The organism is Nocardia nepalensis (assembly GCF_048910785.1).
Classification (GTDB): Bacteria; Actinomycetota; Actinomycetes; order Mycobacteriales; family Mycobacteriaceae; genus Nocardia; species Nocardia nepalensis.
Genome location: NZ_JBKBET010000020.1, coordinates 461,374 through 561,372, shown reverse-complemented (window position 1 = coordinate 561,372; position 99,999 = coordinate 461,374). Strand labels below are relative to the sequence as shown.

General features: G+C 66.6%; 96 protein-coding genes (1 of these 96 only partly in view). 48 read left to right on the top strand and 48 right to left on the bottom strand.

Annotation, left to right across the window (positions count from 1 at the left end; translation table 11 throughout):
• Window positions 1-1,120 precede the first annotated feature (1,120 nt).
• Window positions 1,121-1,510 carry a YchJ family protein gene (locus tag ACHQ4I_RS13775; protein WP_420772093.1) on the top strand — a complete coding sequence of 130 codons (390 nt, stop codon included), beginning with the start codon at window positions 1,121-1,123 and terminating at the stop codon, window positions 1,508-1,510.
• A 17-nt stretch (window positions 1,511-1,527) separates the two neighbouring features.
• Window positions 1,528-1,803: an Rdx family protein gene (locus ACHQ4I_RS13770; RefSeq protein ID WP_420772092.1), complete on the top strand. Its 276-nt coding sequence runs from the start codon at window positions 1,528-1,530 to the stop codon at window positions 1,801-1,803.
• A gap of 247 nt (window positions 1,804-2,050) precedes the next feature.
• Here ACHQ4I_RS13770 and ACHQ4I_RS13765 read toward each other — a convergent pair whose 3' ends face one another.
• Window positions 2,051-2,278: an FmdB family zinc ribbon protein gene (locus ACHQ4I_RS13765; protein WP_420772091.1), complete on the bottom strand. Its 228-nt coding sequence runs from the start codon at window positions 2,276-2,278 to the stop codon at window positions 2,051-2,053.
• 235 nt (window positions 2,279-2,513) lie between these two features.
• Between ACHQ4I_RS13765 and ACHQ4I_RS13760 the strand changes: the two genes are divergently transcribed.
• Complete coding sequence (locus tag ACHQ4I_RS13760; protein ID WP_420772090.1) at window positions 2,514-4,091, top strand: carboxylesterase/lipase family protein; 1,578 nt, start codon at window positions 2,514-2,516, stop codon at window positions 4,089-4,091.
• A 370-nt stretch (window positions 4,092-4,461) separates the two neighbouring features.
• Here the strand turns inward: ACHQ4I_RS13760 and manB are convergent, their stop codons facing one another.
• The 3 genes from manB to rfbD all read right to left on the bottom strand — a co-directional run bounded on the left by manB (window position 4,462) and on the right by rfbD (window position 7,423).
• Window positions 4,462-5,541 carry a mannose-1-phosphate guanylyltransferase gene (gene manB, locus ACHQ4I_RS13755; RefSeq protein WP_420772089.1) on the bottom strand — a complete coding sequence of 360 codons (1,080 nt, stop codon included), beginning with the start codon at window positions 5,539-5,541 and terminating at the stop codon, window positions 4,462-4,464.
• A 116-nt stretch (window positions 5,542-5,657) separates the two neighbouring features.
• Window positions 5,658-6,551, bottom strand: a complete 894-nt coding sequence (locus ACHQ4I_RS13750) for a glycosyltransferase family 2 protein (protein WP_420772088.1) — start codon at window positions 6,549-6,551, stop codon at window positions 5,658-5,660.
• A gap of 5 nt (window positions 6,552-6,556) precedes the next feature.
• Window positions 6,557-7,423: a dTDP-4-dehydrorhamnose reductase gene (rfbD, locus tag ACHQ4I_RS13745; protein WP_420772087.1), complete on the bottom strand. Its 867-nt coding sequence runs from the start codon at window positions 7,421-7,423 to the stop codon at window positions 6,557-6,559.
• 295 nt (window positions 7,424-7,718) lie between these two features.
• Between rfbD and ACHQ4I_RS13740 the strand changes: the two genes are divergently transcribed.
• The 3 genes from ACHQ4I_RS13740 to ACHQ4I_RS13730 all read left to right on the top strand — a co-directional run bounded on the left by ACHQ4I_RS13740 (window position 7,719) and on the right by ACHQ4I_RS13730 (window position 11,274).
• Window positions 7,719-9,140, top strand: a complete 1,422-nt coding sequence (locus tag ACHQ4I_RS13740) for an LCP family glycopolymer transferase (protein ID WP_476445392.1) — start codon at window positions 7,719-7,721, stop codon at window positions 9,138-9,140.
• A gap of 3 nt (window positions 9,141-9,143) precedes the next feature.
• The gene (locus ACHQ4I_RS13735) at window positions 9,144-9,866 is read left to right on the top strand and encodes a TIGR03089 family protein (RefSeq protein ID WP_420772086.1); all 723 of its coding nucleotides are present in this window, start codon (window positions 9,144-9,146) and stop codon (window positions 9,864-9,866) included.
• A 100-nt stretch (window positions 9,867-9,966) separates the two neighbouring features.
• The gene (locus tag ACHQ4I_RS13730; RefSeq protein WP_420772085.1) at window positions 9,967-11,274 is read left to right on the top strand and encodes a cytochrome P450; all 1,308 of its coding nucleotides are present in this window, start codon (window positions 9,967-9,969) and stop codon (window positions 11,272-11,274) included.
• 147 nt (window positions 11,275-11,421) lie between these two features.
• On the opposite strand, the gene ACHQ4I_RS13725 is transcribed toward ACHQ4I_RS13730, so the two are convergent.
• A complete protein-coding gene (locus tag ACHQ4I_RS13725; RefSeq protein WP_420772084.1) occupies window positions 11,422-12,441 on the bottom strand; it encodes an NAD(P)/FAD-dependent oxidoreductase in 1,020 nt (339 codons plus the stop codon).
• 81 nt (window positions 12,442-12,522) lie between these two features.
• Here ACHQ4I_RS13725 and ACHQ4I_RS13720 point away from each other — a divergent pair, with 81 nt between their 5' ends.
• Complete coding sequence (locus tag ACHQ4I_RS13720; protein WP_420772083.1) at window positions 12,523-13,116, top strand: helix-turn-helix domain-containing protein; 594 nt, start codon at window positions 12,523-12,525, stop codon at window positions 13,114-13,116.
• 28 nt (window positions 13,117-13,144) lie between these two features.
• On the opposite strand, the gene ACHQ4I_RS13715 is transcribed toward ACHQ4I_RS13720, so the two are convergent.
• Together ACHQ4I_RS13715 and ACHQ4I_RS13710 are read right to left on the bottom strand one after the other, a co-directional pair.
• A complete protein-coding gene (locus ACHQ4I_RS13715) occupies window positions 13,145-13,846 on the bottom strand; it encodes a response regulator (protein ID WP_420772082.1) in 702 nt (233 codons plus the stop codon).
• Window positions 13,843-15,510: a sensor histidine kinase gene (locus ACHQ4I_RS13710; RefSeq protein ID WP_420772081.1), complete on the bottom strand. Its 1,668-nt coding sequence runs from the start codon at window positions 15,508-15,510 to the stop codon at window positions 13,843-13,845. The genes ACHQ4I_RS13715 and ACHQ4I_RS13710 overlap by 4 nt, the downstream gene beginning before the upstream one ends.
• A gap of 134 nt (window positions 15,511-15,644) precedes the next feature.
• Between ACHQ4I_RS13710 and ACHQ4I_RS13705 the strand changes: the two genes are divergently transcribed.
• Together ACHQ4I_RS13705 and ACHQ4I_RS13700 are read left to right on the top strand one after the other, a co-directional pair.
• Window positions 15,645-17,036, top strand: a complete 1,392-nt coding sequence (locus tag ACHQ4I_RS13705; protein WP_420772080.1) for a cation:dicarboxylate symporter family transporter — start codon at window positions 15,645-15,647, stop codon at window positions 17,034-17,036.
• A gap of 29 nt (window positions 17,037-17,065) precedes the next feature.
• Complete coding sequence (locus tag ACHQ4I_RS13700) at window positions 17,066-17,290, top strand: hypothetical protein (RefSeq protein WP_420772079.1); 225 nt, start codon at window positions 17,066-17,068, stop codon at window positions 17,288-17,290.
• A 254-nt stretch (window positions 17,291-17,544) separates the two neighbouring features.
• Here the strand turns inward: ACHQ4I_RS13700 and ACHQ4I_RS13695 are convergent, their stop codons facing one another.
• On the bottom strand, window positions 17,545-17,970 hold the full coding sequence (locus ACHQ4I_RS13695; RefSeq protein WP_420772078.1) for a DUF4267 domain-containing protein: 426 nt from the start codon (window positions 17,968-17,970) through the stop codon (window positions 17,545-17,547).
• 115 nt (window positions 17,971-18,085) lie between these two features.
• Between ACHQ4I_RS13695 and ACHQ4I_RS13690 the strand changes: the two genes are divergently transcribed.
• Together ACHQ4I_RS13690 and ACHQ4I_RS13685 are read left to right on the top strand one after the other, a co-directional pair.
• Complete coding sequence (locus tag ACHQ4I_RS13690) at window positions 18,086-18,670, top strand: TetR/AcrR family transcriptional regulator (protein WP_420772077.1); 585 nt, start codon at window positions 18,086-18,088, stop codon at window positions 18,668-18,670.
• Between the two features lie 55 nt (window positions 18,671-18,725).
• On the top strand, window positions 18,726-20,177 hold the full coding sequence (locus tag ACHQ4I_RS13685) for a phytoene desaturase family protein (RefSeq protein WP_420772076.1): 1,452 nt from the start codon (window positions 18,726-18,728) through the stop codon (window positions 20,175-20,177).
• Window positions 20,178-20,279: 102 nt separating this feature from the next.
• Here the strand turns inward: ACHQ4I_RS13685 and ACHQ4I_RS13680 are convergent, their stop codons facing one another.
• The 7 genes from ACHQ4I_RS13680 to ACHQ4I_RS13650 all read right to left on the bottom strand — a co-directional run bounded on the left by ACHQ4I_RS13680 (window position 20,280) and on the right by ACHQ4I_RS13650 (window position 26,695).
• Window positions 20,280-21,200, bottom strand: coding sequence for a cation diffusion facilitator family transporter (locus ACHQ4I_RS13680; protein WP_420772075.1), 921 nt, complete (start codon window positions 21,198-21,200; stop codon window positions 20,280-20,282).
• A 96-nt stretch (window positions 21,201-21,296) separates the two neighbouring features.
• On the bottom strand, window positions 21,297-22,517 hold the full coding sequence (manA, locus tag ACHQ4I_RS13675) for a mannose-6-phosphate isomerase, class I (RefSeq protein WP_420772074.1): 1,221 nt from the start codon (window positions 22,515-22,517) through the stop codon (window positions 21,297-21,299).
• Entirely contained in the window at window positions 22,517-23,740 is a 1,224-nt protein-coding gene (locus tag ACHQ4I_RS13670; protein ID WP_420772073.1) for a tobH protein, read from the bottom strand. Before ACHQ4I_RS13670 ends, manA begins: the two co-directional genes overlap by 1 nt.
• Window positions 23,741-23,870: 130 nt before the next feature.
• On the bottom strand, window positions 23,871-25,241 hold the full coding sequence (locus ACHQ4I_RS13665) for a phosphomannomutase/phosphoglucomutase (protein WP_420772685.1): 1,371 nt from the start codon (window positions 25,239-25,241) through the stop codon (window positions 23,871-23,873).
• Window positions 25,242-25,301: 60 nt separating this feature from the next.
• On the bottom strand, window positions 25,302-25,682 hold the full coding sequence (locus tag ACHQ4I_RS13660; RefSeq protein ID WP_420772684.1) for a DUF3499 domain-containing protein: 381 nt from the start codon (window positions 25,680-25,682) through the stop codon (window positions 25,302-25,304).
• A gap of 97 nt (window positions 25,683-25,779) precedes the next feature.
• Window positions 25,780-26,259: a metallopeptidase family protein gene (locus ACHQ4I_RS13655; RefSeq protein WP_420772072.1), complete on the bottom strand. Its 480-nt coding sequence runs from the start codon at window positions 26,257-26,259 to the stop codon at window positions 25,780-25,782.
• Window positions 26,260-26,461: 202 nt separating this feature from the next.
• Complete coding sequence (locus ACHQ4I_RS13650) at window positions 26,462-26,695, bottom strand: WhiB family transcriptional regulator (protein WP_029901515.1); 234 nt, start codon at window positions 26,693-26,695, stop codon at window positions 26,462-26,464.
• A gap of 528 nt (window positions 26,696-27,223) precedes the next feature.
• Here ACHQ4I_RS13650 and cofD point away from each other — a divergent pair.
• The 3 genes from cofD (at window position 27,224) to ACHQ4I_RS13635 (ending at window position 30,196) form a co-directional block, all read left to right on the top strand.
• Window positions 27,224-28,222, top strand: a complete 999-nt coding sequence (gene cofD / locus ACHQ4I_RS13645; RefSeq protein ID WP_420772071.1) for a 2-phospho-L-lactate transferase — start codon at window positions 27,224-27,226, stop codon at window positions 28,220-28,222.
• 38 nt (window positions 28,223-28,260) lie between these two features.
• The gene (locus ACHQ4I_RS13640; RefSeq protein ID WP_420772683.1) at window positions 28,261-29,607 is read left to right on the top strand and encodes a coenzyme F420-0:L-glutamate ligase; all 1,347 of its coding nucleotides are present in this window, start codon (window positions 28,261-28,263) and stop codon (window positions 29,605-29,607) included.
• A 73-nt stretch (window positions 29,608-29,680) separates the two neighbouring features.
• Window positions 29,681-30,196, top strand: a complete 516-nt coding sequence (locus tag ACHQ4I_RS13635; protein WP_420772070.1) for an NUDIX hydrolase — start codon at window positions 29,681-29,683, stop codon at window positions 30,194-30,196.
• Between the two features lie 85 nt (window positions 30,197-30,281).
• Here the strand turns inward: ACHQ4I_RS13635 and ACHQ4I_RS13630 are convergent, their stop codons facing one another.
• From ACHQ4I_RS13630 to ACHQ4I_RS13610, 5 genes are all read right to left on the bottom strand, one after another.
• Window positions 30,282-31,487, bottom strand: a complete 1,206-nt coding sequence (locus ACHQ4I_RS13630) for an alkane 1-monooxygenase (RefSeq protein ID WP_420772069.1) — start codon at window positions 31,485-31,487, stop codon at window positions 30,282-30,284.
• Window positions 31,488-31,651: 164 nt separating this feature from the next.
• A complete protein-coding gene (locus ACHQ4I_RS13625; protein ID WP_420772682.1) occupies window positions 31,652-32,272 on the bottom strand; it encodes a TetR/AcrR family transcriptional regulator in 621 nt (206 codons plus the stop codon).
• Window positions 32,273-32,311: 39 nt separating this feature from the next.
• Window positions 32,312-32,494, bottom strand: a complete 183-nt coding sequence (locus ACHQ4I_RS13620; RefSeq protein WP_063047281.1) for a rubredoxin — start codon at window positions 32,492-32,494, stop codon at window positions 32,312-32,314.
• A complete protein-coding gene (locus tag ACHQ4I_RS13615; RefSeq protein ID WP_420772068.1) occupies window positions 32,491-32,664 on the bottom strand; it encodes a rubredoxin in 174 nt (57 codons plus the stop codon). Before ACHQ4I_RS13615 ends, ACHQ4I_RS13620 begins: the two co-directional genes overlap by 4 nt.
• 2 nt (window positions 32,665-32,666) lie before the next feature.
• On the bottom strand, window positions 32,667-33,899 hold the full coding sequence (locus ACHQ4I_RS13610) for an alkane 1-monooxygenase (protein WP_420772067.1): 1,233 nt from the start codon (window positions 33,897-33,899) through the stop codon (window positions 32,667-32,669).
• Window positions 33,900-34,068: 169 nt separating this feature from the next.
• Here ACHQ4I_RS13610 and ACHQ4I_RS13605 point away from each other — a divergent pair, with 169 nt between their 5' ends.
• The 8 genes from ACHQ4I_RS13605 to hpf all read left to right on the top strand — a co-directional run bounded on the left by ACHQ4I_RS13605 (window position 34,069) and on the right by hpf (window position 43,999).
• The gene (locus tag ACHQ4I_RS13605) at window positions 34,069-35,559 is read left to right on the top strand and encodes an RNA-guided endonuclease InsQ/TnpB family protein (protein WP_420772066.1); all 1,491 of its coding nucleotides are present in this window, start codon (window positions 34,069-34,071) and stop codon (window positions 35,557-35,559) included.
• A gap of 39 nt (window positions 35,560-35,598) precedes the next feature.
• Window positions 35,599-37,083: an adenosylhomocysteinase gene (gene ahcY / locus ACHQ4I_RS13600; protein ID WP_420772065.1), complete on the top strand. Its 1,485-nt coding sequence runs from the start codon at window positions 35,599-35,601 to the stop codon at window positions 37,081-37,083.
• A gap of 101 nt (window positions 37,084-37,184) precedes the next feature.
• A complete protein-coding gene (locus ACHQ4I_RS13595; protein ID WP_420772064.1) occupies window positions 37,185-37,832 on the top strand; it encodes a dTMP kinase in 648 nt (215 codons plus the stop codon).
• A gap of 78 nt (window positions 37,833-37,910) precedes the next feature.
• Entirely contained in the window at window positions 37,911-38,588 is a 678-nt protein-coding gene (gene mtrA, locus ACHQ4I_RS13590) for an MtrAB system response regulator MtrA (protein WP_062984230.1), read from the top strand.
• A 38-nt stretch (window positions 38,589-38,626) separates the two neighbouring features.
• Window positions 38,627-40,513, top strand: coding sequence for an MtrAB system histidine kinase MtrB (gene mtrB / locus ACHQ4I_RS13585; RefSeq protein ID WP_420772681.1), 1,887 nt, complete (start codon window positions 38,627-38,629; stop codon window positions 40,511-40,513).
• Window positions 40,514-40,515: 2 nt separating this feature from the next.
• Entirely contained in the window at window positions 40,516-42,327 is a 1,812-nt protein-coding gene (lpqB, locus tag ACHQ4I_RS13580; RefSeq protein ID WP_420772063.1) for an MtrAB system accessory lipoprotein LpqB, read from the top strand.
• Window positions 42,328-42,401: 74 nt separating this feature from the next.
• Window positions 42,402-43,046 carry a ComF family protein gene (locus tag ACHQ4I_RS13575; RefSeq protein ID WP_420772062.1) on the top strand — a complete coding sequence of 215 codons (645 nt, stop codon included), beginning with the start codon at window positions 42,402-42,404 and terminating at the stop codon, window positions 43,044-43,046.
• Between the two features lie 245 nt (window positions 43,047-43,291).
• A complete protein-coding gene (hpf, locus tag ACHQ4I_RS13570; protein ID WP_420772061.1) occupies window positions 43,292-43,999 on the top strand; it encodes a ribosome hibernation-promoting factor, HPF/YfiA family in 708 nt (235 codons plus the stop codon).
• Window positions 44,000-44,182: 183 nt separating this feature from the next.
• On the opposite strand, the gene ACHQ4I_RS13565 is transcribed toward hpf, so the two are convergent.
• From ACHQ4I_RS13565 to ACHQ4I_RS13555, 3 genes are read right to left on the bottom strand one after another with little or no spacing between them, the layout of a single operon-like run.
• The gene (locus tag ACHQ4I_RS13565) at window positions 44,183-44,716 is read right to left on the bottom strand and encodes a hypothetical protein (protein WP_420772060.1); all 534 of its coding nucleotides are present in this window, start codon (window positions 44,714-44,716) and stop codon (window positions 44,183-44,185) included.
• A gap of 52 nt (window positions 44,717-44,768) precedes the next feature.
• Window positions 44,769-45,218, bottom strand: a complete 450-nt coding sequence (locus ACHQ4I_RS13560) for a hypothetical protein (protein ID WP_420772059.1) — start codon at window positions 45,216-45,218, stop codon at window positions 44,769-44,771.
• A 12-nt stretch (window positions 45,219-45,230) separates the two neighbouring features.
• The gene (locus ACHQ4I_RS13555) at window positions 45,231-45,935 is read right to left on the bottom strand and encodes a helix-turn-helix domain-containing protein (protein ID WP_420772058.1); all 705 of its coding nucleotides are present in this window, start codon (window positions 45,933-45,935) and stop codon (window positions 45,231-45,233) included.
• A 441-nt stretch (window positions 45,936-46,376) separates the two neighbouring features.
• Between ACHQ4I_RS13555 and ACHQ4I_RS13550 the strand changes: the two genes are divergently transcribed.
• Window positions 46,377-47,669, top strand: a complete 1,293-nt coding sequence (locus ACHQ4I_RS13550) for an acetyl-CoA C-acyltransferase (RefSeq protein WP_420772057.1) — start codon at window positions 46,377-46,379, stop codon at window positions 47,667-47,669.
• Here ACHQ4I_RS13550 and bluB read toward each other — a convergent pair.
• The 6 genes from bluB to ACHQ4I_RS13520 form a co-directional block, all read right to left on the bottom strand.
• Window positions 47,666-48,298 carry a 5,6-dimethylbenzimidazole synthase gene (gene bluB / locus ACHQ4I_RS13545; protein WP_420772680.1) on the bottom strand — a complete coding sequence of 211 codons (633 nt, stop codon included), beginning with the start codon at window positions 48,296-48,298 and terminating at the stop codon, window positions 47,666-47,668. The genes ACHQ4I_RS13550 and bluB overlap by 4 nt on opposite strands.
• Before the next feature lie 167 nt (window positions 48,299-48,465).
• Window positions 48,466-49,713, bottom strand: a complete 1,248-nt coding sequence (locus ACHQ4I_RS13540; protein ID WP_420772056.1) for a fatty acid desaturase family protein — start codon at window positions 49,711-49,713, stop codon at window positions 48,466-48,468.
• Between the two features lie 100 nt (window positions 49,714-49,813).
• Window positions 49,814-51,247 (bottom strand): fatty acid desaturase family protein, encoded by a 1,434-nt coding sequence (locus ACHQ4I_RS13535; protein WP_420772055.1) that lies wholly within the window; start codon window positions 51,245-51,247, stop codon window positions 49,814-49,816.
• 80 nt (window positions 51,248-51,327) lie between these two features.
• Window positions 51,328-52,485 (bottom strand): ferredoxin reductase, encoded by a 1,158-nt coding sequence (locus ACHQ4I_RS13530; RefSeq protein ID WP_420772054.1) that lies wholly within the window; start codon window positions 52,483-52,485, stop codon window positions 51,328-51,330.
• 199 nt (window positions 52,486-52,684) lie between these two features.
• Entirely contained in the window at window positions 52,685-53,248 is a 564-nt protein-coding gene (locus ACHQ4I_RS13525) for a DUF6912 family protein (protein ID WP_420772679.1), read from the bottom strand.
• A gap of 10 nt (window positions 53,249-53,258) precedes the next feature.
• The gene (locus ACHQ4I_RS13520; protein ID WP_420772053.1) at window positions 53,259-54,671 is read right to left on the bottom strand and encodes a WS/DGAT/MGAT family O-acyltransferase; all 1,413 of its coding nucleotides are present in this window, start codon (window positions 54,669-54,671) and stop codon (window positions 53,259-53,261) included.
• A 660-nt stretch (window positions 54,672-55,331) separates the two neighbouring features.
• Here ACHQ4I_RS13520 and secA point away from each other — a divergent pair.
• Together secA and ACHQ4I_RS13510 are read left to right on the top strand one after the other, a co-directional pair.
• Window positions 55,332-58,157, top strand: a complete 2,826-nt coding sequence (gene secA, locus ACHQ4I_RS13515; RefSeq protein WP_420772052.1) for a preprotein translocase subunit SecA — start codon at window positions 55,332-55,334, stop codon at window positions 58,155-58,157.
• Window positions 58,158-58,255: 98 nt separating this feature from the next.
• On the top strand, window positions 58,256-58,633 hold the full coding sequence (locus ACHQ4I_RS13510; protein WP_420772051.1) for a Cif family virulence factor: 378 nt from the start codon (window positions 58,256-58,258) through the stop codon (window positions 58,631-58,633).
• 7 nt (window positions 58,634-58,640) lie between these two features.
• Here ACHQ4I_RS13510 and rsgA read toward each other — a convergent pair whose 3' ends face one another.
• The 3 genes from rsgA to ACHQ4I_RS13495 all read right to left on the bottom strand — a co-directional run bounded on the left by rsgA (window position 58,641) and on the right by ACHQ4I_RS13495 (window position 62,590).
• Window positions 58,641-59,627 carry a ribosome small subunit-dependent GTPase A gene (rsgA, locus tag ACHQ4I_RS13505; RefSeq protein ID WP_420772678.1) on the bottom strand — a complete coding sequence of 329 codons (987 nt, stop codon included), beginning with the start codon at window positions 59,625-59,627 and terminating at the stop codon, window positions 58,641-58,643.
• On the bottom strand, window positions 59,624-60,934 hold the full coding sequence (aroA, locus tag ACHQ4I_RS13500; protein WP_420772677.1) for a 3-phosphoshikimate 1-carboxyvinyltransferase: 1,311 nt from the start codon (window positions 60,932-60,934) through the stop codon (window positions 59,624-59,626). Before aroA ends, rsgA begins: the two co-directional genes overlap by 4 nt.
• A gap of 108 nt (window positions 60,935-61,042) precedes the next feature.
• The gene (locus ACHQ4I_RS13495) at window positions 61,043-62,590 is read right to left on the bottom strand and encodes an aldehyde dehydrogenase family protein (protein WP_420772050.1); all 1,548 of its coding nucleotides are present in this window, start codon (window positions 62,588-62,590) and stop codon (window positions 61,043-61,045) included.
• Window positions 62,591-62,684: 94 nt separating this feature from the next.
• Between ACHQ4I_RS13495 and ACHQ4I_RS13490 the strand changes: the two genes are divergently transcribed.
• Window positions 62,685-63,476: an SOS response-associated peptidase gene (locus tag ACHQ4I_RS13490; RefSeq protein ID WP_420772049.1), complete on the top strand. Its 792-nt coding sequence runs from the start codon at window positions 62,685-62,687 to the stop codon at window positions 63,474-63,476.
• Window positions 63,477-63,508: 32 nt separating this feature from the next.
• On the opposite strand, the gene ACHQ4I_RS13485 is transcribed toward ACHQ4I_RS13490, so the two are convergent.
• Window positions 63,509-63,865 carry a hypothetical protein gene (locus ACHQ4I_RS13485; RefSeq protein ID WP_420772048.1) on the bottom strand — a complete coding sequence of 119 codons (357 nt, stop codon included), beginning with the start codon at window positions 63,863-63,865 and terminating at the stop codon, window positions 63,509-63,511.
• Between the two features lie 74 nt (window positions 63,866-63,939).
• Window positions 63,940-64,434: a Cys-tRNA(Pro) deacylase gene (gene ybaK / locus ACHQ4I_RS13480; protein WP_420772047.1), complete on the bottom strand. Its 495-nt coding sequence runs from the start codon at window positions 64,432-64,434 to the stop codon at window positions 63,940-63,942.
• 254 nt (window positions 64,435-64,688) lie between these two features.
• On the opposite strand from ybaK, the gene ACHQ4I_RS13475 reads away from it, so the two are divergent.
• Both ACHQ4I_RS13475 and rsrA read left to right on the top strand, forming a co-directional pair.
• Entirely contained in the window at window positions 64,689-65,330 is a 642-nt protein-coding gene (locus ACHQ4I_RS13475) for a sigma-70 family RNA polymerase sigma factor (protein ID WP_420772046.1), read from the top strand.
• Between the two features lie 20 nt (window positions 65,331-65,350).
• Window positions 65,351-65,611 carry a mycothiol system anti-sigma-R factor gene (gene rsrA, locus ACHQ4I_RS13470; protein WP_327101779.1) on the top strand — a complete coding sequence of 87 codons (261 nt, stop codon included), beginning with the start codon at window positions 65,351-65,353 and terminating at the stop codon, window positions 65,609-65,611.
• A gap of 119 nt (window positions 65,612-65,730) precedes the next feature.
• Here rsrA and ACHQ4I_RS13465 read toward each other — a convergent pair whose 3' ends face one another.
• The gene (locus ACHQ4I_RS13465; RefSeq protein ID WP_095887907.1) at window positions 65,731-65,805 is read right to left on the bottom strand and encodes a 50S ribosomal protein bL37; all 75 of its coding nucleotides are present in this window, start codon (window positions 65,803-65,805) and stop codon (window positions 65,731-65,733) included.
• 91 nt (window positions 65,806-65,896) lie between these two features.
• Between ACHQ4I_RS13465 and ACHQ4I_RS13460 the strand changes: the two genes are divergently transcribed.
• Together ACHQ4I_RS13460 and ACHQ4I_RS13455 are read left to right on the top strand one after the other, a co-directional pair.
• Window positions 65,897-66,112: a biotin/lipoyl-binding carrier protein gene (locus tag ACHQ4I_RS13460; RefSeq protein WP_420772045.1), complete on the top strand. Its 216-nt coding sequence runs from the start codon at window positions 65,897-65,899 to the stop codon at window positions 66,110-66,112.
• A gap of 23 nt (window positions 66,113-66,135) precedes the next feature.
• Entirely contained in the window at window positions 66,136-67,650 is a 1,515-nt protein-coding gene (locus ACHQ4I_RS13455) for a sensor histidine kinase (protein ID WP_420772044.1), read from the top strand.
• Window positions 67,651-67,761: 111 nt separating this feature from the next.
• Here the strand turns inward: ACHQ4I_RS13455 and ACHQ4I_RS13450 are convergent, their stop codons facing one another.
• Together ACHQ4I_RS13450 and ACHQ4I_RS13445 are read right to left on the bottom strand one after the other, a co-directional pair.
• Entirely contained in the window at window positions 67,762-68,016 is a 255-nt protein-coding gene (locus ACHQ4I_RS13450; RefSeq protein ID WP_011211115.1) for a WhiB family transcriptional regulator, read from the bottom strand.
• A 250-nt stretch (window positions 68,017-68,266) separates the two neighbouring features.
• The gene (locus tag ACHQ4I_RS13445; protein WP_420772043.1) at window positions 68,267-69,211 is read right to left on the bottom strand and encodes a diacylglycerol/lipid kinase family protein; all 945 of its coding nucleotides are present in this window, start codon (window positions 69,209-69,211) and stop codon (window positions 68,267-68,269) included.
• Window positions 69,212-69,278: 67 nt separating this feature from the next.
• On the opposite strand from ACHQ4I_RS13445, the gene ACHQ4I_RS13440 reads away from it, so the two are divergent.
• Window positions 69,279-69,698 carry a hypothetical protein gene (locus tag ACHQ4I_RS13440; RefSeq protein WP_420772042.1) on the top strand — a complete coding sequence of 140 codons (420 nt, stop codon included), beginning with the start codon at window positions 69,279-69,281 and terminating at the stop codon, window positions 69,696-69,698.
• A 4-nt stretch (window positions 69,699-69,702) separates the two neighbouring features.
• Here ACHQ4I_RS13440 and ACHQ4I_RS13435 read toward each other — a convergent pair whose 3' ends face one another.
• The 5 genes from ACHQ4I_RS13435 to ACHQ4I_RS13415 all read right to left on the bottom strand — a co-directional run bounded on the left by ACHQ4I_RS13435 (window position 69,703) and on the right by ACHQ4I_RS13415 (window position 74,792).
• Window positions 69,703-70,386 carry an endonuclease V gene (locus ACHQ4I_RS13435; RefSeq protein ID WP_420772041.1) on the bottom strand — a complete coding sequence of 228 codons (684 nt, stop codon included), beginning with the start codon at window positions 70,384-70,386 and terminating at the stop codon, window positions 69,703-69,705.
• A gap of 55 nt (window positions 70,387-70,441) precedes the next feature.
• Window positions 70,442-70,933, bottom strand: a complete 492-nt coding sequence (locus ACHQ4I_RS13430; RefSeq protein WP_420772040.1) for a GNAT family N-acetyltransferase — start codon at window positions 70,931-70,933, stop codon at window positions 70,442-70,444.
• Window positions 70,930-71,535 (bottom strand): acid phosphatase, encoded by a 606-nt coding sequence (locus ACHQ4I_RS13425; RefSeq protein WP_420772039.1) that lies wholly within the window; start codon window positions 71,533-71,535, stop codon window positions 70,930-70,932. Before ACHQ4I_RS13425 ends, ACHQ4I_RS13430 begins: the two co-directional genes overlap by 4 nt.
• Window positions 71,535-72,773, bottom strand: coding sequence for an Rv3212 family protein (locus ACHQ4I_RS13420; RefSeq protein ID WP_420772038.1), 1,239 nt, complete (start codon window positions 72,771-72,773; stop codon window positions 71,535-71,537). Before ACHQ4I_RS13420 ends, ACHQ4I_RS13425 begins: the two co-directional genes overlap by 1 nt.
• A gap of 228 nt (window positions 72,774-73,001) precedes the next feature.
• Window positions 73,002-74,792: a DEAD/DEAH box helicase gene (locus ACHQ4I_RS13415; protein ID WP_420772676.1), complete on the bottom strand. Its 1,791-nt coding sequence runs from the start codon at window positions 74,790-74,792 to the stop codon at window positions 73,002-73,004.
• Window positions 74,793-75,194: 402 nt separating this feature from the next.
• On the opposite strand from ACHQ4I_RS13415, the gene ACHQ4I_RS13410 reads away from it, so the two are divergent.
• From ACHQ4I_RS13410 to ACHQ4I_RS13400, 3 genes are all read left to right on the top strand, one after another.
• The gene (locus ACHQ4I_RS13410; protein ID WP_420772037.1) at window positions 75,195-76,052 is read left to right on the top strand and encodes an SCO6745 family protein; all 858 of its coding nucleotides are present in this window, start codon (window positions 75,195-75,197) and stop codon (window positions 76,050-76,052) included.
• A 70-nt stretch (window positions 76,053-76,122) separates the two neighbouring features.
• The gene (locus ACHQ4I_RS13405) at window positions 76,123-77,178 is read left to right on the top strand and encodes an alpha/beta fold hydrolase (RefSeq protein WP_420772036.1); all 1,056 of its coding nucleotides are present in this window, start codon (window positions 76,123-76,125) and stop codon (window positions 77,176-77,178) included.
• A 93-nt stretch (window positions 77,179-77,271) separates the two neighbouring features.
• Window positions 77,272-77,988, top strand: coding sequence for a ferritin-like fold-containing protein (locus ACHQ4I_RS13400; RefSeq protein WP_420772035.1), 717 nt, complete (start codon window positions 77,272-77,274; stop codon window positions 77,986-77,988).
• Here the strand turns inward: ACHQ4I_RS13400 and ACHQ4I_RS13395 are convergent, their stop codons facing one another.
• Complete coding sequence (locus ACHQ4I_RS13395) at window positions 77,989-78,819, bottom strand: helix-turn-helix domain-containing protein (protein WP_420772034.1); 831 nt, start codon at window positions 78,817-78,819, stop codon at window positions 77,989-77,991.
• A 102-nt stretch (window positions 78,820-78,921) separates the two neighbouring features.
• Here ACHQ4I_RS13395 and ACHQ4I_RS13390 point away from each other — a divergent pair, with 102 nt between their 5' ends.
• On the top strand, window positions 78,922-79,470 hold the full coding sequence (locus ACHQ4I_RS13390; RefSeq protein WP_420772033.1) for a YceI family protein: 549 nt from the start codon (window positions 78,922-78,924) through the stop codon (window positions 79,468-79,470).
• 268 nt (window positions 79,471-79,738) lie between these two features.
• Complete coding sequence (locus ACHQ4I_RS13385; protein WP_062984284.1) at window positions 79,739-79,966, top strand: DUF3107 domain-containing protein; 228 nt, start codon at window positions 79,739-79,741, stop codon at window positions 79,964-79,966.
• Between the two features lie 67 nt (window positions 79,967-80,033).
• Here ACHQ4I_RS13385 and ACHQ4I_RS13380 read toward each other — a convergent pair whose 3' ends face one another.
• Window positions 80,034-80,699 carry an HTH-type transcriptional activator FasR gene (locus ACHQ4I_RS13380; protein ID WP_420772032.1) on the bottom strand — a complete coding sequence of 222 codons (666 nt, stop codon included), beginning with the start codon at window positions 80,697-80,699 and terminating at the stop codon, window positions 80,034-80,036.
• 443 nt (window positions 80,700-81,142) lie between these two features.
• Between ACHQ4I_RS13380 and ACHQ4I_RS13375 the strand changes: the two genes are divergently transcribed.
• The 7 genes from ACHQ4I_RS13375 (at window position 81,143) to ACHQ4I_RS13345 (ending at window position 89,432) form a co-directional block, all read left to right on the top strand.
• Window positions 81,143-82,138 carry a DUF3152 domain-containing protein gene (locus tag ACHQ4I_RS13375; RefSeq protein WP_420772675.1) on the top strand — a complete coding sequence of 332 codons (996 nt, stop codon included), beginning with the start codon at window positions 81,143-81,145 and terminating at the stop codon, window positions 82,136-82,138.
• Between the two features lie 105 nt (window positions 82,139-82,243).
• Window positions 82,244-83,428 carry an adenylyltransferase/sulfurtransferase MoeZ gene (gene moeZ, locus ACHQ4I_RS13370; protein ID WP_420772031.1) on the top strand — a complete coding sequence of 395 codons (1,185 nt, stop codon included), beginning with the start codon at window positions 82,244-82,246 and terminating at the stop codon, window positions 83,426-83,428.
• Between the two features lie 69 nt (window positions 83,429-83,497).
• Window positions 83,498-84,349 (top strand): TIGR02569 family protein, encoded by an 852-nt coding sequence (locus ACHQ4I_RS13365; RefSeq protein WP_420772030.1) that lies wholly within the window; start codon window positions 83,498-83,500, stop codon window positions 84,347-84,349.
• Window positions 84,350-84,501: 152 nt separating this feature from the next.
• Window positions 84,502-86,346, top strand: coding sequence for an SCO2524 family protein (locus tag ACHQ4I_RS13360; protein ID WP_420772029.1), 1,845 nt, complete (start codon window positions 84,502-84,504; stop codon window positions 86,344-86,346).
• 4 nt (window positions 86,347-86,350) lie between these two features.
• Entirely contained in the window at window positions 86,351-87,265 is a 915-nt protein-coding gene (locus ACHQ4I_RS13355; RefSeq protein WP_420772028.1) for an SCO2523 family variant P-loop protein, read from the top strand.
• Window positions 87,266-87,310: 45 nt separating this feature from the next.
• Window positions 87,311-88,327 carry an SCO2522 family protein gene (locus tag ACHQ4I_RS13350; protein ID WP_420772027.1) on the top strand — a complete coding sequence of 339 codons (1,017 nt, stop codon included), beginning with the start codon at window positions 87,311-87,313 and terminating at the stop codon, window positions 88,325-88,327.
• A 1-nt stretch (window position 88,328) separates the two neighbouring features.
• Window positions 88,329-89,432, top strand: a complete 1,104-nt coding sequence (locus ACHQ4I_RS13345) for an SCO2521 family protein (RefSeq protein WP_420772026.1) — start codon at window positions 88,329-88,331, stop codon at window positions 89,430-89,432.
• Window positions 89,433-89,471: 39 nt separating this feature from the next.
• On the opposite strand, the gene ACHQ4I_RS13340 is transcribed toward ACHQ4I_RS13345, so the two are convergent.
• From ACHQ4I_RS13340 to ACHQ4I_RS13325, 4 genes are all read right to left on the bottom strand, one after another.
• Entirely contained in the window at window positions 89,472-89,987 is a 516-nt protein-coding gene (locus ACHQ4I_RS13340) for a GNAT family N-acetyltransferase (RefSeq protein WP_420772025.1), read from the bottom strand.
• A 94-nt stretch (window positions 89,988-90,081) separates the two neighbouring features.
• Window positions 90,082-91,311 (bottom strand): GNAT family N-acetyltransferase, encoded by a 1,230-nt coding sequence (locus ACHQ4I_RS13335; protein ID WP_420772024.1) that lies wholly within the window; start codon window positions 91,309-91,311, stop codon window positions 90,082-90,084.
• 203 nt (window positions 91,312-91,514) lie between these two features.
• Window positions 91,515-92,999, bottom strand: coding sequence for an MFS transporter (locus tag ACHQ4I_RS13330; RefSeq protein ID WP_420772023.1), 1,485 nt, complete (start codon window positions 92,997-92,999; stop codon window positions 91,515-91,517).
• 189 nt (window positions 93,000-93,188) lie between these two features.
• Entirely contained in the window at window positions 93,189-93,860 is a 672-nt protein-coding gene (locus tag ACHQ4I_RS13325) for a FadR/GntR family transcriptional regulator (RefSeq protein ID WP_420772022.1), read from the bottom strand.
• A gap of 65 nt (window positions 93,861-93,925) precedes the next feature.
• Here ACHQ4I_RS13325 and ACHQ4I_RS13320 point away from each other — a divergent pair, with 65 nt between their 5' ends.
• The 5 genes from ACHQ4I_RS13320 to ACHQ4I_RS13300 form a co-directional block, all read left to right on the top strand.
• Window positions 93,926-95,185, top strand: a complete 1,260-nt coding sequence (locus tag ACHQ4I_RS13320; protein WP_420772021.1) for an MFS transporter — start codon at window positions 93,926-93,928, stop codon at window positions 95,183-95,185.
• A 250-nt stretch (window positions 95,186-95,435) separates the two neighbouring features.
• On the top strand, window positions 95,436-96,893 hold the full coding sequence (locus tag ACHQ4I_RS13315) for a nitrate/nitrite transporter (protein ID WP_420772674.1): 1,458 nt from the start codon (window positions 95,436-95,438) through the stop codon (window positions 96,891-96,893).
• Between the two features lie 26 nt (window positions 96,894-96,919).
• Entirely contained in the window at window positions 96,920-99,469 is a 2,550-nt protein-coding gene (gene nirB, locus ACHQ4I_RS13310; RefSeq protein WP_420772020.1) for a nitrite reductase large subunit NirB, read from the top strand.
• A 64-nt stretch (window positions 99,470-99,533) separates the two neighbouring features.
• Window positions 99,534-99,935, top strand: coding sequence for a nitrite reductase small subunit NirD (nirD, locus tag ACHQ4I_RS13305; protein ID WP_420772019.1), 402 nt, complete (start codon window positions 99,534-99,536; stop codon window positions 99,933-99,935).
• Window positions 99,936-99,937: 2 nt separating this feature from the next.
• Window positions 99,938-99,999 carry the 5' portion of a uroporphyrinogen-III synthase gene (locus ACHQ4I_RS13300; RefSeq protein WP_420772018.1) on the top strand. The gene runs 1,177 nt beyond the window's last position, so the window shows 62 of its 1,239 coding nt (coding positions 1-62); the start codon lies at window positions 99,938-99,940; the stop codon falls past the right edge of the window.

Sequence of the window (99,999 nt, the reverse complement as noted above, 5' to 3'; positions counted from 1 at the left end):
CCTCGCATCGGTTGCGTGATCGCACCGATGCGCGGCTGCCGATCGGGTCATATCGTCGTGCGGGTGAGCGGCGCTTGGCGGAGCGGCCGCAAATGTGTGACGGTATGACCTTTTGATGGCAGACCGCGCATCGGTGCGATCACGCAACGCAAGTCGCGCAACGCAAGTCGCGCAACGCAAGTCGCGCAACGCAAGTCGCGCAACGCAAGTCGCGCAACGCAAGTCGCGCAACCCTGGGCCACGCATCAGTTGCGTGATCACACCGATGCGCGGCTGCCAATCGGGTCATATCGTCGTGCGGATGAGCGGTGCCTGGCGGAGCAGCCGCAACATGTGTGACGGTATGACCTTTCGATGGCAGACGCACATCGGTGCGACCACGCAACGGTGCGATCTCGCACCAGTTAGTCGCGCAACGCTGAGTGGCGCAACGGTAAGTGGTGCAATGCGGTGAGTCCCGCAACGGTAAGCAGCGGCTCGATGCCGGTGACCCGGCGAATCGCGAACCGGGTGCACTTGAACTTCGGCCGCACTTAGGTGTGGCGACCAGGCCGCACCAGTAAGCAGCGCACCAGTTGGGCACGCATCGCAGCCGGGCACCGAAAGGTTGTGCGACGGTGTGGCTTTCGACCGGCAGATCTATGTGCAGGTCCGATCCGTCGATGCTGTTGTGCCGCAGCACATTCGCATCGCAGGGTGCGGGTCGAGGATCAGAGCATGCCGAATAGGTCGATGATCGTGGCCAGCAGTGAAATACCGCTCGAGGCGATAGAAGAACCGGTACTCAAGACGTTCAATACATTCAGCAGTCCCATGGCGGGCTCCTTGATCGGTGCTAACACTTCCGCACGTTCACAGCGTGATTCGTCGCTCGGAAGTTGCCGGATCGCCGACCTCCCCCCACTATCACCCGACACTCCGAGCGACACGCCAAAGTTGTTTCCATCCCCCCAAGAACACCCAAGTCGCCAAACCATAGCCAAGCGCTCGCGCCCAAAACCCCTCCCGCCGAGCCCCCTCCCCCAAACCGCGAGTATCAAGATCAGGTGGAAGCTATGGCGGCATCGCCCGACAAGCCCCCGCCACCAGTTCCACCTCACCGGCATGGTGACATTTGGGTATGGACGAGTCGGGGCCTTGCCCGTGTAAGCGTGGGGAAGCGTTCGGTGTTTGCTGTGGACCGGTGCTGGCGGGGGAGCGGGCAGCGGCGACGGCCGAGGCGCTGATGCGTTCGCGCTACACCGCATTCGCGGTCGGCGATGTCGAGTACTTACTGCGGTCCTGGCATCCGCGCACCCGTCCGAAGACGCTCGAGCTGGATCCGGATCAGCGCTGGCTCTTCCTGGAGATCCTGCGTACCGAGCGCGGCGGGCCGTTCGACGAATCCGGCACCGTCGAGTTCATCGCCCACTACCGCGTCGACGGACGACGGGGATCCCTACACGAGGTCAGCAGATTCACCCGCGTGGACGGCGCCTGGGTCTACCTCGACGGCGTCATCGAACCGTGACAGGTAGCGTGCCACCCATGCCACGTGTCGCGATCGAGTACTGCACGCAATGTCGCTGGTTGCTGCGCGCGAGCTGGATGGCGCAAGAATTGCTCAGCACCTTCGCCACCGAACTCGGTGAGGTGGCCTTGATCCCGGGCACCGGCGGCGTCTTCCGCATCACCGTCGACGGCGACCAGGTCTGGGAACGCAAGGCAGACGGCGGCTTCCCCGATATCGCCGTACTGAAACAGCGCGTACGCGACCGAGTAGCCCCCGACCGCGACCTCGGCCACGCCGACAAGCGCGACTGACCACTGCGGCGCACCGGAATCCGAGACGGCGCGGCTGGCCGACGAACATGTGGCCAGCGCGAAGAACACGAACCTCGCCATGCCATTGGCGCAGTGCCGTGGCGCTCATGGACCGGCGCGACGATCGTCGAGGCTGGTCGTGAGGCTCCCGGAACTGGTCGCCACGATCGAACCGATCCCAGCCAGGACGGCCCGCGCGAGCGTGATATCGACCACCCCGATCACCCCGCCCCGACCAGCGGCGAAATCAGCAGCCGCAACCCCCGCCACAGCACCCGCCACCGGCGGGCCGCGGCGCGGGCGCGGATGACGGTGCACCACCGCCACCCCTGCTGACCGTGGCAAATGTGGTCAGTAGCTTGACCGTGTCGTCGTGGCCGTTGGGGCAGGCCGCCGGATTCGATGCCTCCGCCATCGGACGGTTGACATCGAAGGTGTCGCCACAGCTGCGGCAGCGGAAGCTATAACTCGGCATCGGCCCAGCGTAGCGCCCGGGTGCGGAGGTCCGTCTTACCCGTACCACCGTCCTGGTGGACGTACTCTCGAAGAAGAGATCGCTAGGTGCTGGACCCGGCCGGAGCAAACTCGCAGCGCACTGCCCGGGTCGTAGGCGGGAGGTGCGGAAAGACCATGAGCGAGCGCAGCGAGCGAATCAAAGGCGCAGCCACGCGAGTGGGCATGACGGAGCCGAGCGCCAGCGAGGTGCAGTCATGAGCACTCAGTTCGATACGGAACCGGACTCCGAGGTCGGTGACACCGAGCCGGTAGCGCGAACGACCTGGGGCCGGGTGAGTGGACGCTGGGACGGACCGGTCGCGGTGTGGCGCAGCATTCCGTACGCTTCCGCGCCCGCGGGCCCGAATCGCTTCCGGCCGCCGCTGCCGCCGCAGCCATGGGATGGGGTCCGCGAGTGCACGACCTTCGGCGAGATCGCTCCGCAGACCATGGGCAATATGGTTCCGGTCGACTCCGATCTGCGGATGGGGGAGGACTGCCTGTGGCTCAATGTCTGGTCCCCGCGCAGTTCCGCCGATACCGGTGCGCCGCGACCGGTGCTGGTGTGGCTGCACGGCGGCGCCTACTGCCTGGGCACCGCGGCCCAGGGCATCTACGACGGCCGCAAGCTGGCCGAAGCCGGTGATGTCGTGGTGGTGACGGTCAACTATCGGCTCGGCGCGCTCGGCTTCCTCGATTTGTCATCGCTGTCCAGTGAATTCACGCCCAATCTCGGTCTGCACGACCAGATCGCCGCACTGGAGTGGGTGCGCGACAATATCGCCGCATTCGGCGGCGATCCCGGCAATGTGACCCTGTTCGGCGAATCGTCCGGCGCCGGATGCGTTACCGCACTGTTGACTTCGCCGCCGGCGGCCGGGCTGTTCCACCGGGCCATCGCGCAAAGTCCGCCAGCGACAACGGTTTTCGGCCACGAGCGGGCAGCCGGCGTGGCGCGACGCTTTCTGGAACTGATGGAACTGCCCTTCGCCCGCGCGAGCGAATTGCTGGAGTGCCCGATCGAGCGGATCGTGACCGCGGCGGGCGTACTGCTGGACGAGATTCCGTTGCAGGAGCCGGGCAGGCTGGCCGCCGCGCCGGTCGTCGACGGCAATCTGGTCCCGACCTATCCGATCGATCGGTTCCAGCACGGCCGCTCGCATCGCGTGCCATTGATCATCGGCACCAACAAGGACGAGGCATCCCTGTTCCGCGTCCTGCGCTCGCCGATCATGCCGGTGACCCCCGATGCGGTGAACGCGATGCTGCGCGATGTGGCCGCCAGCCACCCCGATATGTCGCCCGAGCGCATCGCCGAAATCACCTCGGCCTACCCGGATCTCGCGAAGACCCGTGGCGCACTCGCCATGTCGACCGACGCCGCGTTCCGGATGCCTGCCCACTGGGTCGCCGACGGCCACGCCCAGCACTCACCGACCTGGATGTACCGCTTCGACCACGCCACCCCCATGCTGAAGGCGGCCCGCGTCGGCGCCGGTCACGCCACCGAATTACCTTATGTCTTCGGCAATTTCGGCACTCTGAACCACGACCCCACGTTCTGGCTCGGCGGCCGCAAGGTGGCCATGGAGGTCTCCGGCCGCATGCGGCGCCGCTGGCTCGCCTTCGCCACCCACGGCGTCCCCGCCGCCCTCGACGGCTCCAAACACTGGCCCCCCTACCGCCCCGACACCCGCACCACCCTGCTCATCGACAACATCGACCGCGTAGTCGACAACCCGGACCGCGACCTCCACACCGCCTGGGGCGAACAAGCCGTCGGCTTCAGCTGAGCAAGCCGCCCTCACCTCACTGAGGCCGCAGCAGCAACACCAGCCGGACGTTGGCGCAACGATTACGCCCCGCGTGCCAGCTTCGCGACTCGGGCTGAAAGTGCCGCGTGCCAACTTCGCGACCCGGGCCGAGAGTGGCGCGTGCCAACTTCGCGACGCGGGTTGAGAGTGCCGCGTGCCAACTTCGCGACTCGGGCTGAAAGTGCCGCGTGCCAACTTCGCGACCCGGGCCGAGAGTGGCGCGTGCCAACTTCGCGACCCGGGCCGAGAGGGCCGCGTGCCAGCTTCACGATCCGGGCTGAAAGCGCCGCGTGCCAACCCCGGTCCGCTTAAGTGACTCCACGCGCCAAATACCAACTGCGCCTTGGTATCAGACGTCCGTAGAGAAGCGAATACCGCCGTCGGGGATGTCGACGCCCGGCCATACGCGGGCGCCCCGTAGTAGTTCGCACCGCGCACCCACGTTGGCGCCATCGCCGATGACGGCGTCGCGGACGAGGGCGCGGGGGCCGATCCGGGCGCCGAAGCCGATGATCGAGCGCTCGACGGTGGCGCCGGCTTCGATGCGGGCGCCGTCGAACAACACCGCGCCGTCGAGGCGGGCGCCCGCGCCTACTTCGGCGCCGCGCCCGACGACCGTGCCGCCGATGAGCAGGGCGCCGGGTGCGACGCCAGCGCCCTCATGGACCAGGGATTCCCCGCGCTGGCCGGGCAGGGCCGGGGAGGGCGCGATGCCGCGGACCAGGTCGGCGGAGCCGCGAACGAAGTCCTCGGGGGTCCCCATATCGCGCCAGTAGGAGGAGTCGACGTGGCCCTGGACACGCGCGCCCTCGGCGAGCAGCGCCGGGAAGACCTCGCGCTCCACCGAGACCGGGCGGCCCGCCGGGATCTTCTCGATGTATTCGCGGCGGAAGACATAACAACCGGCATTGATCTGGTCGGTCGGCGGATCCTGGGTCTTCTCCAGGAAGGCGGTGACCCGGCCGTTCTCATCGGTCGGCACGCAGCCGAAGGCGCGCGGATCGCTCACCCGGACCAGGTGCAGGGTCACATCCGCGTTGGTGGACTCGTGGGTGTCGAGGATCGCGCCGAGGTCGGTGCCGCCGAGCACGTCGCCGTTGAACACCATGATGTTGTCCGCGCGCAGCCTGGGCAGCACATTGCGGATACCGCCGCCGGTGCCCAGCGGTTCGGTCTCGGTGACGTACTCGAGTTCCAGACCGAGCTCGGCGCCGTCGCCGAAATGCTCCTCGAAGACCTCCGCCTTGAACGAGGTGCCCAGCACAACGTGGCTGATCCCGGCGTCCGCGATGCGCGCGAGCAGGTGGGTCAGGAACGGCAGCCCGGCCGTGGGCAGCATCGGCTTGGGCGCCGACAGGGTCAGCGGACGTAACCGCGTGCCCTGGCCGCCGACCAGAATCACGGCGTCGGTGCCTGCATTTCCTGCCATCATGCTCCCCTGTTCACAGTGGATCGTCCTCGCTGGTGCACTCGGCACATCCTTCGACACCAGTTTCAGTACCCAGCGACACGCGCCGGGCACCATCGCATGCCGAAGTTGTGACGCTAGCCCTGAGCTTCCCGCGCCTGTTGGCGCAGCGCAGATCGAACCGCAATTCGGGAACGGATCGCAAGTCCAGCACGCAACGCGAGCCGCAACGGTGCCTGCCACCAGTGCGGATGCCGATCGGCCTGGAATCGGTACGCGCTCGCGTGGTGGGCGGGCAGCATGACCTCGGGGTGACGTCCGGCCGCGTGTCCCTTGGCGTGGGTGACCTCGGCGTCGGGCACGAAGACGTTATGCCAGCCCGCCTTGCCCATCCGGTCGCCGAAGTCCACGTCCTCCATGTACATGAAGTAGCGCGAGTCGAAGCCGTCGATCGAATCGAAGGCCGCGCGCCGCACCAGCAGGCACGAGCCGGACAGCCAGCCGACGGCCCGCTCGGAGATCTGCTCGTTGTCCTGGCGATAGCGCAGCGTCCAGGGGTTGGACGGCCATACCGTGCCGAGGATCGCGTGGCCCGCGCCGTCGAGCAGTCCGGGCACCGAGCGCGCGGAGGGGTAGACGCTGCCGTCGGGTTCGCGCACCATCGGCCCGAGCGCGCCCGCCCGCGGCCAGCGCTTCGCGGCGGCGAGCAGCTTGTCGATGGAACCGGCGCCCCAGCGGATATCCGGATTGGCGATGACGATGAATTCGACGCTCGGATCGATCTCGGCGACGGCCCTGTTGATCGCGCCGCCGTACCCGATATTGCCGCCGGTCCGTAGCAGTCGCACATGCGAGTTCGCCTCCGCCGCCAGCTCCGGCGACCCGTCGACCGATCCGTTATCGGCGAGGATCACCTGCGGTTTTTCGCCGGTGGCCGCGGCCAGGGTGGTGATGAAGTGCTCGAGGTGCTCGCCAGGTGAATAAGTCACCGTGACGACGACAAGGCCGGATTCGGAAGCGTCCACGGCCATGCAGCCTACTGTGACAACCCCGACAGCGCGCCCCCGAGTGCGGCCTGCCACGACCGCAGCGGAGTCAGCCCGGCATCGTCCCAGGAACGGTTGGACAACACCGAATATGCCGGGCGCCGTGCGGGTCTCGGAAATGCGGTCGAGTCACACGGGCGGACCCGCGCGGGATCCGCGCCGATTCCGGCGAATATCGCCCGCGCGAATTCGAACCAGCTGGCCTGGCCGGAGTTGGTCGCGTGCAGGACCCGCGGCGCGTCCGGTCGACCCGCCAACTCCAGTAGTCCCGCTGCCAGATCGGCGGCGTAGGTCGGGGAGCCGAGCTGGTCGCTGACCACGTCCACGGTGTCGCGTTCGCGTTCCAGCCGCAGCATCGTGGCGACGAAATCGCTTCCGCGCCCGGTGTATACCCACGCCGTGCGCACCACGTGAGCGCGCGGCGCGAATTCCAGCACGGCCTGTTCGCCCGCGAGTTTGGAGCGGCCGTAGACGGTCGCGGGTTCGGTCGGGTCGGCGGTGTCGTACGGCTTGTCGTGGGTACCCGCGAACACATAGTCGGTCGAAATGTGGATAAGTCGGGCGCCCACTCGTGCACAGGCCGCGGCGAGTACGGCCGGTCCGGTCGCATTACCCGCGAAAGCGGCGTCGGGATCGGATTCGGCCTGGTCGACGGCGGTGTAGGCGGCGCAATTCAGCACCACGTCACCGGGTTCGAGTGCGGCGCCCACCGCGGCCGCATCAGTGATATCCAACTCATCTCGACCGAAGGCGCGGGCGGCGGGTGCGCGACGCAAGAGTTCGCGCCCCAACTGTCCGCCCGCCCCGGTCACGACGAGGCGCGCGGCTACGGTCGAGGAGGGCGATATCGCGGTCACGGGCACGAGTCTGGCACGCCGTGACACCTGCGGTTGAGGTCCACCGGGGTAACCGTTGGTTAGCCTTGACGCAACGGATACGGGGGTGACCGGAGGCGGGGCGGTCGAGACAGCGACGCGTCGGCTTCGACGAAACCGGCGCTGCGCAGGCAGAACATCAGCTGGGAGCGCTCGGCGAGCACAGTGGTGCTCGGGGACGGATGCTCGGGTTCGGCGAGAGGATGCAGTGGTGTGGCAGAGGGAGAGGGCGACAGCGCCGTCGCGACTAGCCCGGGGCGAGGGCGGCCTCGGGCCGCTGCGCGCGTTCATCGCGGCGGGAGCGGTGCTGGTCCTGCTCATCACCGGATTCGCCTGGCACAGCGTCGACTCGCTGATCTCGAATATCGAACGCATCGGCGGCCTCGGGCTCGGCGGCGGCCGCGACGGCGCCGTCGACATCCTGATGGTCGGGGTGGACAGCCGCACCGACGCGCACGGCAATCCGCTCAGCAATAACGAGCGCGCCATGCTGCACGCGGGCGATGAGGTCGGCACCAATACCGACACCATCGTGCTGGTCCGCGTCCCGAACGACGGCCGCTCGGCCACCGCCATTTCCATTCCCCGCGACTCCTATGTCGACATCCCCGGCATCGGCATGGGCAAGATCAACTCGGCCTACGGCTCTACCAAGGAGACGACGCGGCTCGAGCTGATCAAGCAGGGCGCCTCGGAGGCCGAAGCGGATAAGCAGTCCACCCAGGCGGGCCGTCAGGCGCTGATCAAGACCGTCGCCAATCTCACCGGCATCACCGTCGACCACTACGCCGAGGTCAGTCTGCTCGGCTTCGTGCTGCTGACCGATGCGGTCGGCGGGGTCGACGTCTGCCTGAACAATCCCGTCGATGAATGGATGTCCGGCGCCGACTTCCCCGCCGGGCGCCAGAAGCTCAACGGCCCACAGGCTTTGAGCTTCGTGCGTCAGCGCCACGATCTGCCGCGCGGCGACCTGGACCGGATCGTGCGCCAGCAGGTCTTCATGGCGCGGTTGGTCGGTCAGGTGCTCAGCGCCAAGACGCTCAGCAATCCGGGCAAGTTGAAGGATCTCAGCGACGCGGTGGGGCGCACCGTTGTACTGGACGATGATTGGGATGTGCTGGCATTTCTGCAGCAACTGAAGGATATGACGGGCGGTCAGGTCAGTTTCGAGACGGTGCCGGTCGCCGATCTCAACGACACGACCAGTGACGGCGAATCGATCGTCCGGGTCGATCCGAAGGCGGTCAAGTCGTATGTGGCGGGGCTGGTCGACGGCAAGTCGGAGGATCATGCCGAGCCGACGATCGATCCGGCGTCGGTGAGCGTCAGCGTGTTCAACGCGAGTGGCATCGGCGGGCTGGCTGGTCAGGTGGCACAGGCCTTGACGGCCAAGGGATTTCAGGAGGGAATGGTCGGCAACTACACCGGGCCCGGCGTCACCAGCAGCCGAGTGCTCGCGGTGAATACCTCGAATCCGAAGGCCAAGGCGGTTGCGAAGGCACTCGGGGGGCTGTCGGTGATCGCGGACAGCACGTTGTCCCCCGATTCGGTCAGCGTCGTGCTGGCAAGCGACTATTCTGGTCCGGGCTCGGCCGCGGGCAGCATGTTCGACTTCTCCGGAACGTCGAGCATCGCAACGCCCGTCCCGCCCGCTCCACCGATCGACGCAGGCCAGAACGGACCGAAATGCGTGAATTGACCGATGCGTGACCAACACCACGCACTGACCCTCACCGAGGCGGTGCTGGATCCGATCCTCGAGCGCGATCCCGCGGGTCCGCGCGTCACTTACTACGACGACGCCACCGGCGCCCGGATCGAGCTGTCCGGGCTGACGCTGGCGAACTGGGCGGCCAAGACCGCCAACCTGATCCGCGACGAATTCGGGCTGAGCCCGGGGGCCAGGGTCGCGGTGCTGCTGCCCGCGCACTGGCAGACCGCCGCAGTGCTGCTCGGCTGCTGGTGGGCCGGGACCGAGGTCGTGCTCGGACCCGATCCGGACGCCGATCTGGCGCTGGCCACCGCCGAACGGCTGGCCGAGACCGACGGTATCGCCGAGGTCGCCGCGCTCTCGCTGGACGCCTTCGGGATGCCGGTGCGCGATCTGCCGATCGGCATCACCGATTTCGCCACGTCCGTGCGGGTGCACGGGGACCACTTCCTGCCGCGCGGCGCCGGAGTGGCGCTGGATGGCATGCCGGTCTCCGAGGTGCTGGCCGAGGCCAGGAGATCCGCGCTGCGGCAGGGGTTCGGCGAGGGCGACCGGGTGCTGTCGAGCACGTCCTGGGACACCGCCGCCGAGCTGATCGACGGGTTCGTCTCGGTGCTGGTCGCGGGGGCCGCGCTGGTGCAGGTGGTCAATCCGGATCCGGCGCTGCGCGAGCGGCGCATGGAGTCCGAGCGGGTCACCGCGCAGCGCGGCTGAACTCCTACCCGGGTATCGGTCGGCGTCCGACCATGGGACGTTCCACTATTGCCGGGCAGTCCGTACGGTGGAATTGTCGCGCAACGATGGGGTTGGTGAGATGAAGCCGCAATATTGGTTCCGCTGGTTGTCGGCGCAGGGTGCGCCGCGGTTGGCCCTGCGCACGGAGGCCCGGCGCGGGATTCCGTTCGCTCAACTGCTGGGCGGGCCGGACGGTCTGGCCGATCCCTACCCACTGATCGAACGGCTGCGCGGCCAGGGTCGGCTGCAGCGCACCTCGATCGCGTGGGCCACCTTCGATCACGATCTGTGTCGAGCTGTCCTGCGGGACAACCGATTCTTCGTGCGCACCAGCGATACCTTCAATATTCCGAAGCCGCTGCAGTTGCTCGCCAAACGACTTCCGTTGCCGCCCAACCCGGTCGAGCCGCCGTCGATGCTGGTCATCGACCCGCCGGAGCATACGCGGATGCGCAAGCCGGTCGCCTCGGCCTTCACCCCGCGCGCGATCGGCCGATTGCGCGATCGGGTCGAGACGGTCACCGAGGAGTTGCTCGGCGCGCTGCCGTCGGGTGGCTCGGCCGACCTCATCGAGTCCTACGCCGCGCAGGTGCCGATCGCCATCATCTCGGAAATGCTCGGATTCCCGGAAAAGGATCGAAAGGTATTCCTGGACTGGGGCGATCGGGCGACACCGCTGCTCGATGTGGGGATCTCCTGGCGGGCGTTCCGGCGGGCGCTCGCGGCGATGGAGGTGATGAACGACTACCTCGACGGGCATATCGCGCGACTGCGCCGCGAACCGGGCGAGGACATCCTCAGCAGCCTGGTCACCGCCGGTGATCTCGACGACATCGCATTGAAGGCGACCGCGAGCCTATTGATGGGCGCGGGATTCGAGACGACGGTCAACCTGATCGGCAACGCCGTCGCCCAATTGGTCACCCACCCCGAACAATTGGATCGGTTGCGCGCCGAACCGGACCTCTGGCCGAACGCGGTCGAAGAGGTGCTGCGGATCGATGCGCCGGTGCAGACCACGGCGCGAATCGCATCGACCGACTTGGAACTCGAGGGTGTGCAGTTGCGCAAGGGCAGCACGGTTGTGCTGTCGCTGGCAGGCGCGAACCGCGACCCCGCCGTGTTCGCCGATCCCGACGTCTTCGACGTAGGCCGCGCAAATGCCAAGGAGCACTTGACATTCAGCACCGGCGTACACGCCTGCCTCGGCGCCAGCCTGGCCCGCATGGAAGCCACCTACGCCCTGCGATCTCTGTTCGACCGCTTCCCCGACCTGCAACTCGACGGCTCGCCGCAACGCCGAAAGTTGTTCACACTGCACGGATATGAACGAATGCCGGTCCGCCTCGGCCGCCGGGCCCCCGCCCCCGAACCGACGGCCGTCTGAGCTCCAACGGTCGCGGAATCTCGAGCGACGCTGGTTCACGAGCGCAGTGGAAGCCCGAAGCTGTATCAGGCCCACCGAACGCAGTGAAATGGCGGCTCGACAGCCGACGAGTAGCACCATTTCACTCAACTCGATGGACTCATGGCCTCACATGCCGTGCCGGCGATCGCCCGTCGCCGCTTCGCACAGTTGCGCTTCGGTTTCCGCCGAGAACGGCTCCCGGTAGGCCGCGACCGCCTGGCGGGTCTCCTCGGCGACGAGGTCCGCGTTGATCTGGGCCGCCGCGGCCGCGCCCGCCGCTGCGGCGGCGCCGACCTGGGCCGTGAGATCGGTGACGTTGCCCGCGGCCCAGACGCCGGGGATGTCGGTTCGGCCGGTCGGGTCGGTGGGGACGTACTCGCCGACCCCGGCCGGGTGTTCGGTCGGGCGCAGTCCGAGGGTGGACAGGAAGTTCGCGCGGGCCACCATTCGCGACGCCACCGTCACCACGTCGCGGGCGACCACGGTGCCGTCGCTCAACCGCACTCCCGTGAGACGGTCGTCGACGATCTGCAGCGCGGTCACCGTACCGTCCACTACGCGAATACCGCGGGCGGCCAACTCCTCCGATTGCTCGGCGCTCAGCGGTGGCATGGTGTGCGAGAAGTAGGTGACATCGGCGCTCAGCTGACGAAACAGCAATGCCTGGTGCACCGCCATCGGCCCGGTTCCGAGGACGCCGATGGCTTGATCGCGGACCTCCCAGCCGTGGCAGTACGGGCAATGGATCACATCCCGGCCCCATCGTTCGCGCAACCCGGGCACCTCGGGCAGCTCATCGACCAGGCCGGTGGTGACCAACAATCGACGCGCCCGCACGGAGCTGCCGTCCACTGTCACCGTGAACCCCTCCGTGTCGCGCACCACGGCCTCGACCACCCCGTTCACCACCTGCCCGCCGTAGCCGCGGACCTCGGCGCGACCGGTCTCCAACAGCTCGCCGGGCGGTGTCCCGTCGCGGCCGAGCAGTGCGTGCACACCATCGGCCGGGGCGTTGCGCGGCTGGCCCGCATCGATCACCACCACCGATCGTCGCATCCGAGCCAGCATCAGCGCGCCGCTCAATCCCGCGGCGCCGCCGCCGATCACCACCACGTCATAGCCATCTTTCAGCTGATCGGTCACCATGACCACCACCTCCTCCCGACGACCATGCGGGAGCGACGGCGATTGTGGCAAAGATATTTGCCGAGATGGCAAGCTGGTGGCATGGACAACGACCTCGGCCATGCACTCGACGCGGTCGGACCTCGGTTGCGCGCGCTGCGTCGCCAGCGCGAAACCACATTGGCCGACCTGTCGGCGGCGACCGGCATCTCGGTGAGCACCCTGTCCCGGCTCGAGTCCGGCGTCCGCCGTCCCACCCTCGAACTACTGCTGCCGCTGGCCAGAGCGCACGGCGTCACCCTCGACGAACTCGTCGACGCCCCACCCACCGGCGACCCACGCATCCACCTGCGCCCGATCACCCGCCACGGCATGACCATGCTGCCCCTGACCCGCCGCCCGGGCGGCATCCAGGCATACAAACTCGTCATCCCCGCCAACACCCGCCAGGAACCCGACCCGAAAACCCACGAGGGCTACGAATGGCTCTACGTCCTCAACGGACGCCTGCGCCTGATCCTCGGCGAACACGACGTCGTCCTCACCCCCGGCGAAGCCGCCGAATTCGACACCCGCATCCCACACTGGTTCGGCACCGCCGACTCCGCCCCGGTCGAATTCCTCAGCCTCTTCGGCAAACAGGGCGAACGCGCCCACCTCCGCACCACCCCCAAACCGAAATCCCCTTCGCCATAACCCGCACCGTCACGGCTCAGCTGTCGCCTTACTCGGGACGGATCTTCCAGATGTAGCGGGTTTTGGGGCGACCGGCTCGGCCGTAGTCGGATTTGCGGTCGACCAGGCCGTCGTCGGCGAGTTTTTCGAGGTAGCGCCATGCGGTGATGCGGGAGACGCCGACGGTGGTGGCGGTGTCGGCGGCGGTGAGGCCGCCGGGGGCGTCGCGGACGGTGCGGGAGATTTCGTCGAGTGTTTGGGGGGCAACGCCTTTGGGGGCGGTGGCGCGCTGGTCGGAGGTGCGCAGGGCGCCGAGGGCGCGATCGATGTCCTGTTGGGAGATGGCGGTTTCGCCCGCGGGGAGGGCGGTGCGGAATTCGCGGTAGCGTTCGAGCTTGTCGCGGAAGGCGGCGAAGGTGAACGGTTTCAGCAGATAGAGGACGACGCCGTAGGAGACGGCGGTGCGCACCATGGCCAGGTCGCGGGCCGAGGTGATGGCGATGACGTCGGGCCGGGGTGCGAGGCCGGTCAGGGCGGCGGCCACGTCGAGGCCGCTGGCATCGGGCAGGCCGATATCCATGAGCACCAAGTCGATGGGTGCGTTCTCGGCGGCGGCATCGGCGGCCGCGCGCATGGCCTCGCGGCCGGTGTGCGCGACGGCGACGGGGGTGAAGCCGGGAATGCGTTCGACGTACGCGCGGTGCGCCTCGGCGATCAATGGCTCGTCCTCGACGATCAACACTCGGATCATCGCGCGTCCTTTCGCGGAATCGTCACGGTCACGGCGCTTTCCGGATCGCGTTCGGTGCCGATCACGCCGCCGTGGCGGTCGACCAGTCGGTGTACCAGCGCCAGGCCGAGGCCTTGGTGGTCGGCTTTGGTGGAGTAGCCGCGTTCGGCGGCACGGGCGAAGGTCTCGGCGGACATTCCGGGCCCACTGTCGGCGACCCGGACATACAGCGCCGAATCCCCGTTCCCCGATCGCGCCGAATCGAACGCCGCCGCCAACTCGATCGCCAGCGCCGGATCGGATGCCAGCGCCGGATCCCCGGGTTGTATCGAATTATGTTGGCGCACTGTCACTTCCACCCATCCAGTGGCATCCTCCGATGCGGCGTCGATGGCATTGTCGATCAGATTGCCCACCAGCGTCACCGTCTCCTGCGCCGACAGCGGTGCGGTCGAGTCGAGCGCCGTGTCCTCGGTGATCGTCAGCTCGATGCCGCGTTCGGCGGCCTGGTTCACCTTGCCGAGCAGCAGCGCCGCCAACGCCGGGTCGCCGACCGCGGTGAGCAGCCGATCGATAAGTGCTTGGGACAGTTGCAGTTCCGCGGTCGCGAATTCCACCGCCTCCCGATAGCGGCCCAACTCCACCATGGTGATCACGGTGTGCAGCCGGTTGGCCGATTCGTGCGCCTGCGCGCGCAGCGATTCCGCGAAACCGCGCACCGAGTCGAGTTCGCCCATTACCGTACGCAATTCGGTGTGATCGCGGATGGTCATCACGGTGCCGATCGGCCGCCGCTCCCAGGTGACGATGTCCTGGTTGACGAGCAGGATCCGATCCGTGGTCACATGCATTTCGTCGCGGACCACACCCCAGCTCATGCGCTGCATCGAAATCGGCAGATCGCGGCGCTCGACCGTCCCGTCGGGCAGATCGAGCAACCTGCGCGCCTCGTCGTTGACGACCTCGGCGCGCTCACCGGTCGGCCCGAATACCACCAGCCCCTCGTGGATCGAGTGCAGCACCGCATCGTGCTGTTCGTACAACGTGCGCAGCTCGGCCGGCGCGAGGCCGTGCGTCTGCCGGCGGATGCGCCGACTCAACAGGAAGGAACCGGCCGCCGCGACCGCCAGACCCGCCGCGGCGACACCGAGGATCAACGGGAGCTGCGTACCGACCTGGTCGCTGATCCGGGCCCGGGTGACACCCGCCGAGACCAATGCGACGATGCGCCCGCTGTCGTAGACCGGTGTGACCGCCCGGATGGAGGGGCCGAGCGTCCCGGAGTAGGTCTCGGTGAACGTCTCCCCGGCCAGTGCCCGATCGATATTGCCGCTGAACAGCTGTCCGATGCGCTCAGGGTTGGTGTGGGTGAACCGGGTCCGGTCCGGTGCCATCACCACGATGAAGTCCATCCCGGTCTGCTTGCGGGTCCGTTCGGTCACCGGTTGCAGCAGGGCGGTGGGATCGGGGGTGCGCAGCGCCTCGATGGTCGAGGGCGCCTGCGCGACGGTCACCGCGACATCGGTGACCTCCCGCGAGGTCGTCACATCGCTGTTGTGGCGGGCGTCGAGCACCGCGAGCACCGCCCCGATGCCGATGACCAGCCCGAGCACCACGAGCTGGAGCACGAAGGCCTGGCCGGCCAGCGATAGCCGACCGCGTCCCCCATGTCTGTCACCGCGCAACACTCTCTATCCCTCGTGCCCATTGAACGTAATGCACCAAAGCGTGACCGTCGTCACCCCTAGCAGCCAACATTGTGCACGTGAGGGCGTGAGCCACCTCACGCCGGTACCACTTGAAGGGGACTTCACCCGCCATGAGCGCTAGCAGCGACCGAACAACAGACACCGCCGAGACACCACAGCGGCCGGTGCCACGCGACCGCACCCACTGGCTGTATCTGGCCGTCATCGTCGCCGTCATCGCCGGAATTCTGGTCGGCTGGCTGGCGCCCGAATTCGGTCAGGACCTGGCTCCGCTGGGCACCATGTTCGTCAATCTGATCAAGATGATGATCGCGCCGGTCATCTTCTGCACGATCGTGCTCGGCATCGGATCGGTGCGCTCGGCCGCCAATGTCGGCAAGGTCGGCGGACTCGCGCTCGGGTACTTCCTGGTCATGTCGACGGTGGCGCTCACCATCGGATTGGCCGTCGGCAACCTGCTCGAGCCGGGCTCCGGCATGAATATCGCCAAGACGGCCAAACAAGGGGCGAAGCTGGCCGATCAGGCCCATGCCGCGGGTGGCACCTGGGACTTCATCCAGAGCATCATCCCGACCACGCTGGTCTCATCGCTGACCACGGGCAGCGTGCTGCAGGCGCTGTTCATCGCACTGCTGGTCGGATTCGCGCTGCAGGCCATGGGCACGACCGGTGAGCCGATCCTGCGCGGTGTCGCGTCGCTGCAGAAGTTGGTGTTCCGGATCCTGTCGATGATTCTGTGGCTGGCCCCGATCGGCGCGTTCGGCGCCATCGCGAATGTGGTCGGCAAAACCGGACTCGACGCGGTGAAGCAGTTGGCGCTGTTGATGATCGCGTTCTACCTGACCTGCCTGATATTCATCTTCGGCGTGCTCGGCGTGCTGCTCTGGGCGGTATCGCGGGTATCGATCTTCAAGCTGGTCCGGTACCTGGCCCGTGAGTATCTGCTGATCCTCGGCACCTCGTCCTCGGAGTCCGCGCTGCCGCGGCTGATCGCGAAGATGGAGCATCTCGGCGTCGAACGCACCACCGTGGGTGTCGTTGTGCCGACCGGATATTCGTTCAACCTGGACGGCACCGCCATCTATCTGACCATGGCGTCGCTGTTCATCGCCGACGCGATGGGCAAACCGCTCAATATCGGTGAGCAGATCGGCCTGCTGCTGTTCATGATCGTCGCGTCCAAGGGCGCGGCCGGGGTGACCGGCGCGGGTCTGGCCACGCTGGCGGGCGGACTGCAGAGCCATCGCCCCGAACTGCTCGACGGCGTCGGCCTGATCGTCGGCATCGACCGCTTCATGTCCGAAGCCCGTGCGCTGACCAACTTCTCGGGCAACGCCGTCGCCACCGTGCTGGTCGGCACCTGGACCAAGACCATCGACCTGGAGTGGGTCCAGTCGGTCCTCGACCGCAAACTGCCCTTCGACGAGCGGACCATGGTCGACGACGGCCACGGCCCGCGGACACAGCACGAGCCCGACGCCGTGGACATGGTGAAGGCGTAGCGCCTCGCCCGAAAAGGTCGAGATCGGCCATGACCGCCGCCGAAGGATGGTTCCCGCCCGAAGGTGATCTGCACCTGCGGATCTGGATGGCCGGTGTGGTCTTCGACTACACCGCCACCGCGGCGGCGGTACGCAATCTGATCGACGATTGGCGGCGGAAGCGCTGGTGCACAATCGAATTGATCCGAGAAACCGTCGAGGAACGTCGGCTACTACCGCGCCTACCGTGCGAACGCTTATTCCTCGGGCCGTGACCAGCAGCGCCACGATGCCGGTCGGCACCTGGACCCGGACCGTCGACGCGGACTGGGTCCGCACGGTCCCGCATCGCAAGCCGCCCTTCAACTAGCGGACCATGGTCGACGATGATCGAGGCCCGCGGCCGCAGCAGGACGGCGCCACGGATCTGGTTCCGGCCTAGCTGTACCCGAATAACGAAGGGGCCCGCAGGATCTGCGGGCCCCTTCGTGGTGCTGGTTGCTTCGGTCGGTGAGCCGAAGCCGGATGATCAGGCGTTGACGGCGGTGCGCTGGGAGTCCTGTCGGTTCGCGACGGTCCGCTCGCGGATCAGCAGCGCACCCGTGAGGGCGACCAGTGCGGCGGTCAGGCCGTGGATGCCGAACGCGGCCGCGGTGGAGCCGCCCCAGCTGAGCACGGTGAGCATGTCGCCGACCGGGACCAGCGCGATCACCAGGGTCACGATGCCGAGGGCGTAGCGCTGCTTGGTGGCGAGCAGCACCAGGATGATCAGTCCGAATACGGTGTCACGCACGCCCTTGAGATTCATGAACGCCACGGCGTCGCCGGAGGGCCAGGCGGGCAGTCCGAATCCGGTGGCGATCGTCTCGGGGGTGACCAGGTAGCTGATGCCGATGTAGAGGATGAAGGCCGCGCCGATGAGGGAAAGGGCGGTGGCGATGCGCGAGATGGTCATGGGGTGCTCCTCGGTGCGGTGCTCGTACTGCTGCTCTGAAATCTAGCGGCGCTAGATTTGAGAGCAAGATTAGCGGAGCTTCGTTAGCTTGTCTAGCGCTGCTAGAATTTTGGATGTGACCACGCAGAACCGCAAAGAACGCGAACGAGCCGAACGCCATCAGCGCATCATCGACACCGCGCGCGAACTCGCCGAGACGTCGGGCTGGGAGGCGGTGACCGTGCGCCGTCTCGCCGAGAAGATCGAATACAGCCAGCCGGTGCTCTACAGCCACTTCGCGAGCAAGGCGGCGATCGTCTCGGCCGTCGCTGAGCAGGGGATTGCCGAACTCACCGCGTACCTGCGGGAACGGCGCACGGGCGTGCAGGATCCGGTGGCCGCGCTCGAAGTCATGGTGCGGGGCTATCTGGACTTCGCGATCGAGAACCCGGCCCGCTACGACGCGATGTTCGTACTCAACACCGAACTCACCTTCGGCAACGATGCCCCGCAGGTGCTGCGGGACGCGTTCGGCGAGATCCAGAGCGCCTATGCGCCGTTCGCGGGCGAGTTCGATCTGCAGGCGGGCACCGAGGTGGTCTGGAGCACGCTGCACGGCATCGCGACCCTGGATCGCAGCGGTCGGCTGGTCGATGACCTGCGCGAAGAGCGCATTCGAGTGCTGCTCGGCCAATGGACATATCAGGGCGTGAATCGGTGATCGATACCTCTCGCGGGTGACGGCACGGCCCGGATCGGCCCGGCAGAATCGAGGTATGCCTGATGTCGTCGTGGTCGGTTCCGGTCCCAACGGTCTCGCCGCGGCGGTGATCCTGGCCCGGGTCGGTCTGGATGTCGAGGTGTACGAGGCGCAGGCCACCGCGGGCGGCGGTTGCCGCACGGGCGAGCTGACGCTGCCCGGATACCGCCACGATGTGTGCGCCGGTGCCCATCCGATGGCGTTGGCGTCGCCGTTCTTTCGCGCCTTCGATCTGGCGGCGCACGGCGTCGAACTGCTCGCGCCGCAGGTGTCCTACGCGCATCCGCTCGACGGCGGTACGGCCGGGGTGGCGTGGCGCGATCTCGATCGCACGGTGGCCGGCCTCGGCCGCGACGGCGCCGCGTGGCGGTCGCTGTTCGAGCCGATGGTTCGGCACTGGCGGCAGGTCGTCGATTTCGCGATGTCGGATCTGCGTCGCCCGCCCGCCGATCCGCTGACCGGACTGCGCTTCGGACTGCGGGTGCTCGAGCAGGGATCACCCCTGTGGAATATCCGATTTCGGGAGCAGGCGGCCCCGGCGCTGCTGACCGGCGTTGCCACCCATGCGATCACCCCGCCGCGCGCCATCCCCGCGGCCGGCGCGGGCATGCTGCTCGCCACACTCGCCCACGCCGGTGGCTGGGTGCTGCCACGCGGCGGCAGTCAGGCCATCCCCGACGCACTGATCGCCGAACTCGAACGCCTCGGCGGCAAGATCGTCACCGGACACCGCGTCGACTCACTCGACGAATTCGGCGGCGCGCGTGCGGTCGTGCTGGATACCGCCCCCGCCGAACTCCTGCGCATGGCGGGGGACCGGCTGCCCGAGCGCTACGCAAAGGGGTTGCGGCGCTTCCGTTATGGCGGCGCGGCCTGCAAGGTCGACTTCGCGCTGTCCGGACCGGTGCCGTGGCAGGCGCCAGGCTGCGAACTCGCCGGGACACTGCATCTGGTCGGCACCCGCGCCGAGGCGATGGCCGCCGAAAAGACCGTCGCCGCAGGTCAACACGCGGACCGTCCGTACGTACTCGCCATCCAACCCGGCGTGGTCGACCCGACCAGGGCGCCCGCGGGCGGTCACACGCTCTACACCTACGCGCACGTCCCGAACGGTTCCACCCGCGATATCAGCGCCGCCGTGATCGCCCAAGTCGAACGCTTCGCCCCGGGCTTCACCGACCTGATCCTCGCGAAGAATGTCGTCACCGGCGCCGAAATGCCAACCCATAACGCCAACTACATCGGCGGCGACATCTCCGCGGGCGCGATGACCCTGCGTCAGTTCGCCTTCCGCCCCGTCCCGCGCTGGAACCCTTACCTCGCACCACTACCCGGCGTGTACCTCTGCTCCGCCTCGACCCCGCCCGGCCCGGGTGTCCACGGCATGTCGGGCTTGCACGCCGCCCGGCACGTGCTGCGCAGGGAATTCGGGATCCACACCGACCCATTGGATCTAGTGCGCACCTAGAATCCGGCCTGAGCGTGCACGTTTCGCCGTGATCCGCCAAGAATCACCCAGCGTGCACGCTCGGGCCCGATCGCGCGGCAGGCCGAACTCGTGACCGCCGAATCAGGGCCGCGGGGTCCGATACAGGTCGGGTTCCAGATACATCACCCGCGCGGCGGGCACGGCCGCCCGGACCCGGGCCTCCGCGTCATCGATGGCCGCCGCGATCTGCTCGATGTCCAGATCGGGCACGATCGAAATCTTCGCCGCGACCAGGATCTCCTCCGGCCCGAGATACTGCGTCTTGAGATGGATCACCCGGTCGATGCGGGTGCCGTCGACCAGGTTGGCGCGGATCGCGCTGTCCTCCTCGGGAGTCGCGCCCTCACCGATCAGCAGGCTCTGCATCTCCACGATCAGGATCAGCGCGATGATGCCGAGCAGCGCGCCGATGGCCAGCGTGCCGATGCCATCCCAGACCGGATCATCGGTGATCATGGTCAGCCCGACCGCCGCGAACGCGAAGACCAGACCGACCAGCGCGCCGGTGTCCTCCAGCAGCACCACCGGCAGTTCCGGACTGCGCGAATTGCGGATGAACCGCCACCAGCTCCCATTGCCCTTGAGCGGGATGGATTCCCGCATTGCCGTGGTGAAGCTGTAGCCCTCCAGGCAGATCGCGATGAACAGGATGACGATCGCGACGATCGGATTGCTCAGCTCCTCCGGATGCTGGATCTTGTGGACGCCCTCGTAGATGGCATACATCGAGCCGAGGCTGAACAGCACCAGCGCCACGATGAACGAATAGAAGTAGCGATTGCGCCCGTATCCGAACGGATGCAGTTCGTCGGCATCCTTGGCGGCGCGGCGCTGCCCCAGCAGCAGCAGACCCTGGTTGGCGGTGTCGGCCACCGAGTGCACCGCCTCGGCCAGCATCGATCCCGAACCGGTGATGAACGCGCCGACGAACTTCGCCGCCGCGATCCCCGCGTTCGCCGACAACGCGGCGAGAATCGCCTTTTTGCCACCACCAGCCGACATGAATGTGGGTCCTCCTGCTCGATTGCCGATCTCGGCTAACTTAGCCTGTGCGCGGATCGGACTCCGAACGCCGCCGATCACGATGGGCCGGACCGGTCAGTTCGCGCCGCCGACGCACGCGCAGAACAGCTGCGCGTCACCATCCATCGCTTGGGCGCGAATCTCGGTGTCGGCCGCCGATATCCACGCCGCAGCACCGCGTCCCAGCAGCAGCTGACTCGAGCCCTGTAGCAGCCGCACCCGCCCCGCGGTGCACAGCACGATGCCGGGCCCGGCGGAGGTCAGTGGCACCTGCCCGGTTCCCGCGGTCAGGTCGAAGCGACGCAGGGCGAATTCGGGTGCTGGCGTTCGATAGCGCACCGATCCGTCGCCCGCGGGTTCCGGCAGCACCACCGGCAGATCGATCGGCTCGAAATCCAGCACCCGCAATAATTCCGGCACATCGACGTGCTTGGGCGTGAGACCGCCGCGCAGCACATTGTCGGAGTTGGCCATGATCTCCACGCCGAGTCCGCGCAGATACGCGTGCAGGTTGCCCGCCGCCAGGAACAGCCCCTGTCCCGGCTCCAGCGTCAACCGGTTGAGCAGCAGTGCGGCCAGCACCCCGGCATCGCCCGGATAGGCCTCGGCGAGTTCGAGCGCGGTGCGCGCCTCGGCGGTGAACTCGCGGCTGCCCTTGACCGACAGATAACGCACGCAGCCATCGAGCACCTGGGGCAGCAATGTGGCGAGCACGTTCTGCGGCAGCGTGATCCAGGTCGTGAACAGCGTCCGCAGTCCGGCCGAATCGGGTTGGGCGGCAAGGAGTTCCGCATAGTGGCGCAGTCCGGGCACATCCAGTGCGCGCAGCAGTTCGACCGTGCGCCGCGGCTCGCGGAATCCGGCAAGCGCCTCGAACCGGTCCAGCGCCACCACCAATTCGGGTTTGTGGTTCTCGTCGCGGTAGTTGCGCATCGGCGAATCCAGCGGCACCCGCGCGCGGTTCTCCCGCTCGAACCCGGCCTGGGCCTGCGCCGAACTCGGATGCGCCTGTAGCGATAGTGGTTCCTCCGCGGCGAGGACCTTCAACAGGAACGGCAGCCGTCCGCCGAATTCCGGTGCGGCGGCGCCGAGTTCGCGTTCCGGATCGGCCGCGACCAACTCCAGCAGGGAGCGGGTGCTGTTCTCGATGCGGACATGCGCCGGATCGGCGGGATGCGCGCCGAACCACAGCTCCGCCTCCGGATGCGCGGATGGGACGGGTCGGCCGCACAACTTAGCGAGTGCGGTGCGTGAACCCCAGGCATAGGAACGCAGCGCACCAACGAGTTCGTGCACTAGTAGGGTCCCCCGTCGAAGTGTTCCTTGGACGGCTGGGCATCGCCGCGGTACCCGATCAGCCGCAGATAGGCCGCGGCCATCTCCAGGCGCAGCGCGAGCACCGCGAGTTGTTCGAGTTCACTGGCGTGGCCGACGGTGCCGGGTATGGGTGCGCCCGATTCGTCCACTCCGGCCGGCGCTGGCGCGGCGGGATCGGCGAGCGAGGTGTGCAACACCTCCACATCCGCGGTCACCAGATCGGCGTCGACCAGCCCCGATCCGGCGCCGCCGAAGACGGCCAGCCTGCGGCGCGCCGCCGACTGATCGAGATCCGCGCTGAGCACGAATACCCGGATCCGCTCCACCGGCGTGGGTCCATCGAGTTCCTCGTCGTGGAACAGCGGATCGAAGTTCGGCGCGGATTGTCCTGCGGCCTCGACCATTCGGGGATTGGCGGCGACGGCCTCGGCCAGATCCACCGCACTGGCCACCTTGCCCGCCGACTGCAACAGCACCTCGGCACCGTGTTCGGCCAGTTCGCTGGCGGCGGGGGAGTCACCGGCCAGCACGATGCCGCGCTGCTGCATGCGCGCGGCCAGGGTCTTGGCCGGATTGTGGAAGACCTCATTGTGCGGGCCATCGCGCAATGCCTCGGCATCGAGCACATCGGCCAGCTCGGTCAGATCGGGCACGACCGCACCCGAACGGGCCGGATCGACGATGCGCAGCACCGCGATACAGGCCGCGAGGAAGCGCAGCAGCCGATTGTGGTCGAGGACCGGAATTCGCGGCTCCAGCAGCGATGTGCGCCCGGCCGCGGCGGCCCGCAGCGGTCCCTCGTGCGGCGCCGCGACCACGACCTCCGCACCTCGGCGCTGGGCCCGGTCGACCGCATCGATCAGCCTGGGATCACCGGCGTCGTCGCCCGCGACGAGCACCACGTCCAACGGCCCCACCCACGGCGGTAGGGCGGCGACGGGCACCACGGGTAGGCCCGCGCGATTTCCGAGCGCGGCGACGATCAGACTGGCGGCACGTGCGGCCCGGCCGGCCCCGGAGACCAGCACCACGCTGCGTGGTCGCAGATCGATGAGTCGTGCGAGCGCATCCTCACCAACGGCTGCCGCGGTCGCGCGTACCTGCGCGCCGCCGGATGCGGCGGAGCGCAGGGCGCCGCCGACATCGGCCGCCTCGAGTGAAGCGGCATCGTCGAGGTCGAGCACCGGTGTTCCAGCGATCATCGGGCGTCCCACCTCCCCTCATCGCGCTGTGTGCGGTCCCGCCCTGCTCCCACCCGGGCTGTCGACTCTGAGAAATCGACACGGGCGCCCAGGTCGGGCGAATCCAACGTCTGTGATTCCACTATTCCAGTCAGGAGCGAACGATGCTCAGAATCTCGGTTACGAGTGCGTCTACATCCTCCGTCGACCGGGCCTCGACGTTCAGCCGCAGCAACGGTTCGGTATTCGACGCGCGCAGATTGAACCAGGCGTCGTCGGCGAGCTGGACGGTGACCCCGTCCAACCGGTCCACCGATACCGCCCGATCCCCGAATGCCTCCACTACAGCCATCGTCCGCTCCTTTGCGTCCGCCACTGTCGAGTTGATCTCTCCGGACGCCGCATACGTTTCGTACGACGACATGAGCTCCGAGATCGGCCGATCCTTCTCGCCGAGCGCGGCGAGCACGTGCAATGCCGCGAGCATGCCCGAATCGGCGCCCCAGAAATCGCGGAAGTAGTAGTGCGCGGAGTGCTCGCCGCCGAATACCGCGCCGGTGGCCGCCATCTCCTGCTTGATGAACGAGTGGCCGACCCGGGTGCGCACCGGGGTGCCGCCGAGCTCGTGCACGAGTTCGGGCACCGCGTGCGAGGTGATCAGGTTGTGGATGATGACCGCGCCCGGTTCCTTGGCCAGCTCACGTTCGGCGACCAGCGCGGTGATCGCCGAGGGCGAGATCGGATCGCCGTTCTCGTCGACCACGAAGCAGCGGTCGGCGTCGCCGTCGAAGGCCAGGCCGATGTCGGCGCCGGACTTGCGGACCAGATCCTGCAGATCGACCAGATTCTTCGGATCGAGCGGATTGGCCTCGTGATTGGGGAACGAGCCGTCCAGCTCGAAGTAGAGCGGCACCACGGTCAGCTGCCCCACGGTGCCCAGCACCTCGGGCACGGTGTGGCCCCCCATGCCGTTGCCCGCGTCCACCGCGATGGTGAGCGGGCGGATGTCGTCGAGGTCGACCAGTCCGCGCAGGAACCTCGCGTAGTCGGTCAGCAGATCGAGCTTCGTGGCGCTGCCAGGCGTTCCGTCGTAGGCGGGCACGCCGTTGATCACTTCGTCCTTGATGGTCGCCAGGCCGGTGTCCTGGCCCACCGGAAGCGCCTTCGCACGGCACAGCTTGATGCCGTTGTAGCGGGCCGGGTTGTGGCTGGCGGTGAACATCGCGCCGGGACAGTCGAGGTGACCGGAGGCGAAGTACAGCTGATCGGTCGAGGCGAGTCCGATGTGCACCACATCCAGGCCCTGGCCGAGCACGCCGTCGGCGAAGGCGGCGGCGAGTTCCGGTGAGGATTCACGCATGTCGTGTCCGATGACCACGCGGGTCGCGCCCTCGGCGCGCATCAACCGCGCGAACGCGGCACCGACATCCTGGACGAATTCCCCGTCGATTTGTTCACCGACGACACCGCGAACGTCATAAGCCTTGATCACCGCGTTCACGAATTCGGCAGAGCGGGCCACTGTCATGGTGACCACACTAGTGGCTCCCACCGACGCCGCTGACACGGTCCCGCCCCGACCTCAGTTGGGCGGGTCCGGCAGAACTCGAAGGTGTCCGCGACGGCCGGTGCGGGTGGCGCGCGGCGGGGGCGGGGCGTAGTCGGAGTAGCCACGCTGGTCGTGCTCCGGGGGACGGCGGCGCAATCCGGCCTCGCGGACCGCCTCGGCCAATGCCGTCAGATCGTCGTCATCCGGTGTGCTGGAAGAGAATCCGCCCTCGTGGCGAACCATCTCCCAACCCTTCGGCGCGGTGATGCGGGAAGCATGCGTTTCACACAGATCCCAGGAATGCGGTTCGGCCACCGTTGCCAGTGGGCCGACGACCGCGGTCGAGTCGGAGTACACGTAGGTGAGCGTCGCAACAGCGGGATTCTTGCAACCTGGTCGGCAGCAACGACGCATGGGGATCACGCCGATGAGAGTAACCCTCTCGACGCCGCGATGTGCTCAGACACGCTAAGGATTCGGCGTTTTCGGGCGCGAGTTCACCCGCTCGCGGTCACTCGCCTTCGGGATCGATGATGTCCGGATCGACGCCCAGATAGGTGGCGATCTGCTGGACGAGCACCTCGCGCAAGAGGTCGACGAGATCGTCGGGATCGCCCGCGCGCAGTTCGAGTGGCTTGCGGAACAACACGACCCGGGCGCGGGTGGCGACGCCGTGCCGGTCGACACCGGCCGGTATGAGCCGCGACAGCGGCACCGGCCCGTCGGCCACCACCTCATCCGGCCAGGTAACCGAATCCGGGTGCAGCGGACGGATTTTCGGCACATCGTCGACGGCGATATCGAGTTTGGTCAGCCGGTCGTGCCATCGGGTGTCCAGCGGTGCGAACGCCTCCAGGACCAGCCGGTCGAACTGCTGCCCACGGGTGCGCCACGCCGGCACGGTCGGTGGGAGCATCGGCCCGCGCACCCCGCGCCCGCGGCGGATCACCGAACGTGCGGTCGGTGGACGACGGTTACGTGAACGGGCCATGACTAAAACTTAGTCAGCCCGCCCCGGCTATGCGCATCGAGGCGGGCTCATCCGCCTCCCGAGTCTTCGGCTGACGTATTGAGTCCTCGTCAGCCGCGCTGCGGACCGGCGGTCGATCGCGGTTCGACTGCTGGGCAGGCCCCAGGAGTTACCCATGTGCTCGCGGCTGCGCGACGGGTAATCCTGGGGGCGCCAGAGTCTGCTAGCCGATGCCGCGCTTCAGGCGGCGCCGCTCCCGTTCGGAGAGGCCGCCCCAGATGCCGAAGCGTTCATCGTGTGCGAGTGCGTATTCCAGGCACTCGTCGCGTACCTCGCAGCCCATGCAGATCCGTTTGGCCTCACGGGTCGAGCCGCCCTTCTCGGGGAAGAACGCCTCCGGATCGGTTTGTGCGCACAGGGCACGTTCCTGCCACTGCTCTTCGATCGATTCGAACATCTCGTCGAAGCCGGTCACGACCAAGCTGAGCCGGGGTGCCGTCACTCCGTCGGTCATCTCAGGTCCGATCCGGTCCGGTTCGATCCGACCGATCTCTGCGCAGACGCCACGTGCTGCGCCTGCTGTGGAATCGGTTTGCGATACGCCGCCCGGCATGCCCGAAGGGGCCAGCTCATTGGCCATCGCTCCGCCTCCTCACTGTGTGTTAGCGCAGAATGATTCTTTCCGTCGGACCAACACGCACACCGACGGCCGTACCCCGCGACGTTGTCCCGCGGACATCCCCGAGCTTGCCATCCCGATGCGAACATCTGTTCGAAAGTCGGTCCGCGCGTTGAGCTCTCGCGCGAACCCGAAATGACATGACTGTGATTAGACACGCCGGACGTGTCGATGGTCAAGCCGCCGTCGCAATTCCGTTACTATCTGCCGCCACATTCCACAGCTGATCTTGAACACGGAATAGCAAATGACCGGCAAATATGGCGCCAACCGCGGCCGCTCCGGCAGCGCATAGGCTGTGTCGATGTGACTCCACAACAAGCGGACACCACGCCCGCCAGTGGCCCCAAGATCGCCGTCCTGGTCGGCGGGGTCGGCGGCGCGCGCTTCCTTCAGGGTGTCCGGGAACTACTGCCCGATGCGGATGTTTCCGCCATCGTCAATGTCGGTGACGACGTCTGGATGCACGGCCTCCGGATCTGCCCCGACCTCGATACCTGCATGTACACCCTCGGCGGTGGAATCGATACCGAACGCGGCTGGGGCCGGGTCGCGGAAACCTGGCACGCCAAGGAAGAACTGGCCAAATATCACGCCCAACCCGATTGGTTCGGGTTGGGGGATCGCGATATCGCGACGCACTTGGTTCGGACCGAAATGTTGCGCGCCGGGTACCCGCTCTCCGCGGTCACCGAGGCGTTGTGCAACCGGTGGCAGCCGGGCGTAAAACTCATCCCGGCTACCGACGATCGCTGCGAAACACATGTCGTTGTCAGTGACCCCGACAACCCTGGCGAACGCCGCGCGATCCATTTCCAAGAGTGGTGGGTTCGCTACCGCGCGGGCATCGAGACGCATGGATTCGCCACAATTGGGGCCGATGAGGCCAAACCCGCGCCAAATGTGACGCAGATCATAGCTGAGGCCGACGCCGTGCTGCTGGCCCCGTCCAACCCGGTGGTGAGCATCGGCGCCATCCTCGCGGTGCCCGGAATCCGCGGCGCGCTGCGCACCACCGAGGCCAAGGTGATCGGCATCTCCGGCGTGATCGACGGAAAACCGTTGCGCGGCATGGCCGATGAATGCCTCTCGGTGATCGGCGTCGAGACCACCGCCGAGGCGATCGGACGCTACTACGGCGCGCGCTCGGCCACCGGCATCCTGGACGGATGGCTGATCCACACCACCGATACCGCGGACGTGCCCGGTGTCGAGGTGCGCAGCGTGCCATTGCTGATGACCGATCCGCCGACCACTGCTGAAATGGTGCGACAGGCGTTGGATCTGGCGGGAGTCAAGCCGTGAGTCGGGAAGGTGACGGTGTGTCCGAGCGAGCCATCAATATGACCGGACCCCTCGACCACGCGGCGGGGGAGTTGCGCATCCTGCCGATCATCGGACTGCCGGAGTTCCGGCCGGGCGATGACATCGGCGAGCACATCGCCGTCTGCGCGCCGTGGCTGGCCGACGGCGACATCCTGGTCGTCACCAGCAAGATCATCGCGAAGGCGGAGGGGCGGATCGTCGAGGCGCCATCGGACCCGGAAGAGCGCGATACCGTCCGTCGCGCCCTGGTCGAACAGGAAGCGGTGCGCGTGCTCGCGCGCAAGGGCCGCACGCTGATCACCGAGAACAAGCTCGGCATCGTGCAGGCCGCCTCCGGGGTGGACGGATCCAATGTCGAGCAGGGTGAACTGGTGCTGTTGCCCGCCGATCCGGATGCCAGCGCGAAGGCGCTGCGTAACGCGTTGTCCGAGCGGCTCGGCGTGAACGTCGCGGTGGTCGTCACCGACACCATGGGCCGGGCCTGGCGCAACGGCCAGACCGACGCCGCCATCGGCGCATCGGGTCTGCGGGTGCTGCACGACTACGCGGGCGCGGTCGACGGGCAGGGCAATGAACTGCACGTCACCCAGGTCGCGGTGGCCGACGAATTGGCCGCCGCCGCGGATCTGGTGAAGGGCAAGCTCGGCGGCGTCCCGGTCGCGGTGGTGCGCGGGCTGCCGGTCACCGACGACGGATCCTGCGCCGCCGACCTGTTGCGCGGCGGCACCGATGATCTGTTCTGGCTCGGCACCGCCGAGGCGATCGTGCGCGGGCGCTCCGAGGCGCTGCTGCTGCGTCGCTCCATCCGCCAATTCGCCGATACCCCGGTCGATCCCGAAAGCATCCGCGCCGCGGTCGCCAAGGCGCTCACCGCGCCCGCGCCGCACCACACCCGCCCGGTGCGCTTTGTCTGGGTCCGCAAGTCCGGCCTGCGCGCCCAGCTGCTCGAGGCGATGGCCGAGCGGTGGCGGGCCGATCTCACCGCCGACGGGCTCGACCCGGAGCGGGTGGAACGCCGAATCGCCCGCGGCCGAATCCTTTTCGACGCACCCGAGGTGATCATCCCGTTCTGCGTGCCCGACGGTGCGCACGACTATCCGGACGAGCGGCGTCGCGATAACGAGCGGACCATGTTCACCGTCGCGGTGGGCGCGGCCGTCCAGGGACTGCTCGTCGCGCTGGCCGCCGACGGCATCGGCAGCTGCTGGATCGGCTCGACCATCTTCGCGCCGGAAATCACCCGCGACGTCCTCGGCCTGGCCGACGACTGGCAACCGTTGGGCGCCATCGCCATCGGCCACCCCCTGGAAGAGCTCACTCCTCGCCCGGTCTTCGGCCCCGGCCCCGGTTTGGTCGAACTGTGAACCCCCGCGAATCCGCAGGTGGGATCCGCACTCGTCGTGGGTGTCCGCAAGGGGTGCGGAAGGGGGCGGATCGGTGAGCGCGAGTTCCCTGCACGCCTCGGCGACGCAGCTGCTCGAGGCGTGGCAGCCCACCGGAGTCGACGCCTCGCTGCGGGAGGCGATGCTGGCCTTCCTCGGATCCGCCCCGCGCGGGTGTCTGCGCGAGCACGCTCCCGGTCACATCACGGCCTCGGCGGTGGTCTTCTCGCACGACGAGCGCGAGGTGCTGCTGACGCTGCACCCGCGAGTCGGCCGCTGGATCCAACTCGGCGGGCACTGCGAGGAGGGTGACGAGACCGTGGCCGACGCCGCGCTGCGCGAGGCGACCGAGGAGTCCGGCATGGCGGGTCTGCGCATCGATCCGGAACTCTATGGCGCGCAAGCACATCCGATCACCTGCTCGCTCGGCGTCGCGACCAGGCACCTCGATCTGCTGTTCCGCATCGTGGCCCCGGCCGGTGCGATCCCGGTCCGCAGCCACGAATCCACCGATCTGCGCTGGTGGCCGGCCGACGCGCTGCCCGACAACGCCGACGTCCTGCTTCGCTGATCGGCGAGACTTCCGCCGACCCAGGGTGGTCGCGTTGTGGGGTTCCCGGCGCAAGCCGGGAACCCCACAACCTCCTGCGGATGAACTACGCGGTCACGCCGTAGGTCATCAGGATTCGACGGCGCTTGCGCGGCTGGATATTGGCGAGGGTGATATCGCCGCCGTAATGGGCCAGCACGCGGTGATCCATGATGTGTCGCCAGAGCGGCGGGATGGCCGCGAACACGATCATGGTGGCGTATCCGGCCGGCAGCTGCGGCGCCTGCATCGAGCTGCGCAGCGTCTGGTACCGGCGTCCCGGATTCGCGTGGTGGTCACTGTGCCGTTGCAGGTGGAACAGGAAGATGTTGGTGACCAGGCGGTCGCTGTTCCAGCTGTCGCGCGGCGAGCAGCGCGCGTAGAGACCGTTGGGGCGGCGCGCCCGCAGCAGACCGTAGTGCTCGACGTAGTTCACCGTCTCCAACAGCGCGATCCCGATCAGCGCCTGCAGCGCCAGATACGGCACCATGCGCCAGCCGAAGATCGCGACCAGCGTGCCGAACAGCACCACGCTCATCGCCCATGCCTGCAGGATGTGGTTGTCCAGGCTTAACCAGCGTTTGCCCTTGCGGTTCAGGCGGTCGCGTTCCAGTTTGATAGCCGAGCGATATCCGCCGGAAACACTGCGCGGCAAGAACTCCCAGAGCGATTCGCCCATCCGGGCGCTGGCCGGATCCTGCGGCGTCGCGACCCTGGCATGATGGCCGCGATTATGCTCGACGAAGAAGTGGCCGTATCCCGATTGCGCCAGCGCGAGCTTGGCCAGCCAGCGCTCCAGGTGTTCGACCCGATGCCCGAGTTCGTGCGCCGCATTGATGCCGATGCCGCTGACGAAGCCCAAAGTCGCTGCCAGCCCGAGCTTGTCGACCACGCTGAGCTCGTCACCGGCCCACATGTAGGCGGCGATGACCAGCCCGATCATCTGGACCGGTAGGAACAGGTAGGTGCACCACCGGTAATACCTGTCATTGGACAGCAACTCGTAATCCTCATCGCGTGGATTGCTGCCGTCCTCACCGACCACCCAGTCCAGCACGGGGATCACGATCAACACGATGATCGGCCCGATCCACCAGAAGATCGGGGCACCGGTATGCAAGACCAGCTGCGATGGCAACAATGCGCTCGATGGTGCGATCAGACCGAGGACCCACAGATGGCGTTTGGGGTCGGGAGACCCCGCCGGTTTGCCAACCGTTTGCACGTTTGCCCCGCTAAATAAGTACCCTAACTCCGACGCATGACAATACATACAGACCTTACGTCTGTTACACAGCAGTTGGGCGCTGAAAGGCGTCAGCGGTTACATGCCTGACAGTTGGTATTTAAGCATGTTCACATGTGGCCGCGATCACGGCACACTCACCGCAAACGGTCAACTTCTCACTGGTGGGATCAACGCCGTTCTCGCGGGGCTCAACGCCGTTCGCGCGCGGCCAGAATCGCCTCGACGTACGGACCGAATACCGCACTCAATTCCGCGGGTGCGTCGCGCCCCGGCGCGGGCGGCGTCGGGATGTAGCTCAGCGCGATCCGCACCAGAGCCTGGGCCAGTACATCGGATTCGGCGGCCGTCGCCTGCACCCAGGTGTGCTGGAACGCGGTGGACAGCCGCGCGGTTGCGTGTTCGAGCAACGGCTCGGCATCAAGGGTGATGAGCCGCAACAGATCCAGCTTCACCTCACCGATGACCAGCGACTGCACCAGCGGGTCGGCGGCGGCCGCCCGGAAGAAGTCGCGCAGCCCCTCCTCGAACGCGGCGCGCGCGTCGCCGATATTGCCGTCGATCGCGGAGCCGACGTGGTCGACCAGATCGTCGGCCAGGCGCAGCGCGTAGGACTGCGCCAGCCCGGCGCGCGAACCGAATTCGTTGTAGAGGGTCTGCCTGCTGACCCCGGCCCTGGTGGCCACGTCGCCGAGGGTGATCTTCGACCAGTCCCGCTCGGTCAGCAGCTCGCGCATCGAATCCAGGACGGAGGTGCGCAGGAGTTCCCGCGCCGCCTCCTGATAGGAAACCCTCGGTCCGGTGCGCGGCATACCCGCGAGGTTGTCACGGGTGGTTGCCGCAGTCAAAATTCACGACCGTTCGATCTCGACCATGTAGAAATCGGCCTTGGCCGCGCCGCAGTCCGGACAGGTCCAGTCGTCCGGAATATCGTCCCAGCGGGTGCCGGGCTCGATCCCGTCCTCCGGCCAGCCCTTGGCCTCGTCGTACTCGAAGCCGCACTGGATACATTGGAATAGTTTGTATTCCGTCACTGGGGAACTCCCATCGGTTCGAAGTCGATCTTCTCGCGCACACCGCAGTCCGGACAGCACCAGTCGTCGGGCACCTTGTCCCACGCCGTGCCCGCCGGAAAGCCTTCGTGCGGCGCACCTTTCAGCTCGTCATAGACGTAATCGCAAACGGGACAGCGAAACCTGCTCATGATCACGCCTCCGCCGTACCGTAGCGCGCGATCACCTTGTCCCGCTTGGCCGGATGGATATTGGCACGGGTGATGTCGCCGCCGTAGTGCGCGAGCACCCGCTTGTCCATCACGCGCCGCCACAGCGGCGGGAAATAGGCGAGCAGGATCATGCTCGCGTAGCCGCTCGGCAGATTCGGTGCGCCGTCCCAGCTGCGCAGCGTCTGGTAGCGCCGGGTCGGGTACGCGTGGTGATCGCTGTGCCGCTGCAGGTGGTACAGGAAGATATTGGTGACGATGTGGTCGCTGTTCCAGCTGTGCACCGGGGCGGGCCGCTCGTAGCGGCCGGATGCGGTGCGCTGGCGGACCAAGCCGTAGTGCTCCAGGTAGTTGACCGCCTCCAGCAGACTGAAGCCGACGATCGCCTGCAGGATCAAATACGGCAGCAGGCCGATGCCGAACGCCGCGAGCAGCACCGCGCACAACGCCACCGACATCAGCCAGGCGCTGAGCACTTCGTTCTGCAGGCTCCACGGCTTCTTGCCCAGACGTTCGAGCCGGGTCCGCTCCAGACGCCACGACGAGGTCAGGCTGCCCCACACCGTACGCGGCAAGAAGGCCCAGAACGTCTCGCCCACACGGGAACTCGCCGGATCCTCCGGCGTCGCGACGCGCACGTGGTGGCCGCGGTTGTGCTCGATGTAGAAGTGGCCGTAGCACGACTGGGCCAGGGCGATGCGCGAGAGCCAGCGCTCCAGGTCGACCTTCTTGTGGCCGAGTTCGTGGGCGGTATTGATGCCGATGCCGCCGATCATGCCGATGGTGATGGCCAGACCGATCTTGTCGACGATGTGCAGCCCGCCGTCGATGCCGAGCCAGCTCAGGTTGTCCGCCGTGATCAGGTAGCAGCCCATGATCAGCGTCGCGTACTGGAAGGGCAGATAGAGGTAGGTGAGGTAGCGGTAGTACTTGTCGTTCTCCAGGTACTCCATCACCTCGTCCGGCGGGTTGTTGCCGTCCGGGCCGAAGAAGATATCGGCCAGCGGAATCACCACGTAGACCAGCACCGGGCCGAACCAGAACGGCACCTGGGCCAGCCTGTGCCAGCCGAATTCATTCAACGCCCAGACCAGCGGCAGGCCGATGGAGAACAGGCCGGTCGGCGCGAACAGCCCCCACAGCCACAGATATCGCTTGCTGTCGCGCCAGTCGGTCGCCTCGACCCGGGGGCCGGACGCATGGGTTTCCGTGGACATCGTTGTCTCCTCATCAGGGGCACATCACATGTGGTATGCAGCACCACTAAAGTTGACAATAGAGATCATCTTGTCGTCTGTCTAGACAAATCATTGAATTTGTAAAGAGTGGCGGAAACGGCAAATCGGATGAATCGAACTTGTCGGTGGCTGGTGGGATGCTGCCGATGTGGTGCGGCACACTTCGTTCCGGTTCTGCTTGGACCCCACGGTCGAGCAGCAAACAGTGCTGTGGCGCCACGTCGGCGCGGCGCGGTTCGCGTTCAATCAGTGCCTGCGCGCGGTGAAGTCGGCGTTGGCCGCGCGCAAGAGCGACCCGACAGTGTCGGTGCCGTGGTCGGGGTTCGATCTCATCAACTACTTCAACCGGTGGAAGAAATCCGAGCAGGCCGGGCGGGTGTTCGTGGTCGACACAGAGGGCACCACCGTCACGTCGGCCACCGGGCTGGTGTGGCGAAGCGAGGTATGTCAGCAGGTGTTCGAGCAAGCGGGCGTGGATTGTGCGCGGGCATTGGCGGCATGGACGGACTCGCGTCGCGGCACCCGCAAGGGTCGCCGAGTCGGCTTTCCGCGGTTCAAGAGGAAAGCCGCAGGACAACGATCGTTCCGGTTGCGCAACAAGAACTCCCGAGGGTGCCTGCCTTTGATCCGAGTCGGAAGCGATGACCGTCCGCGATCGGTCATACTCCCCGGTATCGGGACGGTTGCGGTCCGTGACGACACCCGGCGATTGCGGCGAATGCTCTTGGGTGGTCGTGCGAAGATACTGTTCGCCACAATCACCATGAAGGGCGGGCGGTGGTGGATCACGCTGAATGTGGAGGCGGTCGACCTGCACCCACGCTTGCAGCACCCCGCCCGCTCAGCCGCAGACAGTGGTAGTTGGGTGGGGGTGGATCGTGGCCTGTCGGCATACTTGGTCGCGGCAACCAGCGGTGGCGCCCAGGTTGCTCGTGTTGATCAGCCTCCGAAGCCTTTGGTCGCCGGGATGCACAAGCAACGCCGCCTGGCCAAATCGGTAACCCGAAAACCGAAGGGCTCCAACAACAGACAACGAGCCGCAGCCAGACTCGGTCGCCACCATGCCCGGGTAGCCGATATTCGCCGCCATTTTCTGCATCAGGTCACCACCGAGTTGGTCAAGACCCACGACCGCCTCGTACTGGAGGACCTGAACATTGCAGGCATGCTGCGCAACCGCCATCTGGCCCGCGCGATCGTCGATGCTGGATGGTCCGAGTTCGCGCGAATGATCACCTATAAACAAGCCTGGCGCGGAGGCACCGTCGTCCTCGCTGATCGGTGGTTCCCCTCGAGTCAGATCTGTTCCCGCTGCGGCACCCGCAACGCCGAACTGACCCTGGCCGACCGAACCTTCAGATGTAAGAACGGACATGAACTCGACCGCGACCACAACGCCGCGGTCAACCTCGCCGCCTGGGGCGAACAACACCACAACACCCAGGCTCGGGAGCCCGAAGCGCGAGCCCCGGTTACCAATGTCCGCCGACGGGAAGGCGCTGGCCCACAGCTATGTGTGGGTGCAACCGGTCCGGACGACGCGGAAACCAATGCTCAAACCGCACCAGCGGGAGTGTTGGACGTCCGAGAAGGACGGTGTCTACCAGGCTCAACGGCTGGCGGACACGCTGTAGCCTAGGTGCGGTACTGACGAACCAGGAGAGGCTGATAGAGGCAGATGACGACCTCAGAACTTCCCGCACGCACGTCCCTGACCGCCGATGTCCGCAACGGCATCGATTACAAGGTGGCGGACCTGTCGCTGGCCGAATTCGGCCGCAAGGAGATCCGCCTCGCCGAGCACGAGATGCCCGGCCTGATGGCACTGCGCCGCGAGTACGCGGAGGTGCTGCCGCTGAAGGGTGCGCGCATCTCCGGTTCGCTGCACATGACCATCCAGACCGCGGTGCTGATCGAGACGCTGACCTCGCTCGGCGCCGAGGTCCGCTGGGCCTCGTGCAACATCTTCTCCACCCAGGACCACGCCGCCGCGGCCGTCGTCGTCGGCCCGCACGGCACCGTGGACGCGCCGACGGGCACCCCGGTCTTCGCCTGGAAGGGCGAGACCCTGGAGGAGTACTGGTGGGCCGCCGAGCAGATGCTGACCTGGCCGGGTGAGCCCGCGAACATGATTCTCGACGACGGTGGTGACGCCACCATGCTCGTGCTGCGCGGTGCGCAGTTCGAGAAGGCGGGCGTGGTGCCGCCGGAGGACGAGGACCACTCGACCGAGTACAAGGTCTTCCTGAACCTGCTGCGCGAGCGCTTCGAGACCGATAAGACCAAGTGGGGCAAGATCGCCGAATCGGTGCAGGGCGTCACCGAGGAGACCACCACCGGCGTGCTGCGGCTGTACCAGTTCGCGGCGGCGGGGGAGCTGGTGTTCCCGGCGATCAATGTCAACGACTCGGTCACCAAGTCCAAGTTCGACAACAAGTACGGCACCCGTCACTCGCTCATCGACGGAATCAACCGGGGCACCGACGTTTTGATCGGTGGCAAGAAGGTACTGATCTGCGGCTACGGCGATGTCGGCAAGGGCTGCGCGGAATCGCTTGCGGGACAGGGCGCCCGGGTGCAGGTCACCGAGATCGATCCGATCAACGCGCTGCAGGCGCTGATGGACGGCTACGACGTGGTCACCGTCGAGCAGGCGATCGGCCAGGCCGATATCGTCATCACCTCGACCGGCAACAAGGACATCATCACCCTCGATCACATGAAGGCGATGAAGGACCAGGCCATCCTCGGCAATATCGGTCACTTCGACAACGAGATCGATATGGCGGCGCTGGAGCGTTCCGGCGCAACGAAATTGAACATCAAGCCGCAGGTCGACCTCTGGACGTTCAAGGAGTCCGGCAAGTCCATCATCGTGCTCTCGGAGGGGCGTCTGCTGAATCTCGGCAATGCCACCGGACATCCGTCGTTCGTGATGTCGAACAGCTTCTCCAACCAGGTGATCGCGCAGATCGAGCTGTGGACCAAGCCGGAGGAATACGACAACGAGGTCTACCGCCTGCCCAAGCACCTGGACGAGAAGGTCGCGCGCATCCACGTCGAGGCACTCGGCGGCACGCTGACCAAGCTCACCAAGGATCAGGCCGAGTACATCGGCGTCGATGTCGAGGGCCCGTACAAGCCCGACCACTACCGCTACTGAGCCGCGGCAGGTAGCGCCGAAAAGGCCTGTGCCCCGCCGACCCACCTCGGTCGGCGGGGCGCTGTCAATTGATGTCGCCGCCTGGCGGTAACCTGCTCGCCATGGGCGTGCTGATTGCGGTTGAGGGCCTCGATGGCGCCGGGAAGCGGACGCTGATCGACGGCGTCCTCGCGGACCTGCGCGCCAGGGGTCTGCGCGCGGAAACGCTCGCCTTTCCACGCTATGACCGGTCCGTGCATGCCGATCTCGCGGCCGAGGCATTGCGTGGCGCCCATGGCGATCTCGCCGATTCGGTGCACGGTATGGCGCTGATGTTCGCGCTGGACCGGGCGGGTGCGCGCGATGAGTTGTCGAAGTTGTTGGCCGACAACGACATCGTGATTCTGGACCGCTATGTGGCCTCCAACGCCGCGTATTCGGCCGCGCGCCTGCAGCAGTCGGCCGACGGTGAAATCGTGCGCTGGGTGGGCGAATTGGAGTTCGGCCGCTTCGATTTGCCGGTACCGACGCTGCAGCTGTTGCTGGACGTACCGACCGAGGTCGCGGCCGAGCGTGCCCGGCTGCGTGGCGAACTCGACCGGACCCGCGCGCTCGACGCCTACGAGCGCGACGGCGGACTACAGCGGCGCACCGGCGAGGTGTACCGTGAGCTGGCCGAACGGAACTGGTACGGGCCGTGGTGGAGATACCGATCCGGTGACGATCCGGCGACGCTGGCCACCAGATTGGCCGAAATTGTTGCCGGATAGGGTTGGATGTGCGGCGGGATTGCACCAGTGTTGGCGTGGCGGCCCGTTCCGAGCGCGAGAGATGACAACATAGTAGTTATGAAGCCGAAGATTCTGGTCGTCGACGACGATATGGCACTCGCTGAGATGCTCACGATCGTCTTGCGCGGGGAAGGGTTCGACCCGCATGTGGTCGGCGACGGCACGCAGGCGCTGGCGGCGGTTCGTGAGATCCGCCCCGATCTGGTGCTGCTCGACCTGATGCTGCCCGGTATGAACGGCATCGATGTATGCCGGGTGCTACGGGCCGACTCGGGAGTTCCGATCGTGATGCTGACGGCGAAGACCGATACGGTCGACGTCGTACTCGGTCTGGAGTCCGGGGCCGACGATTACATCGTCAAGCCCTTCAAGCCGAAGGAGCTCGTCGCCCGGGTGCGTGCCCGCCTGCGCCGCACCGAGGAGGAGCCCGCCGAACTGCTCTCCATCGCCGATATCGTCATCGATGTGCCCGCACACAAGGTGACCCGCGGTGGTGCGCAGATCTCACTGACGCCGCTGGAGTTCGACCTGCTCGTCGCCCTGGCCCGCAAGCCGCGCCAGGTCTTCACCCGTGAGGTGCTGCTCGAGCAGGTCTGGGGCTACCGGCACGCGGCCGACACCCGTCTGGTGAACGTCCACGTGCAGCGGCTGCGCGCGAAGGTCGAGAAGGATCCCGAGAACCCGGAGATCGTGCTGACCGTCCGCGGTGTCGGTTACAAGGCCGGACCCCCGTGATCGGAGGCGATGCGGATCGTTCGACCGCCTCGCCCGGGGTGGTGCAGCGTCTCGAACGATCCCTCGCGCCGGTGGTGGCCTGGCTGAAGGAGGTCGGCAGCGCACTCGGCCACGTTTGGCGGCGTTCGCTGCAATTGCGCGTCATCGTGTCCACGCTCACCCTGTCGCTGATCGTCATCACGATCCTCGGCGTGGTGCTGACCAGTCAGATCACCGACCGGTTGATCGACGCGAAGATCAACGGCGCGGTCGAGGAGATGGATCGCGCCCGCAATACGGTGGAGAGCCAGCTGGCCGGTGTGCACGATATCGGCACCCAGCAGCAGCGTCTCATCGATGCCCGCAACGCGCTGTCCAACCGCGGCGGCACCGGCCAATCGACCGGCGTCGCAGGCAGTTTCGATTCGGCGCTGAGCCTTGTCGGCGGTACCCCGCAGCAGCAGATCTCGACCGGGCCGATCCAGGAGGTGCCCGAGGAACTGCGCCGGTTCGTCGCGCGCAACCAGGTCAGCTACCAGTTCGCCACGGTCGCGGACCCGGACGGCTATCACGGCCGGTCGCTGATCGTCGGCAGCCCGAGCGCCGAGGTCCCGACGCTGCAGATCTATCTGATCTTCCCGCTGGCCAATGAGGAGCGCAGCCTATCGCTGATGCGCGGCACCATGATGATCGGCGGCATCGTGCTGCTGGTGCTGTTGGCCGCGATCACCGCGCTGGTCACCCGGCAGGTGGTGCTGCCGATCCGCTCCGCGGCCCGGATCGCGGGCCGTTTCGCCGACGGCAGGCTCAAGGAACGCATGCTGGTGCGCGGCGAGGACGATATGGCGCGGCTGGCCCAGGCCTTCAACGAGATGGCCGAGAGTCTGTCCAACCAGATCAGCGAGTTGGCGGAGTTCGGAAATCTGCAGCGCCGCTTCACCTCCGACGTCAGCCATGAGCTGCGGACCCCGCTGACCACCGTCCGCATGGCCGCCGACCTGATTCACGGCAGCAGCGACGATCTCGATCCGGCCCTGGCCCGCAGCTCCGAACTGCTGGTCACCGAACTGGACCGGTTCGAGGGTCTGCTCAACGACCTGCTCGAGATCAGTCGGCACGACGCCGGTGTGGCCGAGCTGCAGGTCGAATCGCTCGACGTGCGGATGTGCGCGCGGGCCGCGATCTCCACCGTGCGGCATCTGGCCAAGGAGTCCGGTGTCGAGGTGGTCATCGACATGCCGGAGGAGCCGCTGGTCGCCGAGGTCGATCCGCGGCGCGTGGAGCGGGTGTTGCGCAATCTGCTCGCCAATGCGATCGACCACAGCGAGGGCAAGCCGGTGCTGATCCGGATGCGCGGCGATGTCGAGGCCAATGCGGTCGCGGTGATCGTGCGTGATCAGGGTGTCGGCCTGCGGCCCGGCGAGGAGAAGCTGGTCTTCAACCGGTTCTGGCGCTCGGACCCATCGCGGATGCGGCGCTCCGGCGGCACCGGACTCGGCCTGTCCATCAGCGTCGAGGATGCGAATCTGCACGAGGGCAAGCTCGAGGCGTGGGGCGAAATCGGCATCGGCGCGAGCTTCCGGCTGACCCTGCCGCTGGTGCGCGGCAAGAAGATGGGCGCGAGCCCGCTGCCGCTGGAACCGGTGTTGCGCAAGGCATTGCCCGTGCCGCAGGTCGATACCCAACCGGCCGAACCGGAACCGGCCGCCGAGGGCACGGTTACGGACCTGGCTTCGGTGATCCGGGTCGAGACGAACGGTGCCGACGCGACCTCGATCGCCCCCGACCCGGTCCGCACCGATTCGGCCGACTCCGACTCGAACGGGATCGCACCCACCAACGGCACCGGATCTGCGGCCGACGCGGCCGCGCCCGATGCCGATACCGCCGAACCGGAGCAGGCCGGGCACAGCGTGCCCGGTGACGGCGGGGACGTACAGTCATGAGGATGCGTAGCTGGTATCCGAGGCGCACTTCGCTGCGGCTGTCCGCGCTCGGCGCGGCGGCGGTGGCGGCGCTGCTGGTACTCACCGGATGCGCGAGCCTGCCGGAATCCTCGGCACCGCAGGCGCTCGGCACCATCAATCGGCAGCCCACCTCCGATGGCCCGCCGCCGCCCATCGGGGGGCGCGATCCGGATCTGCTGCTGCGTGACTTCCTGCAGGCCACCGCGGATCCGGCCAACCGGCACCTGGCCGCCCGGCAGTACATGACACCGACGGCGTCGGCACAGTGGGACGACGCGGCGGGCACCTTGATCGTGGACAGGGCCGATACGCTGCGCGAGTCGCGTTCCGGCGATAAGGCGACCTACGTGATCCGGGCGCACAAGGTCGGCGAGCTGGCCGCGGACGGCGCCTATCGGGCCATCGATGCGCCGCTGGAAAACAAGATCGAGATGACCAAGGTCGACGGCGAATGGCGCATCGATGAGCTGCCCGACGGCGTCGTCATGGAGCAGACCGCGTTCGCCAAGTCCTATCGGCGCTACGTGCTGTACTTCATCGACCCGTCCGGCACCACCCTCGTCCCGGATCTGCGCTGGATCTCGGTGGCCAAGAACCAGCTGACCCAGCGGCTGCTCGCCCTGCTCGCCGAGGGGACCCAGCCCACACTCGCCTCGGTGGTGCGCAACGAACTCGCGCCACCGGTGAGCTTGCGCAGCCCCATCACCAAACCCAATAACGACAACAATGACGTCGGCGTCGGACTCGGCGGGGTGCGCCTCGATTTCGCGGGCGCCGCCGCACTGTCCCCGCGCGATAAGGAGCTATTGGCCGGACAGGTGGTGCTCACCCTGGCGGGCGCCGATATCCTCGGCCCGTACATGCTGCTCGCCGACGGTAAACCGTTCGACGATCGCTTCGCCGCCAACGGCTGGTCGGTCGCCGATGTCGAATCGCTCAGCCCGGCCGTCTACGCGCGCAACCAGATCGGGCTGCACGCCCTGCGCAACGGCTCACTGGTGCAGGTCACCGACGGCGGCATGATCACTCCGCCCGGCTACTTCGGTGCGGTGAACAATCTGCAGTCGGTCGCCCTGTCACCGGACGGCCAACTGGTCGCCGCGGTCGCCGACGCCGGACGTCCGCCGCCGGAGCCGGCGCGCACGCTCATGGTCGGCAGCTACGGCGGCAACGCCTTCCCGGTCGCCGCGGGTTCGACGATCAGCCGACCCTCCTGGAATGCCGATGGCACCGCGGCCTGGGCCGTCATCGATGGCGAACGGGTCATCCGCGCGGTCAACGATCGCGCCACCGGCAATGTCTCGGTGCAGGAGGTCGATATCTCGGCATTGACGACCTCGGGGTCGGGTCTGCGGCTGCCGATCACCGAGTTGCGGATCTCGCGCACCGGTGTGCGGGCGGCGCTCATCGCCGACGGCAAGGTCTACGTCGCGGTGGTCGAACGACGCCCGGACGGCAAGTACGTGCTCACCTCGCCGCTGCAGCTGGCACTCACGCTCAGCACCAGGGCGGTGTCGTTGAGCTGGCTCAGCGCGGAAACGATCGTCATCGCCAGGGAGGGCAATGTCGACCCGCTGTCGACGGTTTCGATCGACGGATCACAGCCGACCCCGCAGATCAGCCAGAATCTGACCGCGCCCGTGCGGGTGGTCAGCGCCTCGCCGGAAGCGGAGTACGTGGGAGATTCGCGCGCGGTGCTCCAGCTCCAGTACAGCGATCAGACCGCCGATCGCTTCTGGCGCGAGGTACCCGGCCTCAACGGCGAGAACTCGGTCCCGGTACTTCCCGGCTGACCGGCGGCGGCGAAACGAGCGCTGCGACTCCGACATTCGGCGAACCTGTCGGTGGGTGGGGGCAGACTCGGGCGATGCGGACGCTGCTGGATCTGATCCTGGCCATGGATTGCGCCGGATGTGGTGTGGTCGGTGTGGGCTGGTGCGGGGAATGTGCGGGGACGCTGCAGCGGCCGCCGGTACGGGTGCGGCCGCGCACCGATCCTGGGGTGCCGTGCTGGGCGCTGGGGCCTTATGCGGGTCCGGCGCGGTGGGCGGTGCTGGCGGTGAAGGAGCGCGGGCGGCGCGATCTCGCCGAGCCGTTGGGGCTGGCGCTGGCGCATGGGCTGACGCGGTTGCGCGACGGCGAGCGGCCGCTGGTGTTGATCCCGGCGCCGAGTCGTCGGGCCGCGGCGCGGCGCCGCGGCGGGGATCCCGTGGTCCGGACGGCGCGGGCGGCGGCGAGGTGGCTGCCGGATTGCCGGGTGGTGCCGATGTTGCGGGTGTGGTGGGGTGTGCGCGATTCGGTGGGCTTGACAAGCAGTGAGCGCCAACACAATATGCGCGGTCGCGTCATTGCTCGGCCAGGTGCTGCGGCCGAATCGGAAATTCCGGCGAATGCCGAGGTCGTACTGGTCGACGACGTGCTGACGACCGGTGCCACGGCCCGCGAATCGGTCCGCGCGCTCCACCATATAGGGGTGCCGGTCCGTGCCGTGTTGGTGACGTGTTCGGCTTGACTCCGGGAAATTTGCGTGAACACTGGCGGACCGCCCGTTGTCGTACTACCGTCGCGATCACACACCCGAACCGGGAGTTTGGAGGTGGCGCCTCGGACATCATGTGCCGAGAGATTGTCTATCGGCACGGCTAATCCCGCCGCACGCACGTTGGTCTGTGCGGCCATATCCGGGAGGTACGCGTGACGACTTCTTCACGACCTTCAGTGAAAGTTGCCCCCTCTGTTAAAGAGGCACAGTCTTCGGTGCTCGATGACAGCACCTTGCAGGCAACAGCCGAACCCGAAGCGGACCGACCTCGAGCGCCTCGCGGCGATGTCGTGGTGAAGGGCCGCAATGTCGAGGTTCCCGACCATTTCCGAATTTACGTCGCGGAGAAACTCTCCCGTCTCGAACGCTTCGATCCGTCGATCTTCCTCTTCGATGTGGAGTTGTTCCACGAACGCAATCGTCGTCAGCGCAAAGCCTGCCAGCGCGTCGAGATCACCGCGCGCGGCAAGGGCCCGGTCGTCCGGGCGGAGGCCTGTGCGGACAGCTTCTACGCTGCCCTCGAGTCGGTGACCGGGAAGCTGGAGAGCCGATTGCGCCGGACGAAGGATCGGCGCCGGGTGCACTACGGTGACAAGACCCCCGTATCGGTGGCCGAGGCGACCGCTGACCTGATCGATGAGTCCCTGTTCGCACCAGCGAACGCGACCGCTACGGTGCACGAACATCCCGAGGTCGAGGGCCGTCGGCCCGCCGAATCGGAATCTCCGGAATATGCGGCCGGTCCCGGCCATATCGTGCGAACCAAGGTGCACAGCGCGACCCCGATGTCCGTCGACGACGCCCTGTATCAGATGGAGCTGGTCGGCCACGACTTCTTCCTCTTCCAGGACAAAGAGACCGACCGACCGTCGGTCGTCTACCGTCGCCACGCATTCGACTACGGCCTGATCCGGCTCGCGTAGTTCCCGCTCTACCTTGCCTCCGGGTATTCAGCGCACGAGTTGAATACCCGGAGGACAGTGCTGTGTGCCTGCGTAGCAACTGATTTCGCAAGCACATGGGTTCCTCATCGGGTACGTCCAAGCCTCGGCCAGGCTTTCGACCGCCGGCCCGCGACGAACCTGTCGTGGCACCCGACGACCGGCCTAAGATTCGGGGAGGCGGGGGAGCCGATCGCGAAAAAAGGTTCTGTGTAGCAAGGAATCTCGGCGTTGCGGGCGCATGGCCGCCAGCATGACCAGGTCGGCGAAGGTCTCCGCATCGCGTTCGCGCGCGGATTCATAGTCGCTGCGCCCCAGCACATATGCGATGGACTCCGGGGAAATCGAGGGGAGCAGTTCGGCGATGGCGGACAGCGGCCGTGGCGCGGATGTCTCGGTCGCCGATTCCGGTCCGTGGCCGAGCAGCATATGGCCCAGCTCGTGCACGATGATGTGCTCGGCATGCCATTCGGTGGTGTCGGCGCCGTAGACGATGATGTCGCTGTCGCGCTTGGCAATCCACAGCCCGCTACCGGTACCGCAGCCGGTGCCGGCGAGCAGTGCGGTATCCACCGGTTGCAGGGTGATGGTGCGGCCGCGATGTTCGGCGACGGCGTCGAGGTAGTCGCGCAGCTTCCAGGGGGACGGTATCGGTACGTCCCGGGACACTTCCCGGAACCGGCTCTCCATACCGGGCATTCGTGGCAATCTCCTACAGCGCTGCGGGTTCCGCCCCGTGTAGGTCACGATGCTACCCAGTCGTCGGAGACTGCTCCGGCTGTGGTTGCCGCACGGGTTGGTCCGTGCTTTCGATGAGCGCGGTCAACGTGGCGAGATCGACCTCGGATCCGCGCAACGCGATGCTGGCGACGTTGGCGTCACGCATGGTGGCCAGCAGTTCGAGTTCGCGATCGATCGCGGCCGCGGCGGCACCGGTGGTGGTCAGATAGTCGGCGCTTACGCCGAAACACTGGGCGATCGCGGCGAGCAGGTCGGATCCGACTGGTGCGGAGTCGAATTCGCCGCGGCGCAACCGCTCGATCCGGCCCACTGGGATGGCGCGGCCCAGCTGCGTGCCGACCTGTTCGGCCACCGAGGCGGTCGTGCGCTCGGGCTCCGAACGCGGGTGTACGGTCGCGAACAGTCGATTCACCTTGTGGCTGAGCGTTAGTAGCGCTCGGCTCTTCGCATCGTCGGTCATCTGTGTCGCCCTCTACTGCTTGCCATTTCGAATCGATGTCGCGCCCGGATGGGCCGCCAGCCAACGTGCTCGGAAGCGTGCCTCGGTGGCGGCGTCCACATCCTCCACCCGCCCGGCCAGCCAGCGGCGATAGCGGCGTTCCTCCAGTTCGGCGGGATCGCTCGACTCGGCTGGCACCTCCAGCAGATGGGAGAACGCCATCGCGACCAACGGGTGCAGCGGCCTGCCCGGTCCGCCGTTGCGTTCCAGCATCGCGGTGGCATAGCGCGCGGACAGGCGGGAGACGACCCCGTTGAGCTCCGAAATGGCCGATAGCAGTTGGGGTTCGGTGGTCCGGCCGCGCTCGACCGCGTCGTTGAGCCGACCGGAGGCGGCGAGCAGCCCGGTCAGATCCGAGATTTCGAAGCGGATCGAATCGGGTCCGGAGACGATCGACTCGTCGGTGCTCGCGGTGTGCGCCGCGATATCGCGTGCGGTCGGGTCGCCGCCCGCGTAGGTGCGCGCCGCACTGCCGGGCAGCCAGCGCAGTGGCGCGTCGAGTTTGTTCAGCGTGTGCGTGCTGATCGCCGCATCGCCGTCCTCGATCTTGCGGATCGTCGGCGCCGAGGGCCCTCCCAGATCGCCGATCTGCATCTGTGTCAGGCCGAGTTCGTCCCGGCGTTCCTTGATGATTCGGCCGAAGCGCTTATGTCGCGACAGCTCCGAAGGGCTTTGCATAGTGAGCCTCATGCTAGAGCCCTCCTGGGCAAGAAGACAACTTCATAGAAAACATTTGAAAAACTAATGGAAAGATTGCTACTGTTTCTTTGCGCCGGAAGGTGTCGACGTCCGCCTTGCGTGTTCCGGAACGAGCAGGGGCGTTCGCCGGGACAGGCGCCGCTCATCCGCCGCCCGGGGCCTTTTCCGGCCGTGGGTGCCCCGACAGTGTCGTCGCGGGCCGGCGGTTGAGTGCCAAGTCGGTTTCGGTGGTGCCAGGGAGTTGCCCGTGTGCCTGCGAAATCAGTTGGTGCGTGCGGAGAGTGCACCGGCGCGCGGTGGGGAACCTGCCCGGCTCAGCGGCGATGGAGGGGATCGCTGAGCCGGGTACCGCCGGGCCTGGACCTTGAACTTACTTCCAAGTAAGTTTGTGGGGGTAGGTCTCTCGAGGAGGAACCCCCCATGGCTACCAGTGCTGCTCGCCGTGCCGTCATCGTCTCCGGTGCGCGGACGCCGTTCATCAGGGCATTCACCGATTACACGCGGATGGATTCGATCGCGCTGGCCGATGGCGCGGTGCGTGGGCTATTGGAGCGGACCGGGCTGCCGGGTGCGCAGGTGCAGGCCATCGTGTGGGGTGGGGTGATCTTGCCGAGTGCCGCTCCGAATATCGCGCGCGAGATCGCATTGGACCTCGGTCTCGACCCCGGGTGTGAGGGTTACACGGTGACGCGTGCCTGCGCCTCCGGACTCCAGGCGATCACCTCGGCCGCGGCGGCGATCGAGCGCGGCGAATACGACATCATGATCGCCGGAGGCAGCGATTCGACCAGCAATGCCGAGGTGAAGTTGCCGCAGAAGCTGGTGCACGCCGCAGCGCCGCTGGCGCTGGGCAAGCCGAAGCCGACGGACTATCTCACCGCGGCGCGCCAGCTCGCGCCCTTCACCGATCTGCTGCCGAGCCGACCGAAGATCGCCGAACGCACCACCGGTGAGGTGATGGGGGAGTCGGCGGAGAAGATGGCCCGCATCCACGGGATCAGCCGCGCGGATCAGGACGAGTTCGCGGCGCGCTCGCATCACCGCGCGGCCGCGGCCATCGATTCCGGCCGATTCGATGACGAGGTGCTGCGGGTACGCACGCCGGACGGCGCGGACATCACCCGTGACGGACTGGTACGCGCCGATACGAGCGTCGAGAAGTTGGCGAGGCTGCAGCCGGTCTTCGCGCGCGACGGCAGCGTGACCGCGGGCAATGCCAGCCCGCTCACCGACGGCGCGTCCGCGGTGCTGCTGATGAGCGAGGAGACCGCGCACGCCCTCGGCTACCGGCCGCTGGCCGCCTTCCGCTCCTGGAGCTATGTCAGCGTCGACCCGACCGACCAGGTGCTGATCGGTCCGGCCATCTCCATGCCGCGTGCCCTCGACAAGGCGGGAATGTCCCTGGGCGATATCGATTTCGTCGATATCCACGAGGCGTTCGCCGCCCAGACGTTGTCCGTGCTGACCGCGCTGAACAGCGACGTGTGGGCCAAGACCCGCCTCGATCGCGATACCGCCATCGGCGAGGTCGATATCGACAAACTCAATGTGCACGGCGGTTCGGTCGCACTCGGCCACCCGTTCGGCGCCACCGGCGCGCGCATGGTCACCACCATGGCCAACGAATTGGCCCGCACCGGCAAGCGCGCCGCCCTGCTCGGCATCTGCGCCGCGGGTGGGATCGGCGCGTCGGCGGTGCTGGAGAGCGTCTAACGCGCAGCGGCGGGGGAGTAGGTCTCGTGGTGGACGGCGTCGGCGAGGGGGCGGCCGGTGCGCCAGCCGAACCGTTCCAGGTCCGGGACCTGCTGGAATTCGTGCACCGGGCCGACGCACAGCCAGGCGACGGGGCGGATGCCGTCGGGTAGGCCGACCAGCTCGGCCAGGAATTGCGCATCGTAGAACGAGACCCACCCGACACCGACCTGCTCCGCGGTCGCGGCCAGCCACAGGTTCTGGATCGCCAGAACCGTTGAGTAGATGCCGGTTTCGGGGACGGTGGCGCGGCCGAGGACCTGCGGACCGCCGCGGTCGTGGTCATAGGTGACCACGATGCCGGTGCCGCTCTCGGTAATGCCCTCGATCTTGATCGGCTCGAAGGTCGCCGCCCGCTCCGCTGGCAGCGCGTCCCGGAATTCGATCCGCTTGCGCGCGACGTGATCGGCGAATTTGCGCAGCGTCGCTTGTTCGCGCACCACTACGAAGTCCCATGGCTGCGAGTTGCCGACGCTGGGCGCCCGATGCGCGGCATCGAGCAACCGCCACAGCGTCGCATCGTCGACCGCAGCCCCGGTGAATTCGGCCCGCACATCACGCCGCATCCGGATGGCCTCGTAAACGCTCAGATCTTCAGCACACACGGCTCCCAGTCAACCAGCCGCAACCCGCGCTCTCACCGCCGCCCGGGGATGCTCCGAGCCCGCTCGGCCGGTTACGGCTGCGACCCGATTTGCCCCATCGAAAGGTGAAGGCGCCCACGGACTTCCGTGAGCGCCCGCACCGAGACCGGGCGTCAGCCGACGGCTACGGCGCGCCGGGCGAATCGGCGGCGACCCTGCTTCAGCGCCGTGCGCAGCCCCCGGCGCTTACCGGTGACCGGGTCGAAGCTCGGCATGGTGTCGCCGTCGAACTTGCGTTCCGAGGCGGTCTCGGGGGCGTCGTCGGCGGTCGCGCGCAGGTACTTGTTGGGCAGCGACAGCTTCAGGATGGTGCGCCAGGCCTTGAAGTACTGCACCGGAAGCGAGCCGGTGGTGTAGGGCAGGTCGTACTTCTCGGCCAGGGCGCGCACCCGCACCGCGATCTCGGCGTAGCGGTTGCTCGGTAGGTCCGGGAACAGGTGGTGTTCGATCTGGTGGCTCAGGTTGCCGGTCATGAAGTGCATGAGCGGCCCGCCGGAGATATTGGCGCTGCCCAGCATCTGGCGCAGGTACCACTGGCCCTTGGACTCGTCGTCGATATCGGCCTTGGTGAACTTCTCCGCGCCGTCCGGGAAGTGGCCGCAGAAGATCACGGCATTGGTCCAGACATTGCGGATGATATTGGCGGTGAGGTTCGCGGTGAGCGTCGAGACGAATGCGGGACCGGTCAGCAGCGGGAACAGCAGGTAGTCCTTGCCGATCTGCTTGCCGATCTTGACCAGCACTTCCTTGCGCTTGACCTCGAATTCGGCCCGCTCGGGCGAACCCTCCTTGTACCGGCCGACCTTGCCCAGCTCGAGATGCTGGACCGCGACGCCGAATTCGAAGAACATCTGCAGCAGCAGGTTGTAGACCGGGTTGCCGATATTGAACGGCTTCCAGCGCTGGTCGCGAGTGACGCGCAGCAGGCCGTAGCCGATGTCGTCGTCCATGCCGAGCACATTGGTGTACTTGTGGTGCAGGTAGTTGTGCGTGTGCTTCCAGTGCTTGGACGGGCCGGTGTTATCCCACTCCCAGTAGCTGGAGTGGATTTCCGGATCGTTCATCCAGTCCCACTGCCCGTGCATGACGTTGTGCCCGATCTCCATATTCTCGATGATCTTGGCGGCACTGAGCAGGGCCACGCCGGTGAACCAGGCGGGCGGGAGGAAGCTGGCGAACAGCACCGCGCGGCCGCTGATCTCGAGCGCGCGCTGCAGCCGGATGACATTGCGGATGTACCGCGCGTCACGAGCACCGCGCGAGGCCTCGATATCACGGCGGATCGCGTCGAATTCCGCACCTAGTGCCTCCACATCGGCTTCGGTGAGGTGCGCGTATTCCTTGACATCCGAGATCGCCATGCCGGTTACAGTACCGTAAGTTACGAGACCGTAGGTTGCTGGGACTTGTCTCCAAAATGTGGTAAATCCCCCATTGTGTAAGTGACCGGGGGGTGCTAGATCATTTCCGACGCCGGATTCGGCGGATAGCCCTCTCGCGCATGGCTTTTCGCTGCAATGTGGCCTTCTCCTGGCGCGCCTTCTCCTGCAGCGCCAGCTTGGCCTCGCGCAGCACTTCCTTCTCGTGCCGGGCCTTCTCCCGCAGCACCACCTTGGCCTCGGTCAGCGCCGAACGCAGCCCGCGGCGCTTACCGGTTTCCGGGTCGATGGGCAGCCAGTGCGTCTCGTTCCACTTATCGGCCCAGCGCTCGGCATTGGGCATCGACGGCATGGTCGGCATCGAGGGCATGGCCGGCAGCGAAATGCCGGCGAATTTGCGCTCCGAGGAGGTCTCCGGCGCATCGTCGGCGGTGCGCTTGAGGAAGCGGTCCGGCAGCGCCAGCTTGTGAATGGTCCGGAAGGCCAGCAGATACTGCTTGCCGAGCGAGCCGGTGGTGTAGGGCAGGTCGTACTTATCGCAGAGTTCGCGGACCCGCACGGCGATCTCCGGATACCGATTGCTCGGCAGATCGGGGAACAGGTGATGCTCGATCTGGTAGCAGAGGTTGCCGCTCATGAAGGCCATCGCGGGCCCGGCCTTGAAGTTGGCGCTGCCGAGCATCTGGCGCAGGTACCACTCGCCGCTGGTCTCGCCCTCGAGCTGTTCGATGGTGAATTTCTCGGCGCCGTCGGGGAAGTGGCCGCAGAAGATCACCGCGTAGGCCCACAGATTGCGCACCAGGTTGGCGGTCGCGTTCGCCTTGAGCGTCGACATGAAGGCGGGTCCGGTGAGCGCGGGGTAGAACACGAAGTCCTTGGCTACCTGGCGGGTGATCTTGCGGGCGAACTCCTTGTTCGGCTCCGACATCAGCTCCTTGGGCGGTACGCCGGACAGTTCCTTCTCGATGCTCCAGTCGTGCAGCGCGATGCCCCATTCGAAGGTGGCCGCGAGCAGGATGTTCGCCAGTGGCTGTACCAAGTGGATCGGTCGCCACTGTTCGTCGCGGGTCATGCGCAGGATGCCGAAGCCGAGGTCCTCGTCCTTGCCGAGCACATTGGTGTAGGTGTGATGCGAGTAGTTGTGCGCCCGCCGCCACTGCGCCGACGGCCCGGTCATATCCCACTCCCAGGTGCTGGAGTGGATCTCGGGATCATTCATCCAGTCCCATTGCCCGTGGCTGATGTTGTGCCCGAGCTCCATATTCTCGATGATCTTGGCGACCGACAGCAGTGCCGTACCGGTCAGCCAGGCCCATCGGTTGCGGCTGCCGAACAACACGGCGCGGGCGAGCACTTCGAGGCCGCGCTGCGCGGCGATGGTGCGCCGGATGTACTTCGCGTCACGTTCGCCGCGGGACAGCTCGACGGAACGTCGAATGGAATCGAGTTCCTGCCCCAGTGTTTCGATGTCGCTCGCCGTGAGATGAGCGAACGCCTTGATATCGGTGATGGCCACCGGGGTCCTTTCCCTGACTGGATGTACCTCGAGGGTACCTGCCGGATCCCCCCGACGGTCGGTCTGCGGCGCTCGCTGTCTCAGACGTCGAGCGTGCAGTCGCCCGCCGCTGCCGAGATGCAGGTCTGCACCTTGTCGCCCTCGCGGCGTTCGTCACCGTTGCGCAGATCGCGGGTATGCCCGGACGTCAGTGTCACGACACAGGTTTGGCAGATGCCCATCCGGCAGCCGAACGGCATCTGCACACCGGCGGCCTCGCCCGCCTCCAGCAGACTGGTCGCGCCGTCGACCTCGGCGGTGCGTCCGGTCTTACCGAAGGTGACGGTGCCGCCTTCGCCGATGGCCGAGCGTTCGATCTCGAATCGCTCGATATTCAGGCGGTCACTGATGCCCGCCTCGTGCCAGTGGTGCTCGATCTCGTCCAACATGGCGGCCGGGCCGCAGGCCCAGGTCTGACGCTCGCGCCAATCCGGAAACTTATCGTCGAGTGCGGTGAGGGAGAACCGGCCCTGCTCATCGGTCAGGTGCAGGTGCGAGGAGAAGCTGGGGCGCCGGTCGTGCAGGTCGCGCAGCTCGGCGCCGAACATCACGTCGTCGAGGGTCCGCGCGGAGTGCACATGCACCACGTCGGTGACCACATCGCGGCGATCCAGCGCACGCAGCATGGCCATGACCGGGGTGATGCCGCTGCCCGCGGTGAGGAACAGCACCTTCTCCGGTGGCGGTGAGGGCAGCACGAAACCACCCTGCGGCGCGGCCAGCCGGACGATGGTGCCCGCTGCGACACCGCTGACAAGGTGGCTAGACAGGAAACCCTCCGGCATCGCCTTGACCGCGATCGAGATGGTTCGCTTGCCGCGGTGTTCCGGATCGGTCCAGTTCGGCGGGCAGGTCAGCGAGTACGAGCGCCAGTGCCAGCGGCCGTCGACCAGGATGCCGATGCCGATGTACTGGCCCGGTTCGTATTTCCAGTCGAAGCCCCAGCCCGGCTTGATGACCAGGGTGGCCGAATCGGCGGTTTCCTTGCGCACCTCGACGATTCGGCCGCGCAGCTCGCGCGCCGACCACAGCGGATTCGCCAGGTGCAGATAGTCGTCGGGCAGCAGTGGTGTGGTGACGCGTGCGACGGCTCCGCGCAGTACGTTCAGCCGTCCGCCGCGCTCGGCGACCTCGGCCGCCGGCGCCTCCAGCCACTCCCGGACCGTGCGCACCGAGAATGCCGCTTTTTTCAAGACCATTGCCGCCGTTCGTCTCCCTGTCGTGCGGCCATTAGTGGGACCGCCTCGCAGCCAGGTTACGGCATCGTAGGTTAGTACGGGGCGTCCAGGTTGAGGGTCACAGCTACACCTCGCTGGCGCTCGGTTCCGCCGTGCCCCTCAGGGCCTGTGTTTTCGGTTCACTCGCTGGCGCTCGCTCGCAGCTACACCTCGCTTGCGCTCACAGTAATTCGAGTAGGAACGGCAGCTCCTGGGCGGCGTACCAGGCGAGTTGATGGTCCTCGGCGTCGCCGAGGACGAATTCGGCGTCGGTATCGCCGAGATCGGCCGCGTCCACCACATCGACCGCCTTGGCCACCTCGGGTTCGGCCTCGGCCAGATCGACGTGCGCCGACGCGATCCGGTCGTAGCCGATCGGCCCGGCCAGCCGGACCACCGCATCGTCGAGGTCGGGGCGCAGATTCGCGCCGGTCACATCGGCGGCGACGACCGCGCGCCGGTAGACCGGACTGTGGTAGGTGGTGGCGGGGCCGTCGGCGTCCTCGGATTCGGCATCGTCCTCGGCCGCCTCCTCGGCGTCCTCGCGCTCGGCGGCCAGCAGTCGCAGCGAGGCCCGCGCGGCCTCGGCCATCGCCACCTCGGCCAGCTCCTCGTCGTCACCGGAGGCGTAGGCCTCGCGCAGCGTGGGGGTGACCGCGAAGGCGATGCCGCCGACCGCGCGCAGCTCCCGGTTCGCGACGAGCTCACGCAGCATCGGCACGGTGGCGGGAATGTAGACCCGCATGGTGTTCTGATCAGACGCAGGCACCGAGCATCTCCTCCATGGACTCGTGCACCGACGCGGCCAGCACGCCGATATCGGCCATCGCGTCGCGGTCGGCGTTGAGTCCGTAGAAGACGCGTCCGTCATAGGACGTGATCCCGATGCTCGAGGCCTGGTTGCGCAGCAGCGGCGACACCGGATACATCTCCAGCATCCGCGCGCCGCCGATATACATCGGGGTCTGCGGACCCGGTGCGTTGGTGATCACCAAATTGAACGTGTGCTCTGCGAACGTACTCGCCGCCCGCACACTCATCGCATGCAGGCTCGCCGGAGCGAATCCGGCCAAGTGCACCAGGGTGCGAGCCCGAACCCCGCGCCGGTGCTTGCTATTGGCCTCGGTGGCATGGGAGATGTGCGATATCCGCATCACCGGATTCGGTTCGCCCACCGGCAGATCGATCAGGAACGAGGACACCTCGCTGACCGGTGTCAGCTGGTCGTCGATGCCCTCGACATAGACCGACATCGGCACCACCGCGCGCAGCACGGTCGATTCGGTGAGCGCCTCGCCGCGCGAGAGCAGCCAATTGCGCAGCGCCCCGGTGACGACGGCCAGGATCACATCGTTGATCGAGCAGTTGAAGCGCTTGCGGATCTTGCGGTAGTCCTCCAGATCCGTGCGCACCACATCGAAGCGGCGGTTGCGCGAGGTCTTGGCGTTCAACGGGCTGTCGGGTGCGCCGAAGGTGGCCGCCCGCACTGCCGAGACCACCGAGTCCACCGCCTTACCGGCAGCCTCGACCACCGAGAACGCGTGCGCGCTCGCGTCGCGGGCGACCTCGAGCGCCTCGCGCGGCTGCCCGGCCAGATGGGTGAGCGCGCCGACCAGCAGCTCCACCTCGTTGGGTTCGCGCGGCGCCACCCACGCGTCGTCGGCGATACCGCGCGGGGAAGTGCTGGTATCGAGGATCACGTGCCCGATCTCGAGCGCGGTATCCCCGTCGACGAGCGCCGAATGGGTCTTGGTGAAGATCGCGGACCGGCCCTCCGCGAGGCCCTCGATCAGATACATCTCCCACAGCGGGCGGCTCTGATCGAGCGGTCGCGACGCCAGCCTGGCCACCAGATCGTGCAGCTGATCGTCGGTGCCCGGATCGGGCAGCGCGGAGCGGCGGATGTGATAGGTGATATCGAAGTGGCTGTCCTCGACCCAGACCGGACGGCCGAGCGCGAACGGGATTTCGCGCACCTTCCTGCGGTAGCGCGGGACCAGGGAGAGCCTGCTCTCCACCAGGTCGACCAGCCGGTCGTAGTCCAGCGCCGGTTCCCCCTGCGCGGAATCGTTGCCTCGGACAATCGCGAGAGAGCCGATATGGATCGGATTGCTACTCGACTCGAGCCGATAGAACGACGCGTCCTGCGGCGTCAATCTCGTGATCACGCTGCCCGGTGCTCCTTCCGACGTGGCTCCCACCCGAGCCGTTCTTCAACGCCTATTGTGGTCGCCCACAACGGTTCGCCGTGCCCCCTGTGGTATTTCCAGCGATATTCGTGCACCCCTTTACTCGAACCTGGATCCGTGGGAGGGTTCATCGGTTCGATTCCGGGGTACTCGATTCGATCACAGCGCGCGGGTTACCGCGCGGGACATGCCCAAGAGCCGCGCTGCCCTTATGTCATTGCATGCCGTCCGACCTCAACAAATGAGTGGATATATCCGACACCACGGACGACTTACATCGTATGACAACCACAGTGAAACAGGTTCGACTCCAATTCGATTGACCGAAGTTCTCGTCGGTCCGCGCGGTCGGACACCGCGAGCAGCCATTTCTCGCCCGCTCGCGCGCGCGACAGACGGGTACGGTGAGAAGAAACGGCTGCCGCCTCGGTGGTAGCGGCGGGTGCTGCGCTGGGGCGCTGGTAATCGGCTGGCTCTTTCGAGCGACCTGCGAGCAGTCGCTACGGAACTAGCATGGTGGCCGCATTACCATGAACGGTGCAGCGGATTCCGCCATGCTCGGCGGGGGCCCTGAGCACACTGCCCGACCCGGGTGACGGCCGAACATTTGACACACCGACCAGAGGACTGACGAGACCCGTGCCTGCGCTGACACTGACGAGGTTGCTACGGATTGGTGAGGGACGCACGGTCAAGCGGCTCTCGCACCTGGCGGACGAGGTCCTCGCGCTCGGGCCCGAGTTCGAGGAACTCACCGATACCGAGCTGCGGGCCAAGACCGACGAATTCAGGGAGCGCTACGCGGACGGCGAATCGCTGGACGATCTGCTCCTGGAGGCGTTCGCGGTGGCCCGTGAGGCGTCCTGGCGGGTGCTGAACCAGAAGCACTACAAGGTCCAGATCATGGGTGGCGCGGCGTTGCACCTCGGCAATATCGCCGAGATGAAGACCGGTGAGGGCAAGACCCTGACCTGTGTGCTGCCCGCCTACCTCAATGCCATCTCCGGCGACGGTGTACACGTGGTCACGGTCAACGACTACCTGGCCAAGCGCGACGCGGAGTGGATGGGCCGTGTGCACCGCTTCCTCGGCCTGAGCGTCGGCGTGATCCTGTCCGGCATGACCCCGGCCGAGCGTCGCGAGTCCTACAACTCCGACATCACCTACGGCACCAACAACGAATTCGGCTTCGACTACCTGCGCGACAATATGACCCATTCGCTGGACGATCTGGTCCAGCGCGGGCACAACTTCGCCGTGGTCGACGAGGTCGACTCCATCCTCATCGACGAGGCCCGCACCCCGCTGATCATCTCGGGTCCGGCCGACGCCTCCTCGAAGTGGTACGCCGAATTCGCCCGGATCGCGCCGCTGTTGAAGAAGGACCTGCACTACGAGGTCGATATCAAGAAGCGCACGATCGGCGTGCACGAGGCGGGCGTGGAGTTCGTCGAGGATCAGCTCGGCATCGACAACCTCTACGAGGCCGCCAACTCGCCGCTGGTCAGCTACCTGAACAACGCCGTCAAGGCCAAGGAGCTCTACCACCGGGACAAGGACTACATCGTCCGTGACGGCGAGGTCATCATCGTCGACGAGTTCACCGGCCGCATTCTGATCGGGCGCCGCTACAACGAGGGCATGCACCAGGCGATCGAGGCCAAGGAAGGCGTCGAGATCCAGCCGGAGAACCAGACCCTGGCCACCATCACGCTGCAGAACTACTTCCGCCTCTACGACAAGCTTTCCGGCATGACCGGCACCGCCGAGACCGAGGCCGCCGAGCTGCACCAGATCTACAGCCTCGGCGTGGTCCCGATTCCGACGAACAAGCCAATGATCAGGGCCGACCAGTCCGACCTGATCTACAAGACCGAAGAGGCCAAATTCGCCGCCGTGGTCGACGATGTCACCGAACGGCACGAGAAGGGCCAGCCGGTGCTGATCGGTACCACCAGCGTCGAGCGCTCGGAGTACCTGTCCAAGCAGTTCACCAAGCGCGGCATCGCGCACAACGTGCTGAACGCGAAGTTCCACGAGAAGGAAGCCGAGATCATCGCCGAGGCCGGTCGGCCGGGCGCGGTCACGGTCGCGACGAATATGGCCGGTCGTGGTACCGACGTCGTGCTCGGCGGCAACCCGGACATCATCACCGACATCATCCTGCGCAGGGAGGGTCTGGATCCGGTGGAGACGCCGGAGGAGTACCAGGCCGCGTGGTTGCCGACGCTGGAGCGGGTCAAGGAGCAGACCGCCGAGGACGCCGACGCGGTGCGCGATGCCGGTGGTCTGTACGTGCTCGGCACCGAGCGGCACGAGTCGCGTCGTATCGACAACCAGCTGCGCGGTCGTTCCGGCCGTCAGGGTGACCCGGGGGAGTCCCGGTTCTACCTGTCGCTGGGTGATGAGCTGATGCGGCGCTTCAACGGCGCCGCGCTGGAAGCCATCATGACCCGGCTGAACCTGCCCGACGATGTGCCGATCGAGGCGAAGATGGTCTCCAAGGCCATCAAGAGCGCGCAGACCCAGGTCGAGCAGCAGAACTTCGAGATCCGCAAGAACGTGCTCAAGTACGACGAGGTGATGAACCAGCAGCGCACCGTCATCTACGGCGAGCGCAACCGGATCCTGCGTGGTGAGGACATGGAGGGCCAGGTCCAGGAGATGATCACCGATGTGGTCACCGCCTATGTCGACGGCGCGACCGCCGAGGGTTATGTCGAGGACTGGGATCTGGACAAGCTGTGGACGGCGCTGAAGACGCTGTACCCGGTGAGCCTGGATTACAAGGATCTGACCGGCGAGACCGGCGTCGGCGAAGCGGGCGACCTGACCAAGGAAGAGCTGGTCGAGGCGCTGCTCGATGACGCGCACGACGCGTACGACAAGCGCGAGCAGCAGATCGACGGTCTGGCCGGCGACGGTTCGATGCGCAATCTGGAACGCCAGGTGCTGCTTTCTGTACTGGACCGCAAGTGGCGCGAGCACCTCTACGAGATGGATTACCTCAAGGAGGGCATCGGCCTGCGTGCCATGGCGCAGCGCGATCCGCTGGTCGAATACCAGCGCGAGGGCTTCGATATGTTCGCCGCGATGCTGGAAGGTCTGAAGGAGGAGTCGGTCGGCTTCCTGTTCAACCTGCAGGTCGAGGTGCAGCAGCCGCAGCCCGAGGGCGTCGCGATCGACCCGGGCCTGCGGTCCCCGGTCGGCGCGGCACCCCGTCCGCTGCCGACCCAGGAGGCGCCGGTCGCCAATGGCGCCCCGGCGGCGTTGCGCGCCAAGGGGATTGCCGAGCCCAGGTCGAACAACGGCTTCCACTACTCCGGTCCGGATGAGGGCGGCCACGCCGCGGTGCACAGTGACGCCGAGGAGTACGGTGACGGCTCCACCCGCCGCGAGCGCCGCGAGGCGGCCCGCGCGCAGGCCAAGCAGAAGCGCGCCCCGAAGTCGCGTCGCCGGCACTGATTCGTCGATCACGAAGGCGCCCATGGACCGCGGGTCCATGGGCGCCTTTCGCGTCGCTAACGGCCACGAGGGCCGGCGCGGCGGAGTAGCTTCGAGGCGTGGATCGGGACGCTGTCGAGAAATGGGTCGGTGGTTACGAACGGGCTTGGCGCTCGCCGGGTACCGGACTGCTCAGCGAGCTTTTCACCGAGGACATCGAATATCTGGTGTCGCCGTGGGCGGATCCCATCGTCGGTCTGGCACCGCTCGGTATTTTCTGGGAGGCGGAGCGCAGCGGGCCCGATGAACCGTTCACCATGGCGTCCGAGATTGTCGCGGTACAGGATTCGACCGCCGTTGTGCGAGTGAGCGTGGAGTATCGGTGGGATACGCTGTCGCGCTGGCGGGATCTATGGGTATTGCGGTTCGACGCCGATGGCCGGTGTGCCCGGTTCGAGGAGTGGCCGTTCGCCCCGGAGCAGCTCAACGGGCACTAGGGCTGGGCTACCAGGACTCGTTGGAGTTGAGTGCGGTCAGCAGCAGCCGGATGGCGGCCACGCGACGTTCCTTGCCGGGCAACGCATCCAATGCGCATTCCGGATCCGCGGGCGGACCGAGGTGCGTGCAGCCGCGGGGACAGTCCTCGATGGCGGCGGCCAGGTCGGTGAAGGCGGCGATGACATCGTCGGGGGTGATATGGGCCAGGCCGAACGAGCGCACGCCGGGAGTGTCGATGACCCAGCCGCCCTGGGGGAGTGGGAGGGCGACCGACTGGGTGGAGGTGTGCTTGCCCTTGCCCACGCCGGAGACCTCGCCGACGGCCCGATCCGCGTCGGGGACAAGACGATTCACCAGCGTCGACTTGCCGACCCCGGAGTGGCCGATGAATGCGGTGAGGCGGTCGGTGAGCAGATCGAGGACCGGTTCCAGGGCGTCGTCGATGCCGCCGTAGATGATGGTGAGGTCGAGATCGTCGAAGGCGGCGGCGAATTCGGATTCGGCGGCCAGATCGTGTTTGGTGAGACACAGAATCGGTTGCAGCCCACCGGCATACGCGGCGACCATGGCTCGTTCGACGAAGCCGGTGCGCGGCGGCGGGTCGGCCAGCGCGACCACGATGAAGAGCCGTTCGGCATTGCCGACGACGATCCGTTCGAAGGGGTCGGTGTCATCGGCGGTGCGGCGCAATACCGTTGCGCGTTCGGCGACGCGGACGATGCGCGCGAGAGTGTCGGGTCTTCCGGAGAGATCGCCGACCACGTCGACCCGGTCGCCGACGACGATCGGGGTGCGGCCCAGTTCCCTGGCCCGCATGGCGACGATCAGCTTGTCCGGATCGCCGCCGAGCACACAACCCCAGCGGCCGCGGTCCACCGAGACGACCATGGCCGATTCCGCATCATTGTGCTGCGGACGGGTTTTCGTGCGTGGACGAGTCGATTTGCCCGGGCGCACCCGGACATCGGACTCGTCGTACTCGCGACGTCTCAGCGGGCCGCTCCTTGATCCGAGAGCGTGGGATCGAGCATCTGCTGCCACAGGCCGACGAATCCGGGCAGTGTCTTGGCCGTGGTGCCGATATCCTCGATTTCCACGCCGGGCACCCGGAGCCCGAGAATCGCACCGGCCGTTGCCATTCGGTGGTCGGCGTAGGAGTGCCAGGCGCCGCCGCGCAGCGGGGCGGGGGTGATCTCCAGTCCGTCCTCGGTCTCGGTGACATTGCCGCCGAGCCGGTTGATCTCGGTGGACAGGGCCGCGAGCCGATCGGTCTCGTGTCCGCGCAGATGCGCGATACCGCGCAGCCACGACGGCGAATCCGCCAGTGCCGCAAGGGCGGCCACGGTCGGGGTCAGCTCGCCCACATCGTGCAGATCGATATCGATGCCGGCGAGCCGCTCCGGACCGCGCACGGTCAGCACACCGTCGAAGCGGGTCACCTCGGCGCCCATGCGCACCAGGATCTCCCGGATCACGTCACCGGGCTGGGTGGTCAGGCGCGGCCAGTGCGGGATACGGACCTCGCCGCCGGTGATGGCGGCGGCGGCCAGGAAAGGCGTGGCATTGGACAGATCCGGCTCCACATCCCAGTCCACCGCGCGGATCGGGCCGGGTGCGACGGTCCAGGTCTGGGCCTTGCGGCTATCGGCGGGGGCGTCGACGGCGACCTCGGCGCGTCGCAGCATCTCCACGGTCATCTCGATATGCGGCATGGAGGGCAGCGCCTTGCCGTCGTGGTGCACCACGATGCCCTCGTCGAAGCGGGCCGCCGACAACAGCAGACCGGAGACGAACTGCGACGATCCGGAGGCGTCGATGGTGACCGCGCCGCCGCGCAGCGCACCCTTGCCGTGCACGGTGAACGGCAGTGCGTCGCCCTCGATATCCGCGCCGATCCGGCGCAGTGCGTCCAGGATGGTGCCCAGCGGGCGGACCCGGGCCTGCTCGTCACCGTCGAAGGCGACATCGCCGCTTGCCAGGGCCGCGACCGGGGGCAGGAACCGCATAACGGTGCCGGCCAGACCGCAGTCGACGGCACCGCCGTGCAGCGGTACGGGTGTCACGGTCAGCGTTTCGCCATCGCCCTCGATCCGCGCGCCCAGTGCTCGCAGCGCGCCGATCATGAGGTCGGTATCGCGGCTGCGCAGGGCGCCGGAGATGGTCGAAGGCCCCTCGGCCAGCGCGGCCAAGATCAATGCCCGATTCGTGATCGATTTCGATCCGGGCAGGGTCACGGTCGCGTGCACGGGGACATCGACATGGGGCGCTGGCCAGAAACTCACCTGTCCATCTTCGCCCATCCCGTCGCCGGACACGCGGGGGGTCACCGAACTGCACCCGAATTCGCACGCACCACAGGCCACAGGCGCCGCACCGGTCGCACGGACCGATGCGGCGACCAGCGGCTGCTACTTGTGCCGTCCGTGCAGGATCGGGACCAGGCGACGCAGCAGCTTCATCGTGGACTGGGTCCGCGAGTAGCTGAGCAGCGCCATACCGGGAATCGCGAAGCGCTGCACCGCGATCGAATGCGGACGGGAGAATTCGCGCAGGCCGGGTTCGCCGTGGATGCGGCCGATGCCGGAATCGCCGACACCGCCGAAGGGTAGGCCCGCGATGGCGGCGAAGGCCAGCACCGAGTTGACCGAGGTGGCGCCGACGCGCAGCCGACGGGCGATCTCCAGGCCGTTCTTCTTCGAGTAGACCGCCGAGGACAGGCCGTACTTGGAACTGTTCGCCAGCTCGACCGCCTCGTCGACGCCGTCCACGGTCCGGATGGTGACGGTCGGGCCGAAGGTCTCCTCGGCGACCGCCTCGGAGCTCTCGTCCACATCGACCAGCACAACCGGCTCGATGAACGGACCCTTGACCGACTCCGGCCCGCCGAGCACCGCGGTGCCGCCGTTCTTCAGCGCATCGTCGATGTGGCGGCGCACGATGTCGATCTGGCTGGGCATGGTCATCGGACCGTAGGCCGCATCGGCGCCCGAGCCCGGCTTGATGTCGGTCAGGATGCGCTTGACCTCGGCGACGAAGTCATCGCGCACCGAGCGATCCACGTACACCCGCTCCACCCCGGCGCAGGTCTGGCCGCTATTGGCGGTGGCGCCCCAGGCGACCGCGTCGGCCGCGGCCTTGATATCGGCATCGCCCGCGACGATCACCGCATCCTTGCCGCCGCATTCCAGCAGCACCGGGGTCAGCGAATCGGCGGCAGCGGCCATGATCTTCTTGCCCGTCGCGGTGGATCCGGTGAACGCGATCTTGTCCACACCGGCCTTGACCAGCTCGGCGCCGGTCGCGCCGTAACCGTTGATGGTCTCGAAGACGCCCTCGGGCAGCTCCGGATTGGCCTTCTTGAACGCGGCGGAGAGGAAATTGCCGATGCTGGTGGAGAATTCGCTCGGCTTGAAGACCACGGTGTTGCCCGCGGCGAGCGCGTAGGCGATGGAGCCGTTCGGGGTGTAGACCGGGTAGTTCCACGGGCCGATCACGCCGATCACGCCGAGCGGGCGCTGCTCGAGCCGTGCGGAGAAGTTCGCCATGAACGCGCCGGGGGCGATCTTCTTCGGCGAGAGCACCTTCTTGGCGTTCTTGGCCGCCCAGGCGATGTGCTCGAGCGCGAGCATCAGCTCCAGGAACGCGTCGTCGAGCGGCTTGCCGTTCTCCTTGTGGATCAGCGCGGTGAATTCCTCCGAGTCCGCGACCAGCTGGCTCGACCAGCGCAGCAGATGTTTGCGCCGCTCGTCGAAACTCAGTCCGCCCCAGGTCGCGGCGGCGGTACGGGCCTTGGCGACGGCCGTGCGCACGGCCTCCGCATCGGCGACGGTGTGCGTGCCGATGACCTCTCCGGTGGCCGGATCGACCGATTTCAGCGCCGTTTCCGGTGCCGCTGGTGTGGTCTCGATGGTTGTCACGGTGGGACTCTCCTCTTGCCGAGTTAAGTTAACGGCCATTCTCTGAGATGATGCTATGCCACAACTCTCACCAGGTCACCACCTCCCATCAATTCTTCCCGAGTCTGTCGGCCCCTAGTGGAAGTATCGAGATATGTGCGGCAGATACGCGACAACTACCGATCCTGGTCGGCTCGCCGTGGAGCTGGATGCCATCGACGAGACCTCGGCCGATAACAACGGCGGATTCACCAACTACAACGTTGCGCCGACCACCCAGGTGCTCACCGTGGTCGAGCGGCATGAACACGGCAATCCGGACGACGACCCCAAGCTGCGCATCCGGCGGATGCGCTGGGGGCTGATCCCGGTCTGGACCAAGGTCGCCGAACCGGGAGTGCCGGTGAAGGGGAAGCCGCTGTTCAACGCCCGCGCCGATAAGGCCGCGACGACGGCGTCGTTTCGCGATGCGGTGAAATACCGCCGCTGTCTGGTGCCGATGGACGGCTGGTACGAGTGGCTGGTCGAACCGGACGCCGGCGCCAAGGGCAAGGTCGCCAAACATCCGTACTTCATGGCGAATGCCGATGGATCGCGGCTGTATATGGCCGGATTGTGGTCGGTATGGCGGGACCGCTCGCAGCAGGAGAGCGAACCGCTGCTGTCCTGCACCATCCTGACCACCGACTCGGTCGGCGACCTGACCCGCATTCACGACCGGATGCCGCTGCCGATGCCGCGGGAACACTGGGATGCCTGGCTCGACCCGGATCACCCGGCACCGGCCACCCTGCTCGAGACGCCGAGCGCGGAATCCGTGGCGGGGATTGTGGCGCGTCCGGTCTCGTCGCTGGTCAACAGCGTCCGCAATAACGGCCCTGAACTGTTGGCGCCGTTGGATATTCGGTCCGATACGGAAGAGGCCGGGCAGATCAGCTTGCTGTGATCGCCCGGCCCGCCGTGGGGTAGCTCAGTGGCTCAGAGCTGGCACTTCACGCTGTCCGTCGCGATATTCAGCACACACTTGGCAATGCTGCCGGCCAGGTCGATGACCTTGCCCGCGGCGCCGCTGCTCAGGTCGATGACCTTGCCCGCGACACCGCCGCCCAGCTTCTCGGCCTTTTCGGCCTTTTCATCCTTCTTCGGGTTGCCGTTCCTCTTCGGTGCGTCATCGACGCCCTGCCCGTCGAACGGGAAGTCTTTGACTTCCGTCACCGCGGGACCGCCCGGGGCCGCGGTTGCCGTCGGCGCGAGCAGCGCGACCGGGCCGAGGGCGAGCAGGAGAACTCCGAACAGAGCGACGATTACGGTGCGCAAACGCTGACGAGCGGACATTTCGCATCACATCCTCGAGTCGGACGATCTTGGCCCGTTCAGTAACGCACAAATGTTGCTGACATGGTGCGGATTTATACCGAAGTGACTGGTGCGGTTACCGCTTCGGTGAGTCGGACCAGGTCCGCCGGCGCCAATTCGATCTCCAGCCCGCGCCGTCCCGCACTGCACAACATGCGGTCCCAGGCCAGGGCCGAGGCGTCGACCACGGTCGGCAGCAGCTTGCGCTGGCCGAGCGGGGAGATCCCACCGAGCACGTAACCGGTGATTCGCTCGGCCTTCGCCTTATCCGCCATCGCCGCCTTGGGTGCGCCCAGTGCCGCGGCGGCGGCCTTGAGCGACAAGGTATTCGGCACCGGTAGCACCGCCACCGCGAGCACGCCGGTCGACAATTCGAGCACCAGCGTCTTGAAGATCTGTGCCGCCGTCACGCCGACCTCGGCGGCGAGCGCGTCGACGGCCTCGGTGCCGTAGGACTCGGCGCGCGGATCGTGCTTATAGGCGTGCACGCGATGGGCGACACCGGCCTTGGCCAGGGTGCGGATCGCCGGGGTCGAGGCTCCTGCCATGCGGTCACCCTAATGGTGATGGACGCACGGTCGGCAAGCGGTTTTTCGGTGCGGAGAGTTCGCCGTGGGAACACAGTCGGGCACGGACATGTTGCATGCGAATACAGAAAGCCGCACGGCTTTACGACGTGAAGGAGAGGTCGGTGCCCGTTCTGCTGCAAGAACGCCCGGTGGCGTCACCGACAGAAGCTCAGTTCCCACTCGATCTGATCGCGCCTGTAGATTTGGCAGGTACGGCGATCGAAGGGATTGGTGTGACGAGCGACGATGACGTGGTGACCGACGGTGCGGTCGGCGCCGCGGTCGACGATACCGAGCTGGTGCGGCGGTTCGAGCGCGATGCGCTCCCGTTGCTCGACCAGCTCTACGGTGCCGCGCTGCGTATGACCCGGAATCCGGCCGATGCCGAGGATCTGGTGCAGGAGACCTACGTCAAGGCGTTCCAGGGCTTCAAATCCTTCAAGGAGGGCACCAATCTGCGTGCCTGGCTCTACCGGATCCTGACCAACACCTACATCAACTCCTACCGCAAGAAGCAGCGCCAGCCCGCGCAGTACCCGACCGACGAGATCACCGACTGGCAGCTCGCCGCCACCGCCGAGCACACCTCTACCGGCCTGCGCTCGGCCGAGGTCGAGGCGTTGGACGCACTGCCCGACGATGACATCAAGTCCGCGCTGCAGGAGCTGCCGGAGGAATTCCGGATGGCGGTGTACTACGCGGACGTCGAGGGGTTCCCATATAAGGAAATCGCCGACATCATGGGCACCCCCATCGGTACCGTGATGTCCCGGCTGCATCGCGGCCGCAAGCAGCTCAAGGGTTTGCTCGCCGATGTGGCGCGCGAACGTGGATTCAACCGCAACGGCGCGGAACGCCAGGAGGTCAAGCAGTGAGTACAGAGCGTGACCCCGATATGGAGTTGGACTGCACGGCTGTGCTCGCCGACGTGTGGCTGATGCTCGACGGCGAATGCGACGATGCCACCCGGGCTCGGCTGCAGCACCATATGGACCACTGCTCGCCGTGCATCGAGGCCTATGGCATCGAGGAGAAGATCAAGAGCCTGCTGAGCCGCAAGTGCGGCGGCGATCGGGCACCGGATTCGCTGCGCGATCGGCTGAGCCTGGAGATCCGCCGATCGGTCACGGTCACCCGGGTCGAGACCACCGAGTAGTCCCGCCCGACATCCCTGAACACAGAAAAACACCGAGGGCCACTGCTTCCTGACGGAAGATGCTGGCCCTCGGTGTTTTTCGTTTTCGAGCGACTTGTACGCAGTCGCTACGTCACGGCTCAGGCGTTAGGACGCTTGCCGTGGTTGGCGGCGCTTCCCTTGCGGCTGCGCTTCTTACGACCACGCTTACCCATCGGTAGTCTCCCTTCTGATTGAAGGCCATTGTTTCATGTGTGGTTGGCTGTAGCTTCAGCGGATACAGGCCGAACGAATGGATAGGGTGTCATGGCTGAGGAAGTGCTCTCGGAGCTGGTGTCGGTCGTACAGCAGGTTGTCGTCGCCGAGGGCGACGCGGTGCACGAGGGCGACACGCTGGTGATCCTCGAATCGATGAAGATGGAGATCCCGGTTTTGGCCGAGAGCGGTGGCACGGTGACCTCGATCGGCGTCAAAGCGGGCGACGCGATCAAGGCCGGGCACCTAATCGCTGTCATCTCTTAGCATCTGGAGCGGGTAGACCGAACATGGCGACACTGAGCGAGCTGCTGGCAGAACACACCGACCTACCCGGCGTCGCCGTGGACCATCTGCAACGGGTGGTCGGCGATTGGCAGCTGCTCGCCGATCTGTCCTTCGCGGATCTGCTGCTGTGGGTGGGCGCGGGACCCATCGCCGACGGCGCGGATATCGTCTGCGTCGCGCAGTGCCGCCCGACGACGGCGCCCACCGTGCATCCGGAGGACCGGGTGGGCGGTACCGCGTCGCAGGCCGATCACCCGCAGGTTTTCGACGCGCTGATGACCGGCAAGATCGTGCGCGCGGACAGCGATGTCGAGGCCGAGGGCGTCTATCACCCGCATCCGGTGCACGCGATCCGCGAGGCCATTCCGGTGCGCTGCGGTGACGATGTCATCGCGGTGCTCAGCCGCGATACCGATATGCAGCGGTCGCGGGTGCGCAGCATGCTGGAGATCGCCTACGTAGCCTGCGCCGACGATCTGTGCCAGATGATCGCCGACGGCACCTTCCCGACCACCGAGGACCGCGCCGCGACGCACTCCAGCCCGCGCGCCGGTGACGGTTTCATCCGGCTCGATACCGAGGGCATCGTCGTCTACGCCAGTCCGAACGCGCTGTCGGCCTATCACCGGATGGGTCTGCAGGCCGATCTGGCGGGCCAGGATCTGGCCGTCACCACCCGGTCGCTGATCACCGATCCGTTCGACGCGCAGGAGGTCGTCGGGGATATCCAGGCCGCGCTGGCCGGACGCACCGGACGTCGCATGGAGGTCGAGGCGCGCGGTGCCACCGTGCTGCTGCGCACCCTGGTGCTGCGCCCGCACGGCGAATTGGCCGGGGCCGCCGTGCTGGTCCGTGACGTCACCGAGGTCAAGCGCCGCGACCGCGCGCTGCTCAGTAAGGACGCGACCATCCGGGAGATCCACCACCGGGTGAAGAACAATCTGCAGACCGTCGCCGCACTGCTGCGGCTGCAGGCGCGCCGCACCGAGAACGAGGAGGCGCAGGTCGCGCTGACCGAATCGGTGCGCCGGGTCACCTCCATCGCCTCGGTGCACGAGATGCTGTCGATGTCGGTGGACGAGGAGGTCGACCTCGACGAGGTGGTGGACCGGCTGCTGCCGATCATGGCCGATGTCGCGACCGTGCACACCGCCAGAATCAAAGTGCGTCGGGCGGGTTCGCTCGGCGTCTTCTCCGCCGAACGCGCCACCCCGCTGGTGATGGTGCTGACCGAACTGGTGCAGAACGCCATCGAGCACGCCTTCGATTCCGGCGAAAACGGCACGGTGACAATCCGTTCCGAGCGTTCGGCGCGCTGGCTGGACGTGATCATCAGCGACGACGGCCGTGGCCTGCCGCCGGGTTTCAGCCTGGAATCCTCCGACCGCCTCGGACTGCAGATTGTCCGCACACTTGTCACCGCCGAACTCGGCGGCTCCATCGGCCTGCATCCCGGCGCCGATATCGGCACCGACGCCGTTCTGCGCGTTCCCCTGGGCCGCCGCTCCGGGCGCTGACCGACAGCCGCGACTCTCCTACGGGCACAAATAAGCCCGGCACCTGAGGGTGCCGGGCTGAATGCGTTACCGGGGCCGGGGGCTGAAGGTCCGGTAACGCCTGTCGTCCTACTAGACGACGGTGCGGGTCCGCGTGCGGGCGTTGCGGCGTTTGAGCGCCCGACGCTCGTCCTCACTCATACCACCCCACACGCCCGCATCCTGCCCGGACTTCAGGGCCCAGGACAGGCAGTCGGCGGTAACGGGGCAGCGAGCGCAGACTAGCTTGGCATCGGCAATCTGCGCGAGCGCAGGACCGCTGTTACCCACCGGGAAGAACAGCTCGGGGTCCTCGTCGCGACAGATGGCCTTGTGGCGCCAGTCCATTCCTCTGCTCCTTTGCTGGGCGCCGCAAAGGGCGCCTACGGTTTGTGGATCGTTCACTTGTGCGACTCGAATGTTTCCGCACGGTTGCTTGTGAATGCTTTCACGAACACCGTAGATGTCAATAGGTATCTGGTGCACCGTGGGGAAGCTCACGCTCTCAAAGTCCCCCTAGGGGGACCTGCCCGGTCCTTTGTACTCGCTCAACCCGGTTTTCGCAGCACAACACCGAGATTTTTCGCGCGTTTCGTGCTCATTCCGGGCGCGGAGCGACGACCTCGAGCACGTCCGGCACGGCTGTGAAATCCACCATGTTGCGCTTTCCGATAAAGTCGCCATCGATTTGCAGGCCGATGGGCTCGGTGGACTCGATTCGCACGGTCGGCACATCGTCCTCGCGAAAGAGGTTGCGGGACTTGGGATTTCCATTGGCGGCCAGCAGCTGGCGGGCGAGCAGCAGCGTGGAGACCACCGACATCGACCGCACGGCAAACACGCCGAGACCCGTTTCGAAGGCCGTGCCGGGGTTGGTGTGCACCGGGGTCTCGTTCAGGTAGGTCCAGGGAGTGGCGTTCGTTACGAACGCGTAGTGGACCCCGTCGACGGGGTCGAATCCCGGAATCTGCACCCGGACGGTCGGTTCCCTGCGCTTGGCTTTGAAGAATTGTCGCACAGTTGTTCGAACGTAGCGACCCGGGGTGGCGGCGTGACCGTTGGCGCGGCTGTTGTCGATCGCCTCGCAGACGTCGGCGTCCAGGCCGACGCCCGCGCTGAAGCCGAACCAGCGATCATCGGCCAGTCCGAGCCCGATTTTGCGGTCGCGGTCGAGGGTGAGCAGATCGATGAGCTGATTGGTCGCGGTCACCGGATCCGGGGAGATGCCGAGTGCCCGCGCGAACACGTTCGCCGATCCGCCGGGGATCACCCCGAGCCGGGGCAGCCAGGCCTGTCCGTCGTTCAGCTCGGGCAGCGGCAGGAAGCCGTTGATGGTCTCGTTGACCGTCCCATCGCCGCCGTGCACCACGATCAGATCCATCTCGTTGGTCGATGCCCACTGCGCCAATTCCGCCGCGTGGCCGCGATGCTGGGTATGCGCGACGGTCAGCTGCGTCCGGCTCTCCAACGCGTGCGCCAGCAGGTCTCGGGTCGCTGGCGTAGTCGAGGTGGCATTCGGGTTCACGATCAGCAACGTCCGCACGTTCGCCAAGCCTAATCGGGTGTCGGCCCGGTCCGAAAAGCCGGGAAGTGCGTTCTAGGCTTGGCCCGTGGCGGACAGCGGCAAGGACGAGGTTTCGGCGGGTGTGCCCGCGACGGTGCGCGGTGCGGGCGGATTGGTCGCGCTGGAGGGTGCGGTCGCGGTGGTCGTGGCGATCGTGCTGATCGTGCGCGGACTGCTCGGGCACGACCAGAGTGCCGCCAGCGGCTACGGCACGGCCGCGTGGTTCGGCATTCTCGGCGGGGCGGTGTTGGCGGCCGGCATCGGTCTGCTGCTCGGACATCGTTGGGGGCGGGCCATCGCGGTGATCGCGCAGGTGCTGCTGCTTCCGGTGACCTGGTCGCTGCTGACCGATTCGCATCAGCCGGTGTTCGGCTCGCTGCTGGGTGTTGTGGTGATCGCCACACTGGTGATGTTGTTCGCGCCCGCGTCGAACCGATGGATGGCGGGGGGCTACTCGAGCGAGTAGGGATTCAGGGCGCGGTGGCGGCGCGCAGTGCCCGACGGCACAGGTGATCGGCCCGCCGGGTGGTCTCCGGCTGGCGGTAGCGCGGGGTGAGCGCGAGCACCTGGGCGCATGCGGTGTCGAGGTCGATGAGATGGCCGACCGAGACGAATACCGGTTTGATGCCGCGCTGGGTGCGCAGGGCGCGTCCGACGATCTCGCCGTCCATCGTGATATCGCTCATCGCACCGCGTTCCGGGCCGGGCTCGCGATGGTCGCCCCACGGTGTCTTGGCGACGCCGATCGTCGGTGTGCCCGTGAGGATTCCGACGTGGCAGGCCAATCCGAAGCGACGCGGGTGGGCCAGGCCCTGGGCGTCGCAGATCAGCAGATCCGGTGTGGTGTCCAGCTTTTCGAGTGCGGCGAGGGTGCTCGGCAGTTCGCGGAAGGAGAGCAGGCCCGGCACATAAGGGAACGTGACCGTGCCATGCGCGACCGCGGTTTCGATGGGTTCCAGTGTGCCGCTGTCCAATACGACGACGGCCGCGGCGACGATGCCGGTCTCGTCGTCGTAGGCCGAGTCGAGTCCGGCGATGGTGTGGAACAGCGGCGGATGCGGGTTGGCCGCAACGACCAACGGCCGCAACGCATCCTGGACCGCGATCGCCTCGTCCGCGGTGGTCGGCCATTCGGTGGGTGCGGTAACCCTCATCGCTGCACTCGAAATCCGCATTGCACCAAGCTGATTCGCCTACCGAGCCGGTCGCTCACCAGGCTTCTGCGGCGAGCTTGTCGATGGCCGCGCCGGTGAGACGGTAGCCGACCCACTCGTCCTGGGGGTTGGCGCCGATGGACTTGTAGAACTCGATGGAGGGCGTGTTCCAGGTCAGCACGGACCAGTCGACGCGGCTGTAGCCATTGGCGGCGGCCTCCTGGGCGAGGGCGGCCAGCAGTGCCTTGCCGTACCCCTTGCCGCGGGTCTGCGGCTTGACGTACAGGTCCTCCAGGTAGATGCCGTGCACGCCGGTCCAGGTGGAGTAGTTCAGGAACCAGATCGCGCAGCCGACCACACCGGTCTCGTCCTCGACGACATGGGCGAAGACCGCGGGCGACGGTCCGAACAGGGCGGTGTGCAGCTGTTCGGCGGTGAGTGTGCACTCGTCGCGGGATTTCTCGTATTCGGCGAGGTCTTCGACGAGGCCGACCAACGCGGGTACGTCGGCGGGGGCGGCACGGCGGATCTGGCCGGGGCGAGTCATAGAGCGGCTCCATGGTCTGCGGGAACTAGATTGTGCGCCAGGATGGTTCGGTCCTCGTGTTCGTACCCGAGCACGGTGATCGCGGCGGTCGACATGGCGAAGCGCCGCCCCTCCCGGATATCGAGCTCGGCCCAGCGGGTGATCAACGCCCGGGAGAAATGACCGTGCCCGACCAGCACGATATCGCGGTCCGGCAGTGTGGGTTCGACCGATGCCAGCACGCGGTCGGCGCGGGCGGCGACCTGTGCGGCGGTCTCGCCGCCGGGCACGGTTCCGCTCCAGATGGTCCAACCGGGATCGTGCTCGCGGATCTCGACGCTGGTCAGGCCCTCGTAGTCGCCGTAATCCCATTCGGCCAGATCGTCATCGACCACGGCCTGGGTGAGCCCCGCGAGCGTCGCGGTCCGCACCGCGCGCTGGCGCGGGCTGGTGAGCACCAGCGGGTCGCGCAACGTCAAATCGCGCAGCAGTCCGCTCGCGGCGCGGGCCTGCGCCTCGCCGCGTTCGGTGAGCGGCAGATCGGTGCGGCCGGTGTGGCGCCGCTGGTTCGACCAGGTGGTTTCGCCGTGCCGGAGCAGCACCAGCCGCGCGTCGTAAGTCATCACGAGCCCAATGCGTATATCGCGGTGCCGCGCTTTTCCAGCACCGTGGTGCCCAGCACGGCGAGCGAGATCGGGGAGCCGTCGTAGCCGGGGCGGGCGATCGGAATACGGGACACCTCGGTGCCCGAGGTGGGATCGAGGACGGCGATCGCACCATCCACCGGCACGAGTAGTCGGCCAGCCATGAAGACCGGGCTGCCGAGTGCGCCGGGGGCGGCCCAGATCGGATCGAAGGTGCTGGCGTTCAGGGCGATCAGGCTGTTGCCGGTGAATACCAGGAACAGCGAGCTGATCCGCGTGGTCGTCGTCCTATCGCTCAGCGGCGCGGAGAGTTGATGCGCCATGAGGGCATTGCCGGTGCTGTCGAAGACCTCCAGTCGCGGCGAGGTCGCCTCGGCGCCGGCGGTCGCCGCCGCACCGGGCAGGTAGAGCACGATTCGGTTGTCGGACACCGCGATTACGCGCGAATCGGGTGAGTCCGCGCCGGGTCCGCTGAGCACGTGCGAGCCGTATTCCTCGGGCACCGTGTTGTCCTTGGGCGCGGGGTTGAGGACGGTCAGCCGGTTGGTGGGGTCCTCTGGGCAGCGTTCGAGCACGGCGAGCCGGGTGGAACTCGAACTCGACGAGAGCAGTTTGCAACCCTTGCGCGGCTGGGTTTTCACGTTGACCGGTGCGTCGACGTAGCCGTATTCGATGGTGCGCACCAGATCCGAGCGCCACATTTCCAGCCGCCGCGGGCCCTGGGCCAGCACATAGGTGCCGTCGACGGATAGCTGCACCGCCGGATCCATATAGCTGCTGCGCGCGGTCCGCCGCGCCCCGTCCTCGCCGGCCAGCAGGGTGGCCTGGCTGCAGCCGCGCTGATCCTTGTACACCGCGATCACCGTGCCGAATTGCGACTCCACGCCGCACAGGGGCAGATCGCGCCGGTAATGCCACAGGGCCGCACCGGTGCGCGGATCGTGACCGGTGACCGTGCCCTCCTCGCCGGTGACCACCGTGCCCGCGGCCACCAGCGCGCGGCTCGCGGCCGGATCGGAGGCATGCCAGAACTCGCGCAGACTCGTCGGCACCTGATCGGCCGCCGCCGGGGTGGAAACCGGATGTTCGGCCGTCACCGACTCGGTGCCCTTGGCGTCACTGCGCGCCCACACCACGACCGCCGCGATCACCACGAGCACAGCGATCGCGACTGCGGAGATGATGTCGGCGCGCGTTCGCCGCTCGGGTGCGAGCACGTTTGCGAGACTACAACGTGTCGCCCGGCCGATGCGATCGGTCTTGCCGTGGACATCCGCCGACCCATGCCGGCCGCCCATGCGTCCAATGGCCCTTACCTGCCGATACTTCCACGTTCAACGGCTCATCGACGCTCGCCTGCGACCGTGCATCGGCGACGCATCCGCGCGGGTGCGGCTCGGACGACACAGGCGCGCCTGTCCAGGACAGACGCGCCTGCGTATCGACTATGCCGAGGCGGTAACCGTCTCGGGAGCGGTCTCCGAGGCCGTTTCGCCTGCGGCCGCTTCACCCGCGGGCTTGCGACGGCGGCGGCGACGGCGCGCGGGTTGATCGGCGGTATCGGCATCATCGGTGCTGCTGTCCGAAACCGCCTCGGCGGTCACGCCGTCTGCGTTGTCCCCGTTGCCATTCGACTCGGTGCCGTTATCGGCGGCCGCGTCGGCGTCACCGGCGGGCTTGCGGCGACGGCGGCGGCGACGGGCGGGCTTATCCGCGGTCTCGTCGGCGTCACCGTTGGTCGCGGCGTCGAGTGATGCTGGGGCGGTGTCGGTTTCGGCGCCGTCGGTCGCATCGGACTCGGTGCCGTTGAGTTCGCCCTCGATCGGCTGGCCCGCGCGGGTGCGCCGGCGATTGCGCTTGCGCGGGGTGCGGGCGGGGCGCTCGACCACTTCGGCGTCCTCGTCGCGCACCGGCTTGGCCTTGCGGATCGTGCCGGTGACGCCCTCCGGGATGCCGAGGTCGGAGAACAGGTGCGGGGAGCGCGAATACGTCTCGACCGGATCCGGAATGCCGAGCCCGAGCGCGGTGTCGATGGAGGCCCAGCGGTTCAGCTCGTCCCAGTCGATCAGCGTCACCGCGACACCGGTCCGCCCGGCCCGGCCGGTGCGCCCGATCCGGTGCACGTAGGTCTTCTCGTCCTCCGGGCACTGGTAGTTGATGACGTGGGTGACATCGTCGATGTCGATGCCGCGCGCGGCGACATCGGTGGCCACCAGCACGTTGATGACGCCCTTGCGGAACTTGGTGAGCGCCTTCTCCCGGGCGATCTGCCCGAGATCACCGTGTACGGCGCCGACGGCGAAGCCGCGGTCGGCCAGATCGTCGGCGACCTTCTGCGCGGTGCGCTTGGTCCGGGTGAAGATCATGGTCGCGCCTCGGCTCTCGGCCTGCAGCACCTTGGCGACCAGCTCGCTCTTGTCCAGTGCGTGCGCCCGGTAGACGAACTGTGCGGTGCGATCGTGCACGGCGGAGTCGTGCGGCTCCTCGGCCCGGATATGCGTCGGCCGGGTCAGGAAGGTGCGGGCCAGGGTGATGATCGGGCCCGGCATGGTGGCCGAGAACAGCATGGTCTGGCGCTGCGCCGGGACCATTCCGAGAATTCTCTCGATATCGGGTAGGAAGCCCAGATCCAGCATTTCGTCGGCCTCGTCCAGGACGAGCACGCCGATCTTGCCGAGAATCAGATGGCCCTGATCGGCCAGATCCATGAGGCGGCCGGGAGTTCCGACGACGACGTCGACGCCCGAGCGCAGCGCGGCGATCTGGGATTCGTATGGGCGGCCGCCGTAGATCGAGAGCACGCGCAGCTGACCCTGGTGGTTCTTCAGGTACTTGCTCGCGTTCTCCAGATCCTGGGTGACCTGGATGCACAGTTCACGCGTCGGCACGATGATCAGTGCCCGCGGGGTGCCGTCCAGCGGGGTCGTCCCGGAGTCGGCGGTGGCGATCCGGTGCAGCAGCGGCACACCGAATCCGAAGGTCTTTCCCATACCGGTGCGGGCCTGACCGATGAGGTCTTCACCGGCGAGCGCCAACGGCAGGGTCAGTTCCTGAATTGCGAAAGTGCGTTCGATTCCGATCTCACCGAGCGCTCGCACGATTTCATCGCGAACGCCCAATTCGGTGAATGTCGGCGCGGTGTGGGTTTCGTCCAGTTCGGCGGTCAGCAGGGTATCCGCCAGACCCGGTTCCTGTTCGACAGTGATCTTGCTCAGGTTCGTGCCTTTCCTCGTTATCGCGTCACGCGCGCACGAGGCGTGGGGCGGACCGGTCGGCCCGCGACGACCACGTATCCGCCTGTGATACTCACCTCGGCCACTGGCCTGATGTCGGCGGGAGCTCGTCGTTTCGGGCGGCTACCTCGGGAGACATCGGCGCGGCGCAAGGGTGATGCGGATCTGGTGCGCGCACATATTCCTGAACGTCGAAAACCTCGCCTCCGGAACTCGGGCGACCTTGCGATCCGGTGCCCGGATGGGACGAAAATTTCCGTTGTCCGCTGAGATTGTAGCGTGATATTGTGCTCGGCCCGAATTGCGCCACCGTAGCGACTGCTTGCGGGTTGCCCGAAAAGATCGGCATTTCCGGGGTAAAAGTATGTTTTTCCTCGGAAGCGCCTTCGACGTACGCTGCGCCACATGGCAATTCATCCTGCGCGCCGAATCTGGACCACCATCGAACCGCTACATGATGTGGTGTATTTCGGCGCGGGTGTCAAGGAGGCCGGACTGGCGCTCGGACTGCGCGGTTTCTGGCAGACCTACTTCGCGTTCCGGGCCGCTCCGCTGGGCGCGGTCGGCGCGGGCACCGTATCGGCGACCTTCGCCGTATTCCATCCGGACACGGTTCGCAAGGCGGTGCCGGACGCGTGGGTCAGGACGACGCCGGAGGAATGTTTGCGGGCCCGGCTCGCGCTTTCCGTCGGTTTGCTGCGCGGCGCCGGAGCCGGTGACGCCGAATGCGCCCGTGCGGTGGAATTGCTCGAACCGGTATCGCGCACGGCCGATCCGACCGGCCGGGCGTTGTACGCGGCGAATGCGGAATTGCCGCTGCCCGCCGATCCGGTGGCCGCGCTGTGGCAGCTCACCACCGCATTGCGGGAACATCGCGGTGATGGGCATATGGCCGAGCTGGTCGCCCACGGGCTGAGCGGACTGCAGGCGCTGGTTATGCAGGTGGCGGCGGGCAAGGCGCCCGAATCGGTGATGCGGCCCTCGCGTGGCTGGTCGGAGCAGGAATGGTCCGATGCCGCCGACGAGTTGCGCGCCAGGGGTTTGATCGCCGGGGAGCCGACCAGCCCGGAGCTGACCGGCGTGGGTGCCGAATTGCTCGGACAGGTGGAGCTCGGCACGGATGAGGCCGCCTGGAACGGCGCGCTATCGGCGCTGTCGCAGGACGCCATCGCGGAGCTGACGAATTCGCTCGCGTCGCTGGTGCAGCGCGTCCAGGAGAGCGTGGTGCCGCCGATCAACCCGATCGGCATGGCGCGCGGCTGAATATGCGGCGATGCTCACACTCCAGACTTGCCTGTTACTGCCGGTACCGGGATATGAGAGATTCTTAGGTGTGAGTTTCACCGATACCGTCACCATCGCCGCGCGCAACGCTTGGGCGCTGACCTTCGGACAAGGCGTCGAGGCGCCGGATCCCGCGCCGTCGACGGTGCTGTGGGATGAACCGCATCGGCAGCTGCGTCGGTTCGAGGCCAGCGAATCCGCCACGACCACAACGGATTCGGCGGTACTGCTGGTGCCGCCGCTGGCCGCGCCCGCCAGCTGCTTCGATCTGCGCCCCGATCAGAGCGTGGCCAGATTCCTGCTCGAGACGGGCCGCGCGCCCTATGTCGTCGACTATGGCGATATCACCTTCGCCGATCGGCGGATGGGCTTCGAAACCTGGATCGACGACATCCTGCCCGAGGCCATCCTGCGCACCTCGGCCGATCGCGACGGCAGGCCCGTCGATCTGGTCGGCTGGTCCATCGGTGGCACCCTGGCGCTGCTGACCGCGGCCGCGCACGCCGAACTGCCGATCCGCTCCATCACCGCGGTCGGCGCGCCGCTGGACTACGACAAGATGACCGGCATCCCGCAACTGCGCGCGGTGGCCAAGCTGACCGGCGGGATCGCGACCTCCACCGCGGTGCGCGCGGCGGGCGGCATTCCGGCCACACTGACCAGGATCGCCTACAAGGTCACCGCATGGGACCGCGAACTCACCCGGCCCTGGTTCGTCGCGAGCAATATCGCCCGCACCGAAACCCTGGCCAAGATGGAGTCCATCGACCGCTTCATGGCGCAGATGCCCGGCTATCCCGGCCGCTTCTACGGCCAGCTGTGGGGCCGCCTGATTCTGAACAACGACATCGGCCGCGGCGTGGTGAAACTGGGCAAGCGCCGCATCGAGTTGGCCGATGTGACCGCGCCGGTGCTGCTGGTCGGCGGACCCGCCGACGTGATCACCCCGGCCCCCGCCGTCGCGGCCGGGCAGCGCACCCTCACCGGCGCGCAGTCCGTTCGCTACGAGGCCGCCCCCGGCAGCCACCTCGGCATCCTCACCGGCGAAACCGCGCGCGACACCACCTGGACCTACCTCGACAAGTTCCTGTCCGAGCTGTCCTGAGCCAGCCTGGATTCCAGGCGTTCGCCGCAACGTCGATGACATGTGCCGGGATGACAGGTGACAGGTAAGGGACCGGGACTAGGCTGTCCCGATATGGGAGCACAGTCATCCGCAGCGCTAGGCACACGGCAAGCGGTCGCGCAGGGGGTTTCGTTGTCCGGCTCGTCCCTCGTCACCGATGATCCCGGCGTAATCGATCTGTTCGCGGTGCTCGCCTACGGTGAGATCTCCGCGTTCTACCGGCTGGCCGAGGAGGCCAAGCTGTCGCCGACGCTGCGCGGCAAGGTGGCCGTCGCGAAGATGGCCGCCGCCGAGATGCGGCACTTCGAAACCCTGGAGTCCGCACTGGCCGAACGCGGTGTGGACATCTTCGACGCGATGGCGCCGTTCGTGCGTGCCCTGGACGCCTACCACGACTCCACCGACCCCTCGACCTGGCTCGAGTCGATGGTGAAGTTCTATGTCGGTGACGGCATCGCCGCCGACTTCTACACCGAGATCGCCGGTGCCCTGTCTCCCGAGGTCGCCGCCGTGGTCCGGGATGTGCTCGCCGAGACCAGCCACTCCGAATTCGTGGTCGAGGAGGTGCGCCGCGCGGTCGCGACGAGCCGCTCCGAGCGCGACCGGTTGACGCTGTGGGGCCGACGGCTGCTCGGCGAGGCGATCACCCAGGCGCAGTACGTGATGGCCCAGCGCGACGAGCTCACCGAACTGGTGCTCGCCGCGACCGGTGACCTCAATGGCATCGCCGCGCTGTTCGAGCGCATGCAGGCCAGCCATGCCGAGCGCATGGCGGTCCTGGGAATCTGATTACTCGTTGACCGCGCGGACCAGTCGCAGGCCGGGGGACTGGGCCTGCGCCTGGTCGGTGAGCCAGACGACGATGCTCTGATCGCGGTCGCCGTTCAGGGTTTCGAACGCGACATCGATATGGCCGTGCTCCGGGTGGTCCAAGCGCAGCGTCCCGGACCCGAGATCGTCGATATGCTGCGGCTGCCAACGGCTTTCGAATTCCGGATGCTCCAACAGTGCGGTGATCAGTTCGAGTAGGCGCTCCTCGCCCGGCCAGCGCATGGTCGCGCTGCGCAGTGCGGCCGAGAAGCTGTCGGCCACCTCGTCCCAGTTGCGCAGCACCTGTTCGGCGCGCGGATGGGTGAAGGTGAACCAGGCCAGGTTCACGGTTTCCGGACGATCGAGCAGACCGAGGGGTTTGGCGATGTCCTCCCACGCCGGATTCCAGCCGAGCACGTTGAGCCGTCGCCCGAGCACGAAGGCCGGGGTGGGATGCAGTGCGCGCAGGATGGTCTCGATCGCGGGCGTCGGATGCTCCGCAACGGCTTCGGTGGTGGGGCAGCGGGATTCGTTGCTCGTGGTGATGGCGAGCCAGCCGAAGTGGTGGCGGTCCTTACCCTCGATCAGCAGCGCCTGTGCGAGCGCATCGATGACCGCAAGCGACGGATTGGTATCGCGGCCCTGCTCCAGCCGGGCCAGATAGTCGGCGCTCACCCCGGCGCGCACTGCGACCTCTTCGCGGCGCAGTCCGGGGGTCCTGCGGCGGCCGCCCTCGGGCAGTCCCACGTCCGAGGGCCGCAATTGGGCTCGACGTGCGACGAGGTACTCCGCGAAGGGGTTCGGTGCCATGCGTTTCATCGTGCCCCGTCCTGGGATGTTTATCCGCGCCCTGCCGGGTCCAGGATAACGGCGGTCTGGTTAACGGACCACGGTCCGGTCATGGTCTATGGCATGACATCTTCCGCTGAATCCAGCACCGCCACCGCGCTCGTCCCGGGTTCCTGGACCCTGGACGCGATGCATTCCCAGGTCGAGTTCACCATCCGCCACCTCGGCATCTCCAAGGTCCGCGGCCGCTTCAACAAGTTCGAGACCGAGTTCGTCATCGACGACAAGGGTCTGGCCACCCTCGGCGCCACCATCTACCTCGACTCCTTCGACACCGGCAATCCCGATCGCGACAACCACGTCCGCACCGCCGACTTCCTCGATGTCGCCAACCGCCCCACCCTGACCTTCCGCGCCGTCGAGCCGGTCCAGATCGCCGAATCGTTCGAGGTCGAGGGCGAGGCCACGCTCGGCGGGATCACCAAGCCGGTCACCCTCGATGTGGAGTGGGGCGGCGTGCAGGTCTTCGCCGGAACCGGCGATCGGCATGCGGGCTTCTCCGCGACCGGAACCATCAAGCGCACCGACTTCGGCGTCGGCGGCCCGCTGCCCGGCATGCTCAGCGATACGGTCAAGGTCGAGCTCGAAATCCAGCTCATCGAACCCAAGTAGTCGCATTCGCCGAGCGGGTGCGACGTTCGCGACGGGCGAACGTCAGCCCGCGCGCTCGGTGCAGCGGGCTGTCGATTCCGCACGTGATCACTGATTTCGCAGGTACATGGGTGACTCGTCGGGGATGCCCGGAGCTGAATTGTTGCCTGACCGTCGGCCGCCGACGTGGATTCCGTGGCTCATAGTGGGGCGCTGAATACCCGGGGAGGCCGGGGAGCATTAGCCTTGATTTCGACAGCACACAGGACTCTAGGTTCGGAGGTTGGCCGTGGAGGTCAAGATCGGTATTTCGGATAGCCCGCGCGAGCTCGTGATCAATAGCGGGCAGACCCCGGACGAGGTCGAGGCGCTGGTGTCCGGTGCGCTGAGCGGCGAGGGCGGCGTCGTCGCGCTCACCGACGAGAAGGGCCGCAAGTTCCTGATCCAGGCCTCGAAGGTCGCCTACGTCGAGATCGGCGCCGCCACCGGCGGTCGCGTCGGCTTCGCCGCGGTCTGAGCCGAATCCGGCGCGACAGACAAGAGCCCCCGCACTCGCGCGAGTGCGGGGGCTCTGTCGTCTCGTTTCAGTTGATCGGGTGCAGCGGCACGTGCGACAGACCGCCCCAGGCCAGCGAGACGGTGGTATCGACCGCCTCTTCCTTCGGGATCGGCCGATCCGCCTCCAGCCAGTACCGCGCGGTGAACTGACTGGTGCCGACCAGCCCGACCGCGAGGATCCTGGCCCGGTAGGGATCTAAACCGGAATCGTGCGCGACCAGATCGAAGACCGCGTCCACACAGGCCTCGGTGGCCTGCTCGACCCGGCGCTGTACCTGCGGCTCGCTGATCAGATCGGATTCGAAAACCAGTCGGAAGCCCTGCATTTCGTTGTCGACGAAATCGAAGTAGGCCTGCACGGCGGCGCGTACGCGCTGGCGGTTGTCGGTGGTCGAGCGCAGCGCCTGGCGCACACTCGACACCAGCATGTCGACGTAGTTCTGCAGCACCGCCAAATAGAGTTCGAGCTTGCTGGCGAAGTGCTGGTACAGCACCGGCTTGCTCACTCCGGCGCACTGTGAGATCTCATCCATGCCAGCGGCGTGGTAGCCGCGTTGCACGAAGACCTCACTGGCCGCCGCGAGTAGCTGTTGACGACGCTCGTCGCGCGGAAGCCGGGTACCGCGCTTGGTCGGCGCCATGGCATCGGACGACGTTCTGCGAGACGTCATCCGGTCCACGAGGTCAGTCATTTCGGCTCTCCCAGTCGATGCCCCGGCAAAATGGGGTGTACACCGGGTATCCCATGAACGATACCCGGTTGTAGCTCACATGCCGATCGGGGCCGGAGATCGAGCCCACTCGGTGAGATATGTCGCACCTGAGCGGGGGCGCTCGCGTACCCCGGCTGAACGGTATTGCGCCCTATGAGACTCTGGTTGACGTGACCCCGCGCGTGAACGGGCACCGGGCACTCGATTCCGGCCCGCCGAATGTTTCCGGCGGCGGGCGCAATGCGCACCGCCGGGCTAGCTCCGGCGCATCCGGTTCCGTAGTCTGGGGCCCTGTGGAAAGGCCAGGTCCCGAGGTGCGTACGGGGGCAGCCACCCGAAATGGTGACGCTGCCCCGGACGGCGCCGAGGGTGAGATCGAATGGAGATCCGGTTCGCCACCCCGGGATGAGAACGGTGTCGAAATCTATGACCCGCTCGGCTTGTACCAACCGCCGGTCGATCGTTCCTATCAACCGTTGCGGGCCCGCTGGGATCCCACCGCCACCATCGAACAGCGCTCCAGGCGGCCCAGACCCGAGCGCGATACCAAAAAGCAGAGCGCGCTCGGTCGTTTCATCCGCACCTATGGTTGGCGCGCCTATGCGCTTCCCGTACTTTTCGTGGTCACCGTGCTGGTAATCGTGGACGCGGTGCGCGGCGGCACCGATCCCGCGAATCTGGTAAGCGGCGCACCGGGTTTCGGGCGATTGAGTCCGCACGGGGCCTCCGCCGGCATCATCGGCGCACCGCCCGGCGACGGCCACTTCCCGACGAATCTGCCGACCGGCGCATTGCCCGACGGCGGACCGTTCACCGAAACCGGCGCGGGCACATGGCATGTGCTGCCGGGGACCACCGCGCAGGTGGGTACCGGGTCGGAGTTCCAGTTCAAGTACACCGTCGAAATCGAGGACGGCGTCGACACTTCCGGATTCGGCGGGGACGAATCGGTGGCCAAGATGATCGACAGCACCCTGGGCAATCCGAAGAGCTGGGCGCACGACAGCAAATTCGCCTTCCGGCGCATCGATCAGGGGCAGCCGGACTTTCGCATCTCGCTGACTTCCCGCGAATCCTCGCGCAAGGCCTGTGGTTTCGACATCCCGATCGACTCCTCCTGTTTCAACGCCGACCTGCGCCGGGTCGTGCTGTCGGAGGTGCGCTGGGTGCGCGGCGCGCTGGCCTTCGAGGGCGATATCGGCTCCTACCGGCAGTACCAGGTCAACCACGAGGTCGGCCACGCCATCGGCTATCACCAGCATCAGCCGTGCGAGACCGACGGCGGGCTGGCGCCGGTGATGATGCAGCAGACCTTCGGCACCAAGAACAACGACATCGCCGCCCTCGACCCCGACGGCGTGGTCCCGATGGACGGCAAACACTGCCGCTTCAACCCCTGGCCCTACCCCCGCGGGTGAGTTTGAGACCATGGTCGGGAAGAACGGCCCGGTCGTCGGTGTTGAGCTAATAGGCGCTGAGCTACCACAGAACGATCGGCCAATTCGATTCGAGGAGTCCTGGACGTGTCATCACCGAAGTCCCTGCCGCCGCTGGTCGAACCAGCCGCGGAGCTGACCAAGGACGAGATCGCCCGCTACAGCCGTCATTTGATCATTCCGGATCTGGGCGTCGACGGGCAGAAACGTCTGAAGAACGCCAAGGTGCTGGTGATCGGTGCTGGCGGGCTCGGATCGCCCGCGCTGCTGTACCTCGCCGCCGCCGGGGTCGGCACGCTCGGCATTGTCGAATTCGACGAGGTCGACGCCTCCAATCTGCAGCGCCAGATCATTCACGGTGAATCCGATATCGGCCGCTCGAAGGCCGATAGCGCGCGCGATTCCATCCTCGAGATCAACTCCGGCATCGAGGTCCGGCTGCACAAGATCCGCCTGGAGCCCGAGAACGCCGTCGAGCTGTTCGCCGAATACGACCTGATCGTCGACGGCACCGATAACTTCGCCACCCGCTACCTGGTCAACGATGCCGCGGTGCTGGCCGGCAAGCCGTATGTCTGGGGCTCGATCTACCGCTTCGAGGGCCAGGTCTCGGTCTTCTGGGAGGACGCACCCGACGGCCGTGGCATCAACTACCGCGACCTGTACCCGGAGGCTCCGCCGCCCGGTATGGTCCCCTCCTGCGCCGAGGGCGGCGTACTCGGCGTGCTGTGCGCCTCCATCGGCTCGGTCATGGTGACCGAGGCGATCAAGCTGATCACCGGCATCGGTGAGCCGCTGCTCGGTCGTCTGATGGTCTACGACGCACTGGATATGAACTACCGGACCATCAAGCTGCGCCGCGATCCGGAGCGTCAGCCGATCACCGAACTGATCGACTACGAGGCGTTCTGCGGTGTGGTCTCCGAGGAGGGGCAGGCCGCGGCCGCCGGCTCGACGATCACCGCGCGCGAGCTCAAGGAGCTCATCGACGCGGGCAAGGAGATCGAGCTCATCGACGTGCGTGAGCCGGTCGAATGGGACATCGTGCACATCGAGGGCGCCAAGCTCATCCCGAAGGATCGGTTCCTCTCCGGTGAGGCGCTGTCGGATCTGCCGCAGAACCGCCCGATCGTCTTGCACTGCAAGACCGGTATCCGCTCGGCGGAGGTGCTCGCTGTCCTGAAGAACGCCGGTTTCTCCGACGCTTCGCATGTGCAGGGCGGCATCGTCGCCTGGGCGAACCAGGTCGACAAATCACTGCCGGTGTACTGACTCCGCCCCGCGCCGACCTGCTCGGCGCGGCTTCCCTGCCTGCGTTGACCCCAGCGGTACCGTACGGCCGTGACTTCTGTGGAACCCCCCGAGCACGTGCGCGCCACGTTCGGTCTGCGCGAAGTGACCCCGGTTTCCCTGGGAGACTGGGACGGCGGCTGGCGCCTCGGTGATGTGGTGTTGAGTCCGGTCGCCGACCATGCCAGGGCGGCATGGTCGGCGAAGGTCCGCGAAACCCTGAAGGTGGATGGCCTACGGCTGGCCCGCCCCGTCCGCGCCACCGACGGCCGCTACGTCGTATCCGGTTGGCGCGCAGACACTTACCTGGAGGGTGTGCCGGAGCCGCGCCACGACGAAGTCGTCTCGGTATCGCTGCGGCTACATCAGGCCACCGCCGGACTCGAACGCCCGCGCTTCCTGGTACAGCCTCCGGTCGCGCCCTGGGTGGATGTGGATGTGTTCGTCGCCGCCGATCGCGCCGCCTGGGAGGCGGTGCCGCTGCGCAGTCTGCGCGCGGGTGGGACACCGCCGGCGACCTCGCCCGACGGTCAGCGCAGCATGGAACTCATCGGCCAATTGGCGACGCTGCGCAAACCGGTCCGAACGCCGGACCAATTGGTCCACGGGGATCTGTTCGGCACAGTACTTTTCGCCGGAGTATTCACCCCCGGCCTCACCGATATCACCCCCTACTGGCGGCCCGCGGCATGGGCCGCCGGTGTCATCGTCGTCGACGCACTCGCCTGGGGCGGCGCCGACGACGGTCTACTCGAGCGCTGGTCCGATCTTCCCGAATGGCCGCAAATGTTGTTGCGCGCGGTGATGTTCAGGCTTGCGGTACATGCGCTGCATCCCCGTTCTACGCCCGAGGCCTTTCCCGGTTTGGCGCGGACGGCGGATATGGTTCGGTTGATGCTCTGAGTCTCGTTCCGACGGCGCTGCGACCGGTTCCGGTAATACCGGAATGGAATCCGCACGGACCCTCGCGTAGCCAGCGTTAACATGGTGGCCCGTGCTAATTTTGACGTTGGTCCACGCGGTTTGCCTGCGACATGGGGTGAGGACGGCGGCAGGTGAGAATCCAACCGAGACAACAAATTCTGGATATGTGGCGCGCCATACTGGCGGCATGTTGGGATGGCCGGGACTGGCGCTGGGGCGGTCGACTCGATTCCAACTCCATCAGCGATTCCGAGCAATTGCTCTGCCTGCTGTATCCGGCCACCGAGATAGCCACATTCGCGTTGGACAGCCCCGATCGCATGGAGGACGACGTCAGTTCGGTCCTCGAGCCACTCGGCGGCCCGAAGCAGATCGGCGGCTTCGTAGTCGGGCTGCTGGAGTCTTATATCGAGCGGAACACCCGCGACGACGGACAGCCGAACTTTTCCGCCGGTAGCTATCTGCGCTCTGCTGACGAGCGGGAACCCAATGCGGCGCAGCGCGGCATCGAGGTCGTCGACTCGTATGCCATCGCCCTGACCCTCTGCATGGCCGGCCTGCGTTTCCTGCGCGCCTTCCGCGGCTGGGCGCGGCCGGGGGAGTCGACCCAGCGGATCGACAGGCTCACCGAACAGCTCAATGCGCGCCTCACCGCCGCCATGACCGGATTGGTCCGCAGCTTCGTCGTCAGTACATTCAAGCCGAAATCCTTTGAAGGACAGTCGATCCTGGGGATGTTGAACCAGACCGGCGAGTCCGAGCAGGCCATGGTCGACGGTGTCCGGCGCAGTCTGGAACGGGTGCGGGCCCGGCTGCGCAGTGACGTCACCCTCGGTCAGGAGGAATCGGTCGAGGAGCTCGAGGATGAGAACCTGCTGTTCGAATGCGGGTGGAGTTGGGGTGTGGTGCGCGACGCCACCGAGGTCGACTTCGTCGAGGCAAAGATCGCGCGCCAGCGGGGCATCGCCGATCCCCGCCCGTCCCTCTACTTCACGGCCGCGGCGCTGGATTGCATCAACGACTTGGTCTCGCCGCGTGCCGGTGAGCTCGGTCTGCTCGACGAGAGACAACACCGGCTCGCCCAATCCCTGCGCACTCGCTGGGAACTGACCCAGCGCTATTGGTCGACGGTCGCGCGCTACGGTTGCGGCGGTTGGCCGCTGGAGGATATTCCGTGGCGCACCTGCGACGGTGCGGAGTCGGAGTACTTCAGTCTCATCGTATCCGCCGTTTTGATCCAGGATCTTCTCGCGCGCACCGCCTCCGATGACGACTTGACAAGGGTCGTGGCCATTTTCGACGAGTTGGCCGGTCGCGGCCGGATCACCCGCAGGCCGATGCGTGCGGATCCGGCGGTGGCGCTGCACACTCCGGGTGTCCGGCTGACGCTGCGCGGTAGCGAGGACGTCGATGACGGACCGGTACTGCAATGGGAGGTATCGGACTTCTCGGCAGTGCTGCTCGAGCGCATACTGCAGGCCGCGAGGCTTTCCGATAATGTCGCTGCCCGCGACAAGCTGATGGAATTGTCGAGATCGGTGATGGAGCATCTGGATCGGCGGATGCTCCGGGCCGGTACCCCTGGGCTGTGGGACGATCCGGCAGGGGTCTTCGGGGAGGACGACGATCCCACGGTCGACAGGCCGTCCTGGTCCATGACCGAACGAGTCATCGAATGTCTGGTGACCGCGGACCGGACCTACCGCGAAGCGCCGCTCAACTGGCCGGAGTTGCAGACCGTCGCGCGGATCATGTTGAACACCGCCGAGCATAGGTTCGACCAGCAAATGCTCGGCGTCAGCATCGATGACGTCTCGGGCAACCGGGCCGCGCTCGATCGGGTGGAGGACCATATCGACCAAGCCAGGCGGCTTTCGCGCGAGGACTCCGCGACCACCTTCGTGCACGCGCTCGACGCGCTGCGTGAACTCGACCGGCTGGCCGCCGCCCGCCGCGACGCGACAAGAAACCTCTGAGCGCATGATCGTGTTCGCGACCTCCGACAAGGGCGGCACCGGCCGTTCGGTGACCAGCTGCAATCTGGCCTACCGGATGTGTGTCCGGGGCAAGCGGGTCGCCTATCTGGATTTCGATTTCGGCTCCCCGACCGCAGGTGCGCTGTTCGAGATCAGCAGAGTGGAGCGCGGCATCTCCAGTGGCGACGGCCTGCATTCCTATTTGCTCGAACAGGCGGGTGTCGCGGCCCGAATCGACGTGCGGGACAACACCGATCGCCACGAATTACGCAAGATGCGCACGCGAACCGGCAAGCTGTTGCTGCTGCCGGGGGACGCCGGTGGTGCGGAGTTCACCAAGATCAATGAACACATCCTCGGCCGCTGCGCCCTGCTGCTGCTCGAGCTCGATCAGGAATTCGACGTCTGCATTGTCGATGTCAGCGCGGGGCGCTCGGTGGCGCTGGAGATCGCCCTGAAGGCGACGGCTCTGCCGCAGCTCGCCGCAAGGACCGTGCGCTGGTTGGTATTCCATCGCTGGACGCGCCAGCACATCATCGCCGCACAGGGTCTGGTGCGCGGCCGGTACGGACTGCTCGAGCTCGGCAGGGGCGCGGGCCACGATTCCGAGATGCTGCTGGACAACATCCGGTATGTTCGCACCGCGGTGCCGCAATTGAACGAGGCGACCGAATCCCCTGGACCGCAGGCGGCTTGGCTGCACCAGCAGGCCGCCATGTTGAAACGGCTGGCCTCGACGAACCAGGTCGGTTCGAGCGACCTGCTCGGCGAGATCCCCGTCGAGCCGATATTGCAATGGCGCGAACAGTTGATTCTCGATATCGACGTGCAGAAGGAAATCGCGAACAGGGCAACCGTCGAGGCCTTCGATACGCTCGCCGATCGCGTGCTCGATCCCGCTACGTGGCGCCGAATCTGAATCGACGGAACTCGAGAACACCATCCTGGGAAGGATTTCGAGCACATGGAGCATGCCGCAGGCTATAGCGAGTCGACCGAGCTCCCGCGGGTCGCCAAGGTGCCGCTGTCCCATGTGTCGATCGAGGTCGGACATTTCTACATGAACGACCTCGTAGACGGGGAGGACCGAATCAGTGCGCAGTTCCGTCGGATCGTTCCACTCGTCGATGCGTTCACCGAGGCCGCGAAGGTCGAATTCGGTCCGCGAGCCAGGGTCAGCACATGTTTTCTCACCGACGACTATTTTCGGTCCGATACCAGCCCCGGCGAGATTCTCGATAAATTGCTCGGTGTGGCCGACGAATGCGGGCTGAGAATCGACTATCTCGCCCGCGAAGCCGGCTGCTGGTCCGTTCCCCCAACCGAATACGGCGCGGCGATAACGCCTCGAATCGAGTTGGCGGAACTGGTCCGCGCCCGTGTCGTCGCCGAGCCGCTCGAGGGGGCGAACGGCCGCAGGCCGCCGACCGCCGAGTCAGGGTGGTTATGCAACGGTCGACGGGCTTCCGACGACGCGCCGGGCCAAGCGATGCATGACGAACCCTATGCGCCACCCGAGGAGTTCGGCCGTCGCGAGCATTCGATCTTCCTCGATGTGCAGCTGTGGAGTAAGCACACCCGAAACGTGAACGGGCGCATGGAAACGTTCACCAAATGGTCTTGCCCCTATCTCGCGTCCATCTGGCAGTTGGTGCGCCTGGGAATGCTTCGCTTCGATGGCCGGCCGGTCGTCGAGCCGCAACTCTGGGAACCTACCGATGCCTGGCCGACCAGTTGGTGGGAGTTGCCGGCACTGATTCAATTGAATCCACGCGCCAAACCGTTTGCCGCCTACCGGTCACTGTCACTACTACCGCAGCGTTATCTGGGTATCGAGCATTCCGTGCGGGTGATCCTCGACCACATTCAGCTCGATGACGAGGTCGTCGATCAAATTGTCGAGCGGGGCCTGGCAGAGGGAATCACGGTGCCGCGCAAGGTGACCGAACGCCTCACCCATTTTCTGCTGGATGGATCCTGACATGACCGAATCGAACGATTCGGCCGCGCGCCGGGTGCGTAGGGATCGCTCGACCCCCCTCGGCCGGGAACGCCGCCGCGGACGGGCCGTTCGGCTGCTCGTTCGCGGTGCCGAGGCACAGCCGCGGACATCGGCGGGCCCGCTGATCGTAGTCGGTGAAATCGCCACCTGTTTGTTGCCGACGGCAACGCCGCTGTCACGCACCGAACTGGCGGAATTGCTCGCGCTGGCGCCCGGTCGGCCGATGCAGTGGCGGGAACGGCCGATGGCCCTTGCCATTTCGCCGACAATCGCCGAGGGCGTGGATTGCCTGTTGGCGGTGCGGACGCATGCCGATGTGCGGGCGATCGGAACGGTGGCCTGTCACGTGGCGGTTGTCGGCGGTCGGGTGCTGCAGAGTTCGGTGCACGCGCGGGTGGTCCAGGCCGCCGGCGATCAGCGACGCGCCTGGTCGCACTATCTCAACCAACTCGGGGTGCTCGAGGTGATCACAAAGGTCACCTCGCAGACGCGCACGCGCCTCATCGAGGGCTTCCTCGCCGTCGGTTCGCCGCCCGTCGGCACGCTCGATCTGGCTTCGGTCGCGAATCGACTACTCGGCCGTATTCGGTTGGACCATCGCCTCGATCAGAATGTGCCGGTGCGATCGGGAACGACCCGGCTGCGCTGGGCGGCGCGGATCGGTGACCAGGAATCGCCGCATGTGGCATTGCGGCTCGAGAACGACGCGGTCCGTACCGTGCTGGTCACCGTCCGGAGCGAGGATGAACTGGCCGAGGTGCAGCGATTCTGTGAGGACCTCGCGATGCACGATTGGTTGCTGACGGTGCATGCCGAGGCGCTCGAGCACGCCGATATGTTCGAGCCGGGCGAGGAGGCGCAGGCGACGCTGGCTCCGATACTGCACCACCTGGCGCATCTGTGGATGCCTGGGGCGCATACGCCGCCACCCTTGCGGGGGTTGTGGGATCAGCTGCAGACCGATCCCGGTTTCACCGTGGGTTGGCGGGGTCTCAGCGATCGGCTGCGCAATCGGGTCTCGGTGGCGACGCTGGATGCCGTGCGGCGCACCATAATCGGCGTCGGGGACAACCCCCGGGAATAGTCGTCCGGGACCGGTTTCAGTCCTGAGCGCGGCCGCTCGTCAGTCACCGTTTGTCGTCTGGCCCGGAGACAGCGCGGTCACGGGCGGGCCTTCGATGGGGTATGCCAGTACATCCCGCGGTTCCCCCTCACCGAAGTACTGCTGTTCGCGGCTGACCCTGTGGAATCCGGTGTCCTCATACAGCTTGACCACGTTCTGCTCGGTGGGCTTCACGGTGAGGTATATCGAATCGGCCAGCGCGGTACGACAGCTCGTCACCGCCCGTTCCAGCAGTTCCCGGCCGAAGCCGCGACCCCGGTATTGCTTCGCGACCGCCAAACCCATCAGCCACCCGCGCCGCTGCGCGCTGACGCAGACCAGTGCGTATCCGCAGACTCTGCCGTCGATTTCGGCCACCACCCAATCCGACCCGTGCAGATCGAACAGCGGCCGCAGCATCCTGTGTGGAACACACAGGTCTCCGAATTCTTCCCCGTCGAGCGCGGCGATATCAGCGAGATCTTCCAACTTGGCGGCACGGAACACCGGTTGTTCCGCCCCCGTGGAAAAGTTCAATGCGCACCTTCCCGGTATGAGTCAGATATCCAGCGCAAAGCCATGTTCGGCGTTTCGATGTGGCATCCGGCGATCACCCTCACCGAGGGCCGTATCAGTCGCGAGTGTCCCAGCCGGACCGCTTTGTGGGACGCCGACGTTCGCCGACGGGCTCGGAAAGATGACTGATCGACAGCGCTGATAGTACGAGAACGAGCCCGATGGTCCAAGCCCAAGTGCCCATGTCGGAGCGATTGGCCGCGACACCGGTCAATGGCGCCGTGATCGCCAGCGCCAAGAGCGTGACTCGGTACGGTGACCGCGGGAATCGGTTCGATATCGAGAAGGGCGACAGCTCGTACAGTGCCAGGCTCACGCCGAAAAATGCTCCCGACACCAAGCCTGCCGGAACCGACTCGCTGATGTAGGAGAAGGTGATCGGCAGCGAGATGAGGAAGGGGTAGAAACCGCCGTACTCGGACAGGATGTTGCCCGTGCGGATATAGGTGTTGAACGAGTTCGATCTGAGTCTGGCTATATCGCCCGCACTGTTGGTGTATATCACCAGAGCTAGCGTCGTAGCGAGCGTCGACGCCAGGAGTAGGGCCCGGACCAGGTTGGGAAAGCTGTCCGAGGTCAGCGAGAAGCCGAGTATGAATGTCACCGCGGCGAGTATCGTGCCGGCGAAAGTGACGCTTGTCGACACTTCGTCCGACTCCAGCCCCGCGAGATCGTCGCGATCGAACCGGCAGAACTCGAACGCAGGTCCGGACGGTAGTTGGACGATCGCGGTGATCACGTACTTTTCGTCGGAAAGAAGTCTTTCCCAGTGCTCATCGGCCGCGACCGGAACCAGATATCGCTCGTCGGGATCGAGGAAGTCTACGCGGAGCTTGTGCTGGCAATAGATTCGGTCGCGACCCGGTCCGAAATAGCCGCGCATGATGGTTCGGGCCACGAACCTTCTGGAGAAGAGCAGTCGGAGCATCGCGTGGTTTTGCGGGCTCGTCATTGTCGAGATGGACGGCGACTTGCCGTCGCTGGTACTCCTCAGCTTCGACATCATGTGATCCAGGAGCCGCGCTCCGAGACCCTGTCGTTGCCAATCGGTGTGTACGGCAAGCGAACTGATGTATACGTGGCTGGGTGAAGGTCGCTCGAAGTGGATAAAGCCGACGATCTTGTCCTCTTCTACCGCGACGAACACTCTGCCGCCGGATACTCCGTCCTCCAGTTCGTCTTCGGAAGCGGGCTCCAAGCGATGGTCGTCGTCCGGAAAACACGATGCATCGAGCACTTTCAGATCCGCGACGTCATCCGCATTCGCTACTCGGATCTCCGCCATCTTCGACAGCCCCCTTGAACCGCCTACCCGCCAGGCGTGATATCCACTTTAGCCGAAATGCCGAATGCCGCGCTGGAGGACCTTTTCAGCGCGGCATTCGGGTCTATCGGGTGGCGCGGCTGCCGGCCCGGAGGGGGGTCGGGGGCAACCGCGCCGGGCCTGCCGATCGGGGGTTCGGGCCGAAAGGCAGGCGGCGCAGGCGGTTACACGTTGGCGTAGGCCAGCGATGGCACGCGGGACACGGCGAACGAGGACCGCAGATAGAAGAACCAGGTGACCGCGGCCATTACCAGGAAGGCTCCGGCGTAGGCCCAGAATGCGGGGTTCATGCTGTGGAAGTTGATGTTGGACAAGCGAAGTGCCTGCTGCAGCAGGTAGCCGCCGGAGGCGCCGATCGCGCCGATGACACCGATCGCGGCACCGGCCTGACGCTTGGCCGAGGCCGTGGCGTCGGTGATGTCGAGACCGTGTTCGGAGGCGTACTTCTTGGCTTCGGCGCTGAAGATGGACGGAATCATCCGGTAGGTCGAACCGTTGCCGATGCCGGTCAGGATGAACAGCAGCAGGAATGCGACCAGGTAGAGCGGGAAGCTCTTCGCCTTCAGTCCGGCCATGATCAGGACACAGGCGATCGACATACCGCCGAATACGAAGATGGTCATCTTGGCGCCGCCGACCTTATCGGAGATCCACCCGCCGAACGGACGGCTGAACGAGCCGACCAGCGCGCCGAGGAAGGCGAGGTTGCCCAGGGTGGTGATCCAGCCGATCTTGGCCAGATCCGGGAAGTTGGCCTTGATCAGGGTCGGGAAGGCGAAGGAGAAGCCGATGAACGAACCGAAGGTGCCGATGTAGAGGAACGACATCACCCAGGTGTGCTTATTGGTCAGCGCCAGCTTGTAGGACTTGCCGTCGGCCTTGGCCGTGCTGATGCTGTCCATATAACGCAGCGCACCGAAGAAGGCGACCAGGATGAACGGGATCCAGACCAGCACCGACAGCGTGATGCCGAAGCGGTAGCCCGCCGGGTTCTTGGCCATGATGTGGGTGCCGAGGGTGATCAGCAGCGGCAGCACCAGCTGGGTCTGCGCGACGCCGAGATTGCCGCCGGCGGCGTTGATGCCAAGGGCCGCACCCTTTTTCCCTTCCGGGAAGAAGAACGAGATATTGGCCATCGAGGACGAGAAGTTACCGCCGCCGAAGCCGGCCAAGGCGGCCAGGATCATGAACACCCACATGGGGGTGCCCGGGTGGTTGACGAAGTAGGCCAGGCCCAGCGTCGGGATGAGCAGCATGGCCGCACTGAACGCCGTGAACGCGCGCCCGCCGAACTTCGGAATGGCGAAGGTGTACGGAATGCGCAGTGCCGCACCGACCAGGGTGGGGGTGGAGGTCAGCAGCAGGGCGTTGCTGACGGCGGTCGGGTTGCCCTTGCCGAGTCCGGCAAGGAAGTCGAAACCCGCCAAACCCATGCTGGTCACCACGGTGCCCCAGATGACCCACACGCTGAAGCCGAGATTCTCGGCGAAGACGGAGAAGATCAGGTTCTTGCGAGCGGTGAGTTTGCCGCCCGATTCCCAGAATTCTGTGTTGTCCGGCTCCCAGTGATCCAACCAGCGTCCCTTTTTCTGGTGTGCGAATGCTGGGGTGTCCGACTGCTGGCCGGTGGCAGCTACCGTGGCGGTCATCGGCTTCCTCTCGATCTGGCTCGGTGGGTTGCCGAGCTGCGGTCGAGACAAAGGTAAGAGCCAGTTGTTGCGTGTGAATGGCGCTCGGTGACGTTCCCGGCAAATCCGACTCACACCTTGGGAACGCGCATGGTGACCAGTTGGTTACCTGGTAACCGGCCGGGTCTTTTCGGTCATCCGACCAGTGAGCTATCGGTCCGGATACTCCGCGATGAGCGAGCCGAGGAAGCACCGCGCCGCCTGAGCGGCGGCGTCCGGATCGCCGTCGATGACCGCCTGCACCAATTCATTGTGCTCGGCGTCGTAGGCGTCGTCGGATTTCGCGGTCCGGGCCCGGATCACCTGCTCGATAATCGGCAGCAGCGAATCGTAGAACTCCAGATATACCGCGTTGTGACTGGCGACGACGATCGCGCGATGCAATTCCACATCCGCTTCGATGGCCGCGAGATTGTGTTCGTCCCAACGCTGTTGGCTGCGTTCCTCCAGCAGCCGCCGTAGATTCGCGATATCGCCGTCGTCGCGGCGGCGCGCGGCGAGTGCGGCCGCGTTGGTATCCAGGGCCATGCGTAGCTCCAGGACATCGCGTTCCTCCGCGTCGGCGAAGTACTTCGCGAGCGTGCCACCGACCTCCGAGGCGGCGATGACATAGGTACCCGAGCCTTGGCGACGTTCCAGCATCCCGGCATGGACGAGGGCCTGGACCGCCTCGCGAACCGTATTTCTACCGGTTCCGGTGAGCTCGGTGAGCTCCGGTTCGGTGGGGATGCGGGAGCCGATCGGCCAACGGCCGGAACGAATTTCGGCACGCAGCTGCTCGGTTACCTGGGCAATGAGGCTGGTCCGCCGGACGGGTTGCACGGCAACAGAGTACCGCCCATCACAAATCCTTGCCTCCGATCATCGGGTCATCCTATGATTTCGCGGTGACTGCGACACTCCCGGAAACTACGACTCGCCCGGATTACGCCCGGGTCGAGCGGCGCAAACGTGCTCTGACGGAAGGGCGACTGCTCGTCCTCGCCGCCATTGTGATGTCCGCGCTCACCCTGCGGGTCGCCGTCACCGCGTTCTCACCGCTGGCCGAGCGCATCGGCGCCGATATCGGCTACTCGACGGCCGTCGTCGGTGTCTTCGGCATGATCCCGACCCTGATGTTCGCCGTGTCGGGGCTGCTCACCCCGGTCTTCGTGCGCCGACTCGGGCTGGAGCGCACCGCGCTGGTCGCGATGTTGCTGGCCGGATTCGGCATGCTGATCCGGGCCCTGGTCGGCGGTACCGCGGAACTGCTCATCTTCTCCGCGCTGGCCCTCGGCGGCATGGGCATCGGCAACGTGGTGATCCCACCGCTGGTCAAGCGGTATTTCCCGGACCGGCTCGCCCTGGTCAGCTCGCTGTACATCACGATGGTCCAGCTCGGAACCGTGGTGCCTGCGCTGATCGCGGTACCCGTTGCCGAGGCGCACGGCTGGCGGATCTCGCTCGGGCTGTGGGCCGTGCTCGGCTTCGCGGCCGCGCTGCCGTGGCTCGGTGTGCTGCGGGACCGTCGTGGTCACGATCGGGTCGATGGCACCGCTGTGCCGCCGCGGACCCGTGAGCCCAAGGGCAAGGTATGGCGTTCGCCGGTGGCCTGGGGCATGGCGGGCATGTTCGGCATGACCTCGCTGACCACCTACGCGATGTTCACCTGGCTGCCGAAGATCCTGTCCGAGGCGGGCGCGAGCGCCGCATGCGGCGGGACCATGGTCGGTCTGTTCGCGCTGGTCGGTCTGGTGTCGGCGTTCACCGCCCCGACGATCGTCGCGCGGTTCCGCAATCCGTTCCCCTTCGTAGTGGGCTGCGCCTTCTTCTTTTTCACGGCGTTCGCCGGGCTACTGATCGCGCCGATGACTGCGACGTTGCTGTGGGTCGTGCTGCTCGGCCTGGGCCCGAGCACCTTCCCGATGGCTCTGACACTGATCAATATGCGCACCCGGACCCCGCAGGGCTCGGCCTCGCTGTCGGGCTTCACCCAGGGCGTCGGGTACGCGGTCGCCTGCATCGGCCCGGTGCTGTTCGGCATGCTGCACAGCGCGACCGACGGTTGGGCCGCGCCGTTCGCGATGCTCGTCGTCGCGGTGCTGGTGTTGCTGACCGGCGCCTGGCAGGCCTGCAAGCCGCGCATGCTCGAAGACACCTGGAATTGATCGCACCGTTCGAGTTGCGCGCAGGTGTGACGGCGCGCATGCTGTGCGCGTCACACCTCACCGGCCGGTAATCGCGAGGTCGGCTCTTTGTGACGCGTGGAAACCGGTGCGTCACATGCCCGAAACAATTCGTTGAAACTCACCCGCGACTCCCGGTAATCGTGAGCAACCGTTGATTTGACGGTCATTTGGGGCAGCATTTCGGCAATACCCGTTTCCTACCGTTGGGCTAACCGATTTTGGGAGGCCCCTGTTGAGCACGCTGACGCGTAACCACAACATCGAGCATTGGGATGCCGAAGACGTCGCGGCCTGGGAGGCCGGTGGCAAGGACATCGCCAAGCGGAATCTGGTGTGGTCTGTTTTTGCAGAGCATGTCGGTTTCTCGGTGTGGTCCATCTGGTCGGTCATGGTGCTGTTCATGCCCACCGATAAGTTCGGCATCGATCCCGCGGGCAAGTTCTTCCTGGTCGCCATGCCGACCCTGGTGGGTGCGGTGCTGCGGATTCCGTACACCGTCGCGACGGCACGCTTCGGCGGCCGCAACTGGACCATCTTCAGCGCCATGCTGCTGCTCGTTCCGACGCTGCTGACGCTGTACTTCGTCAACCAGCCGGGCACCTCGTACACGACCTTCCTGGTCGTCGCGGCATTCGCCGGTTTCGGTGGCGGCAACTTCGCCTCCTCGATGACCAATATCAATGCCTTCTACCCGCAGCGGCTGAAGGGCTGGGCGCTCGGGCTGAACGCGGGCGGCGGAAATATCGGCGTGCCCGTCATCCAGTTGATCGGCCTGCTCGTCATCGCCACCCTCGGCAATACCTACGCCTCGCTGATCTGCGCGATCTACCTCGTGCTCGTTGCGCTGGCGGGTGTCGGTGCGGCGCTCTACATGGACAACCTGAAGAACCAGAAGGCCGATCTCTCCTACATGATCGCGGCGCTCAGGGTGCCGCAGTCCTGGGCGATCGCATTCCTCTACATCGGCACCTTCGGTTCGTTCATCGGCTACAGCTTCGCCTTCGGCCAGGTGCTCCAGATCAGCTTCAAGGCCGGTGGTGACACCGTCGCGCAGGCCGCGCTGCACGCCGCGCAGATCGCCTTCATCGGTCCGCTGCTCGGTTCGCTGGCCCGTCCGTACGGCGGCAAGTTGGCCGACCGGATCGGCGGCAGCCGGGTCACCATGTACACCTTCGCCGCGATGACCGCGGCCGCGGTGCTGGTGGCCGTGGCGAGCACCGCGGGCGACCGCAGCGGCGGCGTGCCGAGCGGTGGCGCGATGGTCGCGCTGGTGGTCGGGTTCATCGCGCTGTTCGTCGTATCGGGCATCGGCAACGGGGCCGTCACCAAGATCATCCCGTCGGTCTTCGACGCCAAATCCAAGAGCCTGGACGCGAGTCCGGCCGCCCGGGCCGCCTGGTCGCAGAACACCTCCGGCGCGCTCATCGGTTTCGTCGGCGCGATCGGTGCGCTCGGCGGCGTCGCGATCAACCTGATGCTGCGCACCTCCTACGCCTCGACCAAATCCGCGACCACCGCGTTCTGGGTCTTCATGGCCTTCTATGTGGCCTGCGCCGCGGTGACCTGGATGGTGTTCCTGCGCCGTCCGCGCGTCGCGATCGACTCCGAGGTCGTCGCCGAGGCCGAGGCTCTCGTGCTCGAAGCCGAATCCACGTCCCAGTCCACCAGCCCGTCGGCCCGAGCCTGACGCCGAATCATCAACGGAGGACAGTCATGAACTCGACAGTCGACCCCACCCAGCGCAAGACCGCCGTGGTCGTCGGCCACGGCATGGTCGGGCACCGATTCGTGGAGGCGCTGCGGTCCCGGGACGAGGCCGGTCAGTGGCAGGTGGTCATCCTCAGCGAGGAAAAGCTGCCCGCCTACGACCGCGTCGGACTCTCGTCCTACGTCGGCAACTGGGAGGCGAGCGCGCTCGCCCTGCCCGGTAACGAGTACGCCGGTGACGATCTGGTCGAGCTGCGGCTGGGCCAGGCCGCACAGGCCATCGACCGGGAGGCCCGCAAGGTCACCACGTCGGCGGGCGACACCATCGCCTACGACGCGCTGGTGCTGGCCACCGGTTCGTACCCGTTCGTGCCGCCGGTGCCGGGCCACGATCTGCCCGAGTGCTTCGTCTACCGGACCATCGATGACCTCGACGGCATCCGCGCGGCGGCCGCCGCGGCCGGACCCGGCGCGGTGGGCGTGGTGGTCGGCGGTGGTCTGCTCGGCCTGGAGGCGGCCAACGCGCTGCGGCTGCTCGGCATGACCCCGCATGTGGTGGAGTTCAATGCCCGCCTGATGCCCGCCCAGGTCGACGAGGGCGGCGGCGCCATCCTGGAGAAGCTGGTCACCGACCTCGGGCTGCACGTGCACACCGGCGTCGGCACCGCGTCGATCGAAACCGTCGCCGAGGCGAATTCGGCTGAGCGCCTGAAGATTACGCTCTCCGACGAGTCGGTGATCGAGGCCGGCCTCGTGGTCTTCTCCGCCGGTGTCCGCCCGCGCGACCAGATCGCCCGCGACAGCGGCATCGAGGTCGGCCCGCGCGGCGGCATCGTCACCGACCTCGGTCTGCAGACCTCGGATCCGAATATCTACGCGATCGGCGAATGCGCCGCGGTGGAAGGCGTTTGCTACGGCCTGGTCGCCCCCGGCTACACCACCGCCGAGATCGTCGCGGACCGTTTGCTCGGTGGCGCGGGCGAATTCCCGGGCGCCGATATGTCGACCAAGCTGAAGCTGCTCGGCGTCGACGTGGCGAGCTTCGGTGACGCGCACGGCACCACCGAGGGTGCGCTGTCGGTGGTGCTGCACGATGCCGCCAAGGGCACCTACGCGAAACTGGTCGTCTCCGATGACGCACAGATCCTGCTTGGCGGCATCCTGGTCGGCGATGCCACCGCGTACTCGGCGCTGCGTCCGCTGGTCGGGCGTCCGCTGCCCGCCGAGCCCGCCTCGCTGATCTCGCCCGCCGGTGCCGAACTCGGCGCCGACGCACTGCCCGACGACGCCCAGATCTGCTCCTGCAACAACGTCTCCAAGGGCGCGATCTGCGGGGCCATCGAGGACGGCGCCTGCGATATCGCGGGCATCAAGAAGTGCACGTCCGCGGGAACCTCCTGTGGCGGTTGCGTCCCGATGATCAAGAAGCTGCTCGAGCAGTCCGGTGTGGAGATGTCCAAGGCGCTGTGCGAGCACTTCTCGCAGTCGCGCGCCGAGCTGTTCCAGATCGTCCAGGTCACCGGCATTCGCACCTTCTCCGGCCTGATCGCCAAGCACGGCAAGGGCACCGGCTGCGATATCTGCAAGCCGACGGTCGCCTCCATCCTGGCCTCGACCTCGAGCGATCACATCCTCGACGGCGAACAGGCCGCGCTGCAGGACACCAACGACCACTTCCTGGCCAATATGCAGAAGAACGGCACCTACTCGGTGGTGCCGCGGATGCCCGGCGGTGAGGTCACCCCGGACCAGCTGATCACCATCGGCCAGATCGCCAAGGAATTCGACCTGTATGTCAAGGTCACCGGCGGTCAGCGCATCGACCTGTTCGGCGCGCGCGTCGAACAGCTGCCGTTGATCTGGAAGCGCCTGGTCGAGGTCGGCATGGAGTCCGGACACGCCTACGGCAAGTCGCTGCGCACCGTGAAGAGCTGCGTCGGCTCCACCTGGTGCCGCTACGGCCAGCAGGATTCGGTCGGCATGGCGGTGCTGCTGGAGAAGCGCTACCGCGGACTGCGTTCGCCGCACAAGCTGAAGCTGGCGGTCTCGGGCTGCGCCCGGGAATGCGCCGAGGCCCGCGGCAAGGACGTCGGCGTGATCGCGACCGAGCACGGCTGGAACCTGTACGTCGGCGGCAACGGCGGTCTGACCCCGAAGCACGCGGTGCTGCTCGCCGGTGATCTCGACGACGAGACGCTGATCAAGTACATCGACCGGTACCTGATGTTCTACGTCCGCACCGCCGACCGGTTGCAGCGCACCGCGCCGTGGCAGGAGGCGCTCGAGGGCGGTCTCGACTACCTCAAGCAGGTCATCTGCGAGGACAGCCTCGGCATCGCCGACGATCTGGAGGCGGCCATGGCCCAGCATGTCGCCGGCTACCGCGACGAATGGGCCGCGGTGCTCGATGACGAGGAGAAGCTGTCGCGCTTCGTGTCCTTCGTCAACGCCCCCGAAGAGGCCGATCCGACCATTTCGTTCGACGAGAGCGGGGAACGGAAGGTTCCTGTGTTGCTCGGCATACCGGAAATGCCGGTCGCCACACGCGGGCAATAACCGCTTAACCCCGAAGAAACAGGGCGCCGGTACCAATGGGTAAGGCGTTTGGAGGATGACACCGATGACCGTGATCGACACCCCCGGCATTGCCACAGCTACCACGGGTTGGACGCAGGCGTGCCGACTCGACTACTTGATCCCCGGCCGCGGCGTCGCGGTGTTGCTGAAGGGCGGCCGACAGGCGGCGCTCTTCCTGCTGACCGACGGCACCCTCGCCGCCGTGGGCAATATCGATCCGATCGGCCGGGCGGCAGTGATGTCGCGCGGGATCGTCGGTGATCGCGGCGGCGTTCCCGTCGTGGCGTCGCCGCTGCTGAAGCAGGCATTCTCGTTGTTGGACGGACGCTGCCTGGACGACGATTCGGCAGCACTGCCGGTATACGCGGTGCGCGTCGAGGACGGCATCGTTTCGGTTTCCAATGAGCCGGTCGGCACCGGGCTCGACGCCACGGACGGTGGATAGGCATGACAACTATCGATACGGGCGCCTGTCTGGCCGGTTTCACGGTCGGCATTACGGCGGCCAG

Coding starts and splice junctions, on each gene's coding strand:
- ACHQ4I_RS13775 (WP_420772093.1), top strand. CDS start 1,121: ATGGACGAGTCGGGGCCTTGCCCGTGTAAGCGTGGGGAAGCGTTCGGT.
- ACHQ4I_RS13770 (WP_420772092.1), top strand. CDS start 1,528: ATGCCACGTGTCGCGATCGAGTACTGCACGCAATGTCGCTGGTTGCTG.
- ACHQ4I_RS13765 (WP_420772091.1), bottom strand. CDS start 2,278: ATGCCGAGTTATAGCTTCCGCTGCCGCAGCTGTGGCGACACCTTCGAT.
- ACHQ4I_RS13760 (WP_420772090.1), top strand. CDS start 2,514: ATGAGCACTCAGTTCGATACGGAACCGGACTCCGAGGTCGGTGACACC.
- manB (WP_420772089.1), bottom strand. CDS start 5,541: ATGGCAGGAAATGCAGGCACCGACGCCGTGATTCTGGTCGGCGGCCAG.
- ACHQ4I_RS13750 (WP_420772088.1), bottom strand. CDS start 6,551: ATGGCCGTGGACGCTTCCGAATCCGGCCTTGTCGTCGTCACGGTGACT.
- ACHQ4I_RS13735 (WP_420772086.1), top strand. CDS start 9,144: ATGCGTGACCAACACCACGCACTGACCCTCACCGAGGCGGTGCTGGAT.
- ACHQ4I_RS13730 (WP_420772085.1), top strand. CDS start 9,967: ATGAAGCCGCAATATTGGTTCCGCTGGTTGTCGGCGCAGGGTGCGCCG.
- ACHQ4I_RS13725 (WP_420772084.1), bottom strand. CDS start 12,441: ATGGTGACCGATCAGCTGAAAGATGGCTATGACGTGGTGGTGATCGGC.
- ACHQ4I_RS13720 (WP_420772083.1), top strand. CDS start 12,523: ATGGACAACGACCTCGGCCATGCACTCGACGCGGTCGGACCTCGGTTG.
- ACHQ4I_RS13715 (WP_420772082.1), bottom strand. CDS start 13,846: ATGATCCGAGTGTTGATCGTCGAGGACGAGCCATTGATCGCCGAGGCG.
- ACHQ4I_RS13705 (WP_420772080.1), top strand. CDS start 15,645: ATGAGCGCTAGCAGCGACCGAACAACAGACACCGCCGAGACACCACAG.
- ACHQ4I_RS13700 (WP_420772079.1), top strand. CDS start 17,066: ATGACCGCCGCCGAAGGATGGTTCCCGCCCGAAGGTGATCTGCACCTG.
- ACHQ4I_RS13695 (WP_420772078.1), bottom strand. CDS start 17,970: ATGACCATCTCGCGCATCGCCACCGCCCTTTCCCTCATCGGCGCGGCC.
- ACHQ4I_RS13685 (WP_420772076.1), top strand. CDS start 18,726: ATGCCTGATGTCGTCGTGGTCGGTTCCGGTCCCAACGGTCTCGCCGCG.
- ACHQ4I_RS13680 (WP_420772075.1), bottom strand. CDS start 21,200: ATGTCGGCTGGTGGTGGCAAAAAGGCGATTCTCGCCGCGTTGTCGGCG.
- ACHQ4I_RS13670 (WP_420772073.1), bottom strand. CDS start 23,740: ATGATCGCTGGAACACCGGTGCTCGACCTCGACGATGCCGCTTCACTC.
- ACHQ4I_RS13660 (WP_420772684.1), bottom strand. CDS start 25,682: ATGCGTCGTTGCTGCCGACCAGGTTGCAAGAATCCCGCTGTTGCGACG.
- ACHQ4I_RS13655 (WP_420772072.1), bottom strand. CDS start 26,259: ATGGCCCGTTCACGTAACCGTCGTCCACCGACCGCACGTTCGGTGATC.
- ACHQ4I_RS13650 (WP_029901515.1), bottom strand. CDS start 26,695: ATGTTCGAATCGATCGAAGAGCAGTGGCAGGAACGTGCCCTGTGCGCA.
- ACHQ4I_RS13640 (WP_420772683.1), top strand. CDS start 28,261: ATGACCGGACCCCTCGACCACGCGGCGGGGGAGTTGCGCATCCTGCCG.
- ACHQ4I_RS13630 (WP_420772069.1), bottom strand. CDS start 31,487: ATGTATTGTCATGCGTCGGAGTTAGGGTACTTATTTAGCGGGGCAAAC.
- ACHQ4I_RS13625 (WP_420772682.1), bottom strand. CDS start 32,272: ATGCCGCGCACCGGACCGAGGGTTTCCTATCAGGAGGCGGCGCGGGAA.
- ACHQ4I_RS13615 (WP_420772068.1), bottom strand. CDS start 32,664: ATGAGCAGGTTTCGCTGTCCCGTTTGCGATTACGTCTATGACGAGCTG.
- ACHQ4I_RS13610 (WP_420772067.1), bottom strand. CDS start 33,899: ATGTCCACGGAAACCCATGCGTCCGGCCCCCGGGTCGAGGCGACCGAC.
- ahcY (WP_420772065.1), top strand. CDS start 35,599: ATGACGACCTCAGAACTTCCCGCACGCACGTCCCTGACCGCCGATGTC.
- ACHQ4I_RS13595 (WP_420772064.1), top strand. CDS start 37,185: ATGGGCGTGCTGATTGCGGTTGAGGGCCTCGATGGCGCCGGGAAGCGG.
- mtrA (WP_062984230.1), top strand. CDS start 37,911: ATGAAGCCGAAGATTCTGGTCGTCGACGACGATATGGCACTCGCTGAG.
- lpqB (WP_420772063.1), top strand. CDS start 40,516: ATGCGTAGCTGGTATCCGAGGCGCACTTCGCTGCGGCTGTCCGCGCTC.
- ACHQ4I_RS13575 (WP_420772062.1), top strand. CDS start 42,402: ATGCGGACGCTGCTGGATCTGATCCTGGCCATGGATTGCGCCGGATGT.
- ACHQ4I_RS13565 (WP_420772060.1), bottom strand. CDS start 44,716: ATGCCCGGTATGGAGAGCCGGTTCCGGGAAGTGTCCCGGGACGTACCG.
- ACHQ4I_RS13560 (WP_420772059.1), bottom strand. CDS start 45,218: ATGACCGACGATGCGAAGAGCCGAGCGCTACTAACGCTCAGCCACAAG.
- ACHQ4I_RS13555 (WP_420772058.1), bottom strand. CDS start 45,935: ATGCAAAGCCCTTCGGAGCTGTCGCGACATAAGCGCTTCGGCCGAATC.
- ACHQ4I_RS13550 (WP_420772057.1), top strand. CDS start 46,377: ATGGCTACCAGTGCTGCTCGCCGTGCCGTCATCGTCTCCGGTGCGCGG.
- ACHQ4I_RS13540 (WP_420772056.1), bottom strand. CDS start 49,713: ATGGCGATCTCGGATGTCAAGGAATACGCGCACCTCACCGAAGCCGAT.
- ACHQ4I_RS13530 (WP_420772054.1), bottom strand. CDS start 52,485: ATGGTCTTGAAAAAAGCGGCATTCTCGGTGCGCACGGTCCGGGAGTGG.
- ACHQ4I_RS13525 (WP_420772679.1), bottom strand. CDS start 53,248: ATGCGGGTCTACATTCCCGCCACCGTGCCGATGCTGCGTGAGCTCGTC.
- aroA (WP_420772677.1), bottom strand. CDS start 60,934: ATGGGCGAAGATGGACAGGTGAGTTTCTGGCCAGCGCCCCATGTCGAT.
- ACHQ4I_RS13495 (WP_420772050.1), bottom strand. CDS start 62,590: ATGGCCGTTAACTTAACTCGGCAAGAGGAGAGTCCCACCGTGACAACC.
- ACHQ4I_RS13490 (WP_420772049.1), top strand. CDS start 62,685: ATGTGCGGCAGATACGCGACAACTACCGATCCTGGTCGGCTCGCCGTG.
- ACHQ4I_RS13485 (WP_420772048.1), bottom strand. CDS start 63,865: ATGTCCGCTCGTCAGCGTTTGCGCACCGTAATCGTCGCTCTGTTCGGA.
- ybaK (WP_420772047.1), bottom strand. CDS start 64,434: ATGGCAGGAGCCTCGACCCCGGCGATCCGCACCCTGGCCAAGGCCGGT.
- rsrA (WP_327101779.1), top strand. CDS start 65,351: ATGGAGTTGGACTGCACGGCTGTGCTCGCCGACGTGTGGCTGATGCTC.
- ACHQ4I_RS13460 (WP_420772045.1), top strand. CDS start 65,897: ATGGCTGAGGAAGTGCTCTCGGAGCTGGTGTCGGTCGTACAGCAGGTT.
- ACHQ4I_RS13455 (WP_420772044.1), top strand. CDS start 66,136: ATGGCGACACTGAGCGAGCTGCTGGCAGAACACACCGACCTACCCGGC.
- ACHQ4I_RS13450 (WP_011211115.1), bottom strand. CDS start 68,016: ATGGACTGGCGCCACAAGGCCATCTGTCGCGACGAGGACCCCGAGCTG.
- ACHQ4I_RS13435 (WP_420772041.1), bottom strand. CDS start 70,386: ATGAGGGTTACCGCACCCACCGAATGGCCGACCACCGCGGACGAGGCG.
- ACHQ4I_RS13430 (WP_420772040.1), bottom strand. CDS start 70,933: ATGACTCGCCCCGGCCAGATCCGCCGTGCCGCCCCCGCCGACGTACCC.
- ACHQ4I_RS13425 (WP_420772039.1), bottom strand. CDS start 71,535: ATGACTTACGACGCGCGGCTGGTGCTGCTCCGGCACGGCGAAACCACC.
- ACHQ4I_RS13410 (WP_420772037.1), top strand. CDS start 75,195: ATGGCAATTCATCCTGCGCGCCGAATCTGGACCACCATCGAACCGCTA.
- ACHQ4I_RS13400 (WP_420772035.1), top strand. CDS start 77,272: ATGGGAGCACAGTCATCCGCAGCGCTAGGCACACGGCAAGCGGTCGCG.
- ACHQ4I_RS13395 (WP_420772034.1), bottom strand. CDS start 78,819: ATGGCACCGAACCCCTTCGCGGAGTACCTCGTCGCACGTCGAGCCCAA.
- ACHQ4I_RS13390 (WP_420772033.1), top strand. CDS start 78,922: ATGACATCTTCCGCTGAATCCAGCACCGCCACCGCGCTCGTCCCGGGT.
- ACHQ4I_RS13380 (WP_420772032.1), bottom strand. CDS start 80,699: ATGACTGACCTCGTGGACCGGATGACGTCTCGCAGAACGTCGTCCGAT.
- ACHQ4I_RS13355 (WP_420772028.1), top strand. CDS start 86,351: ATGATCGTGTTCGCGACCTCCGACAAGGGCGGCACCGGCCGTTCGGTG.
- ACHQ4I_RS13350 (WP_420772027.1), top strand. CDS start 87,311: ATGGAGCATGCCGCAGGCTATAGCGAGTCGACCGAGCTCCCGCGGGTC.
- ACHQ4I_RS13345 (WP_420772026.1), top strand. CDS start 88,329: ATGACCGAATCGAACGATTCGGCCGCGCGCCGGGTGCGTAGGGATCGC.
- ACHQ4I_RS13335 (WP_420772024.1), bottom strand. CDS start 91,311: ATGGCGGAGATCCGAGTAGCGAATGCGGATGACGTCGCGGATCTGAAA.
- ACHQ4I_RS13330 (WP_420772023.1), bottom strand. CDS start 92,999: ATGACCGCCACGGTAGCTGCCACCGGCCAGCAGTCGGACACCCCAGCA.
- nirB (WP_420772020.1), top strand. CDS start 96,920: ATGAACTCGACAGTCGACCCCACCCAGCGCAAGACCGCCGTGGTCGTC.
- nirD (WP_420772019.1), top strand. CDS start 99,534: ATGACCGTGATCGACACCCCCGGCATTGCCACAGCTACCACGGGTTGG.